This window comes from Actinomadura xylanilytica (assembly GCF_030283145.1).
GTDB lineage: Bacteria > Actinomycetota > Actinomycetes > Streptosporangiales > Streptosporangiaceae > Spirillospora > Spirillospora xylanilytica.
Window position 1 is genome coordinate 621,763 of the sequence record NZ_JASNWE010000001.1, and the last position, 113,039, is coordinate 734,801.

Annotated in this window: 110 protein-coding genes, 1 pseudogene and 2 riboswitches (2 of these 113 only partly in view); of the genes and pseudogenes, 41 read left to right on the forward strand and 70 right to left on the reverse strand. The window is 73.7% G+C overall.

The annotated features are described in order from the left end of the window. The 4 genes from fmt to QP090_RS02920 all read right to left on the reverse strand — a co-directional run. Window positions 1-662 carry the 5' portion of a methionyl-tRNA formyltransferase gene (fmt, locus tag QP090_RS02905; RefSeq protein ID WP_285936871.1) on the reverse strand. 304 nt of this gene lie to the left of the window's left edge, so the window shows 662 of its 966 coding nt (coding positions 1-662); the start codon lies at window positions 660-662; its stop codon lies beyond the left edge, outside the window. Further along, the gene (gene def, locus QP090_RS02910) at window positions 662-1,207 is read right to left on the reverse strand and encodes a peptide deformylase (protein ID WP_285936872.1); all 546 of its coding nucleotides are present in this window, start codon (window positions 1,205-1,207) and stop codon (window positions 662-664) included. Before def ends, fmt begins: the two co-directional genes overlap by 1 nt. A gap of 114 nt (window positions 1,208-1,321) precedes the next feature. After that, complete coding sequence (locus tag QP090_RS02915; RefSeq protein ID WP_285936873.1) at window positions 1,322-3,139, reverse strand: hypothetical protein; 1,818 nt, start codon at window positions 3,137-3,139, stop codon at window positions 1,322-1,324. Between the two features lie 16 nt (window positions 3,140-3,155). Continuing rightward, window positions 3,156-5,321, reverse strand: coding sequence for a primosomal protein N' (locus QP090_RS02920; protein ID WP_285938551.1), 2,166 nt, complete (start codon window positions 5,319-5,321; stop codon window positions 3,156-3,158). Between the two features lie 165 nt (window positions 5,322-5,486). Between QP090_RS02920 and QP090_RS02925 the strand changes: the two genes are divergently transcribed. Next, window positions 5,487-7,157 (forward strand): DUF8823 domain-containing protein, encoded by a 1,671-nt coding sequence (locus QP090_RS02925; RefSeq protein WP_285936874.1) that lies wholly within the window; start codon window positions 5,487-5,489, stop codon window positions 7,155-7,157. Window positions 7,158-7,287: 130 nt separating this feature from the next. Here the strand turns inward: QP090_RS02925 and metK are convergent, their stop codons facing one another. The 13 genes from metK to pyrR all read right to left on the reverse strand — a co-directional run bounded on the left by metK (window position 7,288) and on the right by pyrR (window position 22,024). Next, window positions 7,288-8,481 carry a methionine adenosyltransferase gene (metK, locus tag QP090_RS02930; RefSeq protein ID WP_285936875.1) on the reverse strand — a complete coding sequence of 398 codons (1,194 nt, stop codon included), beginning with the start codon at window positions 8,479-8,481 and terminating at the stop codon, window positions 7,288-7,290. A 175-nt stretch (window positions 8,482-8,656) separates the two neighbouring features. After that, window positions 8,657-9,955 carry a bifunctional phosphopantothenoylcysteine decarboxylase/phosphopantothenate synthase gene (locus tag QP090_RS02935; protein WP_285936876.1) on the reverse strand — a complete coding sequence of 433 codons (1,299 nt, stop codon included), beginning with the start codon at window positions 9,953-9,955 and terminating at the stop codon, window positions 8,657-8,659. A 109-nt stretch (window positions 9,956-10,064) separates the two neighbouring features. After that, a complete protein-coding gene (rpoZ, locus tag QP090_RS02940; protein ID WP_285936877.1) occupies window positions 10,065-10,319 on the reverse strand; it encodes a DNA-directed RNA polymerase subunit omega in 255 nt (84 codons plus the stop codon). A gap of 25 nt (window positions 10,320-10,344) precedes the next feature. Continuing rightward, window positions 10,345-10,932, reverse strand: coding sequence for a guanylate kinase (gene gmk / locus QP090_RS02945; protein ID WP_285936878.1), 588 nt, complete (start codon window positions 10,930-10,932; stop codon window positions 10,345-10,347). Between the two features lie 94 nt (window positions 10,933-11,026). Continuing rightward, a complete protein-coding gene (gene mihF, locus QP090_RS02950; protein WP_285936879.1) occupies window positions 11,027-11,353 on the reverse strand; it encodes an integration host factor, actinobacterial type in 327 nt (108 codons plus the stop codon). A gap of 689 nt (window positions 11,354-12,042) precedes the next feature. Further along, window positions 12,043-12,756, reverse strand: coding sequence for an orotidine-5'-phosphate decarboxylase (gene pyrF, locus QP090_RS02955; RefSeq protein WP_285936880.1), 714 nt, complete (start codon window positions 12,754-12,756; stop codon window positions 12,043-12,045). After that, window positions 12,753-13,760 carry a dihydroorotate dehydrogenase gene (locus tag QP090_RS02960; protein WP_285936881.1) on the reverse strand — a complete coding sequence of 336 codons (1,008 nt, stop codon included), beginning with the start codon at window positions 13,758-13,760 and terminating at the stop codon, window positions 12,753-12,755. Before QP090_RS02960 ends, pyrF begins: the two co-directional genes overlap by 4 nt. Continuing rightward, window positions 13,757-14,644, reverse strand: a complete 888-nt coding sequence (locus QP090_RS02965; RefSeq protein WP_285936882.1) for a dihydroorotate dehydrogenase electron transfer subunit — start codon at window positions 14,642-14,644, stop codon at window positions 13,757-13,759. Before QP090_RS02965 ends, QP090_RS02960 begins: the two co-directional genes overlap by 4 nt. 79 nt (window positions 14,645-14,723) lie before the next feature. Next, entirely contained in the window at window positions 14,724-18,089 is a 3,366-nt protein-coding gene (gene carB / locus QP090_RS02970; protein WP_285936883.1) for a carbamoyl-phosphate synthase large subunit, read from the reverse strand. Continuing rightward, window positions 18,089-19,213 carry a glutamine-hydrolyzing carbamoyl-phosphate synthase small subunit gene (carA, locus tag QP090_RS02975; protein WP_285936884.1) on the reverse strand — a complete coding sequence of 375 codons (1,125 nt, stop codon included), beginning with the start codon at window positions 19,211-19,213 and terminating at the stop codon, window positions 18,089-18,091. The genes carB and carA overlap by 1 nt, the downstream gene beginning before the upstream one ends. Then, window positions 19,210-20,508, reverse strand: coding sequence for a dihydroorotase (locus tag QP090_RS02980; RefSeq protein WP_285938552.1), 1,299 nt, complete (start codon window positions 20,506-20,508; stop codon window positions 19,210-19,212). The genes carA and QP090_RS02980 overlap by 4 nt, the downstream gene beginning before the upstream one ends. Before the next feature lie 14 nt (window positions 20,509-20,522). Further along, the gene (locus QP090_RS02985) at window positions 20,523-21,467 is read right to left on the reverse strand and encodes an aspartate carbamoyltransferase catalytic subunit (RefSeq protein ID WP_285936885.1); all 945 of its coding nucleotides are present in this window, start codon (window positions 21,465-21,467) and stop codon (window positions 20,523-20,525) included. After that, window positions 21,464-22,024, reverse strand: a complete 561-nt coding sequence (pyrR, locus tag QP090_RS02990; protein WP_285938553.1) for a bifunctional pyr operon transcriptional regulator/uracil phosphoribosyltransferase PyrR — start codon at window positions 22,022-22,024, stop codon at window positions 21,464-21,466. Before pyrR ends, QP090_RS02985 begins: the two co-directional genes overlap by 4 nt. Window positions 22,025-22,473: 449 nt before the next feature. Here pyrR and bldD point away from each other — a divergent pair, with 449 nt between their 5' ends. Then, window positions 22,474-22,968, forward strand: a complete 495-nt coding sequence (gene bldD, locus QP090_RS02995) for a transcriptional regulator BldD (protein WP_160819162.1) — start codon at window positions 22,474-22,476, stop codon at window positions 22,966-22,968. Between the two features lie 130 nt (window positions 22,969-23,098). Here bldD and QP090_RS03000 read toward each other — a convergent pair whose 3' ends face one another. After that, complete coding sequence (locus QP090_RS03000; protein WP_285936886.1) at window positions 23,099-24,043, reverse strand: LysR family transcriptional regulator; 945 nt, start codon at window positions 24,041-24,043, stop codon at window positions 23,099-23,101. 88 nt (window positions 24,044-24,131) lie between these two features. Here QP090_RS03000 and QP090_RS03005 point away from each other — a divergent pair, with 88 nt between their 5' ends. Together QP090_RS03005 and QP090_RS03010 are read left to right on the forward strand one after the other, a co-directional pair. Continuing rightward, entirely contained in the window at window positions 24,132-25,067 is a 936-nt protein-coding gene (locus tag QP090_RS03005) for a zinc-binding dehydrogenase (protein ID WP_285936887.1), read from the forward strand. Then, window positions 25,064-26,104, forward strand: a complete 1,041-nt coding sequence (locus QP090_RS03010) for an alpha/beta hydrolase family protein (RefSeq protein WP_285936888.1) — start codon at window positions 25,064-25,066, stop codon at window positions 26,102-26,104. The genes QP090_RS03005 and QP090_RS03010 overlap by 4 nt, the downstream gene beginning before the upstream one ends. A gap of 104 nt (window positions 26,105-26,208) precedes the next feature. On the opposite strand, the gene QP090_RS03015 is transcribed toward QP090_RS03010, so the two are convergent. The 3 genes from QP090_RS03015 to QP090_RS03025 form a co-directional block, all read right to left on the reverse strand. Then, entirely contained in the window at window positions 26,209-27,627 is a 1,419-nt protein-coding gene (locus tag QP090_RS03015) for an MFS transporter (protein ID WP_285936889.1), read from the reverse strand. 90 nt (window positions 27,628-27,717) lie between these two features. Next, entirely contained in the window at window positions 27,718-28,221 is a 504-nt protein-coding gene (locus QP090_RS03020; RefSeq protein WP_285936890.1) for an SAV_6107 family HEPN domain-containing protein, read from the reverse strand. Between the two features lie 300 nt (window positions 28,222-28,521). Next, the gene (locus tag QP090_RS03025; RefSeq protein ID WP_285936891.1) at window positions 28,522-29,469 is read right to left on the reverse strand and encodes a LysR family transcriptional regulator; all 948 of its coding nucleotides are present in this window, start codon (window positions 29,467-29,469) and stop codon (window positions 28,522-28,524) included. A gap of 89 nt (window positions 29,470-29,558) precedes the next feature. On the opposite strand from QP090_RS03025, the gene QP090_RS03030 reads away from it, so the two are divergent. Beyond that, window positions 29,559-30,164, forward strand: a complete 606-nt coding sequence (locus QP090_RS03030; protein WP_285936892.1) for an ATP-dependent Clp protease proteolytic subunit — start codon at window positions 29,559-29,561, stop codon at window positions 30,162-30,164. A 57-nt stretch (window positions 30,165-30,221) separates the two neighbouring features. On the opposite strand, the gene QP090_RS03035 is transcribed toward QP090_RS03030, so the two are convergent. Further along, window positions 30,222-31,007, reverse strand: a complete 786-nt coding sequence (locus QP090_RS03035) for a L,D-transpeptidase family protein (RefSeq protein ID WP_285936893.1) — start codon at window positions 31,005-31,007, stop codon at window positions 30,222-30,224. A 69-nt stretch (window positions 31,008-31,076) separates the two neighbouring features. Here QP090_RS03035 and QP090_RS03040 point away from each other — a divergent pair, with 69 nt between their 5' ends. The 5 genes from QP090_RS03040 (at window position 31,077) to QP090_RS03060 (ending at window position 34,007) form a co-directional block, all read left to right on the forward strand. Next, entirely contained in the window at window positions 31,077-31,544 is a 468-nt protein-coding gene (locus QP090_RS03040; protein ID WP_285936894.1) for a YbaK/EbsC family protein, read from the forward strand. Continuing rightward, window positions 31,544-31,897 carry an arsenate reductase family protein gene (locus QP090_RS03045; RefSeq protein WP_285936895.1) on the forward strand — a complete coding sequence of 118 codons (354 nt, stop codon included), beginning with the start codon at window positions 31,544-31,546 and terminating at the stop codon, window positions 31,895-31,897. The genes QP090_RS03040 and QP090_RS03045 overlap by 1 nt, the downstream gene beginning before the upstream one ends. Before the next feature lie 81 nt (window positions 31,898-31,978). Continuing rightward, a complete protein-coding gene (locus QP090_RS03050; protein WP_285936896.1) occupies window positions 31,979-32,995 on the forward strand; it encodes a hypothetical protein in 1,017 nt (338 codons plus the stop codon). A gap of 9 nt (window positions 32,996-33,004) precedes the next feature. Beyond that, window positions 33,005-33,337 (forward strand): hypothetical protein, encoded by a 333-nt coding sequence (locus QP090_RS03055; RefSeq protein ID WP_285936897.1) that lies wholly within the window; start codon window positions 33,005-33,007, stop codon window positions 33,335-33,337. A 73-nt stretch (window positions 33,338-33,410) separates the two neighbouring features. Further along, a complete protein-coding gene (locus QP090_RS03060) occupies window positions 33,411-34,007 on the forward strand; it encodes a GNAT family N-acetyltransferase (protein WP_285936898.1) in 597 nt (198 codons plus the stop codon). Here the strand turns inward: QP090_RS03060 and metF are convergent. Beyond that, window positions 33,950-34,879: a methylenetetrahydrofolate reductase [NAD(P)H] gene (metF, locus tag QP090_RS03065; protein WP_285936899.1), complete on the reverse strand. Its 930-nt coding sequence runs from the start codon at window positions 34,877-34,879 to the stop codon at window positions 33,950-33,952. The two genes, QP090_RS03060 and metF, sit on opposite strands and share 58 nt — an antisense overlap. A gap of 152 nt (window positions 34,880-35,031) precedes the next feature. Here metF and QP090_RS03070 point away from each other — a divergent pair, with 152 nt between their 5' ends. The 4 genes from QP090_RS03070 (at window position 35,032) to QP090_RS03085 (ending at window position 40,123) form a co-directional block, all read left to right on the forward strand. Further along, window positions 35,032-36,084, forward strand: coding sequence for a polyprenyl synthetase family protein (locus tag QP090_RS03070; protein ID WP_285936900.1), 1,053 nt, complete (start codon window positions 35,032-35,034; stop codon window positions 36,082-36,084). Window positions 36,085-36,192: 108 nt separating this feature from the next. Continuing rightward, window positions 36,193-36,756, forward strand: a complete 564-nt coding sequence (locus QP090_RS03075) for a carboxymuconolactone decarboxylase family protein (protein WP_285936901.1) — start codon at window positions 36,193-36,195, stop codon at window positions 36,754-36,756. Then, window positions 36,756-38,993, forward strand: coding sequence for a beta-glucosidase family protein (locus tag QP090_RS03080; RefSeq protein WP_285936902.1), 2,238 nt, complete (start codon window positions 36,756-36,758; stop codon window positions 38,991-38,993). Before QP090_RS03075 ends, QP090_RS03080 begins: the two co-directional genes overlap by 1 nt. A gap of 86 nt (window positions 38,994-39,079) precedes the next feature. Beyond that, on the forward strand, window positions 39,080-40,123 hold the full coding sequence (locus QP090_RS03085) for a serine/threonine-protein kinase (RefSeq protein WP_285936903.1): 1,044 nt from the start codon (window positions 39,080-39,082) through the stop codon (window positions 40,121-40,123). Between the two features lie 31 nt (window positions 40,124-40,154). Here the strand turns inward: QP090_RS03085 and QP090_RS03090 are convergent, their stop codons facing one another. The 4 genes from QP090_RS03090 to QP090_RS03105 form a co-directional block, all read right to left on the reverse strand. Beyond that, window positions 40,155-40,316: a hypothetical protein gene (locus tag QP090_RS03090; protein ID WP_285936904.1), complete on the reverse strand. Its 162-nt coding sequence runs from the start codon at window positions 40,314-40,316 to the stop codon at window positions 40,155-40,157. Window positions 40,317-40,380: 64 nt separating this feature from the next. After that, entirely contained in the window at window positions 40,381-41,052 is a 672-nt protein-coding gene (gene thiE / locus QP090_RS03095; RefSeq protein WP_285936905.1) for a thiamine phosphate synthase, read from the reverse strand. A gap of 126 nt (window positions 41,053-41,178) precedes the next feature. Then, window positions 41,179-41,508: an Rv2175c family DNA-binding protein gene (locus QP090_RS03100; RefSeq protein WP_285938554.1), complete on the reverse strand. Its 330-nt coding sequence runs from the start codon at window positions 41,506-41,508 to the stop codon at window positions 41,179-41,181. Window positions 41,509-41,596: 88 nt separating this feature from the next. After that, a complete protein-coding gene (locus tag QP090_RS03105; protein ID WP_285936906.1) occupies window positions 41,597-42,832 on the reverse strand; it encodes an NAD(P)/FAD-dependent oxidoreductase in 1,236 nt (411 codons plus the stop codon). Window positions 42,833-43,049: 217 nt separating this feature from the next. Here QP090_RS03105 and thiO point away from each other — a divergent pair, with 217 nt between their 5' ends. The 6 genes from thiO (at window position 43,050) to QP090_RS03135 (ending at window position 49,448) form a co-directional block, all read left to right on the forward strand. Next, entirely contained in the window at window positions 43,050-44,186 is a 1,137-nt protein-coding gene (thiO, locus tag QP090_RS03110; RefSeq protein ID WP_285936907.1) for a glycine oxidase ThiO, read from the forward strand. Further along, window positions 44,183-44,392, forward strand: a complete 210-nt coding sequence (gene thiS, locus QP090_RS03115) for a sulfur carrier protein ThiS (protein WP_285936908.1) — start codon at window positions 44,183-44,185, stop codon at window positions 44,390-44,392. Before thiO ends, thiS begins: the two co-directional genes overlap by 4 nt. A 2-nt stretch (window positions 44,393-44,394) precedes the next feature. Further along, window positions 44,395-45,210, forward strand: a complete 816-nt coding sequence (locus QP090_RS03120; protein ID WP_285936909.1) for a thiazole synthase — start codon at window positions 44,395-44,397, stop codon at window positions 45,208-45,210. Between the two features lie 170 nt (window positions 45,211-45,380). Next, the gene (locus tag QP090_RS03125; RefSeq protein WP_285936910.1) at window positions 45,381-46,469 is read left to right on the forward strand and encodes a DMT family transporter; all 1,089 of its coding nucleotides are present in this window, start codon (window positions 45,381-45,383) and stop codon (window positions 46,467-46,469) included. A gap of 110 nt (window positions 46,470-46,579) precedes the next feature. Beyond that, window positions 46,580-48,553 (forward strand): Stk1 family PASTA domain-containing Ser/Thr kinase, encoded by a 1,974-nt coding sequence (gene pknB / locus QP090_RS03130; RefSeq protein ID WP_285936911.1) that lies wholly within the window; start codon window positions 46,580-46,582, stop codon window positions 48,551-48,553. A gap of 43 nt (window positions 48,554-48,596) precedes the next feature. Continuing rightward, entirely contained in the window at window positions 48,597-49,448 is an 852-nt protein-coding gene (locus QP090_RS03135; RefSeq protein WP_285936912.1) for a deoxyribonuclease IV, read from the forward strand. Between the two features lie 509 nt (window positions 49,449-49,957). Here the strand turns inward: QP090_RS03135 and QP090_RS03140 are convergent. From QP090_RS03140 to QP090_RS03160, 5 genes are all read right to left on the reverse strand, one after another. After that, window positions 49,958-51,667: a sodium/solute symporter gene (locus QP090_RS03140; RefSeq protein WP_432763027.1), complete on the reverse strand. Its 1,710-nt coding sequence runs from the start codon at window positions 51,665-51,667 to the stop codon at window positions 49,958-49,960. Between the two features lie 5 nt (window positions 51,668-51,672). Continuing rightward, window positions 51,673-52,071, reverse strand: a complete 399-nt coding sequence (locus QP090_RS03145) for a hypothetical protein (RefSeq protein ID WP_285936914.1) — start codon at window positions 52,069-52,071, stop codon at window positions 51,673-51,675. After that, window positions 52,064-52,957 (reverse strand): LytR/AlgR family response regulator transcription factor, encoded by an 894-nt coding sequence (locus tag QP090_RS03150; RefSeq protein ID WP_349666471.1) that lies wholly within the window; start codon window positions 52,955-52,957, stop codon window positions 52,064-52,066. The genes QP090_RS03145 and QP090_RS03150 overlap by 8 nt, the downstream gene beginning before the upstream one ends. A gap of 74 nt (window positions 52,958-53,031) precedes the next feature. Next, entirely contained in the window at window positions 53,032-54,291 is a 1,260-nt protein-coding gene (locus QP090_RS03155) for a histidine kinase (RefSeq protein ID WP_285936915.1), read from the reverse strand. Between the two features lie 63 nt (window positions 54,292-54,354). Further along, window positions 54,355-54,978 (reverse strand): sulfite oxidase-like oxidoreductase, encoded by a 624-nt coding sequence (locus QP090_RS03160; protein ID WP_285936916.1) that lies wholly within the window; start codon window positions 54,976-54,978, stop codon window positions 54,355-54,357. A 327-nt stretch (window positions 54,979-55,305) separates the two neighbouring features. Here QP090_RS03160 and aroF point away from each other — a divergent pair, with 327 nt between their 5' ends. The 3 genes from aroF (at window position 55,306) to QP090_RS03175 (ending at window position 58,608) form a co-directional block, all read left to right on the forward strand. Beyond that, window positions 55,306-56,346 carry a 3-deoxy-7-phosphoheptulonate synthase gene (aroF, locus tag QP090_RS03165; RefSeq protein ID WP_285936917.1) on the forward strand — a complete coding sequence of 347 codons (1,041 nt, stop codon included), beginning with the start codon at window positions 55,306-55,308 and terminating at the stop codon, window positions 56,344-56,346. Window positions 56,347-56,706: 360 nt separating this feature from the next. Further along, a complete protein-coding gene (locus QP090_RS03170) occupies window positions 56,707-57,618 on the forward strand; it encodes a DMT family transporter (RefSeq protein ID WP_285936918.1) in 912 nt (303 codons plus the stop codon). Window positions 57,619-57,672: 54 nt separating this feature from the next. Continuing rightward, window positions 57,673-58,608 carry a DUF5954 family protein gene (locus QP090_RS03175; protein WP_285936919.1) on the forward strand — a complete coding sequence of 312 codons (936 nt, stop codon included), beginning with the start codon at window positions 57,673-57,675 and terminating at the stop codon, window positions 58,606-58,608. Between the two features lie 84 nt (window positions 58,609-58,692). On the opposite strand, the gene thiI is transcribed toward QP090_RS03175, so the two are convergent. The 7 genes and pseudogenes from thiI to QP090_RS03215 form a co-directional block, all read right to left on the reverse strand. Further along, entirely contained in the window at window positions 58,693-59,928 is a 1,236-nt protein-coding gene (gene thiI / locus QP090_RS03180) for a tRNA uracil 4-sulfurtransferase ThiI (protein WP_285936920.1), read from the reverse strand. A 270-nt stretch (window positions 59,929-60,198) separates the two neighbouring features. Beyond that, window positions 60,199-61,224 (reverse strand): 6-phosphofructokinase, encoded by a 1,026-nt coding sequence (locus tag QP090_RS03185; RefSeq protein WP_285936921.1) that lies wholly within the window; start codon window positions 61,222-61,224, stop codon window positions 60,199-60,201. Window positions 61,225-61,377: 153 nt separating this feature from the next. Beyond that, a complete protein-coding gene (locus QP090_RS03190; RefSeq protein WP_285936922.1) occupies window positions 61,378-61,872 on the reverse strand; it encodes an SCO6045 C-terminal-like domain-containing protein in 495 nt (164 codons plus the stop codon). Continuing rightward, window positions 61,869-62,629 (reverse strand): annotated as a pseudogene (locus QP090_RS37605) (MbnB/TglH/ChrH family RiPP precursor modification enzyme). The gene QP090_RS03190 and the pseudogene QP090_RS37605 overlap by 4 nt, the downstream one beginning before the upstream one ends. Window positions 62,630-62,683: 54 nt before the next feature. Then, window positions 62,684-63,322 carry a response regulator gene (locus tag QP090_RS03205; RefSeq protein WP_285938556.1) on the reverse strand — a complete coding sequence of 213 codons (639 nt, stop codon included), beginning with the start codon at window positions 63,320-63,322 and terminating at the stop codon, window positions 62,684-62,686. A 34-nt stretch (window positions 63,323-63,356) separates the two neighbouring features. Beyond that, the gene (macS, locus tag QP090_RS03210; RefSeq protein ID WP_285936923.1) at window positions 63,357-64,514 is read right to left on the reverse strand and encodes a MacS family sensor histidine kinase; all 1,158 of its coding nucleotides are present in this window, start codon (window positions 64,512-64,514) and stop codon (window positions 63,357-63,359) included. Between the two features lie 14 nt (window positions 64,515-64,528). After that, a complete protein-coding gene (locus tag QP090_RS03215) occupies window positions 64,529-65,245 on the reverse strand; it encodes a lysophospholipid acyltransferase family protein (RefSeq protein ID WP_285936924.1) in 717 nt (238 codons plus the stop codon). Between the two features lie 446 nt (window positions 65,246-65,691). Here QP090_RS03215 and QP090_RS03220 point away from each other — a divergent pair, with 446 nt between their 5' ends. Continuing rightward, the gene (locus QP090_RS03220) at window positions 65,692-66,543 is read left to right on the forward strand and encodes a hypothetical protein (RefSeq protein ID WP_285936925.1); all 852 of its coding nucleotides are present in this window, start codon (window positions 65,692-65,694) and stop codon (window positions 66,541-66,543) included. Between the two features lie 34 nt (window positions 66,544-66,577). Here QP090_RS03220 and QP090_RS03225 read toward each other — a convergent pair whose 3' ends face one another. The 6 genes from QP090_RS03225 to QP090_RS03250 form a co-directional block, all read right to left on the reverse strand. Beyond that, window positions 66,578-67,300: an endonuclease/exonuclease/phosphatase family protein gene (locus QP090_RS03225; protein WP_285936926.1), complete on the reverse strand. Its 723-nt coding sequence runs from the start codon at window positions 67,298-67,300 to the stop codon at window positions 66,578-66,580. A gap of 4 nt (window positions 67,301-67,304) precedes the next feature. Then, entirely contained in the window at window positions 67,305-68,249 is a 945-nt protein-coding gene (locus tag QP090_RS03230) for an ROK family glucokinase (protein WP_285936927.1), read from the reverse strand. Window positions 68,250-68,296: 47 nt separating this feature from the next. Beyond that, a complete protein-coding gene (locus tag QP090_RS03235; RefSeq protein ID WP_285936928.1) occupies window positions 68,297-68,548 on the reverse strand; it encodes a hypothetical protein in 252 nt (83 codons plus the stop codon). Between the two features lie 63 nt (window positions 68,549-68,611). Beyond that, window positions 68,612-69,055 (reverse strand): SRPBCC family protein, encoded by a 444-nt coding sequence (locus tag QP090_RS03240; protein WP_285936929.1) that lies wholly within the window; start codon window positions 69,053-69,055, stop codon window positions 68,612-68,614. 31 nt (window positions 69,056-69,086) lie between these two features. After that, window positions 69,087-69,854, reverse strand: a complete 768-nt coding sequence (locus tag QP090_RS03245; RefSeq protein WP_285936930.1) for a metallophosphoesterase family protein — start codon at window positions 69,852-69,854, stop codon at window positions 69,087-69,089. A 9-nt stretch (window positions 69,855-69,863) separates the two neighbouring features. After that, a complete protein-coding gene (locus tag QP090_RS03250) occupies window positions 69,864-70,568 on the reverse strand; it encodes a copper homeostasis protein CutC (protein ID WP_285936931.1) in 705 nt (234 codons plus the stop codon). Window positions 70,569-70,792: 224 nt separating this feature from the next. Here QP090_RS03250 and QP090_RS03255 point away from each other — a divergent pair, with 224 nt between their 5' ends. Continuing rightward, a complete protein-coding gene (locus tag QP090_RS03255) occupies window positions 70,793-72,586 on the forward strand; it encodes an AMP-dependent synthetase/ligase (protein WP_285936932.1) in 1,794 nt (597 codons plus the stop codon). A gap of 80 nt (window positions 72,587-72,666) precedes the next feature. Here the strand turns inward: QP090_RS03255 and QP090_RS03260 are convergent, their stop codons facing one another. Next, the gene (locus tag QP090_RS03260) at window positions 72,667-73,320 is read right to left on the reverse strand and encodes an NAD(P)H-binding protein (protein ID WP_285936933.1); all 654 of its coding nucleotides are present in this window, start codon (window positions 73,318-73,320) and stop codon (window positions 72,667-72,669) included. A 55-nt stretch (window positions 73,321-73,375) separates the two neighbouring features. Next, window positions 73,376-73,978, reverse strand: a complete 603-nt coding sequence (locus QP090_RS03265) for a TetR/AcrR family transcriptional regulator (RefSeq protein WP_285936934.1) — start codon at window positions 73,976-73,978, stop codon at window positions 73,376-73,378. Window positions 73,979-74,053: 75 nt separating this feature from the next. Between QP090_RS03265 and QP090_RS03270 the strand changes: the two genes are divergently transcribed. Then, window positions 74,054-75,277 carry an MFS transporter gene (locus tag QP090_RS03270; protein WP_285936935.1) on the forward strand — a complete coding sequence of 408 codons (1,224 nt, stop codon included), beginning with the start codon at window positions 74,054-74,056 and terminating at the stop codon, window positions 75,275-75,277. Between the two features lie 70 nt (window positions 75,278-75,347). Here QP090_RS03270 and QP090_RS03275 read toward each other — a convergent pair whose 3' ends face one another. Beyond that, window positions 75,348-76,157 carry a hypothetical protein gene (locus QP090_RS03275; protein ID WP_285936936.1) on the reverse strand — a complete coding sequence of 270 codons (810 nt, stop codon included), beginning with the start codon at window positions 76,155-76,157 and terminating at the stop codon, window positions 75,348-75,350. Between the two features lie 149 nt (window positions 76,158-76,306). Beyond that, the gene (locus tag QP090_RS03280) at window positions 76,307-77,035 is read right to left on the reverse strand and encodes an SDR family NAD(P)-dependent oxidoreductase (protein ID WP_285936937.1); all 729 of its coding nucleotides are present in this window, start codon (window positions 77,033-77,035) and stop codon (window positions 76,307-76,309) included. 88 nt (window positions 77,036-77,123) lie between these two features. Between QP090_RS03280 and QP090_RS03285 the strand changes: the two genes are divergently transcribed. Beyond that, window positions 77,124-77,774: a TetR/AcrR family transcriptional regulator gene (locus QP090_RS03285; protein WP_285936938.1), complete on the forward strand. Its 651-nt coding sequence runs from the start codon at window positions 77,124-77,126 to the stop codon at window positions 77,772-77,774. Window positions 77,775-77,805: 31 nt separating this feature from the next. Here QP090_RS03285 and QP090_RS03290 read toward each other — a convergent pair whose 3' ends face one another. From QP090_RS03290 to ctaE, 5 genes are all read right to left on the reverse strand, one after another. Next, complete coding sequence (locus tag QP090_RS03290) at window positions 77,806-78,933, reverse strand: glycosyltransferase family 4 protein (RefSeq protein ID WP_285936939.1); 1,128 nt, start codon at window positions 78,931-78,933, stop codon at window positions 77,806-77,808. Between the two features lie 115 nt (window positions 78,934-79,048). Continuing rightward, entirely contained in the window at window positions 79,049-80,683 is a 1,635-nt protein-coding gene (gene qcrB / locus QP090_RS03295) for a cytochrome bc1 complex cytochrome b subunit (protein WP_285936940.1), read from the reverse strand. Further along, on the reverse strand, window positions 80,680-81,792 hold the full coding sequence (qcrA, locus tag QP090_RS03300) for a cytochrome bc1 complex Rieske iron-sulfur subunit (protein ID WP_285936941.1): 1,113 nt from the start codon (window positions 81,790-81,792) through the stop codon (window positions 80,680-80,682). The genes qcrB and qcrA overlap by 4 nt, the downstream gene beginning before the upstream one ends. Next, entirely contained in the window at window positions 81,789-82,700 is a 912-nt protein-coding gene (qcrC, locus tag QP090_RS03305; RefSeq protein WP_285936942.1) for a cytochrome bc1 complex diheme cytochrome c subunit, read from the reverse strand. Before qcrC ends, qcrA begins: the two co-directional genes overlap by 4 nt. A 93-nt stretch (window positions 82,701-82,793) precedes the next feature. After that, window positions 82,794-83,459: an aa3-type cytochrome oxidase subunit III gene (gene ctaE / locus QP090_RS03310; protein ID WP_329520073.1), complete on the reverse strand. Its 666-nt coding sequence runs from the start codon at window positions 83,457-83,459 to the stop codon at window positions 82,794-82,796. Window positions 83,460-83,733: 274 nt separating this feature from the next. Between ctaE and QP090_RS03315 the strand changes: the two genes are divergently transcribed. Both QP090_RS03315 and trpD read left to right on the forward strand, forming a co-directional pair. Then, window positions 83,734-84,159: a hypothetical protein gene (locus QP090_RS03315; protein WP_285936944.1), complete on the forward strand. Its 426-nt coding sequence runs from the start codon at window positions 83,734-83,736 to the stop codon at window positions 84,157-84,159. A 96-nt stretch (window positions 84,160-84,255) separates the two neighbouring features. After that, window positions 84,256-85,305, forward strand: coding sequence for an anthranilate phosphoribosyltransferase (gene trpD, locus QP090_RS03320; RefSeq protein ID WP_285936945.1), 1,050 nt, complete (start codon window positions 84,256-84,258; stop codon window positions 85,303-85,305). Between the two features lie 470 nt (window positions 85,306-85,775). On the opposite strand, the gene QP090_RS03325 is transcribed toward trpD, so the two are convergent. From QP090_RS03325 to QP090_RS03335, 3 genes are read right to left on the reverse strand one after another with little or no spacing between them, the layout of a single operon-like run. Further along, entirely contained in the window at window positions 85,776-86,063 is a 288-nt protein-coding gene (locus tag QP090_RS03325; protein ID WP_285938557.1) for an Lrp/AsnC family transcriptional regulator, read from the reverse strand. Window positions 86,064-86,117: 54 nt separating this feature from the next. After that, window positions 86,118-86,867 (reverse strand): rhomboid family intramembrane serine protease, encoded by a 750-nt coding sequence (locus QP090_RS03330; RefSeq protein ID WP_285936946.1) that lies wholly within the window; start codon window positions 86,865-86,867, stop codon window positions 86,118-86,120. 39 nt (window positions 86,868-86,906) lie between these two features. Continuing rightward, window positions 86,907-88,685, reverse strand: a complete 1,779-nt coding sequence (locus QP090_RS03335; protein WP_285936947.1) for a DEDD exonuclease domain-containing protein — start codon at window positions 88,683-88,685, stop codon at window positions 86,907-86,909. Between the two features lie 182 nt (window positions 88,686-88,867). Between QP090_RS03335 and QP090_RS03340 the strand changes: the two genes are divergently transcribed. The 6 genes from QP090_RS03340 to QP090_RS03365 all read left to right on the forward strand — a co-directional run bounded on the left by QP090_RS03340 (window position 88,868) and on the right by QP090_RS03365 (window position 96,590). Beyond that, the gene (locus QP090_RS03340; RefSeq protein WP_285936948.1) at window positions 88,868-90,256 is read left to right on the forward strand and encodes an NYN domain-containing protein; all 1,389 of its coding nucleotides are present in this window, start codon (window positions 88,868-88,870) and stop codon (window positions 90,254-90,256) included. A 282-nt stretch (window positions 90,257-90,538) separates the two neighbouring features. Next, window positions 90,539-91,534, forward strand: a complete 996-nt coding sequence (locus tag QP090_RS03345; RefSeq protein ID WP_285936949.1) for a C40 family peptidase — start codon at window positions 90,539-90,541, stop codon at window positions 91,532-91,534. Window positions 91,535-92,046: 512 nt separating this feature from the next. Then, window positions 92,047-92,241: riboswitch (cyclic di-AMP (ydaO/yuaA leader) on the forward strand. Window positions 92,242-92,301: 60 nt separating this feature from the next. After that, on the forward strand, window positions 92,302-92,802 hold the full coding sequence (locus QP090_RS03350; protein ID WP_285936950.1) for a C40 family peptidase: 501 nt from the start codon (window positions 92,302-92,304) through the stop codon (window positions 92,800-92,802). 193 nt (window positions 92,803-92,995) lie between these two features. Beyond that, window positions 92,996-93,143: riboswitch (cyclic di-AMP (ydaO/yuaA leader) on the forward strand. Window positions 93,144-93,153: 10 nt separating this feature from the next. Next, window positions 93,154-93,888 carry a CHAP domain-containing protein gene (locus QP090_RS03355; protein ID WP_285936951.1) on the forward strand — a complete coding sequence of 245 codons (735 nt, stop codon included), beginning with the start codon at window positions 93,154-93,156 and terminating at the stop codon, window positions 93,886-93,888. 81 nt (window positions 93,889-93,969) lie between these two features. Then, window positions 93,970-95,253: a hypothetical protein gene (locus QP090_RS03360; RefSeq protein ID WP_285936952.1), complete on the forward strand. Its 1,284-nt coding sequence runs from the start codon at window positions 93,970-93,972 to the stop codon at window positions 95,251-95,253. Further along, window positions 95,250-96,590: a M48 family metallopeptidase gene (locus QP090_RS03365; RefSeq protein ID WP_285936953.1), complete on the forward strand. Its 1,341-nt coding sequence runs from the start codon at window positions 95,250-95,252 to the stop codon at window positions 96,588-96,590. The genes QP090_RS03360 and QP090_RS03365 overlap by 4 nt, the downstream gene beginning before the upstream one ends. A gap of 105 nt (window positions 96,591-96,695) precedes the next feature. On the opposite strand, the gene QP090_RS03370 is transcribed toward QP090_RS03365, so the two are convergent. The 4 genes from QP090_RS03370 to ctaC form a co-directional block, all read right to left on the reverse strand. Further along, window positions 96,696-97,955 carry a L,D-transpeptidase gene (locus QP090_RS03370; RefSeq protein WP_285936954.1) on the reverse strand — a complete coding sequence of 420 codons (1,260 nt, stop codon included), beginning with the start codon at window positions 97,953-97,955 and terminating at the stop codon, window positions 96,696-96,698. A gap of 111 nt (window positions 97,956-98,066) precedes the next feature. Further along, window positions 98,067-98,477, reverse strand: coding sequence for a cytochrome c oxidase subunit 4 (locus QP090_RS03375; protein ID WP_285936955.1), 411 nt, complete (start codon window positions 98,475-98,477; stop codon window positions 98,067-98,069). Window positions 98,478-98,480: 3 nt separating this feature from the next. Next, window positions 98,481-100,148 carry an aa3-type cytochrome oxidase subunit I gene (gene ctaD, locus QP090_RS03380; RefSeq protein WP_285936956.1) on the reverse strand — a complete coding sequence of 556 codons (1,668 nt, stop codon included), beginning with the start codon at window positions 100,146-100,148 and terminating at the stop codon, window positions 98,481-98,483. Next, window positions 100,145-100,942 (reverse strand): aa3-type cytochrome oxidase subunit II, encoded by a 798-nt coding sequence (ctaC, locus tag QP090_RS03385; RefSeq protein ID WP_285936957.1) that lies wholly within the window; start codon window positions 100,940-100,942, stop codon window positions 100,145-100,147. The genes ctaD and ctaC overlap by 4 nt, the downstream gene beginning before the upstream one ends. Window positions 100,943-101,217: 275 nt before the next feature. On the opposite strand from ctaC, the gene QP090_RS03390 reads away from it, so the two are divergent. Together QP090_RS03390 and QP090_RS03395 are read left to right on the forward strand one after the other, a co-directional pair. Beyond that, a complete protein-coding gene (locus QP090_RS03390) occupies window positions 101,218-102,357 on the forward strand; it encodes a cysteine desulfurase family protein (protein WP_285936958.1) in 1,140 nt (379 codons plus the stop codon). 34 nt (window positions 102,358-102,391) lie between these two features. Further along, window positions 102,392-102,694: a sulfurtransferase TusA family protein gene (locus QP090_RS03395; RefSeq protein WP_285936959.1), complete on the forward strand. Its 303-nt coding sequence runs from the start codon at window positions 102,392-102,394 to the stop codon at window positions 102,692-102,694. Between the two features lie 114 nt (window positions 102,695-102,808). On the opposite strand, the gene QP090_RS03400 is transcribed toward QP090_RS03395, so the two are convergent. After that, entirely contained in the window at window positions 102,809-103,795 is a 987-nt protein-coding gene (locus QP090_RS03400; protein ID WP_285936960.1) for a carbohydrate kinase family protein, read from the reverse strand. Between the two features lie 196 nt (window positions 103,796-103,991). Beyond that, on the reverse strand, window positions 103,992-104,354 hold the full coding sequence (locus QP090_RS03405) for a HesB/IscA family protein (protein ID WP_285936961.1): 363 nt from the start codon (window positions 104,352-104,354) through the stop codon (window positions 103,992-103,994). A 249-nt stretch (window positions 104,355-104,603) separates the two neighbouring features. Between QP090_RS03405 and nadA the strand changes: the two genes are divergently transcribed. Then, window positions 104,604-105,758, forward strand: a complete 1,155-nt coding sequence (gene nadA / locus QP090_RS03410) for a quinolinate synthase NadA (RefSeq protein WP_285936962.1) — start codon at window positions 104,604-104,606, stop codon at window positions 105,756-105,758. Between the two features lie 4 nt (window positions 105,759-105,762). Here the strand turns inward: nadA and QP090_RS03415 are convergent, their stop codons facing one another. The 5 genes from QP090_RS03415 to QP090_RS03435 form a co-directional block, all read right to left on the reverse strand. Next, a complete protein-coding gene (locus QP090_RS03415) occupies window positions 105,763-106,545 on the reverse strand; it encodes a maleylpyruvate isomerase family mycothiol-dependent enzyme (RefSeq protein ID WP_285936963.1) in 783 nt (260 codons plus the stop codon). Window positions 106,546-106,640: 95 nt separating this feature from the next. Further along, complete coding sequence (gene pspAB / locus QP090_RS03420) at window positions 106,641-107,210, reverse strand: PspA-associated protein PspAB (protein WP_285936964.1); 570 nt, start codon at window positions 107,208-107,210, stop codon at window positions 106,641-106,643. A gap of 3 nt (window positions 107,211-107,213) precedes the next feature. After that, on the reverse strand, window positions 107,214-108,131 hold the full coding sequence (gene htpX, locus QP090_RS03425) for a zinc metalloprotease HtpX (protein WP_285936965.1): 918 nt from the start codon (window positions 108,129-108,131) through the stop codon (window positions 107,214-107,216). Between the two features lie 100 nt (window positions 108,132-108,231). Further along, on the reverse strand, window positions 108,232-108,510 hold the full coding sequence (gene pspAA / locus QP090_RS03430) for a PspA-associated protein PspAA (RefSeq protein ID WP_285936966.1): 279 nt from the start codon (window positions 108,508-108,510) through the stop codon (window positions 108,232-108,234). After that, window positions 108,507-109,301, reverse strand: a complete 795-nt coding sequence (locus QP090_RS03435) for a PspA/IM30 family protein (RefSeq protein WP_285936967.1) — start codon at window positions 109,299-109,301, stop codon at window positions 108,507-108,509. Before QP090_RS03435 ends, pspAA begins: the two co-directional genes overlap by 4 nt. A gap of 438 nt (window positions 109,302-109,739) precedes the next feature. Here QP090_RS03435 and QP090_RS03440 point away from each other — a divergent pair, with 438 nt between their 5' ends. Both QP090_RS03440 and QP090_RS03445 read left to right on the forward strand, forming a co-directional pair. After that, window positions 109,740-110,267 (forward strand): DUF3043 domain-containing protein, encoded by a 528-nt coding sequence (locus tag QP090_RS03440; protein ID WP_285936968.1) that lies wholly within the window; start codon window positions 109,740-109,742, stop codon window positions 110,265-110,267. A gap of 24 nt (window positions 110,268-110,291) precedes the next feature. After that, window positions 110,292-111,293 (forward strand): aldo/keto reductase family protein, encoded by a 1,002-nt coding sequence (locus QP090_RS03445; protein WP_285936969.1) that lies wholly within the window; start codon window positions 110,292-110,294, stop codon window positions 111,291-111,293. 280 nt (window positions 111,294-111,573) lie between these two features. On the opposite strand, the gene QP090_RS03450 is transcribed toward QP090_RS03445, so the two are convergent. Continuing rightward, on the reverse strand, window positions 111,574-111,771 hold the full coding sequence (locus QP090_RS03450; protein WP_285936970.1) for a hypothetical protein: 198 nt from the start codon (window positions 111,769-111,771) through the stop codon (window positions 111,574-111,576). A gap of 41 nt (window positions 111,772-111,812) precedes the next feature. Continuing rightward, a complete protein-coding gene (locus QP090_RS03455; RefSeq protein WP_285936971.1) occupies window positions 111,813-112,754 on the reverse strand; it encodes a DsbA family protein in 942 nt (313 codons plus the stop codon). A 104-nt stretch (window positions 112,755-112,858) separates the two neighbouring features. Between QP090_RS03455 and QP090_RS03460 the strand changes: the two genes are divergently transcribed. Beyond that, window positions 112,859-113,039, forward strand: the 5' end (the start) of a protein-coding gene (locus QP090_RS03460) for a bifunctional adenosylcobinamide kinase/adenosylcobinamide-phosphate guanylyltransferase (protein WP_285936972.1). It continues 767 nt past the right edge of the window; 181 of the gene's 948 nt are visible here — the first part of the coding sequence; it begins with the start codon at window positions 112,859-112,861; its stop codon lies off the right edge, out of view.

Genomic DNA, 113,039 nt, shown 5'->3' on the forward strand with positions numbered 1-113,039 from the left:
TCGACGTGCAGGGCCGGGGAGGTCCAGTCGACGCGGGCGTCGCCCGGCGTGAGCTTGGCGGCGTGCGAGACGCCGTCGGCGGGCTGCGGGCGCGGCTCCAGCGCCCCGGCCTCGATGCCGTTCATGGTCTCGACCAGCAGCGTCGCGCCCGCGACCGCGAGCCGGCCGAGCAGCACGCCCGTCGTGTCGGCGGGCAGGATCGGCTCGGTCAGCACGCCGTAGACCGGGCCGGTGTCCAGTCCCTCCTCGATCTGGAACGTGGCCGCGCCGGTGAACTCGTCGCCGTGCAGGATCGCGCGCTGCACCGGCGCCGCGCCGCGCCAGGCGGGCAGCAGCGAAAAGTGCAGGTTGACCCAGCCGCGGGCGGGGATCTCCAGCGCCACGGGGGGCAGCAGCGCCCCGTACGCCACGACCGGGCAGCAGTCGGGCGCGATCTCGCGGAGCCGGCCGAGGAACTCGGGGTCGCGGACCTTGGCGGGGCGCAGGACCTCCACGCCCGCCTCGGCGGCGCGCTCGGCGACCGGGCTCGCGACGAGCCTGCGGCCCCGTCCGGACGGCGCGTCGGGCCGGGTCACCACGGCGGCGACCTCGTGCGGCGAGGCCAGCAGCGCCTCCAGCGCCGGGACGGCGGTCTCGGGGGTGCCGGCGAAGACGAGCCGCACTAGAGCGCCTTCCCGAAGGTGCGGTGCGGCGAGTCCTTCACCACGGGGGCCTGGTCGCCGAACCACTCGGCCTCGCGGATCGTCTTCATCGCGGCCTTGCGCTGCTCGGCGTCCATCCGGTCGATGAAGATGACGCCGTCGAGGTGGTCGGTCTCGTGCTGGACGCAGCGGGCCAGCAGGTGCGTGCCCTCCAGCGTGATCGGCTCGCCGTGCATGTTGAAGCCCTTGGCGACCGCCGACACCGCGCGCGGCGTGGGGAAGGTCAGGCCCGGCAGCGACAGGCAGCCCTCGTCGCCGGTCTCCTGCTCGTCCGACAGGTCCAGGGTCGGGTTGACGACGTGCCCGAGGCGGTCGTCGACGTAGTAGGTGAACACCCGCAGCCCGACGCCGAGCTGCGGCGCGGCCAGCCCCGCCCCCGGAGCGTCGATCATGGTGTCGGTGAGGTCCTTGACGAGCTGGCGCAGCTCCTTGTCGAAGTCCTTCACCGGATCGGCCGCGGTGCGCAGCACGGGGTCGCCGAACAGTCGGATGGGCTTGACGGCCAACGGGGGCTCCGTTTCGTGCGGATGGGCTGCCGCGGATCGCGCGGTCCGGGCGGGCCGGCGGGACCCGCGGACCGGTGACCGGGAACGTGTGTGGGCCACCAGTCTACGAAGGTTTCAGTCCTTGCCCCCCACCGAGCGGGCCTTGTAGGCGGCCGTGCGGGCCGCCTTGGCGGTCGCCCGGTCGGGATGGTGCTCGCCGAGCGCCTCCAGCACCTCGACGACGCCGGGATGATCGGCGCGCCACAGCTCGTCGAGCATGTCCTCCAGCCCCGCCCCGGCCGGGACGTCGGCGAGGGCCGCGGCGACGGCCTCGTCGGGCTCGGCGGTCTCCAGCATCCCCGCGACGGTGTCGGCGAACACCCAGACGTACTCCTCGCGGGTCAGCTCGCGCGAGGGCTGCCCGTTGGCGCTGAGCCAGAGCGCCGCGTACGGCGACACCAGCGGATGGCCCTTGCCCGCCCGCACCACCGGAGCGGCGTCCGGGCCGAGCCGGTGCAGCACCGCCGCGGCGAGGTTGCGGGCGCCGGGGCCGCCGGTCCGCATCACGTCCAGGAGGTCGGCGGCGGCGTCCTTGACGTCGCGCGCGGCGATCCAGCCGGCGATCTCGGCGTCGGCGGTGCCGGGCCGGTGCCAGGTGAGCCCGGCGACCAGCTCGGCGGCGCTCGCTCCGGCGAGGTCGCCCACGACCGGGGCGGCGAACCCGTCGGCGAGCAGCAGCTCGCGCACCGCCCACACGCCCAGCGGCGTCAGCGCCCGCCCATCCCCGCCATCGGCGGCCGGAACGGCCCCGACGATCCCCCAGCGGGTCAGGTCGTCCAGCTCCAGGGCGAGGGCCTCCTGGACGGCGGCGGCCAGCGCCTCCCCGTCGGAGATCTCGTACGCCTCGGTGACGTGCTCGAGCAGCACCGCCGACAGCGTCTCCGCCGACGTCGGCTCCTCCTGCTCGTAGAGGTGGATGAGCACGCCGGTGAGCTCGTTCTGCACCAGCTCGATCGCGTCCAGGCCGTCGTCAGGGTCGTGGTCGGGCACCGCGACGGCCTCGAACAGCCGCAGCCACACCGCCCGCAGCGCCGCGTCCGTCCCGGCCTCCAGGTCGGCCAGCGCGGGGCCCGGCGCCGCGGCGCCGTCCGCGGCGATGATCACCTTGGCCTCGGCCGCGGCCCACCAGAGCCGGTCGAGCTCGGGCAGGTCGGTCTGGTCCTCGACCTCGCCGGACCGGCGCGGGACCGGCAGGGACAGGGCCGCCACGGCGGCCTCCGCGTCGGCGGCGGTCAGCTCGTCGTGCTCGGTGAGCGGGCGGACGCCCGTCCAGGCGGCCAGCGCGAGGACCTCCCGGGCCAGCCCGGACCCGCGCGCCGCCGCGGCCAGCTCGGCCTCCGGCGCCAGCACCACGGGCGGGACGGCGAGCTCGCCGGCGCGCCGCAGGTACTCCTCGGTGCGGGCGTAGCGCTCGTCCTCGGGCAGCGCCTCGAAGTCGGTCACCCACCGGTCGACTGCGTCCTGGTCGTCCAGCGCCACCCCGTCGGCCGCCATCAGCCCGCTGATCACCTCGGCGGCGGTCTGCCGCTCCTCGGTGTCGGCCTCGGCGACGACCTTCGCGAACTCGGGGGCGATCCGGTCGGCCTCGGCGGCGAGCGCGGCGGCCGTCTCCGGCGGGACGACCCCGGTCGCGCCGAGGAAGCCCACCAGCAGCCTGACGGTCTCCAGCACCACGGGCACCTCGTCGGCCCCCGCCACCACCGTCTCGGGGAAGACCTCCAGGAGCAGTTCCCCGAGCCCCTCGGGCGTCAGGTCGGCGGGGGCGGTCAGCCCCACCTCCGCCTGCGCGAGTTCCAGTAGGAGCATCGCCCCTTGCGCGTCGACTTTCTCGCCGCGTTCTTCCGCCCACCGCCGCAGGTCGCCGGCGGTGGTCTCCGCCCAATTGTCGGCCACCCGTGAACCCTAGCCCTCAGATCAGCTCCAGGGGGTCGATCTGGATCCGGACGACCTCGGTCGCCTTCCGCGCGCTCCGCACTCCCTGCGCCGCCTTCAGCGCGAGCGCCAGCGCGGGCCCCCCGCTGCGCGGCACCCGGACGAGCGCGCGCTCCCGCTCCCTGGCCTCCGCTCCGGGCGCTCCGGGCGCCTCGGGCACCGGCACGGGCCCGAGCACCTCGGCGTCCGCGGGCAGCCGCGCGTCAGCCAGCAGCTCCCGGATCGCCGCCGGGGTGCCGGTGAGCGACGCCATCCGCGCCGCGGGCGGGAACCCCACCTCGCGCCGTTCGGCCAGCTCCCGCTCGGCATAGGTGACCGGGTCCCACCGGATCAGCGCCTGGACGGGCGGCAGCGAGCCGTCCGAGTTGACCACGATGGGGCCGGACGGCCGGACCAGCGCCGCCGCGTTCATCCAGCGCCGCAGGGTCTCCTCACCGGCGCGCAGGTCGGCGCGGCCGAGCAGCACCCACCCGTCGAGCAGCAGCGCGGCGGCGTATCCGCCCTCCGCCGGCGGCTCGGCCCCCGGGGTGGACACCACCAGGGCGCGCTCCGCCCCCACCTCGGTCAGGACCGCGTCCCTGCCGGACGTCCGCACCGGGACGCCGGGGAACGCCCTGCCCAGCTCCTCCGCCGTGCGCTTGGCGCCCACCACCACCGCGCGCATCTGGAAATGGCCGCACTCGGGGCAGTGCCAGTCGCCCGCGATACGGCCGCACCAGCGGCAGTACGGGGCGGCGTGGGACGACTGGAGAGCCAGCGGCCCCTGGCACTCGCCGCACCGCGCCGGGCTCCGGCACCGTCCGCACGCCAGGCCGGGCACATAGCCGCGCCGGGGCACCTGCACCAGCACCGGCCCCTCCGCCAGGGCCTGCCGCGCGGTCTGGAACGCCAGGCCGGACAGCCGCGCCGTGCGGGCCGCCGGGTCACGCGCCAGCTCGGCGTCGTCCCCGGCGGGACGTACCCGGGGCATCGCCGCGCGGATCCGCGTCCGGTCCGCCATCAGCGCGTGCGCCCACCCGGACTCCACGAGCTGGGTGCCGTCGGTCGTGCGGGTGAATCCGCCGATCAGCGCGCCCGCGCCCGTCCGGTGCGCGCGCAGGGCCAGCACCTCGCGCGGATGCGGGTACGGGGCGTGCGGCTCGGCGTGCACGTCGTCGCCGTCGTCCCACAGCACCACCAGCCCGAGGCGCTCGACGGGCGCGAACATCGCCGCCCGCGTGCCGACCACCGCCGGCGCCGTGCCGCGCAGCACCGCGAGCCAGCGCCGGTAGCGCTCGGTGGGGCCGAGGTCGGCGGTCAGTGCGACGTGCCGTCCGGCGCCGAGCTCCTCGGCCAGCGCCGCGTCCACCCGCGCCACGTCCCGCCCGTCGGCCATCACCACCAGCGCGCCGCGCCCGCCCTCCAGCGTGACGGCCACCGCGCGCGCGATCGCCGCCGTCCAGCCGGGGCCCGGCAGCGCCGTCCAGACCGCGCGCGGCGCGCGGCCGTCGCCAAGCGCCGCAAGGAACGAGGCCCCGGCCGGGTAGTCGCCCCAGGCTCCGGGGGACGGCGGGACGCCCGAGGCCGCCGGCGCCTCCCCGTCGCTCTCCGGCTCCTCCTCCTCGTGCTCGTCTTCGGGCTCCTCCCCGGCGGCGGGCGGCCGGGGCTCCCCCTCGACCCGCGCGTGCCGGGGCGGGATCGCCAGGCGCAGCACGTCGGCGAAGGTGCCCGCGTACCGGTCGGCGACCTCGCGCGCGAGACCGGCCACCTCGGGTGCCAGGACCGGCTCGGAGGACGTCACCCGTTCGAGGTAGGAGAGCCGGCCGGTGTGCTCGCTCTCGGCGACCCGGTGCAGCAACAGCCCGTCGACGAGCTGCCCGGCGAACCTGACCCGGACCCGGCACCCCGGGACCGCCTTGGCGTCGAGCTCGGCCGGCACCAGGTAGTCGAACGGGCGGTCGAGGTGCGGCAGCGGGATGTCGACCGCGATCCGGGCGACCGGCAGCCGCTCGGCGGGCTCCCGGGCCCCCTTCTTCCGCCCGCCCTTGGCCCCCTTCCCGGCGGGCCTCTTCTCCGCGGGCCCCTTCGCGTTCTTGGCCGCGGGAGCCCGGGGCAGGTCGTCCAGCCCCGGGATCAGCTCGGCTCCCCCGCCGTCGTTCGTCACGCTCACCGTCCTACCAGACCAGAGTGGTACGACAGCCGCGCCGGACGGGCCGGGGCGGACCGCGGCCGGGTAGGGTGTGATCGGTTTGAACTGGGGGCTCGTTTCGTTGGATCATTGCTCGGTGTCTCCCACGCCCCTTCCGTCCCGCCGGCCCGCGCGGTCGCCGTGACGACGGCGCACACCCCACGGCGGACGGGCGTCGCGGTCCCGGACGGCCCGGCCGCGCCGTCCCCCTCGCGCTGGTGGCGGTGGCTGCACCCCAAGCACCCGGTGCTGGTGACCACGATCACCGCCGCCGTGCTGCACCTGGTGTGGGCGCTGTTCCTGGCCAACGAGGGCGGCGACCTGGCCGCGCAGACGGCGTGGACGAACTTCGCCTGGGACCATCCCTCCTCCGCCTACAGCCTGGCCTGGTACGGCGGGATGCACCCCGCCTCCTACAGCATCGTGTCGCCCTACCTGATGTCGGTGTTCGGCATCCGCGCGGTCGCCATGGTCGCCGGGACGCTGACGGCCATGCTGACCGCCCACCTGCTGGTGCGGTTCCGCGCCCCCGCGGCACTGCCCGCCGGGGTGTGGGTCGCGTTCGCCCTGACCTGCAACGCCGCGTCCGGGCGGGTGACGTTCGGGCTGGGTCTGCTGTTCGCGCTGCTCGCCACCGTGGTGGCCTTCACCCGGCGCGGCACCCCGCTCCTGCGCGGCGCGGGGATGGGCCTGCTCGGCATACTGGCCACCATCTCCAGCCCGGTCGCCGGACTGTTCCTGATGGTCCTGGCCGCGGCGCTGATCCTGACCGGGCGGCGGCGCGCCGGCATCGCCCTCGCGCTCGGCCCGCCGCTGGTGGTGGGCGCGACGACCGTGGTGTTCCCGTTCAGCGGCGAGCAGCCGATCTCGTTCGCCGCGATCGTGGCGCCGTCGATCACCAGCGTCATCGCGATCATGCTCTGCGCGCCGCGGCAGTGGCACCTGATCCGGGTCGGCGCGGGCGTCTACCTGGTCGGGATCCTGCTGACCTGGACGATCCCGACGCCCATCGGCAGCAACGTCGAGCGCCTCGCGCTGCTGTTCGGCGGGATGCTGCTGCTGATCGCGGTCGCCCGCGCCCCCGGCAGGCTCCGGGTCGGCGTGCTGAGCCTGGCGTTCGTCGTCACCGCGGTCTGGCAGGTGGTCAAGCCGGTCGACGACCTGATCCACACCGAGCCCGCGGCGTCCGCGTCCCGACACGCCCGCGGCCTGGTCGCCGAGCTCGACGCGCTCGGCGCCGCCCAGGGCCGCGTCGAGGTCGTCCCGCTCCGGTCGCACTGGGAGTCGTCCGGCCTCAGCCGCGACTTCGTCCTCGCGCGCGGCTGGAGCCGCCAGGTCGACGCCGAGCGCAACGAGCTCTTCTACAAGGAGGGCGCGCTCACCCCCGCCTCCTACCGCGACTGGCTGCACAAGTGGGCGGTGCAGTACGTGGTGCTCCCCGAGCAGGAGAACGACTGGGCCGCCGAGGACGAGGCCGACCTCGTCCGGCAGGGCCAGCCGTGGCTCCAGGAGGTGTGGAAGGACCGGTACTGGCGGCTGTACCGGGTCGCCTCCCCCACCCCGCTGGCCGACCGGCCCGCCGTCGTCCAGCGGATCCGGTCCGACGAGGTGGTCCTCGACATGACCGCCCGCGGCACCGCGCTGGTGCGGATCAGCTGGTCGCCGTGGCTCAGCGTCCGCGACGACGAGGGCCGCCGGACGGGCTGCATCGCCGCCGAGGGCGACTTCGTCCGGATGCACGTGCCCGCCCCCGGCCGGTACCACATCGGCGGCCGGTACGAGCTTCCGCGCGGCACTCCCTGCAAGGACTGACCGGCCCCGCGGGCCCCGCCCAGCCCTGCCCCCAAAGGGCCTGAGACGACGCCAGGGCCCCGGGAGGATCTCCCGGGGCCCTGGGCGTCGGACGTGCGCCCGCCGGGCCGTACGGTCCGGCGGCGGAGGGTTACAGGCCGGCGGCCGAGGCCAGCGCCCCGGCGCGGTCGGTGGACTCCCAGGAGAAGTCGGGCTCCTGGCGGCCGAAGTGGCCGTAGGCGGCGGTCTGGGAGTAGATCGGGCGCAGCAGGTCGAGGTCGCGGACGATCGCGGCGGGGCGCAGGTCGAAGACCGTCTGCACCGCCTCCTGGATCCTGGCGACCGAGACCTTCTCGGTGCCGAAGGTCTCGACGAACACGCCGACCGGGTGGGCCTTGCCGATCGCGTAGGCGACCTGCACCTCGGCGCGGTCGGCGAGCTGCGCGGCGACGATGTTCTTGGCGACCCAGCGCATCGCGTACGCGGCGGACCGGTCGACCTTGGACGGGTCCTTGCCGGAGAACGCGCCGCCGCCGTGCCGGGCCATGCCGCCGTAGGTGTCGACAATGATCTTGCGGCCGGTCAGCCCGGCGTCGCCCATCGGGCCGCCGATCTCGAACCGCCCGGTGGGGTTGACCAGCAGCCGGTAGCCGGCGGTGTCGAGGTCGAAGCCGGCCAGCACCGGGTCGACCACGTGCTCCTTGACGTCGGGGGTCAGCAGCTCCTTGAGGTCGATGTCGGGAGCGTGCTGGCTGGACACCACGACGGTGTCGAGGCGGACGCCGCGGTCGCCGTCGTACTCGATGGTGACCTGGGTCTTGCCGTCGGGACGCAGGTAGGGCACCACGCCGGTCTTGCGGACCTCGGACAGCCGCTGGGCGAGCCGGTGCGCGATGATGATCGGCAGCGGCATCAGCTCGGGCGTCTCGTTGGTGGCGTACCCGAACATCAGCCCCTGGTCGCCGGCGCCCTGCCGGTCGAGGTCGTCGACGCCCTCGCCCTCACGGGTCTCGTAGGCGTCGTCGACTCCCTGGGCGATGTCGGCCGACTGGGCGCCGATGGACACCGACACGCCGCAGGAGTGGCCGTCGAAGCCCTTCTTGGACGAGTCGTAGCCGATCTCGAGGATCTTCTCCCGGATCACGCCCGGGATGTCCACGTAGGTCTCGGTGGTGACCTCACCGGCCACATGCACCTGACCGGTCGTGATCATGGTCTCGACGGCGACCCGGCTCTTCGGGTCGTCCTTGAGCATCGAGTCGAGGATCGCGTCGCTGATCTGGTCCGCGATCTTGTCCGGGTGTCCTTCGGTGACGGACTCGGAGGTGAACAGGCGGCGAGACACGTACGTGCACTCCTTGCAGCGGCTGCTGACTGACGTCGCAGGACGGATTGGTCATCACTTCGGCGGGGGACGCCGCCCCCGGCCCGAGGTTGCCCACGGTATTCCCCCGAAGTGTATCGGGAATGTGGCCGGGTAAAGATGAGGGCCCCGGGCGGCGGGGGCACACCGGCCCGGGTCAGTCCGGGGGGCGGGACTCGAGGCGGGCGGCGACCAGGTCCCAGACGATCTCGGCGAGCGCCTCCTTGGGCCCGCGCGGCACGTCGGTCCGGCTGCCGTCGGCGCCGAGCACCACGGCGGCGTTGTCGGGCCGCCCGAAGGCGAGGTCGACGCCGACCTGGTTGACCACGAGCAGGTCGCTGCGCTTGCGGGCGAGCTTGGTGCGGCCGTTCTCCAGCACGTCGTCGGTCTCGGCGGCGAACCCGACGACGACCTGCCCGGCGGGCCTGCGCTCGCCGAGCTCGGCCAGGATGTCGGCGGTCTTGACCAGGCGGATCGGCTCGGGCTCGGTGCCCGGGGTCTTCTTGATCTTCAAGTCCCGGTAGTCGGCCGGCCGGAAGTCGGCGACCGCGGCGGCCATCACGACCGCGTCGGCCGTGCCGGCGGCCTCCAGGACGGCCTTGCGCATCTCCTCGGCCGAACCGGCGGGAACGATCTCGGCGCCCGCCGGGTCGGGCAGGGCGACGTTGGCCGCGACCAGCGTCACCCGGGCCCCGCGCGCGACGGCGGTGCGGGCCAGCGCGTACCCCTGGAGGCCCGACGACCGGTTGCCGAGGTACCGCACCGGGTCGATGGCCTCGCGGGTGCCGCCGGCCGAGATCACCACGTGCCGTCCGGCCAGGTCGTGCCAGGCAGCGGCGGCCTCCGCCGCGGTCGCGGGCCCGGAGCCGTCCGCGGAGCCGCCGGTCCCGCCCTCGCCGGGCTCGGCGCGGGCGGTGCGGGCCAGGACGTGCCGGGCGACGTCGAACAGCTCGGCCGGGTCGGGCAGCCGGCCGGGACCGGTGTCGGCGCCGGTGAGCCGCCCCGAGGCCGGCTCGATCACCAGCGCGCCGCGGGACCGCAGCGTCTCGACGTTGGCCCGGGTCGCCGGGTGCAGCCACATCTCGGTGTGCATCGCGGGCGCGAACACCACCGGGCAGCGCGCGGTGAGGAGCGTGTTGGTGAGCAGGTCGTCGGCCAGCCCGTGCGCCGCCCTGGCCAGCAGGTCGGCGGTGGCGGGCGCGACCAGCACCAGGTCGGCGCCCTGGCCGAGCCGGACGTGCGGCACCTCGGCGACGCCGTCCCACACCTCGGTGGAGACGGGGTGGCCCGACAGTGCCGCCCAGGTGGGCTCGCCGACGAAGCGGAGCGCGTCGGCGGTCGGGACGACGCGCACGTCGTGCCCCGACTCGGTGAGCCGCCGCAGCAGCTCGCACGCCTTGTAGGCGGCGATGCCAGCGCTGACGCCGAGGACGACGCGGGGCTTACGGGAGGTCATGCGGACCACCTTCCCGGGGGGCGGCCGGCCGCGCGCACGGCGACGCCGGCGGCATCGGGGGGCGTGGCTGGGCGCCGGTCCGGCGGGTTCGGGTGCACCGGTGCGGGGCTCAGCCCTCGGTGGGCTCGGCGTTCAGCAGGCCCTCGCGCGTCTCGCGCAACGCGATCGACAGGGGCTTCTCCTGGACCTGGGTCTCGACGAGCGGGCCCACGTACTCCAGCAGGCCCTCGCCGAGCTGGGCGTAGTAGGCGTTGATCTGCCGGGCGCGCTTGGCCGCGATGCTCACGAGGCCGTACTTGGTCTCGACGACCTCCAGGAGCTCGTCGATCGACGGATTGGTGATGCCTTCGCTGCTGGCTGCCACTGTGTGGCCTTCCACTAGAAGTGTGCTAAGGGACAGCCAGCAAGGCTAGCAGCTCATCGCACACGTCCTGGACCGACGTGTTCACCAGCGTGACGTCGAACTCCTTCTCGGCGGCCAGCTCGATGCGGGCGGCGTCGAGGCGGCGCTCGATCACCTCGGGCGGCTCGGTGCCGCGCCCGGTGAGCCGGCGCACCAGCTCCTCCCAGGACGGCGGGGCCAGGAACACCAGCCGCGCCCCGGGCATCGACCCGCGGACCTGCCGCGCGCCCTGGAGGTCGATCTCCAGCAGGACGAGCTCGCCCCGGCCGAGGCGCTCCTCGACCGGCCCGCGCGGGGTGCCGTAGCGGTTGCCCGCGAACTCGGCCCACTCCAGCAGCTCCCCTTCGGCGACGAGCCGGTCGAAACCGGCGTCGTCGACGAAGAAGTACTGCACGCCGTGGGTCTCACCCGGTCGGGGGGACCGGGTGGTCACCGAGACCGACAGCCACACCTGGGGGTGCGCACGCCGGATCTCGGCGACGACCGTGCTCTTGCCGACGCCTGACGGACCGGAGAGGACCGTCAGCCGCCGGACGAGCGGGCCATGCAGCCCGGGGTCCCCCGGCGCAGTCATGGGTGCGCCGGGGCTGGACGGGATGGAGCCGGATTCGGGGACACCCGAGCCGGCCGCGACGGCCTCGCCGTCGCGCCCGCCCGTGAGTCGTGCGTCAGCGGTTTGCACTTCCGCCGAACTCACGCTCCAGGGAGGCGCGCTGGTTCGCACCGAGGCCCCGCACGCGGCGGGACTCGGCGATACCCAGGCGCTCCATGATCTGCTTCGCACGGACCTTGCCCACACCGGGCAGCGATTCAAGGAGGGCAGACACCTTCATCTTCCCGACGACGTCGTCGGTCTGACCCTGCTTGAGAACCTCGGCGAGCGAGGTTCCCCCGTGCTTGAGCAGGTTCTTAACCTCGGCCCGCTCCTTGCGTGCCTTGGCAGCCTTCTCCAGGGCTGCGGCGCGCTGTTCGGGGGTTAGGGGCGGAAGAGCCACGCCGGGTCACCTCAGGTTTCCACTCGACGGAGTCGGACGGGTTGGGAAACTAGCGAGTTCACGCCCCATAAGGCAACGTGAAGTGCCGTTTGGCCCGCCACAAAATCACGAAAATCACTCCTCGGAGTGTCCTGAATACAGAGTGTACCCAAGTCTGCCCCCTAGGACGGCGATCCCCCTGCCTTGCTGGGACTTTCACATGATCGTCAAAAAACCCCCTCGGAGGGCCCGATTGTGTCACTCGCCACCCCCCTCGCCAGGCAGTCCACTGCCGCGTCCGCCCGTCCCACCATGGTCCCGCAACCTCCCGGCGGCGCCGACGGCACCCCCGCCGAACGCGTCACCCGACGAAACGTGATCCCCATCACACCCCGAGCGGCCGGTCAGTGACGCTCGTCACGCCTCTCCCGTCCGCCCCACGCGCACCGCCCGCGGCTGCGATCCTCGAGGCGCGGAGATCAAGATCACTTTCCTGTTCCCGCACCGTCCGCCGCCTCAGCCCCGCCGACGAGGCGCCCTCGCCCCTTTCCCGCACTCCCTCGGCCGCCGCGCGAGCGCGTTGACCGCTCGGTGAGGCGAAGCCGAAGGCGAGCAGCGCCGAGCAGATCGCGAAGCGGTGCAGCGCTCGCCAAAGGCCCGGTAAGGCACGAGCCGCCAGGCGAGTGCCGTAGGCGGGGACTCCAAAAGAACTAGCCGCCCGTGGCCGTCCTGCGGAGCGCGGCGGCGATGCCGGCCGCGGCGGCGCCGGGGTCCGGGGCGCCGGTGATCGGGCGGCCGATCACGAGCAGGTCCGCGCCGGCCGCGAGGGCGTCCTCGGGCGTGGCGACGCGGGCCTGGTCCTGGGTGTCGGCTCCGGCCGGCCGGACGCCCGGCGTGATGAGGGCGATGCCCGGGCCGACCTCCGCGCGGACCGCAGCGGCCTCCTGCGGGGAGCAGACCAGTGCCTGCGCCCCCGCCCCGACCGAGAGCGCCGCGAGCCGCCGTACGGCGTCTGAGGCCGGTCCGGCGAGTCCGATCCCGCCGAGGTCGCCGTCGTCCAGCGACGTGAGCACCGTCACCGCGGCGATCCTGGTGTCGGGAGCGGCCTCGACGGCGGCGCGGATCATGGCCGGGCCGCCCGCGGCGTGCACCGTCAGGTAGCCGGGCTTGAGCCGGGCCACCGCGCGGGCCGCGCCCGCGACCGTGGCCGGGATGTCGTGCAGCTTCAGGTCGAGGAAGACCTGCACCCGGCTCGCGCCGCGGACGCTGGCGACGACGTCGGGGCCGTAGCGCAGGTACAGCTCCAGGCCGACCTTGACGGTGCTGACGTGCGGCGTGACCAGCGTCGCCCAGCGCGCCGCCGTCTCCAGGTCGGGGGCGTCGAGGGCGACGGCGATGGGGGCCGGGGCGGGGGGTGTGGTCACAGTCTCTCCTTCACTTCGCCGGCCTGGGCCTGCTCGGGGGCCGGCGGTTCCGGACGCACCTGCGGCGGTACGTACCCGGCGGGTTTGTGGGCGAGCCCGACGGCGTCGGCCAGGCGCCCGATCCGACGGGCGGCCAGGGCCTCCTCCAGCTCGCGCAGGATGCGGGGCGCGGCGGACGGGTCGTGGAACATCGCGGTGCCCACGGCCACGGCCGACGCGCCCGCCAGGACGAACTCCAGCGCGTCCAGCCCGGTGGCCACCCCGCCGGCGCCGATGATCGGCGTGCTGGGGAGCGCGGCGTGGACCTGGTAGACGCAGCGGACGGCGACGGGACGGATCGCGGGACCCGACAGGCCCCCCGACACGCCCGTGAGGGCGGGCCGGAGGGTACTGGCGTCGATCGCCATGCCCTCCATGGTGTTGATCAGGGTGAGCCCCTCGGCGCCGGCGTCGACGCAGGCGAGCGCGATCGTGACGATGTCGGTGACGTCGGGGGCGAGCTTGACGAAGACCGGCACGCCGGGCCTGGCCTGGCCGCGCACGGCCCGGACGACCGCGCCCGCGGCGCCGGGGTGCCGGCCGAACATGCGGCCGCGGTCCTCGACGTTGGGGCAGGCCACGTTGACCTCGATCGCGGCGATGCCGGACACGCCGCGCAGCCGGCGGGCAAGGTCGGCGTACTCCTCGACGCTGTTGCCCGCGATCGACACGATGATCCGCACGTCCTGCTCGATCAGCCACGGCAGGTCGGCCTCGAGGAAGGACTCGATCCCCGGCCCCGGCAGCCCCATGGCCGTGAGCAGGCCGCTGGGCGACTCGGCGACCCGCGGGGTCGGGCGGCCCGCGCGCGGCTGCGGCATCACCGAGGTGGTGACGAACGCGCCGAGCCGGGACAGGTCGAAGAACGGGGCGAGCTCGCGGCCCGACCCGCCGCATCCGGACGCCGTCATGACCGGGTTGGGCAGCTCCAGTGCGCCGAGCGTCGTGGCCGTTCGCGCAGTCACCTGGGAGCCCTTTCCGAGAGGTTGAGGACGTGCGGGGCGCCGAGCGCGTCGAACGGGATCGTGCCGAGGTCGCCCCAGCGGACGCGGTCGCCGCGCAGGACGGGGCCGTCGGCGCAGGCCCGCACCATGCGGGTCACGCCGTCCTCCCCGTGGATCGGCAGCATGCAGGTCATGCAGACGCCGATGCCGCACGCGCCGGTCTGCTGGAGGAACTCCTCCACCGACACCTGCGACGGGAGGCCGAAGTCGCCCGCCACCTGGGTGACGGTGCGCAGCAGGGCGGTGGGGCCGCAGCCGTAGACGACGTCGGCGCCGGTCTCCTGGATGACGCGGGGCATCACCTCGCGCACGGTGCCCGCCTCGCCCATCGAGCCGTCCTCGGTGGCGACCGTGAAGGAGTCGCCGATGCGCTGGGCGATGCGGGAGCCGAACACCTGCCGGCCGGACGTCCCGCCGAGCACGAAGTGCACCTGGCAGCCCCGGCGCAGCAGCGTGTCGGCCAGGGCGAACAGCGACGCGCCGCCCGGCCCGCCGCCGACGAGCAGGCAGCTCACCGGGTCCCTGGGGAGGCGGAAGGGGCGGCCGAGCGGGCCGACGAGGTCGAGCTGGTCGCGCGAGCGGCGGCCCGCGAGCCAGGCGGTTCCGGGTTCGGTGTCGGCGAACACCAGCTCGACGGTGCCGCCGTAGTCGGACTTCACCTCGTACACCCCGAAGCAGCGGCGCAGCAGCCGCCCGGTGTGCTCGCCGCCCACGGCGAGCGCCACGAACTGGCCCGGCCTGAACCGCTCGGCGACGGCGGGAGCCACCAGCGTCAGCGCGTGGTAGTCCTGCACCTGGCGGACCGTCAGAACCGTCGCCGACGTCTGCACCGGTGTGTCGGACACCCGTCTCCCTCTCGTCGTCGTGGGCCCGGCCGGGGCCGCCGGGCGGTCGCGCCGCCCGGCGGCCCCGGCCCGGCGCTGTCTACCCGGGCACCGCCTCCGCACCGCCGGACGGGGCGGTCCGGCCGTGCGCGCCGCGCATCCGCTCGGCGTGCTCCTGGAGGGAGCGGACGCCGACCAGGTTGCCCGCGATGGCCTCGATGCCCTGCACGGCCGCGGCGAGGCCCTGCACGGTGGTCACGCACGGTACGCCGCGCAGGACGGCCGCGGTGCGGATCTCGTAGCCGTCCAGGCGCGGCCCCGACTGACCGGGGCTACCGAAGGGAGTATTGACGATGAGGTCCACCTCGCCGTCGAGGACGCGCCGCACGATGGTGGGCTCGCCGTCGGATCCGGGGCCTTCGCTCTGCTTGCGCACGATCTTGGCACGCACCCCGTTGCGCCGCAGTACCTCGGCGGTCCCGGCGGTGGCCAGGATCTCGAAGCCGAGATCGGCCAGCCGCTTCACCGGGAAGATCATGTGCCGCTTGTCCCGGTTGGCGACCGACACGAACGCGCGGCCCTTGGTCGGCAGCGAGCCGTAGGCGGCCTGCTGCGACTTGGCGTAGGCGGTGCCGAACACCTCGTCGATGCCCATCACCTCGCCGGTCGAGCGCATCTCCGGGCTGAGGACGATGTCGACGCCCTGGCCCTCGGCGTTGCGGAACCGGTCGAAGGGCAGGACGGCCTCCTTGACCGCGATCGGCGCGTCCAGCGGCAGCGAGCCGCCGTCGCCGGTCTCGGGCAGCAGCCCCTCGGCGCGCAGCTCGGCGATCTTCGCGCCCATCATCACCCGGGCCGCGGCCTTGGCGAGCGGCACCGCCGTCGCCTTGGAGACGAACGGGACGGTGCGGGACGCGCGCGGGTTGGCCTCCAGCACGTACAGGACGCCCGCGGACAGCGCGTACTGCACGTTCATCAGCCCGAGCACGCCGATGCCCTCGGCGAGCGCCTCGGTGGACTCGCGGATGCGCCGCACGTCCTCGTGGCCGAGGGTGATCGGCGGAAGCGCGCAGGCCGAGTCGCCGGAGTGGATGCCGGCCTCCTCGATGTGCTCCATGACGCCGCCGAGGTAGAGCTCCTCGCCGTCGTAGAGGGCGTCCACGTCGATCTCGATGGCCTCGTCGAGGAACCGGTCGATCAGCACCGGGTGCTCCAGCAGGTGCCCCTGGGCGTGCAGCGCCATGTACGACTCCAGCGTGGCGTCGTCGTACACGATCTCCATGCCGCGCCCGCCCAGCACGTACGAGGGCCGCACCAGGACCGGGTAGCCGATCTCGGTGGCGATCTCCAGGGCCTCCTCGTAGGAGGCGGCGGTGCCGTGCTTGGGCGCGAGCAGCCCGGCGCGGTGCAGGACCCGCCCGAACGCGCCGCGCTCCTCGGCGAGGTGGATGCTCTCGGGCGAGGTGCCGACGATGGGGACGCCCGCGTCCTTGAGCTTCTGCGCGAGGCCGAGCGGCGTCTGCCCGCCGAGCTGGACGATGACGCCGGCGACGGTGCCCGACTGCTGCTCGGCGTGCACCACCTCCAGGACGTCCTCCAGGGTGAGGGGCTCGAAGTAGAGCCGGTCGGAGGTGTCGTAGTCGGTGGAGACCGTCTCGGGGTTGCAGTTGACCATCACGGTCTCGTAGCCGGCCTCGGCCAGCGTGAACGAGGCGTGCACGCAGGAGTAGTCGAACTCGACGCCCTGCCCGATCCGGTTGGGGCCGCTGCCGAGGATCAGCACCTTCGGCTTGGCGCCCGGCGGGACCTCGGTCTCCTCGTCGTAGGCGGAGTAGAGGTAGGGCGTCTGCGCCTCGAACTCGGCCGCGCACGTGTCGACGGTGAGGTAGACGGGCCGCACGCCGAGGGCGTGCCGCAGCTCGCGGACGACGTCCTCGGAGATGCCCCGCAGCCCGGCGATCTGCGCGTCGGAGAAGCCGTGCCGCTTGGCGTGTACGAGCTTGTCCCTGGTGAGCGCGTCGTCGGCGGTGCGGACCTCTTCGGCGATCTCGTTGACGGCCGCGATCTGGTCGAGGAACCAGGGGTCGATGCCGGTCGCCTCGTACAGCCGCTGGACGGTCGCGCCGGCCCACAGGGCGCGCTGCACGTCGCCCAGGCGGCCGTCGTGGGGACGGCTCGCCCGCTGGACGAGCTCCTCGGCGTCGCCGGGCTCGCCCGTCCAGGAGAACGAGGAGCCCTTCTGCTCCAGCGACCGCAGCGCCTTCTGGAGGGCCTCGGTGAAGCAGCGGCCGATGGCCATCGCCTCGCCGACCGACTTCATGTGGGTGGTGAGGGTGCTGTCGGCGCCGGGGAACTTCTCGAACGCGAACCGCGGCACCTTGACCACGACGTAGTCGAGCGTCGGCTCGAACGAGGCCGGGGTCTCCTTGGTGATGTCGTTGGAGATCTCGTCGAGGGTGTAGCCGATGGCCAGCTTCGCCGCGATCTTGGCGATCGGGAAGCCGGTGGCCTTGGACGCCAGCGCCGACGAGCGCGACACCCGCGGGTTCATCTCGATGACGATCATGCGGCCGGTGGCCGGGTGCACGGCGAACTGGATGTTGCAGCCGCCGGTGTCGACGCCGACCTCGCGGATCACCGCGATCGCCACGTCCCGCATGTTCTGGTACTCGCGGTCGGTCAGCGTCATCGCGGGCGCGACGGTGATGGAGTCGCCGGTGTGCACGCCCATCGGGTCGAGGTTCTCGATCGAGCACACGATCACCACATTGTCGGCCCGGTCGCGCATGACCTCCAGCTCGTACTCCTTCCAGCCGAGGATCGACTCCTCCAGGAGCACCTCGCTGGTCGGGGACGCGTCGAGCCCGGCGCCGGCGATGCGGCGCAGGCCGTCCTCGTCGTGGGCGAAGCCGGACCCGGCGCCGCCCATGGTGAAGGAGGGCCGCACGACCAGCGGGTAGCCGAGGTCGCCGGCGGCGGCCACGCACTCGTCCATCGTGTGGCAGACGGCCGACCGGGCCGACTCGGCGTTGAGGCCCTGCTCGCGGGCGACCTTGGCGACGACCCCCTTGAACCGCTCACGGTTCTCGCCGGCCTGGATCGCGTCGACGTCGGCGCCGATCAGCTCGACGCCGTAGCGCTCCAGCACGCCGGCCTCGAAGAGCGCGATCGCGGTGTTAAGCGCGGTCTGGCCGCCCAGCGTGGGCAGCAGCGCGTCCGGCCGCTCCTTGGCGATGATCTTCTCGACCACCTCGGGGGTGATCGGCTCGACGTAGGTGGCGTCGGCGAACTCCGGGTCGGTCATGATCGTCGCTGGGTTGCTGTTGACCAGGGTGACCCGCAGGCCCTCGTCCCGGAGCACCCGGCACGCCTGGGTGCCGGAGTAGTCGAACTCGCACGCCTGGCCGATCACGATCGGCCCGGAGCCGATCACCAGGACGGACTTCAGGTCTTCGCGCCGCGGCATTACCTCGACCCTTCCATGATCTCGCAGAACCGGTCGAAGAGCCCGGTGGCGTCGTGCGGTCCCGCCGCCGCCTCCGGGTGGTACTGGACGCTGAACGCGGGCCGGTCGAGCAGCCGCAGCCCCTCGACGCAGCCGTCGTTGAGGTTGACGTGCGACACCTCGGCACGCCCGTACGGGGTGTCGAACGGCGCGTCCGTCGGCGCGTCCACCGCGAACCCGTGGTTGTGCGCCGACACGTCGACCTTGCCGGTGGCGCGGTCCTGCACAGGCTGGTTGACGCCGCGGTGCCCGAACCGCATCTTGTACGTGCCGAGCCCGAGGGCCCGGCCGAAGATCTGGTTACCGAAGCAGATGCCGAAGAACGGCGTCCCCGCGTCGAGGACGCCCTTCAGCGCCTCCACCGCGTAGCCGGCGGCGGCCGGGTCGCCGGGGCCGTTCGAGAAGAACACCCCGTCGGGCGCGACCGCCAGGATCTCCGCGGCGGTGCTGGACGCGGGCAGCACGTGCACCTCGCAGCCGCGCTCGGCCATCCGGTGCGGCGTCATCGCCTTGATGCCGAGGTCGACGGCGGCGACGGTGAACCGCTTGGCGCCGAGCGCCGGGACGACGTAGGGGTCGGCCGTGGACACCTCGCGGGCCAGGTCGGCGCCCGCCATCGGCGCGGTCTCCAGCACCCGCTCGAGCAGCGCCCGCTCCCCCGGCTCCAGCGCCGCCTCCCCGCTGAAGATCGCGGCGCGCATCGCGCCGCGCTCGCGCAGGTGCCGGGTGAGCGCCCGGGTGCCGGGCATCGCGATGCCCACCACGCCCTGGTCGCGCAGCGCCGACCCGAGCGAGCCGGTGGCCCGCCAGTTGGACGCCACGCGCGCCGGTTCGCGCACCACGTACCCGGCGACCTGGATCCGGCCGGACTCGGGGTCCTCGTCGTTGACGCCGGTGTTGCCGATGTGCGGAGCGGTCATCGCCACGATCTGCCGGGCGTAGGAGGGGTCGGTGAGGGTCTCCTGGTAGCCGGTCATGCCGGTGTTGAAGACCATCTCGCCGAAGGTCTCGCCCTCGGCGCCGTACCCGGCCCCGTGAAAGACCCTGCCGTCCTCGAGGATCAGGATCGCAGGACTAGGACTCACTGGAGCTTCCCTTCAAGGACGGTCGGCCTGCCGCGCAGGAACGTGGCGACGACCCGGCCGGGCAGGTCCAACCCCGCGAACGGGGTGTTGCGGCTCTTGGACGTCATCGCGGTCGGGTCGACGACGCGGCGCGGCGCCGGGTCGTACAGCGTGATGTTGGCGGGCGAGCCGGCCTCGAGCGGGCGGCCCTGGCCGGACAGCCGCCCGATGCGGGCGGGGCGGAACGACATCCGGTCGGCGACGCCGGCCCAGTCGAGCAGGCCGGTGTCGACCATGGCCTCCTGGACCACCGGGAGCGCGGTCTCCAGGCCGATCATGCCCATCGCGGCCACCGCCCACTCGGTCTCCTTGTCCTCGACCGGGTGGGGGGCGTGGTCGGTCGCGACGCAGTCGATGGTGCCGTCGGCGAGCGCGTGCCGCAGCGCGGTCACGTCCTCGGCGGTGCGCAGCGGCGGGTTGACCTTGAAGATCGGGTCGTAGGACTCGGCGCGGCCGTCGTCCAGCAGCAGGTGGTGCGGGGTGACCTCGGCGGTGACCCGGCAGCCCTTGCCCTTGGCCCAGCGGATCAGCTCCACCGATCCGGCCGTGGAGACGTGGCAGACGTGCAGCCGCGACCCGACGTGCTGGGTCAGCAGCACGTCCCGGGCGATGATCGCCTCCTCGGCCACCGCGGGCCAGCCGCGCAGCCCGAGCGCGGCCGACATCTCGCCCTCGTTCATCTGGGCGCCCTCGGTGAGCCGCGGCTCCTGCGCGTGCTGGGCGACGACGCCGTCGAACGCCTTGACGTACTCCAGCGCCCGCCGCATGATCACCGCGTCGGACACGCAGTGCCCGTCGTCGGAGAACACCCGGACCTGCGCCGCGGACTCGGCCATCGCGCCGAGCTCGGCGAGCTGCTCGCCGGCGATGGAGCGGGTGACGGCGCCGACCGGCTGGACGTCGCAGTACCCGGCCTCGCGGCCGAGCCGCCAGACCTGCTCGACCACGCCCGCGGTGTCGGCGACCGGGTCGGTGTTGGCCATCGCGTGCACGGCGGTGAAGCCGCCCATCGCGGCGGCCCTGGTGCCGGACCCGACGGTCTCGGCGTCCTCCCGGCCGGGCTCGCGCAGGTGGGTGTGCAGGTCGACCAGGCCGGGCAGCGCGACCAGGCCGCCCGCCTCGACCACCTGGGCGCCGCCGGCGTCCAGGCCGGGGCCGACCGCGGCGATCACGCCGTCGCGGACCAGGATGTCGGCGGGCTCGCCGCCCAGGATCCGGGCGCCCTTGATGAGGATCGCGGGGGTGGTGCCGTTCATGCCGTTCTCTCCGCTCACTCGGAGACCTCCTTGCCGATGGCGGGCTCGGAACCGCCGAGCAGCAGGTAGAGCACGGCCATCCTGGCGCTGACGCCGTTGGCGACCTGCTCGACGATGGTGGAGCGGACCGAGTCGGCCACCTCGGCGGCGATCTCGACGCCGCGGTTCATCGGGCCGGGGTGCATCACGATCGCGTCGTCCGACATGCGCGCGAACCGCTCGGTGTCGAGCCCGTAGCGGCGGCTGTACTCGCGCACGCTCGGGAAGTACGCGGCGTTCATCCGCTCCTGCTGGACCCGCAGCATCATGACCACGTCGCTCTTGGGCAGCACCGCGTCGAGGTCGTAGGAGACCTGGCACGGCCAGGTGCCGATCGCGACCGGCAGCAGCGTCGGCGGCGCGACCACGGTGACGTCGGCGCCGAGAGTGTGCAGCAGCAGCACGTTGGAACGCGCCACCCGGCTGTGCAGGACGTCGCCGACGATGGTGACCTTGCGGCCCTCCAGGTCGCCGAGGCGGCGGCGCATCGTGAACGCGTCGAGCAGCGCCTGCGTCGGGTGCTCGTGGGTGCCGTCGCCGGCGTTCACCACGCTGCCCCGCACCCATCCGGCGAGGCGGTGCGGGGCGCCCGAGGCGGGGTGCCGGATGACCACGCCGTCGGCGCCCATCGCCTCGAGGGTGAGCGCGGTGTCCTTCAGGCTCTCGCCCTTGGAGACGCTGGAGCCCTTGGCGGAGAAGTTGATGACGTCGGCCGACAGCCGCTTGGCGGCGGCCTCGAACGAGATGCGGGTGCGGGTGGAGTCCTCGAAGAACAGGTTCACCACCGTCCGGCCGCGCAGCGTGGGCAGCTTCTTGATGGACGAGCGGCCGGAGACCTGCGCGAGCTCCTCGGCGGTGTCGAGGATGAGCAGCGCGTCGTCCTTGGTCAGGTCGGCCGCCGAGACCAGATGGCGCTTCACTCCGCCTCACCCCGCTCGCTCAGCAGGACGGCGTCGCGGGCGTCGTTCTCGGCCAGCAGGACCTTGACCGTCTCGCGCATCGAGGTCGGCAGGTTCTTGCCCACGTAGTCGGCGCGGATCGGCAGCTCGCGGTGGCCGCGGTCGACCAGGACGGCGAGCTGGACGGCGCGCGGCCGGCCGAGATCGTTCAGCGCGTCCAGCGCGGCCCGCACGGTGCGGCCGGAGAACAGCACGTCGTCGACCAGGACCACGACGCGGTCGTCGACGCCCCCCGGCGGCAGCTCGGTGCGGCCGAGCGCGCGGGCGGGCTTCATCCGCAGGTCGTCGCGGTACATCGTGACGTCGAGCGAGCCCCAGGGCACCGGCCGTCCCTCGACCTCGCGCAGCAGGTCGGCCAGCCGCTCGGCGAGCGTCACACCGCGGGTCTGGATGCCGAGCAGGACGACGTCGTGGCCGCCCTTGGTGCGTTCGAGGATCTCGTGCGTGATGCGGGTGAGGGCGCGCCGGATGTCGGGGCTCTCCAGAACGGCCTTGGGCCGGGAGTCACCGTCTGCCACGCGCGGCCCGCCCGGATCGTCGGGCCTGAAGGCAGCATTCACCACCGTAACCTCCTTTCCCGCCTCACTGGACGGGTCTTAAAGGACGCCTTGTCCCCCTCACCGTAGCAGCCCCGACACGCCGGGCCGAACCCGGCATTGGCGCGTCTTACCTGGTGAGAGGGGTCACACTCGGAGTCCCGCGGGAGGCCGGGAAGCCCGTGCGGCAAGGGCCCGGCGCCCGGTCCGAGGGGCTTCCCGGCGATCCGGACGACCCGGATCGAGACCTGCGGATTCGACCGCTTTTTTCCAATCGGCTTGACCTGGGGCCGTCACCGTTTTACCGTCACTGTCCGTAACCATCCCTGGAGACAGAGCCTTGAGTCCATCCGGTCCAAGGAACTGTCCCCGCCCGGTCGACCGACCGGGATCCGACAGCGACGACGAAAGTGAGCCTGGGGGGCCGCGAAATGCCGTCTGAATACGCTAAGGCTCTCGGCGCGCGCCTGCGCGCCATCCGCACCCAGCAGGGCCTGTCCCTGCACGGAGTGGAGGAGAAGTCCCGAGGCCGCTGGAAGGCCGTCGTCGTGGGCTCCTATGAGCGGGGCGACCGCGCCGTCACCGTTCAGAAGCTGGCCGAGCTCGCCGATTTCTATGGCGTGCCGGTATCCGAGTTGCTGCCCGGCGGAGCCGCGCCGAGCCCGCTCGGGCCTACACCCAAGCTCGTGATCGACCTCGAGCGGTTGCAGCAGCTTCCGAAAGACAAGGCCGGTCCACTCGCCCGTTACGCCGCGACGATCCAAAGCCAGCGGGGCGACTACAACGGAAAGGTCCTGTCCATCCGCCAGGAAGACCTGCGTTCACTCGCGGTCATCTACGACAAGTCCCCGACCGAGCTCACCGAGGAGCTCATCACCTGGGGAGTGCTCGACCCCGAGGCGCGCCGCGCCGTCGAGGCGTTCTGATCCCGGCCGAGGCTGAGGCGTCCCCCCGGCGTCTCGACTCCTGACACCGTGCGGGCCCGGCGGCGACCACCGCCGCCCGGTCCGCGCTCCGGCCCGCGTCCCCTGGCATCCGCCACGGACGCGGGCCGGGTCATGTCCGGAGGCGTTCGCCCTCGGGCAGCCAGTCGCGTCCGGGGACGTACTCCAGCCAGCGGCTCTTGTCGCCCTCCTCGGCGAACCCCGCCACGAGCGTGTCCAGCAGGGGATGCCCGGCCCCGGTCCGCCACAGCAGCGACCACGCGTACAGCGGGGTCGGGTCGGCGAGCGGGATCGACCTGATGCCGGGAACGTCCGGCAGCGGGCTGTCCGCGGGGAAGAGCGAGAAGCAGCCGGGATCGTCCCTGATCTGTTGCAGGAAGTGCTCCGACCCCAGGTTGGCGCCGCCGCCGCGCGCGTCGATCCCGAAGTGGCCCGCGAAGCGCGCGAGGAAATCGAGCCGCTCCAGCGCGCTCGGGGCGCGCAGGACGCTGCCGCGCAGCCGCTCCGGCCGCAGCACGGTCTCGGCGGCGAGCGGGTGCCCGGCGCCGACGACCGCGTCGACGGGTTCGAGCCGGACCAGCCGGTGGGTCAGCCCGGCGTCCCACCGTCCGGGCAGCGGGTGGACGCGGCCGAAGCCGACGTCGGTTCCCCCCGAGGCCAGCGCCGCGGCTACCGAGGGCAGGTCGCGGGCCGGACCCGGCTCCAGGGCGAGGTCGGGGATCCGCGTCGCGACGCTGGCGACCGTCCGCATCGGGGTGTAGAGATGCCCCCACACGTCGATCCGCAGCGGCCGGTGGGCGCCGCGCACGGCGGCGGCGGCCTCGGCCGAGGCCGCGAGCGCCCGCCGGGCCGGCTCCAGGAAGCGCCGTCCGGCCGCGGTCGGGCCCGCGCCGCGCGGGCCGCGGTCGAGCAGCCGCGCGCCGAGGGCGGCCTCCAGCCGGACGATCCGCTTGGACAGCGCCTGCTGGCTGATCCCCAGCCGCTCGGCGGCGCGACCGAAGTGCGCCTCCTCCACGGTGACGGCGAACGCGCGGACCTGGGCGAGGTCGAGGTCCATGATCATCATCCTAGGCGACAACCGCCGGTTGTCGGGCCTGCTCGGCGGTTGTTGGACCGGGCGGCGGGCGCGGCGGTTCGCTGGGCGCATGAGGAGACTGATCCCGACGGGCGACCCAGCCCGTCCCGTCACGCCCGCCGAGGCCGAGCAGCCGGTGCCGGCCCCCGGCGAGGCGCTGGTCAAGGTCGAGGCGTTCTCGCTGAACCGGGGCGAGACGTTCCTGCTCGAGGACCCGCGTCCCGGCCTGCTGCCCGGCAAGGACGTCGCCGGGCTCGTCGTGCAGCCCGCCGCCGACGGCTCGGGCCCGGCGGTCGGCACCCGCGTCGTGGGGCACCCGCCCTCCGGGGGCTGGGCCGAGTACGTCGCCGTCCCCACCCACTCGCTCGCCGGGCTGCCCGGCTCCATCACCTCCGTCCAGGCCGCGGCGCTCCCGCTCGCGGGGCTGACCGCGCTCCGGCTGCTGCGCGCGGCGGGCGCGATCGCGGGCCGGCGCGTCCTGCTGACCGGCGCCTCCGGCGGCGTCGGCCACTACTTCGTCGAGCTCGCCGCGGCGGCCGGCGCCGAGATCACCGCCGTGACCGCGTCGGCCGGACGCGGCGCGCGGCTCGCCGAGCTGGGCGCCGTGCACGTCGTGCGGGACGTGGCCGGGGCGGACGGCCCGTTCGACCTGGTGCTGGAGTCGACCGGCGGGCCCGCGCTCGCCGCCGCGCTGGCCGCGCTGGCCCGGCGCGGCACGCTGATCTGGTTCGGCCAGGCCGGGCGCGTCCCGGTCACGCTGGACTTCTTCGACTTCTTCAAGGGCCCCGAGTCCGCCGTGATCCGGCACTTCCACTACACCGACTCCGGCACGCCGTACGGCCGGGACCTGGCCACGCTGGTGCGGCTCGTCGCGGCGGGCCGGCTGCACCCGGAGATCGGCGCCGTCAACGACTGGTCCGCCACCGCCGGCGCGCTCGTCGACCTGCGGGAACGCCGCGTCCGCGGCAAGACCGTCCTCACCCTGGCCACTGGAGGCTCCCGATGACCTCGTTCCTGGACCTGCCCGGCATCGTCCCGGCCTTCGTCGAGGGCAACCGGTCGCGCGCCGCGGGCGCCGGGCTCGACCCGTACGGGTACGACCGCGTCACCTCCGGGCTCGCGTCGCTGCACGACTGGCCGGACGCCTTCCGGCAGATGGGCCGGGAACATCTGGCCCGCGCCGGGAACGCCGCGTCCGGCCGGTCCGCCGGAGAGCACTACCGGGACGCGGCCCGGTGGTTCCACTTCGCCGTGCTGCTTCCGCACCCCGACCGCGACGCCGCCGGCGAGGCCGCGCAGGAGTCCGACCGGGCGATGGCGCGCGCGCTGGAGATCCTCGACCCGGGCGCCCGCCGCGTGGAAGGGCCGGGTTTCGCGGGATGGCTGCGGCGGCCCGCCGCGGACGGGCCCGAGGACGGGGACGTCCCCACGGTCGTGGTCGTTCCGGGGCTCGACTCCAGCAAAGAGGAGTTCCATGGCGTCGTCGAGGCGCTGCTGTCCCGGGGCGCCGCGGTGTTCGCGATGGACGGTCCCGGGCAGGGCGTGCTCGCCGTCACGTCGGCCCCCGAGGCCGCCTACCACCGGGTGCTGGGGCGCGTGATCGACGCGCTGGGCGTCCCGGAGGTCGCGGTGATCGGCCTGAGCCTGGGCGGCTTCTACGCCGCCGAGAGCGCCGCGTACGAGCCGCGGGTCCGCACGACCGCGACGGTCAGCGGGCCGTACCGGCTCGACTGGGACGGGCTGGCCCCGTTCGTCACCGAGACGTTGGCCCAGCGCTCGGGCGGCGTCGAGCCCGCCCGCGAGTTCGTCCGCGCGATCGATCTGACCGGGGCCGCCGGGCGGATCACCGGCCCGCTCCTCGTGGTCGACGGCGGCCAGGACGTCATCCCGGGGGCGGTGAACGGCGCGCCGCTCGCCCGGACGGCCCCGCAGGGCGAGTACCTCCTGGTCCCCCACGGCGACCACCTGCTCGGCAACGCCCGCGCGGACTGGCTCCCCGCCACCGCCGACCGGCTCACCCGCCCCGTCCCGGCGGGCGGCTGAGGCCACGGCGAACGGTGGGTGCCTCGTCCCAGGTGAGCCGCCGGGACCACGGGCGAAGGGGGCGGGGCAGGGCGTTCATCGCCCCAGCATAGGAACCGGGCGCGTCAGCGCACGGCCTGAGCGGGCTCCCTCTCGGCGCGGGTCCCGGTGCGCCGCGCCGGGCGGCGCGGCGCGAGGAGGGCCAGGACGGCGACGCCGGCCATGACCGCCGAGCTCACCGCGAACCCGGCGGCGAATCCGGGCCGGGTCGGCTGCCCCGCGGTCACCGAGGCCGCCACGATGACCGCGCTCACCTGGGTGCCGAGGGACGCGCCGACCGTCCGGACGAGGGTGTTGATGCCGGTCGCCACGCCCGTCTCCCCCGCCGGCACCTCCAGCACCACCAGGTTCGCGACGGCCGCGTAGGCCAGCCCGAGCCCGACGCCCCGGGCGAGCCCGCCGGCGTAGAGCTGCCACATGGCCTCGCTCTGGACGGCCACGAACGCGTACCCGGCGCCGGTCAGGACGGCGCCCGCGCCGAGCACCGCGCGGGACCCGATCCACCGGTGCAGCAGCCCGGCGGACAGGCCCGCCGCCGTCATCCCGGCGCTCGCGGGAAGCTGGAGGAGCGCGGCCTCGGTCGCCGTCCCGCCGAAGCCGAACCCGCCCCGCTCGGGGAGTTGAACCAGGAGCGGGAACAGCAGCCCGCCCGCCATCAGCGCGTACCCCGACAGCAGGGACGCGAGGTTCGCCGTCCACACGCCCCGCCGCCGCATCAGCCGCAGGTCGACCAGCGGCTCGCGGACGCGGGACTCCACCCGCAGCCAGACGCAGGCCAGCGCGGCGGCCAGGAGCAGCAGGCCGAGCACCCCCGGGGACGTCCAGCCCCAGTCCATCCCCTGGGTGAGCGCGGTCAGCGCCGCCACCAGCCAGGCCGCGAACAGTGCCGCGCCCCACCAGTCGACCCGGGCGGCGGCGCGCGGCGGCGACGCCGGGACGAGCCACCAGGCGGCCGGCAGCCCCGGCAGCAGCCCGATCACCGGCACCCACAGCAGCCACCGCCAGCCGAGCAGGTCGATGATCGGCCCGGCCAGGCACCACGACACCGCCCCGCCGAGCCCGAGCATGGACGACATCAGCCCGATCGCCGAGGCCGTCCGCTCGGGCGGGAACACGTCCCGGATGATCGTGTACGCGAGCGGGAACACGCCGCCGCCGATGCCGCCCAGGGCCCGTCCGGCCAGCATGACCGGCAGCGAGCCGGCCACCGCCGCGACCACCATGCCCGCGGTCGCGACGGCCAGGACGACCAGGAGCACCCGGCGCGGCCCGTACAGGTCGCCGAGCCGTCCGACCACCGGCGTCGCCACCGCCGCCGACAGCGTCATCGCGGTCAGCGCCCAGGCGGCGCCCGAGGGCGTGGTGTGCAGCCCGCGCTGGAGCAGCGGGAGCGCGGGCGTGACCACCGCCATCGACAGCGAGTAGGCCATCACCCCGAGGAAGGCCAGCAACGGCACCAGACCCCGACCGCCGCGCGCCGCCACCGTCCCCGCCCTCCTTAGTTCGCCTGCCTAACGATCTCACAGGCGGGAGGACGGTCGCCCGGCACGGTCACCGGTGCGCATCCGCCACGATCACCCCGCGCGGACGTCCGGGACGGGCAGGGTGGGCTGGCCAATGACGCCCAGGGTGTCCTCGACCAGGGTGACGAAGACCTCGGCGTCGCGCAGCAGCTCGTCGGCCTCGGGCCCGGTGACCGCGCGGGGCAGGCCGGCCTCGGCGGCGGCGCGCTTGTCGGCTCCGGCGGCGAAGAAGGCGGCCCATTCCCGCAGGGCGGGCTCGGCCTCGGGCAGCAGCACCCAGACACTGCGCGGACGGCCGCGGCGGTGCGTCTCCAGCGGCTCCTTGGACGCCAGGACCGCCGCCGCCGCGCGCAGTGCCGCCAGGTGGGCGCACACATAGCGGACGGCGGGGGAGGTGGCCTCGGCGGCCTCGGCGAGGCCCGTCCGGGCCGCGTGCAGCTGCCCGACGGCCGTGTGGACCGGACGGGGCGGCGGGAGCGGCCTGGGGCGCGGGCCCGGCAGTGCTGCGGGGTGGACGGCGGAGTGGGCTCCGCGCTGGCTCGTCGTTGCGGACATGACTGCCTCCTTCCGGGGCTGGGGCCGGCCGGGCGGAGAGCTTCCCCTCACTCCGCCCGGCCGTGTGTCCCCGCCGCCGCCGCGCGCACGGCCGCGGCGGGGACGTCGCCCTGGCACGGGCCGCGAGCCCCGCACCACCTCGAACATAAGTTCGAGGTATGCACAGTAAACCCTCCTGACGCCGATTCGTCAATGTGTTCGAACACGTGTCGGCACACTCAGCGATCACGGGGCGATCACCCAGGTCAGCCTCCCGCCGCCGGGCGGCCGGACGGCGCCGGAAGGGCCGGCGAGCCGCCGTCAGGAAGACTGCTCGCGGTAGGCGTCCGGGAGCCAGTGCCCCTCGCCCGGCAGGTCCGGCACGGGCAGCAGCCCGAGCATCCTGCGGAGGCCGGGCCCGCGGTCGCCCTTGCGCCAGACCACGCACCACGGGACGAGCGGGACGGGATCGACCAGCCGGATGCGGTGCAGGCCGAACCCCGGCGGGACCTCGATGCACGCCTCCCCCAGCGCGACGGCGGTCCGCTCGCGGCGGACCAGCTCCCCGTAATGCCAATAGCCCACGGCGGGCTCGCCGAAGCGCAGCGGCGCGCCGAAGCGGCGCGCGAGCGAGGACAGGTAGGCGCGCGCCTCGACCGCCCCGGAGGGATCGGGCATCGCGATCCCGGCCTCGCGCAGCTCGGCCGGGCGCAGGGTCTCCCGGGAGGCGAGCGGATGGCCCGCGCCGACGAAGGCGTGCATGTGCTCGACGTGGACCAGCCGGCGCGCGAGCTCGGGCGGCCAGGGCCCCGGCAGGTCGCGCGCCTGCCCGAACGCCGCGTCGATCTCGCCGTTCAGCAGGGCGGGCAGCGCGAGCGCGAGCCCCTGCCGCATGCTGGGCTCGAACCGCAGCCCCGGGTCGCGGTCGATCAGCCCCCGGACGATCCGCATCGGGCTGAACCGCTCGTCGTAGATGTCGACGCGCAGCCGCCCGCCGTCCTGCCCTCCGGCCGTGCGGACGGCCGCGACCGCGGTGTCGAACGCGGTGACCGCCTCCTGCGCGAGCGGCAGGAAGCGCCGTCCGGCCGCGGTGAGCGAGACCCGGCGCGTGGTGCGCTCGAACAGCGGTGTCCCGAGCGCCTGCTCCAGCCTGCGCACGCGTTTGGACAGGGCCTGCTGGGTGAGGAACAGCCGCTGGGCCGCGCGGCCGAAGTGCATCTCCTCGACGGCCGCGACGAAGGCGCGCACACCCGGCAGGTCGACGTCCATGGAGTCAGCCTCGATTGACAGCCCGCGGTTGTCAATTCGGCCCGAACACTTGTTTGACGCCCGTGGTGAGCTGCGGATTTGCTGGGGTCATGACTTCGACCCACCTTCCGACGTCCCGCGCCGCCGAGGCCCCCCGCCCCGGCGGCGAGCCGGTGTTCGAGCGGCTCCTGCGCGAGCGGATCATCTTCCTCGGCCAGGAGGTCGACGACGCCATCGCCAACCGGATCTGCGGCGAGATGCTGCTGCTGTCGGCCGAGGACCGCGCCCGCGACATCCACCTGTACATCAACTCGCCCGGCGGCTCGGTCACCGCCGGGATGGCCATCTACGACATCATGCGGTTCGTCCCGAACGACGTCGCGACGCTGTCGCTCGGCTTCACCGCCTCGATGGGGCAGTTCCTGCTCTCGGCGGGGACGCCCGGCAAGCGCTACGCCCTGCCGCACGCGCGGATCCTGATGCACCAGCCGTCCGGCGGCATCGGCGGCTCGGCCTCCGACATCAAGATCCAGGCGGAGAACATGCTCGCCACCAAGCGCACCATGCAGGCGCTGATCGCCGAGCACACCGGGCAGACCGTCCAGCGGATCGAGGCCGACTCCGACCGCGACCGCTGGTTCACCGCCGAGGAGGCCAGGGCCTACGGCTTCGTGGACGAGGTCGTCGCCCACACGCCCCACATCGCCGCGGCCTGACCCGGCCTCGCCGCGGCGCGGCCGGCCCGGACGACGGGGCCACTGGGGGCGGCGGGGTCAGCTGGGACGGCGGACGTGCACCGGCACGTCCGTCCGCACCAGCCCGGGAAAGTACTCCGCGACGTGCATCGGCATCCGCACGCACCCGTGCGAGGCCGGGTACCTCGGCACGTCCAGCGCGCCGTGGAAGGCGATGCCGCCGTTGAAGTAGACCGGGTTGTAGAGCCGTCCGAGCGGCGAGACCTCCCAGCCGGACGCCCGCCGCCCGGTGCGGAAGTCGCCGGTGCCCGTGCTCGCGTACCGGCACCGGGCGACCGTCGCGCCGCGGTCCTTGGCGCAGTAGTGCTCCCCCGAGCCGGACGACACGTGCGTGATCAGCGCGGGCCTCCCGCCCTTGTAGACCACCAGGAACTGGCGGCGCAGGTCGACGTCCACCCGGTCGGCCTCGCGCCGCTTCGCCACCGGCCGCGGACTCCTGGGCGCGTCCAGGGCCGCCCAGAACGCCTTGTCGGTCCTGCCGGTCATCTTGGTCCGGTTGACCGCCTGGAACGCCCACACCGCGAGCTGAGTGGACGTCCCGAACGTGCCGTCGGCCTTGCCCGGGTCGTAGTGCAGGGCCTTCAGCCTGCGCTGGAGGTCCTTGACGTCCCGGCCCTTCGACCCGGGCTTGAGCCTGCGCCGCGCCGGCGGCGGCGCCGGGGCCCGCGCCGAGGAGCGCGCGCCCGGCGACGACGGCGCCGGCCCGCCCGCCCCGGCCCCCTCCGCCGGCATCCCCCGGTCGCAGCCCGCCGCCAGCACGGCGGGGATCACCAGCAGCGCGCCCGTCCACACCCGTACGCTCATCGATCTCCCTCGCGTCCGCCCCGAAGCTCCGCGTCCATCCGAGTTCCGAACACCATAAAGTTGCTTCCCATGCATGCCAATGTCGAACGTGTGACGAAGGTGCTGAGGGACGCCGGCGCCGCCGTGGAGATCGTGGAGCTGCCCGAGCCCGCCCCCACCGCGCAGGCCGCGGCGGAGCAGGTCGGCTGCGAGGTCGGCGCGATCGCCAACAGCCTGGTCTTCGATGCCGACGGCGCGCCGCTGCTGGTGCTGACCAGCGGGGCGCACCGGGTCGACACCGCCAGGGTCGCCGCCCTGGTCGGCGCCGCGAAGGTCAAGCGGGCCACCCCGGACTTCGTCCGCGCGGCGACCGGCCAGACGATCGGCGGCGTCGCCCCCGTGGGGCACCCCGCGCCGATCCGTACGCTCGTGGACGTCTGGCTCGACCGTTACGACGAGGTCTGGGCGGCGGGCGGCATCGTGCACACCGTCTTCCCGACCTCGTACAAGGAACTGCTGCGCGTCACCGGCGGCACGCCCGCCGAAGTGGGGGACTGATGGAGATCTGGCACAACCCGCGCTGCTCGAAGAGCCGCGCCGCCAAGTCCGCGCTGGACGAGGCGGGCGTCGCCTACACCGAGCGCCGCTACCTGGACGACCCGCCCTCGGCCGAGGAGCTCGACGCGGTGCTCGTCGGGATCGGCGCCGAGCCGTGGGAGGTGGCCCGACTGAACGAGCCCGTCGCCAAGGAGCTCGGCCTCAAGGACCTCGAACACGACCGCGCCCGCTGGATCGCGCTGATGGCCGCCCACCCGGTGCTGATCCAGCGGCCGATCGTGGTGACCGGCGACGGGCACGCCGTGGTCGCCCGCGATGCCGAATCGGTACGGCGCGCTCTCGACAGCGAGTGATGCGAGTGTGATGGTGGGGAGTCGAGCCACGGCTCTCGGTGCGGCGTGCGAGACAGGCGTACGAGACCCAACGGAGGGGCGATGACCGCGCAGATGCGCACGGGCCCGGCCGCGCGCGATCCCTCGTTCCGGGGGATCGACCCGCCCGCGCTCAACCAGGTGATCAGGCAGCTCCAGGACGCCGAGTCCGCGATCCGGGGCTGGCTGAACGGGCACCGTCCCCCGCCCGGCGTGTCCGCCGCCGGCTACCGGCAGGCCGACGAGGTCGCCCGGTGGGCGGCCGACCAGCTCGGCATGCTGACCCGCCGCTACAACTTCGCCGTCACGCACCCCGACAAGGGCGACGGCGTCCAGGCGCCCACGCCCCCGTCCCCGGCTCCCGGCCCGGGACCGTCCGGCGGCGGCGAAACCGGCGGCGGCCCCGGGGTGGGCGGCTCGCCCGAGTCCGGGTCCGGTTCGGGCGGCGGGTCCGGTGGGTCCGGCGGCCCCGGTTCGGGCGGCGGGACGTTCACGCCGGTCACCCCGCCGAAGACCGGGCCGTCCCCCCGGCAGCCCACGCCGAACGGCGCGGGCGACCTCGGCGCCTTCCCCGACCGGCGGGCCGCGGCCAAGGCCGCCAAGGCCGACGCGCTCGCCGTCGCCGCCGCGGCCGGGGGCGGGGGGCGGGTCCCCGGCTCGGTCTGGACGCACCTGAAGGCCAACGCCGGCGATCCCGACTACACCGAGAAGCTCTATGAGGGCCTCGGCCCGGCCGCCACCGCCGGGCTGCTGCGGTCGGCCGAAGGCGACCGGGCCCGGCTCGCGGTGATCGAGGAGTCGCTCGGCACCGCCAGCCACCACCTGACCATGGACACCAGATGGCTGCGCGCGTTCCTCGCCGAGGCCGGGCGGGCCGGGGTCCGCCCGGTGGCCGTGCAGGTCCTCACCGGCGCCGACATGAGCCGGCGCACCCGCGAGGCGCTCGGCGGGCTCGACCTCGGCTCGGCGTCCCCGCACGCCGCCGAGGCCGGTACCGGGGCCGGGGACCGGCCGCACCAGGTGCCCCTGCTCAAGGACGATCCCCAGTCGCGGCCGGCCGCGTCCGCGCCCACCGGATGAGAGGTCGCGATGGCCGCTCCACCTCCCCCCGGCGCCCTGCCGCCGCCGCTCGACTCCGCCGCGGCGGCCGAGCTGTCGCCGACCGAGCGCCCCAACCCCGACTACCGGCAGCTCTACCAGGCGTACGTCGACGCCTACGGCAGCATCGACAAGCTGCGGCGGGCGCTCGACCCGTCCGTCCGGACCCTCGGCGGGACCGACGCGTGGCTCGGCCCGGAGGCGCGGGATTGGGGCGGGCAGCTCGACACCAGCCGCGGCGCGCTCCAGAAGGCCGCAGACCGGATCCTGTGGGACATCTACGACCGCCTCAGCGCGACCCGCCGGAGCGTCTCCCGGGTTTGAGGGGTCCGATCGGCCGGACGGGCCGCGCGGGGCGGCCCGCGGGGCGGTCCCGGAACGGTCTAGTCTCTGGCGGGTGAGGGAGCCGAAGCTGCGCGAGGTCGACGAACGCGCCTTCCTGCGCCGTCTCACCCCGATCCTCGGGGTGTACGAGGCGGCGATGCGGCCGCCGCCGGAGCAGTTGCCGGGCCGGCACACGATCATGGAGCGGCACACCGCGTACCCGCGGTTCCGGGCCTGGGTGGCCGAGCGCCCGCGCCCGCTGCCGGGGCTGGGCGGCACCGTCCGGGGCTTCGCGTACGGGTTCCACGGGACGAGCGGGCAGTGGTGGCACGACGTGGTGCGCGGCGCGCTGGCGGACCTGGGGGGCGAGGAGCACGCCGCGGCCTGGCTGGACGACCCGTTCGAGGTCGCCGAGCTGCACGTGCACCCGGACGCGCAGGGCCAGGGGCTCGGCCGCGGCCTCCTCGGCGCGCTGTGCGCGGGCCGGACCGAGCGGACCGTGGTGCTGTCGACGCTCGACCTGCGGCCCGACTCCCCCGCCCGCCGGCTCTACCGGTCGGTCGGCATGGTCGACCTGATCACCGGCTTCGCCTTCCCCGGCGGCGGGCCGCGCTACGCGATCATGGGCGGGGCGCTGCCGCTCACCGCGGCCCCGGCGAGCAGCCCGTAGACCTCGCGGGTCGCGGTCGACTTGTTGAAGGTGATGAAGTGGATGCCGGGCGCGTCCTGGTCGAGCAGCTCCCGGCAGACCTCGGCGGCATGCTCGACGCCGAGCCGGCGGACCGCCTCCGGGTCGTCGGCGACGGCCTCGAAGCGGGCCCGCACCTCGGCCGGGAACGGCGCGCCGGACAGCTGCTCGGACCGCTCGATGATGCTCATCTGGGTGACCGGCATGATGCCCGGGATGATCGGCACGTCGCAGCCGGCCGCGGCGACCCGGTCGCGCAGCCGGAAGTAGTCCTCGGCGCGGAAGAACATCTGGGTGATCGCGTAGTCGGCGCCGGCCCGGCACTTGTCCACGAAGTGGCGGGTGTCGCTCTCGATGTCGGCCGAGCGCGGGTGCTTGTAGGGGAAGGCCGCCACGCCGACGCAGAAGTCGCCGTGCGAGCGGATCATCCGGACCAGGTCGGCGGCGTACTCGACCCCGTCGGGGTGCTTGGTCCACTCCCCCATCGGGTCGCCGGGCGGGTCGCCGCGCACCGCGAGGATGTTGCGGACGCCCACCGAGGCGAACCGGCCGATCAGGTGCCGCAGCTCGGCCTGGGAGTGCTCGACCGCGGTGAAGTGCGCGACCGGGGTGAGCGTGGTGTCGGTCGCGATCCGCTCGACGAGGTCGACGGTCTTGTCGCGGGTGCCGCCGCCGGCGCCGTAGGTCACCGACACGAACGTCGGCTGGAGCGACTCCAGCTCGCGGATGGCCCGCCAGAGGTTGCGGACGCCCTTCTCGGTCTTGGGCGGGAAGAACTCGAAGGAGAAGGACCTGCCCCCGGACGCGAGAAGCTCACGGATGGTGGGGGCTCGTTCGGGGCGCAGGCGTCGCATCCTCCAAGACTACAGAAGCCCCCTGGCCTGCGGTTCATCCGATCACGGACGCAACCATCCCAAACCACCCGCGCCGATTTGTCTGCAAATCTCCCGATAATCCGGAACCTTCTGGGGCATTTTCGCTCCCACCGCACGGATACGATCACGGCATGTCGACGAGCCGTGTCCGCAAGGAGATCAACGAAGCCCTGCTGGCCTTCGTCGACCGGCAGCGCCCCGGGCTGCTGGCCATCAGCCCGGACCTGAGTCCGCTGGTCACGGCTCTCGACGAGCTGCTGAGCGGGGGCAAGCGGCTGCGCCCGCTGTTCTGCTACTGGGGATGGCGCGGCGCCGGAGGCGGCGCCGACCCCGGCATCGCGACCGCGGCGGCGTCCCTGGAGCTGCTCCAGGCGAGCGCCCTGATCCACGACGACGTGATGGACTCCAGCGACACCCGCCGCGGCCGGCCGTCCGTGCACCGCAGGTTCGAGGCCATGCACCGGGAGAACGACTGGCCCGGCGCCGCCGGCCGGTTCGGCGAGGGCACCGCGATCCTGCTCGGCGACCTGTGCCTGGCGTGGTCCGGCGAGATGTTCGAGTCGAGCGGCCTGGACGCCGACCGGCTCGGCGCCGCCCGCACGGTGTACGAGCTGATGCGCACCGAGGTGATGTGCGGCCAGTACCTCGACATGCTGGAGGGCACCCGCGGCCCCGGCAGCGTCGAGACGGCCCTGCGCGTGGTGGAGTACAAGAGCGCCAAGTACACCATCGAGCGGCCCCTGCACCTCGGCGCCGCGCTCGCCGGGGCCACCCCGGAGGTCCCGGTCGCGCTGAGCGGATACGGGCTGCCGCTCGGCATCGCCTTCCAGCTCCGCGACGACGTCCTCGGCGTGTTCGGCGATCCCGCCGAGACCGGCAAGCCCGCCGGGGACGACCTGCGCGAGGGCAAGCGGACGGTGCTGGTCGCGCTGACCGCCGAGCGCGCGGACCGGGTGCAGGCGGCGGCGCTGGAGCGGCGGCTCGGCGACCCCCGGCTGGACCGCGCCGGCGTCGACGCGCTCCGCCAGATCATCGAGGAGACCGGCGGACTGGCGGCCTGCGAGGCCATGATCGAGCGCTACACGGCCGAAGCCGCGGCGGCCCTGGAGTCCGCGCCGATCGCCCCGGACGCCCGCGCGGCGCTGGCCGACCTCGCGGTCGCCGCCACCGCCCGTCTCTCCTGACACCGGACCCCGCCTGCGGGTTCACCGGTGTGACACAAGTGGCACGATGTGGCCAAATGCCCCACCCGGGGTAGAACTGTCCCACCATTTGGTGGCAGAAATGTCGCCATGCCCGCCGAGAACACCGCGACGCCCGGCGACCACGCCGCGCGCACGCCGCGCGTCCCCCCGCTTCCCGAGGCCGAGTGGGACGACACGCTGAGGGCGGTGGTCGCCTCCACCGGGCCGCTCAACCTCTTCACCACCCTCGGCCGCCACCCCGACCTGTTCCGGTCCTGGATCGGCTTCGGGTCGACGCTGCTGATGAGGGGCACGCTGAGCGGGCGGGCCCGCGAGCTGGCGATCCTGCGCACCGCGCACCACCGGTCCTGCGACTACGAGTGGAGCCACCACCACGGGCTCGGGCTGGCCGCGGGCCTCACCGAGGCCGAGATCGCCGCGCTGCGGACCGGCCTGGACGGGCACCCCTGGGACGCGGTGGACCGCGCGGTCCTGGCCGCCGCCGACGAGCTGCACACGCGCGGCACCCTCGGCGACGCCGCCTGGGCGGACCTGGCCGGGCACTTCGGCGAGCGGGAGCTGATCGAGCTGGTGATGCTGATCGGCCACTACCACATGGTCGCCTTCACGCTGAACGCCCTGCGCGTGCAGCCCGAAGCGGAGGAGGGCTGATGGCCCGCGCCGGACGCCGGGCATCGGCGATGCGGAACCTGACGGCCGCCGCGGTGCTGGCCGTCCTGCCGCTGACCGCCCTGGCGACGCCCACGGGGGCCGCGCCCGTCCAGGACACGTCCGCGCGGGGCCTCACGGCCGTCCAGGCCCTCACGGGCGGCCGGGCCCCCTCCCCCGAGCGCTGCGGCGAGCCCGCGCAGCGACCGTGGTGCAGGACCGCGCTGAGCCCCGACCAGCGGACGGCGCTGCTCATGGCCGCGCTGACCGACGACGAGAAGATCTCGCTCCTGGCCGCCGACGACCCGCTGGGCGGCCCGCTCGGCGGCTTCTTCGAGACCGCCCACGCCGACACCGGCAACGGGATCCCGCGCCTCGGCGTCCCGCCGCTCTTCATGGCCGACGGCCCCGCCGGCGTCCGCCAGGGCAAGGCCACCGCGCTGCCCGCACCGATCGCGCTGGCCGCCGGGTTCGACGACGACGCCGCGCGCCGCTACGGCGGGACGGTCGGCTGGGAGGCCAGGCACCGCGGCAACGACGTGGTCTTCGGCCCGACCGTGGACGTGCTGCGCACCCCGCGCGCCGGCCGGACGTTCGAGGGCTTCGGCGAGGACCCCTACCTGTCGGCGGGCCTCGGCGCGTCCTGGATCGGCGGCGCGCAGGCGCAGGGCGTGATGGCCTCGGTGAAGCACCTGGCCGTCTACACCCAGGAGACCGACCGGATGGCGCTCGACATGCGGGTCGACGAGCGCACCCTCCGCGAGATCTACCTCCCGCCGTTCGAGGCCGCCGTCAAGAGCGGCAGAGCGGCCACCGTGATGTGCGGGTTCGGCAGGCTGAACGGGCGCTGGGCCTGCCAGGACGGCACCGTCCTGGACCGGATCCTGCGCCGGGAGTGGGGCTTCACCGGCTTCGTCCCGTCCGACCACACGGCCGCGCAGGACCCCGCCGAGGCGGCCAACGGCGGGCTCGACATGGAGCTGCCGATCGGGATGAAGTACAACGCGTTCCTGCTCAAGCTGGCGGTCGCGCAGAAGAAGGTGACGCGCGCGACGATCGAGGGGCACGTCCGCAACGTGCTGCGGACGATGTTCGCGTTCGGGGTGTTCGACCGTCCCGAGTACCCGAACGACCTCACCCGGATCGACCGCACCGCGAGCGAGACCGCCGCCCGGGAGCTCGCCGAGGGCGGCATCACGCTGCTGAAGAACGACGGCGGCGCGCTGCCGCTGAAGGCGCCGAAGTCGATCGCGCTGATCGGCCGGGCCGCGCAGGCGAACCCGACCGGGACGGGGTCGGCCAAGGTCGAGCCGTTCAGCGCGGTCACGCCCCGCGACGGCATCACCCGCCGGGCCGGGGCCGGGACGACGATCACCCACACCGACGGCGGCGACCGGGGCGCGGCGGTCGCGGCGGCCCGCAAGGCCGAGGTCGCGATCGTCTTCGCCACCGACGCCCAGGGCGAGTTCTTCGACAAGTCGTGCCTGACACTCCAGTGCGGCGACCCGCTCCGCGGCGACCAGGACGCGCTGATCTCCGAGGTCGCCGGCGCCAACCCCGACACGATCGTGGTGCTGGAGACGGGCGGGCCGGTGCTGACCCCGTGGGCCGGGCGCGTCCGCGCGATCGTCGAGGCGTGGTACCCGGGCCAGCAGGCCGGGAACGCCCTCGCCCGCGTGCTGTACGGGGACGTGGACCCGGGCGGCAGGCTCCCGGTGACCTTCCCCGCCGCCGAGAACGACGCGCCCGCCGCCGGGAACCCGGCGCAGTACCCGGGCGTCGGCAAGACGGTGACGTTCTCCGAGGGCCCGCTGGTCGGCTACCGGCACTACGACGCCAAGGGCATCGCGCCGCGCTTCCCGTTCGGGCACGGGCTGTCCTACACGCGGTTCGGATACAGCAACCTGTCCGTACGGTCCGGAAGCGTGGAGGTCACGGTCACCAACACCGGCGCGCGGACGGGCGTCGCGGTCCCGCAGCTCTACCTCGGGCTGCCGTCACCGGGAGCCGGTGTGCCGCAGCCGCCCAAACAGCTCAAGGGACACGCCAAGGTCACCCTGGCACCAGGGCGGAGCAGCCGGATCACCTTCCCGCTGACGGCGCGCTCCCTGGCCTACTGGGACACCGGCGCGGACGCCTGGAAGGTCGCCCCGGGCTGCTACAAGATCATGGTCGGCGGCTCCTCCCGCGAGATCGCGAAGACCGGCACCCTCTCGCGCGGGGGCGCCCCCTGCGGCTAAGATCGGTGGTTCCGCTGCCGATCAGCGCTAGTACACGGTACAAATGAGGCAATCTTCGTCCGTCCCCCGCCGAGTCGGAGCCCCCAGTGCCGCACGATCCCTCCCGCGGGAGGACGACCCCCCGTCCACCGCACTCCGCGCCGTCCCGTACCGGCACGGCCCGTCCCGGCACCGCCCGGACGGGCCCGGCCCACGCGGCGCCCGCCCGCGCCGGGCGGCGTCCCGAACAGCCGCTCGGCCCCGAACGGCCGCTCGGCCCCGACGACCCGCACCACGTGGGCGACTACTCCCTGCTCGGACGGCTCGGCGACGGCACCCGCGACTCGGTGTACCTCGGCCGCGCCCAGGACGGCGAGCTGGTGACCGTCAAGCTCCTGCCCGACGGCACCGAGGGCCCCCGCGCCCGCACCGGACTGGCCCGGGAGGCCGACGCCGCCCTCCAGGTCGCCGGCCGCAACACCGCCCGCGTCCTGGACGCCGACATGACCGGCGACCACCCCTACATCGTCAGCGAGTACGTCGAGGGCCCCTCCCTCCACGACACCGTGGACGACCACGGCCCCCTCGGCGGGCCGCAGATGCGCAAGGTCGCGCTCCGCACCGCCGGGGCGCTCGCCGCGATCCACCGGGCCGGCATCGTCCACCGCGCCTTCAACCCCGGCAGCGTGCTGCTGGCCCCCGACGGCGCCAAGGTCGTCGACTTCGGCGCCGCGGGCACCACCCACGCCGCCCCGACCGGCCCGCCCGCCTACATGGCGCCCGAGCAGATCGAGGACGAACCCGTCGGGCCGCCCGCCGACGTCTTCGCCTGGGGCGCCACGATGGTGTTCGCCGCCACCGGCCACCCGCCCTTCGGCACCGGATCGGCCACCGCCGTCATGCGCCGGGTCACCTCACGCCGCCCCGACCTCGGCGACATGGAGGGCCCCCTGCGCGACCTGACCGCCCGCTGCCTCGACAAGAACCCCGCCGCGCGCCCCACGGCCCGCCAGCTCGTCCGGGCCCTCCGCGAAGGCCACGGCCCCGCCCCCCAGCCCCGCCCCACCCGCATCCCCGGTTACCGCTGGCGAATGATGCTCGCCCTGGTAGGCGTCGTCGCCCTGGGCTTCGCCCTCGGCGTCCTCATCTGACTCACCAGCACTCACCTGGGGACGCATTCGCTCACCAGTGCGGCGGTCTCTCGTTGATCAACCGGGCGTCGTCGTCCTCGCCGCCTCGCCACTCGCCCCAGCCGGAGTCGGTGTCGTCGGAGGTCTGGTCCGGGAGGATCTCCAGGTCATCGCCGAGATCCACCGGCCGGTCGTCGTCGGGTCCCACGCTCATGAGTCCATTGTCGGCCATGGCGGCGGCGCCCCGGCCATCCGGGGGCCGGGCGCGCGGGACGGGGTCAGGCGGCGGCGAGGCGGCGGGCGAACTCGGCCGCGGCGGCGGCCGGGTCGTCCGCCTCGGTGATCGCGCGGACGACCACGACGCGGCGGGCGCCCGCCGCGAGGACGCGGTCGAGGTTGCCGAGGTCGATGCCGCCGATGGCGAACCAGGGGCGCAGCTCGCGGTGGGCGGCCACGTGCTCCAGCAGCCCGGGGCCGGGGGCGGCGCGGCCCGGCTTGGTCGGGGTCGGCCACACCGGGCCCACGCAGAAGTAGTCGGCGCCCGGCTCGGCCTCGGCGGCGTCCGCCTGCTCGGCGGAATGGGTGGAGCGGCCGATCAGCACGTCCTCGCCCACGATGGCGCGGGCGTCCTGGACCGGCAGGTCGTCCTGGCCCAGGTGCAGGACGTCGGCCTGCACGACGTGCGCGATGTCGGCCCGGTCGTTCACGGCCAGCAGCGCACCGTGCCGCGCGCACGCCTCGCGGAAGACCTCCAGGTACTCCATCTCCTGCCGCGCCTCCAGGCCCTTCTGCCGGAGCTGGACGAGGTCGACCCCGCCCGACAGGGCCGCGTCCAGGAAGGCGGGCAGGTCGCCCTGCCGCTCCCGGGCGTCGGTGCAGAGGTAGAGGCGGGCTCGGCTGAGCCGGGCGCGGAGCGCGACGGCGCGATCGGAGACCAGGTGCCTGGACACGATGGGGACCGGTTCCTTTCCAGGGCAAGCACGGAAAAGCGGGGCCACACGGCGGGACGAGCCCGTCGCGCGTGACCCCGCGATCCTGTCACGTGCGCTTTCGGTGCGGTGCCGGCGGGTCCGGCGTCAGAAGGCCATGGCCTGGGCGCGGCGGCGGACCTCGGTGCCCCGATTCTCGGCGAGCGCCTCGACCGGGGTGCCCGGGAGGGTGTCGTCGGCGGTGAACAGCCAGCGCACCGTCTCGCCCTCGTCGAAGCCGGCGTCCGACAGCAGCGTCAGCGTGCCGGACAGCCCCTTGATCACCTGCCCGTCCTTGATGAACGCGGCGGGCACCATCGGGTTCCCATCCCGGCGGATCGCGAGGAGCTTGCGCTCGCTGATGAGCTGCTTGGTCCTGTTGGGCGTGGTCTCGAGGCGCCTCGCGGCCTCCTCCAGAGCGAGCCATTCGCCGGCCATGGCGTCGGTGCGGGGGTCGAGGGCGCTGTCCACGGTTGCGTGCGTCGTCACGCCCCCTTGCTACCACGCCGCCGGAGCACTCAAACCATCACGGCCGCACCGCCTGGCGCACCGGTACCTCCGGATCGGCGAGCAGCACGGGGTCGATCGGGGTCCCCGCGGCGATCACGCGCCTGGCCTGCACGAGGTCACGGGGACGATCAACGGTGAGGACGGCGTCGAGCCGGTCGCCGGTGATCCACGCGACCGCCCACCTCGGGCCCGTCAGGTCGCCGCGCCGCACGAGCCGCTCGGATCCGGCGTGGTTCCCGGCGTACTGCACCATGCGGCCGAACTGCTCGGACCAGAAGTAGGGGGCGGTGTCGTAGGTGGCGTCCTGGCCGAGGAGGGTCGCGGCGGCCACCTCGGGGGCGTTCAGCGCGGCGTCCCAGTGCTCGACGAGCAGCCGCCGCCCGTACCGCCGCGACCACCAGGCGGCGCAGTCGCCGACCGCGACGACGTCGGGACGGACGGTGCCCGGCCCCTCGTCGGGGGTGCCGCCGCCGGACGCGGTGAACGTGCGGAAGGACGCGTCGGTGACGACGCCGCGTTCGATCAGCAGGCCGGAGCCCTCCAGCCAGCCGAGGTCCGGCCGGACGCCGACGCCGACCACGACCTCGTCGGCGTCGATCCGGCCGCCGCCCGCGAGCGCGAGGCCGCCGTCGTCGACCGCGGCGACCTTGACCCCGGTCCGCAGCTCGACCCCTGCCTCGGCGTACCAGGGGGCGGTGAGCGCGCCCACCTCCGGGCCGATCGCGTTGGCCAGCGGGGTGTCGGCGGCCTCGGCCACGATCACCGAGCAGCCCCGGCGGGCGGCGGCGGTGGCGACCTCGGCGCCGATCCAGCCGGCCCCGACGATCACGATCCGGGCGCCGGGGACAAGGCGTTCGCGCAGGTCGCGGGCGTCCTCAATGGTCCGCAGCACGTGCTGGCGGCCCTCGCCCGGCAGCGTGACCGGGACGGCGCCGGTCGCGATGACCAGCCCGTCGAACGGCAGGTCGCCGGCGGTGGTCGCGACCGTCCCGCCCGCGCCCGGGGCGTCCAGCCGGAGCGCGGTGGCGCGCTCGCCGAGCAGCAGGTCGCCGCCGGACGCCGACCAGCCGGTGTCGATCGTGGTGTCGTCGCGGTCGCCCGCCAGCACCGCCTTCGACAGCGGCGGCCGGTCGTAGGGACGGTGCGGTTCGGCCGCGACGAGGGTCAGCCCGCCCTCGTGGCCCTTGCTCCGCAGAGCCTCCGCGGCGCGCACGCCGGCCAGCCCGCCGCCCACAATGATCACCCTGTCCATGACGGTCACCCTAACCGGCCCGGCCGGAGCGTAACCAGACGGGTGTCCAGACAACTGGCCACGCCGCGGCGGCCGTAGGGTGGAGTCCGACAAAGCGCGGGAGTCCGGCACGACCGGGCTGAGAGGGCGGCTACCGGCCGTCCCGCCGGAGGGCGGGGCGCCACACGGGCCGCCGACCGCAGGACCTGATCCGGATCATGCCGGCGAAGGGAGCGCGATGGACATCGTGATCATTGGTGCCGGGGTCATCGGCCTGGCCACGGCGTGGCGGGCCGCCGCCCGGGGGGCCGGCGTGACGCTGGTCGACCCGGCCCCGGCGAGCGGGGCCTCCTCGGTCGCGGCGGGGATGCTCACCCCGGTCAGCGAGCTGACCTACGGCGAGGAGCCGCTGCTCCGCCTCGGACTGGCCTCCCGCGACCGCTACGCCGCGTTCGCGGCCGAGCTGGAGGAGGCGAGCGGCCTCGGCACCGGCTACCGCGCCGACGGCATCCTCGAGGTCGCCTTCGACGCCGACGACCTCAAGCACCTGGACGAGCTGCGCCGGTTCCAGGAGTCGCTCGGCATCCCCGCCGAGGCGCTCACCGGCCGCGAGTGCCGCCGGGCCGAGCCGATGCTGGCCCCGGGGGTGCGCGGCGGGCTGCTCGCCCCCGCGGACGGCTCGATCGACCCGCGCCGGCTGGCCCCGGCGCTGCTGGCCGCCGGCGAGCGGCTGGGGGTGCGGCCGGTCCGCCGCCGCGCCGCCTCGGTGATCGTCGAGGGCGACGCCGCCACCGGCGTGCGCCTGGACGACGGTACCGAGCTGCGCGCCGACCGGGTGCTGCTGGCGGCCGGGCCGTGGTCGGGCGACATCGGGGGGCTGCCGCCCGGGGTCGTCCCACCGGTCCGCCCGGTCAAGGGCCAGGTCATCCGGCTCCGCACCGCGGTCCCGTTCCTGCGCCGCGCCACCCGCGGGCTGGTGCGGGGCTCGTCCGTCTACCTGGTGCCGCGCACGGACGGCGAGATCGTGATCGGCGCGACCCAGGAGGAGCTGGGCTTCGACACCCGGGTCACCGCCGGCGGGCTCTGGGAGCTGCTGCGCGACGCCCGCGAGCTGCTGCCCGGCGTCACCGAGCTGGAGTTCGCCGAGGTCTCCGCCGGGCTGCGGCCCGGCTCGCCCGACAACGCGCCACTGCTCGGGCCGACCGCGCTTCCCGGCCTCCATCTCGGCACCGGGCACTTCCGCAACGGGATCCTGCTGACCCCGGTCAGCGCCGACCTGCTGGCCGAGATGCTCGTGGACGGGACCGTCCCGGAGCTGGCCCGGCCGTTCGCCCCCGGCCGGTTCGACGGCGCGGGCGCGAGGAGCGGGGCATGAGGATCATGGTCAACGGCGAGCCGCGCGAGCTGCCCGCGGGCAGCAGCGTGGCCGAGGCGGTCGCGGCCGTCACCGGCGCCGCTCAGCCCGGGGCCGGTATCGCCGCGGCGCTCAACGACGAGGTCGTGCGGCGCTCGGCATGGGACGCGACGACGCTGAACGAGGCGGATCGGCTCGAAGTGCTGACCGCCGTGCAGGGAGGATGAGCGTGGACAGCGTGAACGACACCGCGAACCAGGCGGACACGGCGGACGGCGGACGGCTGGTCATCGCGGGCGAGGAGCTCGGCTCACGGCTGATCATGGGGACCGGGGGCGCGCCGAGCATGGCGGTGCTGCGCGAGGCGCTGATCGCGTCCGGGACCGGGCTCACCACGGTCGCGATGCGCCGCGTCGACCCGTCCGCGCGCGGCTCGGTGCTCGACGTGCTGCGCGAGTGCGGCATCCGGGTGCTGCCCAACACCGCGGGGTGCTTCACCGCCGGGGAGGCCGTGCTGACCGCCAAGCTCGCCCGCGAGGCGCTCGGCACCTCCTGGGTCAAGCTGGAGGTGATCGCCGACGAGCGCACCCTGCTGCCCGACCCGATCGAGCTGGTGGAGGCGGCCGAGCAGCTCGTCGGCGACGGCTTCACGGTGCTGCCCTACACCAGCGACGACCCGGTGCTGGCCCGCCGGCTGGAGCAGATCGGCTGCGCCGCGGTGATGCCGCTCGGGTCCCCGATCGGCTCCGGGCTCGGCATCCGCAACCCGCACAACATCGAGCTGATCGTGGAGGGCGCCGGGGTGCCGGTCATCCTGGACGCCGGTCTCGGCACCGCCAGCGACGCCGCCCTGGCGATGGAGCTGGGCTGCGACGCGGTGCTGCTGGCGACGGCGGTCACCCGCGCCCAGTCCCCCGCCCGGATGGCCGCCGCCATGCGGCACGCCGTCGAGGGCGGACGGCTGGCCCGGCTCGCCGGGCGCATCCCGATGCGCCGCTACGCCCAGGCGTCGTCGCCGTTCGAGGGGATCGGCACGGGGGGCTGACCGTCCACCCGACAGTGAAGCAGAACTAAAGTTTCCACTGAAGAAGTACTCGCTGGACCTGAACGGTGGGCGGCGGCACACTGAACCGCACGCCCACCACCGCACGCCCTCGCCGCCGCGGTGCTCGCTTCGACCTTCATCGAAATGACCCCGTCCTAAGGTGCGTGACCATGAAGCCGATCAAGGCCGGGAGTCCGGTCGCGGAGGGGCCCGCCGCCGGGTCCCGCACCGCCGCACCCCACCTGGACGAACCCGGTGCGGGCAGGCCGGGGCTGGACCGGCGGGCCGTCGCCGCGGCGGCGGTGACCGTGGTGCTGTGGGCGTCGGCGTTCGTGTCGATCCGCAGCGCCGGGGCCGAGTTCGGGCCGGGCCCGCTCGCCCTCGGGCGGCTGCTGGCGGGCACGGCCGTCCTCGGCCTCATCTGCGCGGTGCGCCGCGAGGGCCTGCCGCCGCGCGCCGCGTGGCCGGGCATCCTGGTGTCGGGCCTGGTCTGGTTCGGCGTCTACATGGTCGTGCTGAACTGGGGCGAGCAGCAGGTGGACGCGGGCACCGCCGCCATGGTCGTCAACATCGGCCCCCTGCTGGTCGCGCTGCTCGGCGGGTGGCTCCTGCGCGAGGGCTTCCCGCGCCGCCTGCTCGCCGGGATGGCGGTGTCGTTCGGCGGCGCGGTGGTGGTCGGCCTGTCGATGTCCGGGTCGGGCAGCTCGTCGATCATGGGCGTGCTGCTGTGCGTGGCCGCCGCCGTGTCCTACGCGACCGGGGTGGTCGCGCAGAAGCCCGCGCTGCGGCACGCCTCGGCGCTCCAGGTCACCACGTTCGGCTGCGCGGTCGGCGCCGTCGCCTGCCTCCCGTTCTCCGGACGGCTGGTGACCGAGCTCGCGGACGCCCCGGCGGGCGCAACGCTCAACATGGTCTACCTGGGCGTCTTCCCGACCGCGCTGGCGTTCACCACCTGGGCGTACGCGCTGGCGCGCACCTCGGCCGGACGGATGGGCGCCACCACCTACGCCGTCCCGGCCCTGGTGGTGCTGATGTCGTGGGCGGCGCTCGGCGAGATCCCCGGCACGGTCACGCTCGCGGGCGGCCTGCTCTGCCTGGCCGGAGTCGCGGTCTCCCGCGGCTCCCGCCGCCGCGCCGCCGCGCCGGAGCCCGTCCCGCACGTGGAGACCGTCCCTTCCCCGGACCCCGGCGCCGCCCGGCGGAGCGGCACGCCCTCGGGGACCGCCCCGGCCCCGGGGAGAACGGGAACGGTCCGGTGACACTCGGGAGTCGCCAGGTCACGCGTGCGGTACCGGAAATACCGAGACTCGCCGATGCTCATACTCCCGGCTGATGAGATCCGGTTGGATTCACCTTTAAACTCGCTCTGATGGACACGACGGTTGCTGATCCACTCGTCGGGCGGGTGCTCGACGGGCGCTACCGCATTGAGTCCCGGATCGCCCGCGGCGGCATGGCCACCGTGTACGTGGCCCGCGACATCAGGCTCGACCGGGTCGTCGCCATCAAGGTGATGCATCCGGGGCTCGCCTCCGACGACGACTTCGTCGCCCGCTTCATCGGCGAGGCCAAGGCCGCGGCGGCGCTCTCCCATCCCAACGTGGTCGCGGTCTACGACCAGCGCACCGACGGCGAGCACGTCTTCCTGGTGATGGAATACGTCCCGGGCCGCACGCTGCGCGACCTGCTCGCCGAGCGGGGCCGGCTCGGCCCGCGCGCCGCGCTGGAGGTCATGCAGCCGGTACTGGCCGCGCTCGGCGCCGCCCACCGCGGCGGCCTGGTGCACCGCGACGTCAAGCCGGAGAACGTGCTGATCACCCGGGACGGCCAGGTCAAGGTGGCCGACTTCGGGCTGGCGCGGGCCGAGTCGGCGAGCAAGATGACCAAGACCGGGCTGATCATCGGCACCGTCGGCTACCTGTCGCCCGAGCAGGTGACCTCGGGCAACGCCGACGTGCGGTCCGACGTCTACGCGGCCGGGGTGCTGCTCTTCGAGCTGCTCACCGGCTACCTGCCGCACCGGGGCGAGAGCCCCCTGTCGGTGGCCTTCAAGCACGTCAACGAGGTCGTCCCGGCGCCGTCCACGGCCGTCCCGGGGCTGCCGCCGCAGGTCGACGCGCTGGTCACCCGCGCGACGGCGAAGGACCCCGCGCACCGTCCCCAGGACGCCAACCAGTTCCTCGCCGAGGTGGCCGAGGTGCACGGCGGGCTGGCGCCCGACCTCGACCAGCGCCTCGAGGAGGCGTCCCACAACGCGACCGCGGTGCTGGAGGCCCCGGCCCCGACCCTGGCCGGCGGCGGGGCCCGCACCGCGGTGTTCGACCCGTCGGCCACGTACGCCCCGTCGGCCGCGTACGGCCCGCCGGGCGGGACCGCGCCGCCACCGCCGCGCGGCACCGGCGACCGGATGCTCGGCGCGGCCACCGGCAAGTACGTGCTCATCGCCATCGGCGCGATCGCGGCGGTCATCCTCGGCTGGGCGATCTGGTACCAGACCTCCGGCCAGTACGACCACGTCCCCGAGCAGATCGTCGGGATGCGGCTGGCCGACGCCCGCGAGCAGCTCGAGGGCGGCGGCCTCGAGGTGCGGGTCGCCGGCAAGGTCTTCAGCGACCGGGTCCGCAAGGGCGAGGTCGTCAAGTCCGATCCCCCGGCCGGGGCGCGGGTCGCCAAGGGGCAGACCGTCACGCTGACCCCGTCCAAGGGCCGCGCCCCGAAGGACGTGCCCGACGTCGGCGGCAAGTCGGCCGACGACGCCAGGCGGGCCCTCGAGAAGGAGGGCTTCACCGTCGGCCGCACCAGCACCGCGGCCTCGCAGACCGTCGGCAAGGACCTGGTCGTCCGCACCGATCCCCCGGCCGGCGAGCAGCAGTCGCCCGACGAGCCGGTCGACCTGGTGGTCAGCACCGGCATGTCGATGCCCGGCCTGATCGACACCAACGGCGACGAGGCGGCCAACCGGCTGCGCTCGATGGGCCTGGACGTCAAGGTCGACAAACGCGACGGCGGCGGCAAGCCGCCCAACGTGGTGCTGAGCCAGGACCCGCAGCCGGGCACGGGGGTGTCCCGCGGCGACAAGGTCACCCTGGTGGTCAGCAAGCGCAACTGCGCCTTCGACGCGGGCCCGATCCAGCTCGGCTGCGACGACGACGGCGGGGGCGCCGCCGCCGTGCCGGTGCCCAACACGGTCGGGCAGAAGGTCCAGGAGGCCCGCAAGGCGCTGGAGAGCTCCGGCTTCCAGGTCAACGTCACCGGGTTCGGCGGCAACACCGTGCGGTTGCAGACGCCGGGGGGCGGCGAGGCCCCGCGCGGCTCCACCGTCACCCTCGTCCGGGGCCCCTGACCTGTCCGATCCTGTCGGGGCGGGCGGCTAGGCTGTGCCGACTATGACCTCAACGCACAGCCCCGTGGGGGGCCACGTCCCGGTGGCCGGGGGCATCGCCACGGGCGGCCTGAAGTACGCCGCCGAGATCGGCGCCGAGACGATCCAGGTGTTCGTGTCCAACCCGCGCGGCTGGGCCCTGCCCGAGGGCAAGCCCGCCGAGGACGCCAGGCTCCGCGAGCGCGACGACGTCCCCGTCTACGTGCACGCCCCGTACCTGGTCAACTTCGGCTCGCCCAGCGAGGAGACCCTCGCCAAGTCGCTGCGGACCGTCCGGCACTCGCTGCTGCGCGGCCACGCCATCGGCGCCCGCGGCGTCGTCGTGCACACCGGGTCGGCGGTCAGCCAGACCTACGACGAGGCCATGGCGCAGGTGCACGAGCACGTGCTGCCGCTCCTGGAGGAGATCCCGGACGACGGGCCCGACCTGCTGCTGGAGCCGATGGCCGGGCAGGGCGCCATGCTGTGCGCCAAGGTGCAGGACCTCGGCCCGTTCTTCGAACGGCTGGAGCACCACCCCAAGCTCGGGGTGTGCTTCGACACCTGCCACGCCTTCGCCGCCGGGCACGACCTGGCCGCGCCGGACGGCGTCCAGGAGACCATGGACGCGCTCACCGCCACCGTCGGCGAGGGGCGGCTCAAGCTGATCCACGCCAACGACTCCAAGGACGCCTGCGGCTCGGCCAAGGACCGGCACGAGAACATCGGCGCCGGGCAGATCGGCGAGAAGCCGTTCGCCGCGCTGTTCCGGCACCCCGCGGTGGCGGGCGTGCCGTTCGTGATCGAGACGCCCGGACGGAGCGCCGAGCCGCACCGCGCCGACATCGACGCCCTCAAGCGCCTCCGCGACGGCTGAGCCCCGGGGCCGGGCTCTCCCACCCCCAGGCCCGGGGCCTCTCGTACGCCCGCCGCGGCCCGTCCCTCTCGGACGGGCCGCGGCGGTGTCATGCGTAAAAAAGAGCTCGGACGCTGCTGGACAACCCCCCGACTGTCCAGCAGCGCCCGAGCTGCTGGTCGCCGGATCCCACCCCCCCGGTACGGGATCCGGCGACTTACGACCCGGCGGACGACTCGCGTGCGCCGGATCTCCAGATGTGCTCTTGTCGGGGTCTTCGCGCCGGCGGGCGTCGATCCGCCCTGCCGCCGCCCGCTCCCCCGAAGCGGTGGTGCGTGTGGTGCCACTGAGAACACTAGAGGTCATGCCACCGCCTCCGGGGGGTGGAAACGCCACCCTCGACCAACGGTGCGTAGTCAGCGCTGTACGTTGCGTAGTCGTACGGTGAGCGGTCGGTTCGGCGGGACGAGCGGTCGCCGGCCCGCCACGGGAACGGTCCACAGACTCCGGCCCCGGCCGCGTACGGCCCGTCATCGGGTCACCACGTCCTCGGGAAGGTGCAGCCGCGCCATCGCGCGGTCGGCGCGGCGCGGGATCCGCCGCCGCGTCAGCAGCGACACCGCGACCATCACCGCGAACGACAGCGGCGCGACGACCATCGCCGGCTGCGCCAGCACCATCGCCGGCCAGCCGTGCAGGGTCCGGCCGAGCAGCCGCGCCAGGCCCGCCACGACGGCCAGGCCGCCGCCCAGGACCAGCCCGGCCCCGGCCCCGGCCGGGGTCAGGCCGCGCCACCAGATGCCCAGCACCAGCAGCGGGCACAGCGAGCACGCCGAGATGCCCAGCGCCAGCGCGACCAGCGCGCCCGCGCTCTCCTGGCCGACCCGGGAGACCATGGTCAGCGGGACCGCGAGCGCGAACACCACCCCCAGGCGGAAGGCGGTGATGCCGCCGCGCCCGTTCAGGCACTGCGAGGCGGTGCCGGCGATCGCCACCACCAGCCCGCAGGAGGTGGAGATGAACGCGGCGAACGCGCCCGCTGCGATCAGCCCGGTCAGCATCGCGCCCACGGCGCCCGGCGCGAGGCGCTGCGGCAGCATGAGGATCGTCGCATCGGTGTCGCCGGTCATGAGCAGCTCGGGCGTGTAGAGGCGGCCGAGCGCCCCGTACAGGATCGGGAACACGTAGAACAGCGACAGCAGCGCCGGCACCATCGCAGCGGTCCGGCGCGCGGCCCGTCCGCAGGAGTTGGTGTAGAAGCGCATCAGGATGTGGGGCAGCCCCATGGTCCCGAGGAGGACGGCCAGCAGCGCCGAGTACGTCGCATACAGCCCGTGGTCCTCGCCGCGTCCGAACGGCATGGCCCAGGTGTCGCCGTCCTGCGCGGGCAGCCGTTCGACGTGCGGCACCGTCGCGCCCGCGGGGAAGGCGAGCTCGGTGCCCGCGCTCAGCGAGTGCCGGCCCGGGTCCAGCGCCACCCGGTCGCCGTCGTAGGCCGCGCCGTCCACCACGCCCCGCGCCGCCACCAGGACGGCCGCGGGCATCCGCACCGCCACCCCGGTCTCGACCCGGACGGTGGTGGCGCGGCCGAATCCGGGCAGCCGGTCGCCGGTCGGGTCGGCGGCGCCGTCCAGGTGCCACAGCGACAGCAGCGCCACCGCGGGCACCGCCATCGCGACCAGCTTCACCCAGAACTGCACGGCCTGGACCGCGGTGACGTTGCGCATGCCGCCCGACGTCACCAGGGCGGCGGACACGCCGACCACCAGCGCCCAGCCGATCCAGACCGGCGCGCCGGTCAGCACCCGCAGCGTGATGCCCGCGCCCCGGAACTGCGGCAGCAGGTAGAACCAGCCGATGAAGCAGACGCACGCGGTGACGATCCAGCGCACCGCGCGCGAGCCGAGCCGCCATTCGGCGAAGTCGGAGATGGTGTAGGCGCCCGAGCGGCGCAGCGGCGCGGTGACCAGGGCGAGCAGCAGGACGTACCCGGCGGTCGCGCCGATCGGCAGCCACAGCATGTCCGCGCCGTAGGCCAGCACCAGCCCGGCGCTGCCGAGGAACGCGGCGGCCGAGATGTACTCGCCGCCGATCGCCGTGGCGTTCCAGAGCGGGGTGACGCCGCGGGAGGCCACCAGGAAGTCGGAGGTGGTCTGGGTGGTGCGCCGCCCGTACGAGCCGAGGACGGTCATCATGCCGAGCACGGCGACCAGCGCGATGAGCGAGGCCGCCACCGCCATCACGATCACGGCCGGCCGACCAGCCGGACGAAGTCCCGCTCGATCCGCTCGGCCCGCCGGACGTGCCGGGCCCCGGTGAGCACCCAGACCGGCTGGATGCCGAGCGCCAGCACGAGCCAGGACACCGGCACACCGTGCAGCCGGGCCCGGCAGAGCGCGGGCGTCACGTCCAGCAGCAGCGGCAGCCCCGCGACCACCCCGGCGACGATCGCGACGGTGGCCGCGGCGGCGCGGAGCTGCGCGCGGACGAGCGCCCGCGCGAACAGGGCGCCGAGCTCGGTCTGCTCGTCCAGGTCGTCGGCGATGCTCCAGCCGTCGCCGGGCGGCGGGACGGTCCCGGAGGCCACCGACCGCGCCCGGTGGGTGCGCACGCTCGACACCGCGACCCGCCGGTCCTCATTCACCGTGCTCCCCGGGCCGCCGCCCCCCGTCGCGCTCACGCTCACGGTCGGGCTCGCGGTCACGGTCGCCGTCCGTGTGCTCGCCGGTGCCGGGGCCCGTGCCGCGGAGATGCTCGTCGCCGCCCTGGTCGTTGTGGCGGAACCGGCGGACGAGCAGGTCGCGCACCTCGCGCGTGTGGCGGCGGCTTACCGGGAGCAACTCGTCCCCGATCTGGACGGCGGCACGGCCCCCGTCGAAGCGCAGCTCGGTGATGTGTGCGGACGCGACGAGCGTGCTGCGGTGGATCCGGATGAACCCGGCCTCCTCCCAGCGCCGGGCGAGCGCGGCCAGCGGCATCCGGACCAGGTAGCTGCCCTCGGCCGTGTGCAACCGCACGTAGTCGCCCTGGGCCTCCACGTGCGAGACCGCCCGGCGCGACACCAGCCGGGTGCGTCCGCCCAGCTCGACCGGGATCGTCTCGTCCTCGGGCGGACGCTCCGGCGCCGCGCCGTCCCCCCCGTGGGCGGGCCGGTGCACCGCCTCGTCGACCCGCCGGACGGCTTCGGCGAGCCGCTCCCGGCGGACCGGCTTGAGCAGGTAGTCCAGCGCCCCGAGCTCGTACGCGGCGACGGCGCAGTCGTCGTGCGCGGTCACGAACACCACGTGCGGCGGCGCCGCGAACCCGGTCAGCAGCCGGGTGAAGTCCAGGCCGTCCAGGCCGGGCATGCGGATGTCGAGGAAGACCGCGTCGAGCCGCTCGCCCGCGACCAGCATCCGGGACAGGTCGCGCAGCGCCTCGGCGGCCTCCCGGGCGCCGGAGACCTGCCCGATCCGCGGATCCTCCCTGAGCAGGAAGGACAGCTCCTCGAGGGCGGGAAGTTCATCGTCGACGGCCAGCACGCGCAGCATACGAGGACCCTGTCGCGATTACCGTCCGTCCGCAATCAGAATCACAATGTGAGCACAATGCCGGGGCGGAGGTGTCAGTCCGGAAAGACCCCCGGACGGTACTTCGGCACCCGCAGGCTCACCTTGGCGCCCGCGCCCGGCGCGGTCTCGACGGTCAGCCCGTACTCGTCCCCGTACACCTGCCGCATGCGCTCGTCCACGTTCGCGAGCCCGATGCCCGCCCCGGCGCCGGTGCCCGCGCCGCCGCGCCGGTCGCGCCCCGCGCCCCCGGCCGAGAGGATCTCCGCCAGCCGCTCGGGCTCCATCCCCACCCCGTCGTCCTCCACGCTGATCGCCGCCTCCGCGCCGGAGTCGCGGGCCACGATCTTGATGTGGAACGGGGTGCGCGCGCCCTCCATCCCGTGCCGGATCGCGTTCTCGACCAGCGGCTGGAGCGACAGGAACGGCACCGCGACCGGCAGCACCTCCGGGGCGACCTCCACGCTGAACTGGAGCCGCTCGCCGAAACGGGCCCGTTCCAGCAGCAGGTAGCGGTCGATGGAGCGCAGCTCGTCGGCGAGGGTGGTGAAGTCGCGCGGGTTGCGGAAGGAGTAGCGCGCGAAGTCGGCGAAGTCGAGCAGCAGCTCCCGGGCCCGCTCGGGGTCGGTGCGGACGAACGAGGCGATCGTGGTCAGCGAGTTGTAGACGAAGTGCGGCGAGATCTGCGCCCGCAGCGCCCGCATCTCGGCCTCGGCGAGCCGGGCCCGCGAGGAGTCCAGCTCGGCGAGCTCGAGCTGGCTGGACACCCACTTGGCCACCTCCCCCACGGCCCGCACCCGTGAGGTGGACATGCCGGGGCCGTACGCCGCGAGCACCCCCTCGACCCGTCCCTCGACCGCCAGCGGCGCGACCGTGGCGACCTTGATCCGGCACAGCGGGTCATCGCAGGCGAGCAGGTCGGGGTTCACCACCCGGGGCCGTCCGGTGGCCAGCACCTGCTGTGCGTGGATCAGCGCGGACGCGGCGTGCCGGGCCTCGCCCGCCCCGTCCCAGACCAGCAGGCCGGCGGGATCGGCCGGATCGGCGGGATCCGCGCTCACCAGCGCGACCGCCTCGGCGCCGAGCAGCGACCGCAGGTGCCGCGCGGCCTTGCGCGCGGAGTCCTGGGTCAGCCCGGCGCGCAGGGACGGCGACGCGCGCGAGATCAGGTGCAGGGTCGCGAACGTGGCCTCGTCGGCCGGCGTCCCGAACCCGCGCCGGCGGGACGGGAGCCAGCGGCGCAGAACGCAGCAGCCCGCGACGGCGCCCGAGAGCACGGCGCCGGCCACGACCCCCGAAACAGGCGGTATGACCATGACGACTCACGGTAATGGCCGCCCCGTCCCGGCGCAGTGGATTCGCGCTGCCGGACGGGCGTGTCACAGCGGCGGGGCCTCGCCGTCGTCCTCCTGATAGGAGTAGCGCTGCTCCTGCCACGGATCGGCCACGTTGTGGTAGCCGCGCTCCTCCCAGAAGCCGCGCCGGTCCTTGACCAGGTACTCGATCGCGCGGACCCACTTGACGCTCTTCCACGCGTACAGGTGCGGCACGACGATGCGGATGGGGAAGCCGTGGTCGGGGCTGAGCCGCTCGCCGTCGCGGTGGGTGGCGAACATGGTCCCCTCGGCCAGGAAGTCGGCCATCCGGATGTTGGCGCTGTAGCCGTACTCCGCCCACACCATCACGTGCGTGGCGTCCGGCTCGGGCGGCGCCAGCTCGATGATCGCCGAGCCAGCCACGCCCTCCCACTCGTTGCCCGGGATGGTGAACTTGGTCACGCAGTGGAAGTCGGCGACGGCCTTGATCCGCGGCAGGGCCTCGAACTCGTCCCACGTCCAGGCGTACTGCCCGCCCGACTCGGTGGCGCCGAAGACGCGGAAGTCCCAGGTCTTGGGGCGGAACTTGGGGACCGGGCCGTAGTGCAGCACCGGCCAGCCGCGGGGAACGTACTGACCGGGCGGCAACGCCCTTGGCTCTGATGAGGGCTGATCGGGGTGGGACATGACGCGGCCATCCTGCCATCCGACGTGAGCTGAGCCATATTCGGGGTGCGGGCCGGAGGGCGCCGCCGCGGCGTCGCAATGTCCGCCATTCGGACGGAACGGGGACGGGCACCCCAGGTGGTCGCCCGATCGGCTACTCTCTCTTCCATGCGCACCGTCGTTTATTTCTTTTGGTACGACCGGCCCGGGAGGCTGGTCTGCCAGACGATGCGCTGACAGACCACAAGGCGAGAAGCCCCGGGCCGCGATGGCCCGGGGCTTTTCGTCGTTTCAGGGGTTCTTCACGGGGGTCCGCCGGACGCCCGCAGGATGAGGAGAGGCAGCAACATGGTCGTCGTCATGGCCCCGGGGGCCACCGAGGCAGATATCAAGGGCGTCGTCTCACTGGTCGAGACGGCGGGGGGCGACGCCTTCGTCAGCCGCGGGGTGGAGCGCACCATCGTCGGCCTGGTCGGGGACGTCCAGCAGTTCGGCTCGCTCAACCTGCGCGGGCTGCGCGGGGTCAGCGACGTGGTCCGCATCTCGGCGCCCTACAAGCTGGTGAGCCGGGAGAACCACGGCGAGCGCTCGGTGGTGCGGGTCGGCGGAGTCCCGATCGGGCCCGGCACGATGACCCTGATCGCCGGGCCGTGCGCGGTGGAGACCCCCGAGCAGACCCTCCAGGCCGCGCAGATGGCGCAGGCCGCGGGCGCCACGCTGCTGCGCGGCGGCGCGTTCAAGCCGCGCACCTCGCCGTACGCCTTCCAGGGGCTCGGCGAGGCCGGGCTGCGGATCCTCGCCGACGTGCGGGCCGAGACCGGGCTGCCGATCGTCACCGAGGTGGTGAACGCCGCCGACGTCGAGCTGGTCGCCTCCTACGCCGACATGTTGCAGATCGGCACCCGCAACACGCAGAACTTCGCGCTGCTCCAGGCGGCGGGCGAGGCCGGCAAGCCGGTCATGCTGAAGCGCGGTATGAGCGGCACCATCGAGGAATGGCTGATGTCGGCCGAGTACATCGCGCAGCGCGGCAACCTCGACATCGTGCTGTGCGAGCGCGGCATCCGCACCTTCGAGCGGGCCACCCGCAACACCCTGGACATCTCGGCGGTGCCGGTCGCGCAGCGGCTGTCCCACCTGCCGGTGATCGTCGACCCGTCGCACTCGGGCGGCAGCCGCGACCTGGTGCTGCCGCTGACCAGGGCGGGCATCGCGGTCGGCGCGGACGGCGTGATCATCGACGTGCACCCGCACCCGGAGACCGCGCTGTGCGACGGCCCCCAGGCCCTGGTCGACGGCGACCTGCGCGAGCTGGCCAAGCTGGTGCGCGAGCTGCCGCCCATCGTCGGCCGCGCACTCACCGAGGCCCCCGACGGCGTCCCCGCCTGACCGGGCCCACCTGACCGAGCCTGCTTGACCGCTCCGCTCCGACCGTCCCGCCCGGCCGTCCCCGCCCGGCCGTCGCCGCCCCGCCCGCTCCCGCTCGGCGGCGGCCTGCGCGGTCGTCCCCGTCCGGCCGCCGTGACCGCCCGCCCGCGCGGGCCGTCCGGTCACGGCGGCTGCTAGGGTCCGGAATATGACGTATTGGACCGCGAACTGTGGGCCGCCCCGCTCCTGACGGGGCGCGGCACCACTCCCTGAGTTCCTCCCGGCCCGGTGCGGGCATCCGCCCCGGCCGTGTTCTCCTGCGCCCCGAATCCGGATGATCCTTCCTTCCGATTCGAGCCTCAGGAGCGGTACTCCGTGTCCGTGCGCACTTCTCTCAAGCAACGCACCACCCTTTCGACCCGCCGCGCCGGCGGCGCCCGTCCGGGCGGCAGCGCCGAGATCCTCGCCGCCGCCTTCCTGTGGGGCACCGCGGGCCCCGTCTCCACCCTGGCGCCGGGCGGGGCGTCCACCGTCGGGGTCTCGTCCGTCCGGATGGTGGTCGGCGGCCTGCTGCTGTTCTCCCTCGCGGCCCTCACCTCCCGCGGGCGCGGCCTGCGGGCGATGCTGGCCAGGGACGGCCGCACCAGGGCGATGCTCGCCGTGGGCGCGGTCTGCGCCGCGCTCTACCAGACCGCCTACTACGCGGCGCTCGCCCGGACGGGGGTCGCGGTCGCGACCGTCGTCGCGCTCGGCTGCGCGCCGGCCTTCACCGGGCTGATCGCGCGGACGGGCCTGTCCCGCCGCTGGCTCGCGTCCACGGTGGGCGCGGTGGCCGGGTGCGCGCTGCTCGTGGGCGGGGGCGGCGGATCGGGCGCCGACCCGGTCGGCGTGCTGCTCGCCCTGCTGTGCGGGCTGGTCTACGCCGTGTACACCACGATCACCTCGCGGCTGATCGCCGGGGGCGAGGAGCCGCGGGCGGTCACCGGCGCGCTGTTCGGGGGCGCGGCGCTGCTGCTGGCCCCCGCGCTGTTCGTGCTGGCCCCCGGCTGGATCCTGGCCGGGACGGGGCTGCTGATCACCTGCTACCTCGGGGTGCTCACCATCGCCCTGGCGTACACGCTGTTCGCCCGGGGGCTGCGCACCACGCCGGCCGCCACCGCGACGACGCTGACGCTCGCCGAGCCCGCCGTCGCGGCGCTCATCGGGCTGACGCTGCTCGGCGAGGATCTGGGCGGGCTCGCCGCCGGCGGGCTCGCGCTGCTGGCCGCGAGCCTGGTCGTGCTGGTCGTCTGAGAAATTGGTCTGAACCACTCGCCAGGGCCGGGCACGGCGGGGATGATGTCCGGCATGACAACGGGCGATGGGGACGCCGGCGGCCGGCTGTTCCCCGATGACCTGGACGGCGTCGATCCGGTGGCCGCGGTGATCCTCGCCGACGCCTGCCGCGCCATCGCCGCCTACCCGGACCTGGTCGCGGTGGGCGCGCTGTTCACCGCGGCCGAGCGGGTCCCCGGCGGATGGCGGATCGTGTGCGACTGCGATCCGGTCCCGCAGGGCGCGCGGGAGCTGCTCGGCTTCCATCTGGACGACCTGGCGGCCCCGGCCGGCGGCGCGGCCGGGCGCGAGCTGCGGGCCATGGCCGGGGCGGTGCAGGACGAGGCGCGCGACGAGGTGACCGCGGCCGGACGGCGGTTCCGCGTGGTGCGGATCGAGCAGCTCGTCCGCACCGGCCCGGACGGCCCCGAGCCGCCCCGTCCCACCGATCTCGACCCGCGCCCCGGCGCGGACGGCCGGGGCGGCATGGGCGGCGCGGGCGGCATGGGCGGCGGGCTCGGACGCCTCGACGGCCTGCTGCCCGACGAGCAGCACGCGCCCGAGATCGCCACGGCCGAGCTGCTGTGCCAGGTGCTGGACGCCGCGGCCCGCGTGGGGCCCGAGCCGTCCGGAGCGTTCCTGACGCCGCTGTCGCTCGCGCCCGCGTTCACCGTCGCCGAACGGTACGAGGGGCGCTGGCGGCCGGTGGGCCGGCTGCACGGCACGCCGGGACTGGCCCGCGACGCGCTCGCCACCTACTTCCGGCACGTGGTGCCCGCGGTGGAGCGGCCGGACGGCGCCGACCTGGCCGGCTACGCCGAGGCCGCCGGCCTGATGTCCGACGGGAGCCGCCGCAACGGCATCGAGGTCGCGGGCCGCCGGTTCCGCGTCGTGCGGATCGAGCGGATCACCCTGATGGGCCCGGACGGACCGGAGCCGCCCCGTCCCACCGACTTCGACGCCCGCTAGCGTCCGGGGCGCGGCCCGGAGGCAGGGGCCGCTCTCCCGGATCGGCGGCCGGGACCCGTGCCAGGGTCAGGGGCAGGGTCCGGGTCAGGAGGCGGCGTCGTCGCCGTAGACCGGGCGGTGCTCCTGCACGGACTCGGCGAGCCGGTCGGCCAGCTCGCCCACGTCGAGCCGCTTCTCGATCTGGCGGAGGTCGTCGATCTTGGCCTTGGTCTCGGCCCGCCGCGGGGCCAGCATGGTGCAGCAGTCCTCGTCGGGCAGCTCGGAGATCGACAGGGTCGAGATCCGGCGCGCCTGGTCCATGATCTCGACCTTGTCCATGCCGACCAGCGGGCGCAGGATGGGCAGCTCGACCGCGTCGTCCAGCGCGGTGATGTTGGTCAGCGTCTGGCTGCTGACCTGGCCGAGTGCATCCCCGGTGATCAGCGCGGAGCCGCGCAGCCGGCGGGCCAGCACCTCGCCGGTGCGCAGCATCAGCCGGCGCTGCGCGATGACCGCGAGCCGGTCCGCGCCCGACGACTTGATCTGCTGCTGGGCCTTGCCGAAGGGCACCACGAACAGCCGCGAGCCGCCCTGGAACTTGTCGAGCTCGCGGACCAGCGCGTACGCCTTGTAGATCGATTCCGGGCCGGTGAACGGCATCCCGGAGAAGTGCAGGTAGTCGACCCGCAGGCCGCGCCGCATCATCCGGTAGGCGGCCACGGGCGAGTCGATGCCGCCCGACATCAGCACCAGGGCCCGGCCGCTCATCCCGACCGGCAGCCCGCCCTGGCCGGCCAGTCCGCCGGAGTAGACGAACGCCTCGTCGCGGTCGATCTCGATCGACAGCGTGTGGTCGGGGTTCTTGAGCCGGACCGGCAGCCCGTAGGCGTCGGCGATCCGGCCGCCGACGAGCCGGTCGAGCTCGGTGGAGGTCAGCGGGAAGCGCTTGTCGCGGCGGCGGGACCGCACCGCGAAGGTGCCCGAGCGCCCCTCCATCAGCTCCAGCGCGGCGCGCTCGACGCTCTCCACGTCCTTGCCGACCCGCCAGGCGCGGTGCGCCCACACGATGCCCATGACGTCGGTGATGCGCTGGGCAAGGCGGTCGACGGTGACGACGTCGGCGTCCTTGGTGCGGACGATGAACACGCCGTGGCGGCGGATGACGTCGACCCGCGCGATCGACCGGACCGCCGCGCGCACGTTGTCGGCGAGCCGCCGCTCGAACAGCTCGCGGTTCTTGCCCTTGAGGACGACCTCGCCCAGCTTGATCAGCACGCACGGCTCGCCGCCGACCGGCGACCGCTCCGGGACGACTGCGGCCGGGACGTCGAGCGTGGTCATGCGGGGTCCTCCTGGTGGGGGTGGGTCTCGCTCCGCGACGCGGAGGGGTGCCGGCCTCTAGTGTGGCCCACAGTTCGCAACGCCGCGACCCATCATGCTGTTCCCCGTCCGAGGTGGACGGGGAGGCGCGAAAGGGGACGCCCCGGAGGCCCTGTGCGGGCTCCGGGGCGTCCCCGTGGTCGGCATCCGCGGCCGGTATTCCGTGGCCGGTGTTCCGTGGCCGGCGCCTCCGTGATCGGCGTCACGTGGGCGGCGGCGCGGCCGGGGTGCTCAGCCGAAGAAGACCTCGGCCTCGGCGTAGCGTCCCGGCGGGACGGTCTTGAGCTCCTTGGTGGCCTCGTCGAGCCCGACGCGGACGATGTCGGTGCCCTGGAGGGCGACCATCTTGCCGAAGTCGCCGTCGCGCACCGCGTCGATGGCCTGGAGGCCGAAGCGGGTGGCCAGCACGCGGTCGAACGCGCTGGGGGTGCCGCCGCGCTGGATGTGCCCGAGCACGGTCGCGCGGGCCTCCTTGCCGGTGCGCTTCTCGATCTCGTCGGCGAGGGCCTGGCCGATGCCGCCGAGCCGGACGTGGCCGAACGCGTCGCGCTCGCCGGTCTGGAGCTCCATCTGGCCGTCCATCGGGTGCGCGCCCTCCGACACCACGATGATCGGGGCGTAGCGGGTCTTGAACCGGCTCTCCACGTACTCCACGACCTTGCCGATGTCGAACGGCCGCTCGGGGATGAGGATCACGTTGGCGCCGGCGGCCATCCCGGCGTGCAGCGCGATCCAGCCCGCGTGCCGGCCCATCACCTCGCAGATCAGCGCCCGGTGGTGGCTCTCGGCGGTGGTGTGCAGCCGGTCGATCGCCTCCATCGCGATGTTGACCGCGGTGTCGAAGCCGAAGGTGAGGTCGGTGGCGTTCAGGTCGTTGTCGATGGTCTTGGGGACCCCGATCACGTTGACGCCGTTGGCGTACAGCTCGCCGGCGACGCCGAGGGTGTCCTCGCCGCCGATGGCGATCAGCGCGTCCACCCCGAGCCCGGCCAGGTTGTCCTTGATCCGCTCGACGCCGCCGTCGACCTTGATCGGGTTCGTCCGGGACGACCCGAGGATGGTGCCGCCGCGGGGCAGGATGCCGCGCACGGCCTGCACGTCGAGGGCCACGGTGTCGCCCTCCAGCGGGCCGCGCCAGCCGGACCGGAAGCCGACGAACTCGTACCCGAAGACCTGCACGCCCTTGCGCACCACGGCGCGGATGACGGCGTTCAGACCGGGGCAGTCCCCGCCTCCGGTCAGCACTCCGACGCGCATGCCCTCTCCCTCTCCTGACACCGGGCTCCTCCCTCGACTGGTGCGGCCAGCCTAGTAGCCGGGGGTCGGTCGCACCGAGCATTCGGCGATCACCCCGGCGTGCCGCATTGGTCTAGACCATAGTGCGCCGGGGGCCGTCCGGCCCCCGATTCCTCAACGGGGCAGGGCCGGGGCGAGCACGCGCACGCGTCCGAGGACCTGGACCGCGAGACCGCCCGGGACGCGCCGCACGGCCGCGCGCCGGCGGCGTGGCGCGCTCGCGCCGTCGTAGGCCCAGCGCGCCTCGGTCAGGGCCAGCTCCCTCGCCGCGGACGGCGACAGCCCGGCACGGTGATCGCGGGCGAAGTCCCAGGCGTCGCGGACGGACCCGCTGGTGGGCCGCTCGGCCGCCCACCGGGCGAACGCGTCGTTCCAGCCGTCGCCGAACGAGCCGGCCAGCAGGGGCCACGCGCGGGCGACCTCCCCGGCCCGCTTGCGCAGGATGCTCCGGGCCGCCGCCCCGACATCGCCGGGATCGAAGCCGGCGGGCAGCGGCCCTCCAGCGGTCATCGCGCGGACGAGCGCCTCCTGCGCGGCGGCCAGCCCGGCGTCGAGAGGCCCGCCGTCCGGGCCCGCGACGTCCGGCCCCGCGCCGTCCGGGCCGGTCACGTGACCGCCGCCATCCCGGCGGCGTCCGCGATGGCGTCGAGCTCGGCGCGCAGCTCGCCGGCGGGCGGGTAGCGGCCGTCGCGTTCGAGCAGGAAGCCCGGTGGACGATGCCGTCCGCACAGCTCCGCGATCAGGTCGAGGACCTCCGCCGGCACCGGCGCGGTGTGGGTGTCGTGATACCGCCCGCCCTGCTGGACGCCCCCGGCGACGTGGCAGTACGCGACCCGCTCGAGCGGGAGCCGGTCGAGCAGCGCGAGGGGTCCTCGCCGCGGTTGCGGGCGTTGGCGTACACGTTGGCGACGTCCAGCAGGAGCAGCGCGCCGGTGCGTTCGAGCAGCTCGGTGAGGAAGTCGCCCTCCTCGTACTCGGCGTCCGGCCAGTCGAACAGCGCCGTGATGGGCTCGACGGCCAGCGGCACCGGCAGCTCGGCGCGCGTCCGGCGGATGTTGGCGGTGAGCACGTCCAGCGCGGCCCGGGTCCGCGGCACGGGCAGCAGGTGCCCGGCCTCGACGCCGCCCGCCCGGACGAACGCGACGTGCTCGCTGACCAGCGGCGCCCCGAGGGCCTGCGCGCATCCGGCCAGGTGCGCGACCCGTCCGGCCTCGACGGGCTCCGCACCGCCCAGCGACAGCCGCACCCCGTGCGGGACGACCGCCACGCCGCGCTCGCGCAGGGCGACCAGGTCGCGCGGCGGGTGGTCGAGGTGGACCGACTCGGCCACCACCTCGGCGAAGCCGAGACCGGGAAGCGCGCTCACGAACCCCGAGATCTCGGGCCGCCACCCGATCCCTGAATCGCGGGCCGGGTTCGGTCAGTCCTCTTGGTCGAGGCCCTTCTCGATGGCGTAGCGGACGAGCTCGACCCGGTTGTGCAGCTGGAGCTTGCCGAGGGTGTTCTGGACGTGGTTCTGGACGGTGCGATGGGACAGCACCAGGCGCTGCGCGATCTGCTTGTAGGTGAGGCCCTTGGCGACGAGGCGGAGCACCTCGGTCTCGCGGTCGGTCAGGCGGGGCGCGTCGTCCTCCTCCCGGCGCGGGGCTGCGGCGAGGCGCCGGTACTCGCCGAGGACGAGGCCGGCCAGGCCGGGGGTGAAGACCGCGTCGCCGTCGCCGGTGCGCCGGACCGCGTCGAGGAACTCCTCGCGCGCGGCGGACTTGAGCAGGTAGCCGGTCGCGCCGGCCTTGACCGCCTCCAAGACGTCCTGCTGCTCGCCGCTGGCCGAGAGCACCAGGACCCGGACGGGCGGGTCGGCCGCGACCAGGTGGCGGGTCACCTCGACGCCGCTGATGTCGGGAAGCTGAAGGTCGACGACCGCGACCCGCGGCCGGGCCGCGGCGGCGATGCGGACCGCGGTGCGCCCGTCGCCGGCCGTCGCCACCACGTCGTGCCCGGCCTCGGCCAGGTCGCGGGCGACCGCCTCGCGCCACATCGGATGGTCGTCGACGACCATCACCCTGAGGGGAACGTCAGTCACGCCGCCCACCCTACGGCCGATCGGCGCGGGCGCCGGGCACGGTCATCTCGATCTCGGTGCCCTCGCCGGGCGCGGACACGATCGAGACCGTCCCGCCCAGGTCGCGGATCCGGCCCCGGATCGACTGGACGACGCCGAGCCGCCCGTCGGCCGCGGCCTCCTCGAGGCGGCCCGGCGGCATCCCGGGGCCGTCGTCGCGGACGCTCACCGTCACCTCGCCCGCGCCGTCCTCCAGCAGCACCCACGCGCGGGCGGCGTCGCCGGCGTGCCGGTGGACGTTGTCGAGCGCCGCCGCCACCGCGGCCTCGATCTCCCGCGCCGCCGCCTCGGGCAGCGCGACGGCGCTGGCGGGCGTCGACACCGTGACGGACGTGGACGCGTACCGGGTGAGCAGCGGGCACAGGTCGGCCGGGCGCCCGCCCCCGGGACCGGACGGCGGCGCGAGCACGGCCGAGGGTGCGCCGCCGATCAGCGCGCGCAGCGCCGCCTCCTGCTCCCCCGCCAGGCGGCCCAGCTCGGCCGCCTCGCCGCCTAGCTCGCCGCCGCGCCGCTGGACCATCGCCAGCACCTGGAGCACCGAGTCGTGGATGCGGCGGGCCAGCCGCTCGCGCTCGCGGGTGGCCGACTCCAGCTCGACCGCGCGGGCCAGCCGCGCCTCGGCCTGGAGCGCGAGCTTGACCACGTGCCCGACCACCAGCCCGGCCAGGAACAGCAGCACCACGCCGTTGATCGTGGTGGGCGTCGCCCCGTGCGAACCGGCCAGGACGTGCACCAGCAGGTTCGCCGCGGCCAGCACGCCCGCGGCGGCGATCCCGTAGCGCTTGCCGCCGGACACCGCCCAGGACAGGATCGCGGCGGCCACCCAGGAGACCGGCAGCGTCGGGTTGCCGTCGGACAGGTTGCCGGACGTCTCCACCCATGCGGTCGCGATGAGGCAGCCGGCCGTCACCGCCATGTCGGCGGCCAACAACGGCCATCCCCGGCGGCGCGGAACGGCGAAGGCGAACATGGCGTACGCCGTCCAGGCCGTCATCACGGCGAGCACGGCCCAGCCGCCCATCGGGTGCCGGTAGCCGCCGGAGTTCTTGACGATCAGGATGGCGGCGTAGCCGAGCGCGGCCCACCGGTAGACGGCGACGGCGCGCCACAGCGCCGCCTCCAGCCCCATCCCGGCCCCCGCGCTCAGTCGTCCTCGTCGCCGGGCCGCGGCGGCCGGCCGGCCATCTCGGCCTTGACCTCGGCGGCGTACCGGTCGACGTACTCCTGCCCGGACAGCTCCCGGATGGCCTGCATGATCTCGTCGGTGATCTTGCGCAGCACCTCCGGGTCGTCCTCCCGGCCGTAGTGCCGGGAGAAGTCCAGGGGCGCGCCGAACCGGACTCCGGGACGGATGCCGAACCGCGGCAGCGACCGGCCGGGCGGCATCAGCTCGAAGGTGTTGATCATCGCCATCGGCACCACCGGCACCCGCGACTGGAGCGCCAGCCGCGCCACCCCGGTCTTGCCCCGGTAGAGCCGCTCGTCGGGGGCGCGGGTGCCCTCGGGGTAGATGCCGAGCAGCTTGCCCTCGTCCAGGATCCGCAGCCCGGTCCGCAACGCCGCCTCCGCCGCCGACCCGCCGGTCCGGTCGACCGGGACGACGCCGACGCCGGTGAAGAAGGCCTTGCTGATCAGGCCCTTGATCCCCTTGCCGGTGAAGTACTCGCCCTTGCCGATGAAGAAGATCGGGCGCATCAGCGGCAGCGGCCCGAAGAAGTGGTCGGCGAACGACAGGTGGTTGCTGACCAGCAGCGCCGGGCCCTTCTTGGGGACGTTGCCCATGCCCGAGTTCCGCGGCCGCCATCCGAGGTACATGACGGGCGAGAGGACGATCCTGAGCAGGATCCAGAACCAGAGCATGCGACACCTTCCTCCGGCCGCGTGTGCAGCGGCGAGCACGTTCGAGATCCCCGACAGACGGGAGATGATGGGACATCTTTCCATCCCATGCCGTGCCTGCCTACGGCCTGCCCACAGCCTGCCACGCACCGGCGCGGACGGGCACGTCCGGCGCGGGCGCACGGGCACGTCCGGCGCGGGCGCGCGCGGGAGCCCGCGAAGGGGCGGGCGGGCCCGGGGCCGCGGAAGGGCCGGGATGAACGTAGGCTCTGAGCGGGAAATCACAATCGGGTGCGCCCTGGGGCTTGTCCCGGGCGGCGCAGCGAATACCGTGGGACACACGTTTCGGGGTGTCCGGAGCGTCGCGCGCATCGCGGGCGGCGCCGCCGGTCACACGTCAATGGGGGAGCGGAGGCCGTCATGCCGGTGCTGTCGGTCACGCCGCAGTCGTCGAAGGAGCCGGCTCCGTGAATCGCCGTGGCAATGGACTGTCAGCGGAGACCTACGCCCCGCTGGTCGACCTGGCGCCGCATCTGGCCGACGCCATGCTGGCCGCGCTGCGCGACGCCGGGGTCGCCGCGTACGCCACCGCCCCCAACGGGCTGGTCGACCTGACCGGTGAGGCCGCCACCGGCGACGTGCTCGACCGGCTCTACGTCGACGTCGACATGAAGCCGGCCGCCGAGTCCATCCTGCGGGCCCACCTGGCCCGGTTGCGCGACGCCGGGGGACGCGGGTCCGAGGGCGAGCGGCCCGACGGCGACCTGGCCGAGCCCGCGCCGCGCGACGACCAGCTCGATCAGCTCGACCCGTTCGACGCGCGCGACGCCGACGGCACGCCGCCCGGCGCCGGCGACTCCCCCACCGGCACCGCCGAGCGCGACGAGGACGCCATCTGGGCCGAGATCGTCGCGGGCTACGACAGCGTCCCCGAGGGCGACCGCGTCCCCTGGCCCGACCAGGAGAACATCCACGAGCCGCCCAAGCCGCCCGAGGAGGGCGACGACCGCACCGGCCGGATCCCGCGGGCCCGGGTGATCAAGCCGGCCGAGCCCGCCGAGCTCCCGCCGGACGAGGACGAGGGCCACTACGTCCCGCCGCCGCCCCCGCCGCTGCCGGCCGCCGACCCGCTCACCAAGGGCGCGTGGATCGCGCTGGTCGGCGGCCCGGTCTACCTGCTGATCACCGTCATCCTCGACTGGGACGTGCCCGGCTGGGCCGCGTTCCTGGCGGTCGCGGCGTTCATCGGCGGGTTCGTGACGCTGGTGCTGCGGATGGGCGACGAGCCCCGCGATCCCGACGACGGCGCCGTAGTCTGACCCCGTTCGACCCCGTCCGGCCCGTCCGGCCCCGTCAGGGCAGGCGCAGGTCGGCCACGACGGGGCGGTGGTCGGTCGCCGCCAGGTAGTCGGCGCGCAGCGCGGCGTCGTCCGGGACGCCGCAGCCCACCACCCCGATCGCGGGATCGGGGAACACGCCGTCGATGCGCCTGCGCGGATCGCGGGCCGAGAACGTCTCCTCAAGCCCCACCGGCGCGACAGCGCGGGCGTCCTGGAACCGGCCGGTGAGCAGCGTCCACGACGCGCCGCCCGGCTCCTCGTTCACGTCGCCGGCGAGCACCACGGGCGCGTCGTGGCGGCGGCCCGCCCGGTCGAGCAGCGCGATCACCTGGCCGGTGTGCTCGCGGCGCGGTCCGTCGGCGAGGTCGAGATGGGTGCTGGCCGCGATCAGCCGGCCGGGCGGCCCGCCGTCCGGCGCCGGGATCTCTAGCACGGCGACCGCCAGCGCCCGCCGGTGCAGGCCGGGGACGCGGCTGAGGAGGTGGAACTCGCGGGCGAGGCCACGGACCCGCGGCGCCGCCAGGACGGCGAGCCCCGCCGCCCGGCGGCCCGCCACGACCCGCAGCCCGCAGTCCCGCGCCAGCGCGCGCCGCCTGCCGCGCCAGCCCCGGAACCGCGGCACCTCCTGGAGGCACACCACGTCCGGCGCGAGCGCGCGGACGACCCGGGCCACCGCGGCCGGGTCGTCGCGCAGCGACCGGATGTTGTAGCCGAGCACCCGGACCGGCGGCCCCATCGGGTCAGATCCTGGCCAGGTCGGCCGCGCCGACGATGCCGGCGTCGGAGCCGAGCTCGGCGATCCGGATCTGCGGGGTCGGCCGGTGCCCGCGCCCGGTGAGCGCCGCCCCGAACGCCTGCCGGATCGGGTCGAGCAGCAGGTCGCCCGCGTCCGAGAGCCCGCCGCCGATGATGAACGCCCCCGGGTCGAGGATCGCGGACAGGTCGGCCAGCCCCTGGCCCGCCCACTGCGCCACCGACCGGAAGCACTCCAGCGCCGCCGGGTCGCCCTCGCGGGCCGCCTGGGTGACCTCCGGGCCGCTGATCCCCTCGGGCCGCCCCCCGCCGAGCTCCAGCAGCCGCCCGGCCATCGCGGGCGCCACCCTGGCCAGGTCGCGGGCCTCGTGCACGAGCGCGTTGCCGCTGGCGTACTGCTCCCAGCAGCCGCGGTTGCCGCAGCCGCAGCGGCGGCCGTCCGGGACGACCCGGAAGTGGCCGAACTCAGCGCCGATGCCGAACCGGCCCCGGTACAGCTCGCCGTTGATGATGATGCCGCCGCCGATGCCGGTGCCGAGGGCGATCAGGACGATGAAGTCCTCGCCCCGCCCGGCGCCGAACCGCGCCTCGCCCCAGGCGGTCGCGTTGCCGTCGTTCTCGACCACCACCGGCAGCCCGACCCGCTCCTCGACCTTCTTCTTGATCGGCTCGTCGCGCCAGGCCAGGTTGGGCGCGAACAGCACGGTGGAGCGCGTCTCGTCGACGAAGCCGGCCGAGCCGAGGCCGACCGCGACCACGTCCGCGTACTTGCCCTTGAGCAGGTCGACGACCTCGGCGATGACCTCGGCGGTCTCCGCGGGATTGGTGGAGGGCGTGGGTCGCCGCACCTTCTCCAGGATCGTGCCCCGGTCGTCGATGACTCCCGCGGCCACCTTCGTGCCGCCCACGTCGACGCCGATGGTCAGGGCCATGTACGGTTCCTCCTCCTCGCGGCGCCCCACCGGACCCCGCCGTTGCCCTACCCGATGCCGACGGGATCCTCACCGGTGGCCGAGGCCCAGGCCCCGCCCGCGCCCGGATCCGGATCGGCGTCCAGGCCGGTGTCCGCGACCGGGCCGGTGTCCGCGACCGGGGCCGTCGCCCGGGCCCACACGTCGCCGCCCCGGCCGCCGGGAGCGCTCCAGGCGCCGGCCGCGCCGCCGACGCGGCGGCACAGGGCGTCCAGGAGCTTGACGGCCTCGCCGAGGACGTCGCCGGGCTGCTCGGTCATGAGAACAATTCCATCCGTTGTCGGCGTGAAACGGTACCGCCCGCCGGGCGCGCCGCGCTTCACTCAGCCCTCGACGTGTCGTTTCAGGCCCTTGAGCGCCGAGTCGGTGATCCGCTTCTCGCCCTTGCGCCGGACCATGCCGATCATCGGGACCCGGACGTCCACGGCCAGCTCGTAGGTCACCTCGGTCACGTCCGCCGCGCCGCCGGCCGCGGCCAGGGTGTACGAGCCGTGCAGGCCGGTGACCACCGTGCCCTTCTCGACCAGCTCCCAGTGGACCGCGTCGTCGCCGTCCCAGGTGTAGGCCAATCCGACGGTGTCGCTGAACGGGCCGCCGTCGAACGTCAGCCGGCCCCGGGCGGCCCGGCCGTCCGGGCCGGTCTCCTGCACGGTGAACTCGCGGATGCCGCCGGCCCAGTCGGGATAGGCCGCCAGATCGGCGATCACCGCCATGATCTCGGGTTTCGCCGCCTCGATGGTGATGGTGGAACTGGTGCGGTCGGCCATCGTCGCGCTCCTGTCGTCGGGAAGGGATCTCTCACACCGTCAGCGTGAAGGGCACCCCGCTGGCCCGGAAGTGCCCGACGTTGACGCACTCGGTACGGCCGATGCGGATCCGCCGGGCGAGGGGCTGGTGCACGTGGCCGAACAGCACGTACCTCGGCTGGGTGCGGCGGACGGCCTCCAGCACCGCCTCGCTGCCCCGCTCGAACCTGCGCGCCACGGTGTCGTACAGCAGTTCGGGGACGGCGGGCGGGATGTGGCAGCACAGCACGTCGACCTCGCCGACGGCGGCGACCTTGGCCGCGTAGGTCTCCTCGTCCAGCTCGTAGGGGGTGCGGTACTCGGTGCGCAGCCCGCCGCCGACGAACCCGAAGCGCAGCCCGCCCAGCTCGGCGACCTGCCCGTCCAGCACATGGTGGCCCTCGCGCAGGTGCGCGCCCCACATGCGCGGGATGTCGACGTTGCCGTAGGTGAGGTAGGCCGGGGTCGGCATCGCCGCGAACAGCTCGGCGTACTGCCGGTCGACGGCCCGCTCGATGTGCGGCCAGGAGCCGCCCTCCAGCGAGTCCCACAGGGAGCGGGAGAACTCGCGGGCCTCCTCGAAGCGCTTGGCCGTGCGCAGCGCGATGAACCGGTCGGCGTTCTTCTGGCCGAACAGGTCGGCGAAGATCCCGCGGGCGTGGTCGGAGTAGTCGATGAACAGGATCAGGTCGCCCAGGCAGATGAGAACATCCGCCCCGTCGCCCGCGCGCTTGAGGTCCTCCGCGCGGCCGTGGACGTCACTCACCACATGGATCCGCATGAACCGACTCTAATGGGACGCGCCCGCGGCGGCGGCGACGAGGGCGCGCCACTCGCCGACGAGCGCGGCGTCGACCGGCACCTCCCAGGCCCCGTCCGGACGGACCGCGGTGCCGACGTGGAAGGCGGTGACGCCCGCGGCGGCGAGCACCGCGACGTGCTTGCGGCGCAACCCGCCGCCCGCCATGATCAGGGCCGCCGCGTCCGGGCTCTCGGCGGCCCGCCTGACCAGCACCTCCAGCCCCGCCCCGACGCCCCTGGCCGACCCGGCGGTGAGGACGGTGCCGGGCGCGCCGGGCAGGTCGCGGACGGCCTGCCAGGCGGCGGCCGGGTCGGACGCGTGGTCCAGGGCCCGGTGGAACGTCCATGGCAGCGGGGCGGCGGACGCGGCGAGCCCGGCGGTCGCGGCGGCGTCGATCCGCCCCGACGGGCTTAGGAAACCGAGCACGAATCCGTCGGCGCCGGCCGCGGCGAGGTCGGCGGCGGCGCGGCGCAGCCGGTCCAGCTCGGCGGCGGTGGTGCCGAACCCGGCGTTGGCGCGCAGCATCACCCGCATCGGCAGGGAGGTGACCTCCCTCATGCCGGCGACCACCTCGGGGTCGGGGGTCAGCCCGTCGGCGGCCATGTCGGCGGCGACCTCGATCCGGTCGGCGCCGCCCTCCTCGGCGGCCCGCGCGTCGGCGGGCGTCAGTGCGATCACTTCCAGCAGTGCCAAGGGGGTTCTCCCGGGTCAGGTCGGAGCCGCCGGAGTCCTGCCCGAGCCCGGCCCGTCAAGGGTAGGCGCACGGCTCCCCGCGCCCGGCGGGGACGCGGAGACTTGCCCCGTCCTTGACCGGCGGCGCGCACCGGCCGGACTTTGCTACTCACGGGTATCATCGGGTCGCGGGGAGCCTGTAGCGTCGTCCCCGCCATCCGCACAGATCAATCGAGGAGTGGGCCGTGCGCGAGTTCAGCGTCCCCCCGATGGTGGAGGTCTCCGACGCCACCAACCTGACCGACGCACCGTTCGCCCGAGCCGCCGAACGGCCCGGCACGATCGTGCTGCGCCGCCGGAACGAGGCCGGCACGGCCTGGCGGGCCGTGACCGCCCGCGACTTCGCCGCGGAGGTGACGCGGGTCGCCAAGGGCCTGGTCGCCGCCGGGATCGAGCCGGGCGACCGGGTCGCGCTGATGTCGCGGACCCGCTACGAGTGGACGGTCCTGGACTACGCGATCTGGGCCGCGGGCGCCGTCGCCGTCCCGATCTACGAGACCTCCTCCGCCGAGCAGATCCAGTGGATCGTCGGCGACTCGGGCGCCCGCGCGGTGTTCGCCGAGACCGCCGCGCACCGGGCCGCGATCGAGGGGGTCCGGGACGCGCTCCCGGACCTCGCGCACCTCTGGGGCATCGACGACGGCGGCGCCGACGCCGTGGCCGCCCTCGGCGCCGGGCTCGGCGACGAGGTGGTCGAGGAGCGGCGCCGGTCCCGCACCGCCGGCGACGTCGCCACGCTCGTCTACACCTCGGGCACCACCGGCCGCCCCAAGGGCTGCGAGCTGACCCACGGGAACCTGGTGTCGACCGCCCGCAACGCGATCCAGGGCGCGATCTCCGAGGTCGCGGTCGACGGCAGCTCGACGCTGCTCTTCCTGCCGCTCGCGCACGTGTTCGCCCGGCTGATCGAGGTCGCCTGCGTCGAGGGCGGCATCGTGCTCGGCCACAGCGACATCGCGGGCCTGCTGCCCGACCTGGCCACCTTCCGGCCGACCTTCCTGCTGGCCGTGCCGCGCGTCTTCGAGAAGGTCTACAACGGGGCCGAGCAGAAGGCCGCCGCCGACGGCAAGGGCAAGATCTTCCGCGCCGCCGCCGACACCGCGATCGCCTACAGCCAGGCCCTGGACTCCGGCGGCCCCGGGCTCGCCCTCAAGGCCCGGCACCGCGTCTTCGACGTGCTGGTGTACCGGAAGCTGCGCGCCGCCGTCGGCGGGCGGGTGCAGTACGCGGTGTCGGGCGGCGCCGCCCTCGGCGAGCGGCTCGGCCACTTCTTCCGCGGCGTGGGCATCACGATCCTGGAGGGGTACGGGCTGACCGAGACCACCGCCCCGGCCAGCGTCAACCGGCCCACCGCGATCCGGATCGGCACCGTCGGGCGGCCGATCCCGGGCGTCACCGTCCGGATCGCGGACGACGGCGAGGTCCTGATCAAGGGCGTCAACATCCTGCGCGGGTACTGGAACAACCCGTCCGCCACCGAGGAGTCCCTGGCCGACGGCTGGTTCCACACCGGCGACCTCGGCTCGCTGGACGCCGACGGGTACCTGGCCATCACCGGACGGAAGAAGGAGATCCTGGTCACCGCGGCGGGCAAGAACGTGGCGCCCGCCCCGCTGGAGGACCGGCTGCGGGCCAGCCCGCTGATCAGCCAGTGCCTGGTCGTCGGCGACGGCCGCAAGTTCATCAGCGCGCTGATCACGCTGGACGAGGAGGCGCTCGGCCCCTGGAAGCGGCAGCACGGCAGGCCGGACGCGATGACCGTCGACGAGCTGCGCCGCGACCCCGCCCTGATCGCCGAGATCGACGCGGCCGTGGCCGGCGCCAACGCGTCGGTCTCGCACGCCGAGGCGATCAAGAAGTACGAGATCCTCGGCGTGGACTTCACCGAGGAGGCCGGGCACATGACGCCGAGCCTCAAGGTGCGCCGGCACGTCGTCATGAAGGACTTCGCCGACGAGATCGACGCGATCTACTCCTGACCCGGCGGGACGCTGAAGGACGCGGCGGGACGCGGCGGGACGCCGTCCGGAGGGGCGGCCCGCCGCGGCCCGTGCGGGTCCTAGAGGACGGCGACGGCGTCGGCGATCGGGGTGCCGCCGTTGATCAGGTCCAGGGTCCGGTGCCGCGCGCCGGGCGCGTCCAGCAGCGCGACGATCACCGCGGCGACGTCGTCCCGGGTCACCTCGCCCCGCCCGATCGGCGGCTCGGCCAGCCTGACCCGGCCGGTCCCCGGATCGTCGGTGAGGCGGCCCGGCCGCAGAATCAGCCAGTCGAGGTCCCGGGCGCGCAGGTCCTCCTCCGCCGCCCCCTTGGCCCGGACGTAGGCGGCCCAGACCTCGTCGGTGCCGGCCCGCGGCGGCTCCCCCGCACCCATCGCCGACACCTGGAGCAGCCGCCGGACCCCGGCGCGCTCGGCCGCGTCCGCCACCAGCACCGACGCCGCCCGGTCGACCGAGTCCTTGCGGCCCGCGCCACTCCCGGGGCCGGCCCCGGCCGCGAAGACGACCGCCTCCGCGCCGGTCACCTCGGCCGCCACCTCGTCCAGGCCCGCCTGCTCCAGGTCGCACACGACCGGGCCGGCGCCCGCCGCCCGCACGTCGCCGGCATGGTCCGGATTCCGGATCAGGCTCAGCACGGTGTCCCCCCGCGCGGCCAGCAGCCGGGCCAGGCGCAGCGCGATCTGCCCGTGCCCTCCCGCGATCACAACGTTCATGGGGTGATCCTACGAACCCGGCGGCCCGTCTGGGGGACGCGGGGCCGGAGAGCGGTCAGGAGGGTCCGGCCGTCTTTCCGCACTCCAGGAAGGCGCGTGCGAACGCCGTGGCGTGTTCGCGCATCCGCGCGGTCGATTCCGGGCCGTCCATCTGGGCGCCCATCAGCTCGGCGAGCTGGGGCAGGGCCATCGGCATCAGGACCAGCCCCATCAGGCTCAGCATCGTCCTCCCGGCCTCGGCCGAGGGCTCCTGGCCGAGGTGGGCGGCGAGGGAGGCGACCTTGTCGTGGCAGCGGTCGACGCGCCACTGCTGGTCGGGCAGGTGGCCGGACCGGTCGTGCAGCGCCTCCCACATGAGCAGCCGGAGGAGGTCGGGGTGCTCCTGATAGTGGTCGAAGAGCCCCGCCACGTACTGGACCGGGTCGTCGCCGAGCAGCGCGTTCACCTCGGTGAGCTCGTCCATCGCGTCCTTCATGACCGCGTCGAAGAGCTTCTCCTTGTTGCCGAAGTATCCGTAGATCCGCTCCTTGTTGACGCCGGCCAGCCGGGCGATCCGGTCGACCCGGGCGCCGGCGATGCCGTGCTCGGCGAACTCCTCGCGGGCGGCGGCGAGCAGGGCCTCTTTGGTCGAGGCGGTGGTGGATGCGCTGGTGGCCATGGTCCCGAGCATAGCGGGATCGCCGTCCAACCGGTTGGTTGACATCCAACCGGTTGGTTGGCTACGGTTCCGGCCATGCGCTCCTCCCCCGTCCTCCCGGCCACCACCACCGCTCCGGCACCGCCCCCGGCTCCGACCGCGACGACCGCGTTCGCGCCGTTCGCCCGGACGGTCGCCGTGCTCTCCGGCACCGCCCTGCTCGCCACCGCGCAGCTCTACGGGATGATCGCCCTGCTCGGCTCCGCCGCCGCGGGCTGGCACGCCCGACCCACCTCGCTCACCTGGCTGGTGAGCGCGTTCGGGTTCGGCTACGCGGCGGGCTTCCTGCTCTTCGGCCCGCTCTCCGACCGGTTCGGCCGCCGCCGCGTGATGGTCGCCGGGGTCGCCGCGACCGCCGTGACCACCGCGCTGGTCGCCGCCTCCCCCGGCCCGGACGCGGCGCTGATCCTGCGCGCGCTCCAGGGCCTGACCATCGGGGCGTTCCCGCCCGTCGCGATGGCCTACGTCGCCGAACGCGTCGAGCCGCGCCGCCGCCTGGTCACCGTGACCGCGATGACCACCGGGTTCCTGTCGGCCGCCGTCCTCGGCCAGCTCGCCGCGCAGGGCCTGGCCGCGACGCTCGGCTGGCGCGCGTTCTTCCTGGTCGGCGCGGTCGCGTTCGGCGCCGCCGCGCTGCTGCTGCGCTGGGCGCTGCTCCCGGACGGCCCGTCCACCGGCGCCTCCCCGGCCGCCGCCTACCGGGCCATGCTCCCGCTGCTCTGGACGCCCGGACTGCGGCTCCTCTACCTGGCGGTGCCCACCGTGCTCGGCTCGTTCGTCGCGATCTACACCGGCCTCCAGCTCACCGGCACGACCGGGCTGCTCGGGCTGCGGGCGAGCGCGCTCCCGGTGATCGTCGCGATCCCGTTCCTGACCCCGGTCCTCGCCCGCGTCCCCGGCCCGGCCCGGGTCGGCCTGGCGCTCGCCCTGTCGGCCGCCGGCGTCGCGCTGATCGGCCTGCTGCACCCGGGGACCCTGCTGCTCGGCGCGCTGCTCATCGCCGTGACGGCCGGCACCGCCGTCGCCGCACCGGGCCTGATCGACACCATCGGCTCCCGGGCCGGCGCGGCCCGCGGCCCCGCGATCTCGCTGTTCACCGCGCTGCTGTTCGTCGGCGCCAGCCTCGGCCCGCAGCTCGCCGGCGCGCTCACCGGCTCGGGCCTGGCCGCCCTGGCGCTCGTCCTCGCGGGGCTGCTCGCCGTCGCCGCCCTGCTGGTGCTCGCGTCCGCCGCCGGCACCGGACGCGGCACCCGCCGCTGACTCCGGCCGCACCGGGCCCCTGGTCCGCCTCTCCTCCGTCCGCCGGACGGAGGAGAGGCGGATCAGGCCGTCAGCCCGTCCAGGGAAGGCGGAGGGCCTCCAGCCCGGAGTCCTCCAGCAGGGCCTCGACGAGCGGGACCGGTCCGACGACCTTGGTGCCCCACAGGTCCCAGTCGCAGTAGACGACCCACGAGCGGTCCTCGGCCCACAGGTTGGACGGGCAGCTCGACATCTCCGGATGGTCGTAGAGGCCCGCCGCGTCGCCGAGGCGGCCGGCCAGCACCGTCTCGTCGTCCCAGTCGGCGGTGACCAGCGGGCAGTAGTACGCCAGGCACGCGGTCTCGGCGCCGGCCGGGCTGTGCCGCGCCAGCACGTCCACCAGCCGGCGCCAGCTCTCCCGGTCGAGGCAGCCCTCGGCCGGCGGCCGGATCGCCGCCGACCAGCTCCCCGTCGGGTGCGCCTGCCGCAGGCAGCGGTTGCCGGGCAGCTCGCCGTCGGGCACCGGCTCCTCGCCGAACCCGCGCGCCAGTTCGGCCCAGCGCAGCCGCCGCCAGCCCGCGCCGGGGTCGCCGCTGCGGCCGAGCCCGGTCCCGGTGACGACGGCGCCCTCCAGCAGATCGCCGAGGTCGGCGTCGCCCATCACGTCCGGCTCGGTGAGCCCGGCCGCCCGCACCGACTGGTGGACGTCGTCGTGCGTGGTGGTGACCAGGCCCTCCTTCCACGCGTACATGGAGTGCAGCACCCACACCCCGTCCGGGCGGCGCGGCGGCTCGAACCCCGAGTAGCAGTGGTCGGGATCCAGGTCGTTCAGCCAGCCGACGGCCGCACCCGGCACAGGGGTCCACGCGTCCTCGACACCCGCGTTCTCCAAATCGGCCATGTCCGCATCCTGCCACCCTTCGAAGCCGGTGCCACACGCAGCATCACCTGTGCGCGCCGACGGCGGGGCGGTCCGGCCGGGCTTCCGGGCCGGGCCCGGTGGAGATCATTCCCACCTGACCGCTTCACCCTTTTTCGCCCGGCGCCATCTCACCCGCCGAAGTTCCCGGCGACCTCCTCCACCCGGTCCCGCTTCACGTACATGTCCCAGTACACGTCGGCCAGGACGGCGGGATCGACGAGATCGAGGCCCTCGGGGCGCGGCCCGTCGTAGGAGTCGCTCTCGAGCAGCCGGTGCACGTCGCTGCCCTTGATGCCCGCGCCGATGGTCAGCGTCCCGGCGTGGACGCCGGTGCCCTCCAGCCCGGCCGAGAGCGTCAGGACGTAGTGGCGCATCGCCGCCATGGCCGTCCCGATGTCGCCCATGAAGGGGATCGGGTACTTCGCGGACGCCCCCTGCGTGAACAGCAGCGCCCCGTCCCCGCGCTCGATCATCCCGGGCAGGACGCGCCTGACCAGCCCCACCGGGGCGAGCAGGAACAGTTCGAGCGGCGTCCGCAGCTCCTCCGGGCCGATCTCGGTGACCGGGCCGGGCGCGAACCCGAGGTTGAGACCGCCCGGACCGTACTCCAGCACGTCGATCCGCCCGAACCGGGCCTCGATGGCGTCCACCGCGGCGGCGGTCGCCGCCGCGTCGGTGAGGTCGGCGGCGAACGCCGCGGCCTGCACTCCCTCGGCCGCCAGCGTCGCGGCCAGCCCGTCCAGCCGCGCGCGGTCACGGGCGACGAGCGCCACCCCGAAGCCCTCCCGCCCGAAGCGGCGGGCGATCGACAGGCCGAGCGCGGAGCCGGCCCCGAACACGGCGATGGTCTTGGACATGCGCACTCCCTTAAGTTGAAGGTGGCCTCAAGTTCTTTCACCGTAACAGAAAAACTTGAGGGTGCCCTCAACTAAGTAGACTCGGCGCATGAGCAGCTGCGGCCCCCCGAGAGCACAGCGCCGCGACGCGCGGCGCAACCGCGAGCGGCTGACGGCCGCCGCCCGCGAGGTCTTCGCCGCGCGCGGCCTGGACGCCCCGCTGGAGGAGATCGCCCGCCGGGCCGGGGTCAGCGTCGGCACGCTCTACAACCACTTCGCCACCCGCGAGACGCTGATCGACGAGATCGTCCCGGAGCTGATCGACGCCCAGCTCGCCCTCGGCGAGGAGGCGCTGGCCCGTCCCGACCCCTGGGAGGGCTTCGTCTGGTACGTGACCCGGCTGTGCGCCTCGCAGGCGGCCGACCGGGGCCTCACCGACGCGCTCTCGATGCGGTTCTCCGACACCGAGCGGCTCGCCGCCGCCTGCGCACAGGGGACCGACCAGGTCGCCCGGATCGTCGCGCGCGCCCGCGACGGCGGCGGCCTGCGCCCCGACTTCACCGCGGCGGACCTGGTCTCCATCATCTGGAGCACCGGCCGCCTGGTCGAGGCCACCGGCGCGATCGCGCCGGGCGCATGGCGCCGCAGCCTCGCCTTCGTCCTCGACGGCCTGCGCGCCGAGGCCGCCCACCCGATCGCCGAGCCGGCCCTCACCTCCGAGCAGCTCGACACCGCCATGCGCGGCCTGGCCGCCCGCTAGCGGACGCGCGGGCTCACCTCCATCATCGCCGTCAGCCGTCGAGCAGCGTGCCCAGCCGGGCGGCCTGGAGCTCCCAGCGCCACTCCCGCTCGATCCACGCCCGTCCGCGCCCGCCCATCGCGCGGGCCCGCCCGGGATCGCTCAGCAGGCCGGTCAGGGCCGCGGCGACGGCCGCGACCGAACGGCCCGGCACGACCACACCGGTCTCGCCGTCCAGCACCGCGTCGGGCGCGCCGCCCGAGTCGCCCGCCACCACCGGCAGCCCGGTCGCCGACGCCTCGAGGTAGACGATGCCGAGCCCCTCGACGTCCAGGCCGCGCCGCCGGGTCCGGCACGGCATCGCGAAGACGTCGCCCGCGTCGTAGTGCGCGGGCAGCTCCTCCCAGGGCACGGCGCCGGTCAGGACGACCGAGCCGGACACCCCCCGCGCCGCCGCCAGCCGCTCCAGCTCGGCCCGGTACGGCCCGCCGCCGACCAGCAGCAGCGCGGCGTCCGGCACCGCGCGCAGCACGTGCGGCCAGGCGTGGATCAGCGCGTCCTGCCCCTTGCGCGGGACGAGCCGCGACACGCACACCACGACGGGACGCCCGTCCAGCCCGTGCCGCTTTCTGATCTCCGGCCCCCCGGCGCCGCGGAAGAACGCGTTCTCGTCCACGCCCGGGGCCAGCCGGGCCAGCCGCGCCGCCGCGCCCGGCGACAGGACCCGCGCCATCCGGGACCGGGTGTACTCCCCCAGGTAGGTCAGCACGTCCACGCCGTCGCCGATGCGGCGCAGCAGGCCGCGCGCCGCCGGGAGCGACGCCCACGCCGCCTCGTGCCCGTGGGTGATCCCGACCAGCCGCTCCGCCCCGCGCCGGCGCAGTGCCGGGGCCAGCAGGCCGAGCGGCGCCGCCGCGCCGAACAGCACCGAGTCGCAGCCCTCCGCCCGGAGCACCTCGCCCGCCCGGCGCAGCACCGACGGCTCGGGCAGCATCAGCGACCCCGGATGCCGCACGACCGGGAACGGCTGCGCGGCGTCGAACGCCGCCGCGCCCCGCCACGCCGGCGCGTACACCACCACCGAGCCCGGCGGGCGGCGCGCCGCCAGCCCGTGCACGAACGCCTGGATCCCGCCGGGGCGCGGCGGGAAGTCGTTGGTCACCACGAGCGTCCTGGTCATGTCCACGCAGCATACGGACGGCCCCGGCGCCGGACGCGGCGGGGCCCGCCACCGATCCTCCGGTGACGGGCCCCGCCGTGTGGCGATCCGCTGTGGCGCGCGCCGCGCGCCGTGCTCAGTGGTTGAGCTGCTTCGGCTCCCGGCCGTTCTCGACCTCGCCGTGCTCCTCGTCGTGGCCGTGCTCCTCGATCGGGATGTCGTCGAAGGTCCAGGCCCGGTTGAGCCGGGACCGGACGTGCCCGAGCGGTCCCTTGCTGCCCGGCGCGGGCACGCCGTTGGCGTCCACCGCGGGCGGCTCGGGCCGGCTGTTCTCCTTGCTGAGGATGACGGTCCGCTCCTGCTCGCGGGCGGGCTCGTGCCGCTCGCTGTACTCGCCGTCCGGCGACATCACGATCACGCCGCTCTCCACGCCGTGCCCGATGATGCCGGCGTCCTTGCGCTGGAGCCCCAGGCAGATCCGCTTGGTGATGATGTAGGCGAGCACCGGGCCGACGAACACCGCGACGCGGAAGAACCACGTCGTGGCGAACAGCGACACGTGGAACCGCTCGGCCAGCACGTCGTTGGCGCCGGCCACCCACAGGATCCCGTAGAACGCCACGGCGGCCATGCCGACGCTGGTGCGGACCGGGGCGTTGCGCGGACGGTCGTTGACGTGGTGCAGCCGCTTGTCGCCGGTCACCCACTGCTCGATGAACGGCCACACCGCGGCACCGGTGAAGATGATGCCGAGCGGGCCGAGCGCCGGGATCAGCACGTTCAGGCTGAGCGTGTGGCCCCAGGCCGAGATCTCCCAGTTGGGCATGATCCGGAGGGAGCCCTCCAGGACGCCCATGTAGAAGTCGGGCTGGGACGCCGACGAGATCGCGCCCGGGTCGTAGGGCCCGAACAGCCAGATCGGGTTGATCTGCGCGAACGTGCCGAGCAGCGCCAGCACGCCGAAGGTGAACAGGAAGTAGGCGCCCGTCTTGGCCATGAAGACCGGGTAGAAGGGGTAGCCCTGGACCTGCGTCTCGGTCTGCTTCTTCACCGGCATCGCGGTGTGCTTCTGGTGCCACATGATCATCATGTGCGCGGTGATCATGCCCAGCAGCACGCCCGGGATCAGCAGGATGTGCAGCGTGAACAGGCGCGGCACGATGTCCTGGCCGGGGAACTCCCCGCCGAACAGGAACATGTAGATGTAGGAGCCCACCAGCGGGATCGACTCGGCCACACCCTGGGTGATCCGCAGCCCGGTGCCGGACAGCAGGTCGTCGGGCAGCGAGTACCCGAACAGCCCCTCCAGCATGCCCATGGTGAACATGCCGACGCCGATGAGCCAGTTCAGCTCACGCGGCTTGCGGTAGGCGCCGGTGAAGAACACCCGCAGCATGTGCGCCATGATCGAGGCCATGAACAGGATCGCGGCCCAGTGGTGGATCTGCCGCATCAGCAGGCCGCCGCGCACATCGAAGCTGATGTTCAGCGTGGAGGCGTAGGCCTCCGACATCTTGACGCCGTTCAGCTTGGTGTACGACCCGTCGTACACCACCTCGATCATGCTGGGCTTGAACCAGAGCGTCAGGAACGTCCCGGTCAGCAGCAGGATGATGAAGGAGTACAGGGCGATCTCGCCCAGCATGAACGACCAGTGGTCCGGAAAGACCTTCTTCATGTTCCGCTTGAAGAAGGTGGTGGAGCCCAGCCGGTCGTCCAGGAACGTCAGTGGTCCCTCGACCGCCTTCGGGGCGGTTGCCGCCTCGCTCATCCCCGCTCCCAGAAGCTCGGGCCGATCGGCTCGTGGTAGTCACTCGTCGCGACGAGGTAACCGTCCTCCACGGCCAGTGGCAACTGCGGCAGCGGACGGGCCGCCGGCCCGAACACGACCTTGGCCGCGTCGGTGGCGTCGAACGTCGACTGGTGGCACGGGCACAGGATGTGGTGCGTGGTCTGCTCGTACAGGGCCGCCGGGCAGCCCACGTGCGTGCAGATCTTGGAGTACGCCACGATCCCGCCGACGTGCCAGTTCTCCCGCCCCTTGGCGGGCTTGAACTGGTCCGCCGGAACGTTGATCAGGATGGTCACCGCCTTGGCGACCTGGGTGAGCACCTTCTCCTCGGGCAGATCGTGCTCGATGCCCTCGGGCAGCACAGTGATCATCCCACCCGGCGAGGAGAAGTCGCTGACCCTCAGCGGCCTGTCGGTGCCGTCCACCACCAGGCGGACGCCCTTCTTGCCCTGAGACTGGGCCTTCTTGACCGCATCGCCCCAGAACGTGTGGCGCAGCCGCGTCCCCGGCTTCGGGCCGAGGTCGCGCAGCAGCACCAGCGGGGCCAGGCCGAGCGGCGCGGCGGCCAGCAGCAGCGTGCGGCGCAGCAGCGGGCGCTTGGTGATCCCGCTGTCGGCGGCGCCCTCCATGAAGTCCGCGGCGAAGGACGCCCGGGTCTCCTCGGTGGCCCGCGGGGCGTGCCGCTCCTGGATGATCGGCTTGCTGGTCATCAGCCGCCGCACCCAGATGGTGACGCCGACCGCCATGGCCAGGAACGCCAGCGTCATCATGCCGCCGAGCCACAGGTTGGACTCGCGGGTCCGGTGGATGCCGTGCATCCCGCCGTCCCGGCCGCTCCAGCCGATGTAGTAGGCGATGAACGCCACGCTGGCGGCGAAGGCGATGAGGAAGAACACCGCGACGACCCGTTCGGCCCGCTTGGCCGACGCCTCGTCCAGCTCCTCGGCCGCGGCGCCCTCGGCCGGCGCGGCCCCGCCCGGCAGCAGCGACTTCTCCGCCGCCGGCGAGGGCGTGCCGATCACGCGTTCCGGCGTGCCGCCGTCCTCGCGGGGCTCGTGCGAGCCCGTGTCCTTGTTGTCGTCGCTCATGACTTCTTCAGCTTCTTCGGCTTCTTCGCAGTGATCCAGGTCGCCGCCAGCACCAGCAGGCCGATGCCGATCAGCCATCCGACCAGGCCCTCCGACACCGGGCCGATGCGGCCCAGGCCGTTGCCGCCCGGGTTGGGCTCCTCACGCGTCTGGACCACGTAGGCGATGATCGCCTGCTTGTCCTGCTGGGTGAGGGTGGTGTCGTTGAACACCGGCATCGCCTGCGGGCCGGTCAGCATGGCCTCGTAGATCTGGGTGGGCGTGACGTCGCTCTTGTCGAGCGGCGGGGCGTACTTGCCGCCGGTCAGCGCGCCGCCCGAGCCGACGAAGCTGTGGCACTGCGCGCAGTTGGTGCGGAACAGCTTGCCGCCGACGGCCACGTCGCCCTTGGACGGGTCGGTGGCCGCCGCGGACGGCACCTCCGGCCCGCCGCCCAGCGAGGTGACGAAGGCGCGCAGGTCGGCCAGGTTCTTCTCCGCCTGGGCCTTCTGCTTCTCGGCCGCCTCCCGCTTCTCCGGCTCGGCGTAGTCGGTCTTGAGCTCGGTGTCGAAGGCCGGGATCGGCTTCTTGCGCGGCATCTGCGCGCCCGGGTTCATCGCGGGCATGCGGCCCGTGCTGACCTGGAAGTCGACCGATGCGGCGCCCACCCCGAGCAGACTCGGTGCGATCGGCTTGCCCTTGGCGTCCTTGGTGCCCTCGGCGTTCAGCCCGTGGCAGCTCGCGCAGTTCTTGTTGAACAGCTCCTGGCCGTTCTTCAGATCCTGCGCGGCCTGGGCCGTGTTCTCCGCTTCGGCGCGGTCAGTCTGCGGCGAGAAGCCGGCGTAGATGACGCCGATCGCCGCCAGGGCCGCCAGCACGACGGCGTAGCCCGCCCAGGGGCGCCGTCGCCATGCGGTGATCCTTTTCACGGAAATCCCCGTTCGGGTCATGTCGTCAGGTAAGCGGGTGAGAAATCCTCTGGAGGCGAGCCTCCAGCCTCCGGGCCGGGCCCGGCGGGCGGATCACAGGTCGAGCAGGTAGATGGTCGCGAACAGGCCGATCCAGACCACGTCCACGAAATGCCAGTAGTACGACACGACGATCGCGCTCGTCGCCTGCTCATGGGTCCAGCGTTTCGCGGCGTAGGTGCGGCCCAGCACGAACAGGAAGGCGATCAGCCCGCCGATGACGTGCAGGCCGTGGAAGCCGGTGGTCAGGTAGAAGACCGAGCCGTACGCGGCCGAGGAGAGCGTGAGGCCCTCCTCCTGGACCAGCGAGAAGTACTCGTAGCCCTGGCCGAGGACGAAGTAGAGGCCCATGAGGAACGACAGCACGTACCACTCGCGCAGTCCCCACCGCCGGAAGTCGAGCAGCCCGCCGTCCCGGCCGACCTTGCCGGCCTCGGCCTTGAACACGCCCAGCTGGCAGGTCACCGAGGACAGGACCAGGACGGTGGTGTTCACGGCGGAGAGCGGGACGTTGAGGGCGGCGCCCGGCCAGGAGTCGTGCCCGTGCTGGCCGATCGTCACCGAGCGGATCGTGAAGTACATCGCGAACAGGGCCGCGAAGAACATCAGCTCGGACGACAGCCAGACGATCGTCCCCACACTGACGAGATTGGGACGGTTCGCCCGAACGTGAGGTGGAGGTGTTGTCTCTATCGCGGATGCTGTTGCCACGGGCAGCATTATTACGTCACTGGTTCACTCACCGACGCATGACCCCCCTTCTGGAGTTCCCGAGCGTGTCCCGGGAACGCCTCTGGAGGCACTCCAGGTAACACTGGATCGCCTGCGGACCAGGGGTTCTAGCACGTTCGGCGGGCAATTTCCGGATCGGCCCGCCGCGCGACACCCCCGGGGCACGGTTCGGACACGGTCCGGACACGCCCGCGCGAGCCGCTCGCACCCGGTCCTTACCGCGTCTCGTGCGCGGGGTCCCGACCGGGTAGCCTTCTCTGCCATGAGCAGCACCACCCCGGACAGCCCGATGAAGGTTCTCGTCTACAGCGACGACGCGAACACTCGCGCCCAGATCCGGCTCGCGATCGGGCGCCGGCCCGCCGCCGACCTCCCCCCGGTCGAGTACGTCGAGGTCGCCACCCAGGCCGCGGTGGTGGAGCGGCTCGACGCGGGCGGCATCGAGGTCGCCGTCGTCGACGGCGAGGCCCAGCCCGCCGGCGGGCTCGGCGTCTGCCGCCAGGCCAAGGACGAGGTCTTCGACTGCCCGCCGATGCTGGCGATCATCGCCCGCCGCGACGACGGCTGGCTGGCCACCTGGTCCCGCGCCGACGCCGTGGTGAGCCTGCCGCTCGACCCGATGGCCGTGGCCACCGCGGTCGCCGGGCTGATGCGCTGGCGCACGGAGAACCGCCTTCCGGCCCTCTAGACCTGCTCGCCGGGGGCGCGGGGTGGGCCCCCGTCCGAGGGCCCCGGCCGAACCGGCCCCGCCGTCCCCGAGGACCCACCTCACCCTGGGGGACACATGGATGCCCGAACGACCTGGCCCGCCCTGCTCAACGCCCTGCTCGGCGGCGAGTCGCTGTCCAGCACCGACACCGCCTGGGCGATGAACCGGATCATGACGGGCGAGGCCACCGACGTGCAGATCGCGGGCTTCGCCGTGGCCATGCGCGCCAAGGGCGAGACCGTCGCCGAGATGGCCGGGCTCGCCGGCGGGATGATGGACAACGCCACCCCGATCGAGGTCACCGGCCGGATCGCCGACCTGGTCGGCACCGGCGGCGACCAGGCGCACACCGTCAACATCTCCACGATGGCCGCGGTGGTCGGCGCCGCCGCCGGCGTCAAGGTGGTCAAGCACGGCAACCGCGCCGCGTCGTCCTCGTGCGGCGCCGCCGACCTGCTGGAGGGCCTCGGCGTCGCGATCGACCTGCCGCCCGAGCGCACCGCGCGGGTCGCCGAGGAGACCGGCATCACCTTCTGCTTCGCGCCGCTGTTCCACCCGGCGCTGCGGTACGCGGCCACGACGCGCAGCGAGCTCGGCACCCCCACGGTGTTCAACTTCCTCGGCCCGCTGACTAACCCGGCCCGGCCCGCCGCCCAGGCGGTGGGGGTGTTCCACCCGAGGATGGCCGGGATCATCGCGGGCGTGTTCGCCGAGCGGGGCTGCTCGTCCCTGGTGTTCCGCGGCGACGACGGCCTGGACGAGCTGACCACCACCGGCACGTCCACCGTGTGGGTGGTCCGCGACGGCACCTCGACCGAGACCGCGTTCGACCCGTCCGACCTGGGCATCCCGCCGGCCAAGCCGGAGGACCTGCGCGGCGCCGACGCCGCCTTCAACGGCCGGGTGGCACGCGAGGTCTTCGCCGGGCGGCCCGGCCCCGTGCGCGACATGGTGCTGCTGAACGCCGCCGCGCTCATCACCGCCTACGACGGCACGCCGCCCGCCGGCGAGCTGACCGCCGCGCTGGGCGCCGCGTACGCGCGGGCGGCCGAGGCGGTCGACTCCGGCGCCGCGGAGGCGCTGCTCGCCCGCTGGATCGAGGTGTCGCAGGCGCTCAGGCCGTGAGGGAGTCGAGCCGCTCGGTGACGCGCCGCAGCACCGAGCGCTCGTCCCGCCCGTCCCGGCGCCGCTCCACCGGCCCAGCCTGCGACATTTCGGACGAATGCGTCATTGGACCTGGTACCGGACGTCCGGCCGGGCGATGCTCGGATCGTGGACGATCTCTATGAATCCGCCTGGCTGTGCGGAGGGCCGGGCCGGGTGGCGCTGGTCGCGCTGGTCGCACTGAGCCGGGACGGCCGGATCACGATCTCTTCGGAACGGCACCGCGTGGACGCCGTCCGGCGACCCCGTGGAGCGGGCGGCCCTCAGGGCGATCCCGCACACCGGTCTCCTGCTGGGCCCCGCCCTGCAGAGACCGGCGGTCAGTACATGGCCTCGGACACCGACGACTCCTCCGGCGGCCTCTGAGCCCTCCCGGCCCAGCGGGGCGACGGCCGGTGGCCTCGGGCCTCGGGCCTCGGGCTCGGAACGGCTCAGCCGGCGTCGGGGAGGCCGAGCGAGAACGCGACCTCCAGATCGTGCTGGGAGTAGGTGCGGAAGGCGATGTGGGTCTCGGTGTCGACGATGCCGGGGATCTTGTTGATGCGGCCCGGGATCACGTCGTTGAGCTCCTCGTGCCGGCGGACCCGGATCATCGCCATCAGGTCGTGCGCGCCGGTGATGGAGTAGACCTCGCTGACCCCGTCGAGGGCGGCGATCGTCTCGGCCACCTCATGGATGCTCGCGACATCCGCCTTGACGAACACGATCGCGGTGACCACAGCGTCCTCCCGAAGATAGATCACCTCAGACTCTACCCAGGGCCGCCCGCGCCCTCAGCCGCGGCTGAGGGCCACGGCCCCGCGCACCGGACCCGCCCGCCGCGCCAGCAGCGCGAACAGCATGCCGGCGGCGAAGCCGTAGATGTGGGCGGTGTAGGCGACGTTGCTCTCGTCGTCGCCCAGGGAGAGCCACTGGAGGACGAACCAGTAGCCCAGCACCACCCAGACCGGCAGCCGGACCACGATCACCGGCGGGACGAAGCTGACGATCCGGCCGCGGGGGTTGAGCACCAGGCAGGCGCCCATCACGCCGGCGATCGCCCCGGACGCGCCGAGCAGCGGCACCTCCGAGCCGGGCGAGGTGTAGGCGAACCCGTACACCGCGACCAGCCCGAACAGCAGGTAGCTGAGCAGGAAGCGCCAGCGTCCGAGCCGGTCCTCGACCCCCATGCCGACCACGAACAGCGCCACCAGGTTGCCCAGCAGGTGCAGGGCGCCCGAGTGCAGGAACATCGAGGTGAACGCCGACGTCCAGGGTGCCTTGTGGAAGGCCGCGGGGCCGCACTCGCCGGCGATCTCGGCGGGCAGCGGCTGCTGCTCGGCGCTGGTGAGCTCCTTCGGCACCGCGCCGTACTGGTAGGTGAAGTGGGCCGTCCTGCACTCGCGGGCCCCGCTGCCGCCGTACCAGGTCGCGAAGCTGGACATCGGGGTGAGCAGGAAGACCACGACGTTGGCCGCCACCAGCAGGTAGGTGATCCATGGCACCCGCCGCGTGGGCTGGCTGTCATAGAGGGGCAGGGCCATGAAGGAGGGGTCCTCACCGATTCGCCGGATTTTTCCCGATCACCTTAGTGGCCGAGCCGCTCCCTGATCTCCCGGATCGGGTGCCACGTAGGCGTTGTCGATGCGGCGGCGCAGCCCTTCGGCGCCGTGGGCGGGGCAGCTCCAGACGCCGTCGACCTCGACCAGCCGCACGCCCGGCGCGTCGAGCCAGCGGAGCACGCACTCCATCTCCTCGGCGGTGGCGCCCCCGGCCGGGCCGGGACCGGGCGGCACGCCGCCCGGTGCTCCCCCGGCGGGCGCGAAGACGGTCTCGGCGGTGGCGATGAGCGCGTCGACGTAGGGACGGGGGTGCGCGTGCGGCGGGATCGTCCCGGCCGCGGCGAGCCTGCCGAACCGCACCACCGACAGCTCCCAGCCGCCGTCGAACGCGGGCCTGGCCGCGACGAGCTGGGAGCAGCCGGCCAGCGCGGCGAGCCGCTGCCCGCGCGCCGCGGCGCGGACGAACGCGGCCAGCCGGTCGCGTTCGGCGGCGGCCTCCTCGTAGCGCAGCTCGGACACGAGCCGGTCGATGCGGGCCTGCGCCGCCGCCACGACCGGCCGCACGTCGCCGCGCATGACCGACCGGGCGGCGGCCGTGTGCAGCGCGTACGCCTCTTCGGGCTCGCGGCCGTCGCAGGGCGCGCCGCACCGGCCGAGATCGGCGAGCGCGCAGGCACGGGCCCGGCCGCGCTCGATCAGCCGGAGCGTGAGCCGCTGGGTGCACTGCCGCAGCGGGACGGCCTCGTGCAGCGCCGCGCGGGCGTCCTCGGCCTGCTGCCGGGACGACATCGGCCCGAGGTACACCGCGCCGTCGTCGCGGCACTCGCGCACGATGGACAGCCGCGGGAACGGCTCGACGGTGAGCTTCATCCAGATGGCCCGCTCGGGGAACTTCGAGCGCCGGTTGTAGCGCGGCTTGTACGCGGCGATCAGGCGCAGCTCGCGGACCTCGGCCTCGAGCCCGGTGGCGCACACGATGGTGCGGACGCGCTCGGCCAGGCCGACCATCTCACGGACCCGCCGGCGGGTCTCCGAGCCGGTGAAGTAGGCGCGCACCCGGGACCGCAGGTCGCCGCTCTTGCCGACGTAGAGCGCCTCGCCGCCGGGATCCTCGAACAGGTAGACGCCGGGGGCGCTCGGCACGTCGTCGGCGAGGTGCCGCTTGCGGCGCTGCTCGGGCGTGGGCGCCTTGGCGAACCCGCGCAGCTCCTCGAGCGTGGTGACGCCGAACGAGCCGATGCGCTCGATCAGGCCGTGCAGCACGTCGACGGTGGCGCGGGCGTCGGCGAGCGCCCGGTGCGTCGGCTCGGTGGCGGCGCGGAAGAACCGGGCCAGCGTGCCCAGTTTGCAGTTGGGGACCTCGTCCCTGCCCAGCACCCGGCGTGCCAGGTCGACGGTGTCGACGATGGGGAAGGCGGGCCAGGCGTAGCCGCTCGCCGCGCAGGCGGCCTTGAGGAAGCCGATGTCGAACGGGGCGTTGTGCGCGACGAGCACGCTGCCGCGGGCGAACTCCAGGAACGCCGGCAGCACCGCTTCCATCCGGGGCGCGGCCGTCACCATAGTCTGGGTGATGCCGGTGAGCGCGGTGATGAACGGCGGGATCGGGCCGCCCGGGTCGACGAGCGTGCCGAAGTGGCCGAGCTCGGCGCCGCCGCGCACCTTGACCGCGCCGATCTCGGTGATGGCCGACTCGGCCGGGGAGCCGCCGGTGGTCTCCAGGTCGACGACCACGAAGGTGACGCCGGCGAGCGGCGTGCCGAGATCGTCGAGGGTCCCCTGGACGCCGTGTGCAGCGGTCATGCCGTGACCGTAGAGCACCCCACCGACAGAGTGCCGCCCCGCTAGGGTGGTCGCGGCGCCGGGGCGTCCCATCGGGCGGGGGCCGCCGGGGACGTCCCGTCGGGAGCGCGGCGCTCTCCCGGCCGATCGCGCGTCATGCCCGGCACCGCCCCGCCGGTCATCGCGCGTTCACACTGGTTAAGGTGCGTGCCACTCGGGAAGAGACGACGCACCGGCAGCGGCCTTGGGAGGAGCGGATCATCGACAGCGGCCCGGAAGAGGCGGAGCGACCGTCCCGCCCCCTGCCCGAGGCGGTCCGCCAGGGTGTGGTGGAGGCCGCCGCCGAGCTGATCGGCGCGCTTCCGCACGACGAGGTCCCGGCGCCACTGCGCCCGTTCGCCCGGTTCGAGCGGCGCAAGCGCGCCAAGCTCGCCGGGCATCCGATCGCGGCGCTGCTGGAGAAGGACGACGCGTTCCGGCTGCGGGCCGCCGGGCCGCTGCGCGAGGCGCAGCCCGAGCTGGTGGAGGCGGTCGAGTCCCGCGACGTCCCGCCGGCGGCCGATCCGGTCACGGTCGCGGTCATCGCCTACCTGCTTCGGCCGCGGGGCTGGACGGGGCTGGTCGAGGCGGCCCGCGAGGAGCTGGAGCGGTCCGCGAGCGCCTCCGAGGAGGAGGCCGCCGAACGCCGCATCGCCGAGCTGCGCGACGAGGTGGCCGCCGCCCGCGCCGCGCGCGCGGGCGAGCTGGAGAAGCTGCGCGGCGAGCTGCGCGACAGCAAGGCCGAGGTGTCCGAGCTGCGCCGCAAGCTGCACGAGGCCCGGACGAAGGCCAAGTCCGCCCAGGACCGGGCCGAGTCGCTGGCCGTCGACACCGCGCGGGACCTGGCCGCGGCCCGCGACTCGACCGCCGCGGCCGACAAGGAGATGCGCCGGCTGCGGGGCCGGCTCGGGCAGGCCGAGGCGGCGGCCGAGGCCGCCCGGCGAGCCTCCCGGGAGGGCCGCAACGTCGACGACGTCCGGCTGCGGATGCTGCTCGACACCCTGGTGGACGCCGCGCAGGGCGTCCGGCGCGAGCTGGCCCTGCCGTCCACGATCGCCCGGCCGGCCGACGCGGTCGGCGCGGTCGAGCCCGGCAAGCAGGCGCACCGCGCGCTGCCGGGCCGGGCACTGTCCGACAGCGACCCGCAGCTCCTGGAGCGGCTGCTGACGCTGCCGCAGGTGCATCTGGTGATCGACGGCTACAACGTCACCAAGACCGGCTACGGCGAGCTGCCGCTGGCCGACCAGCGCACCCGGCTGCTGTCGGGCCTCGGCGGGCTGGCCGCGCAGACCAGGGCCGAGGTCACCTGCGTGTTCGACGGCGCCGAGCTGGACACCCCGGTCGCGATCGCGGCGCCGCGCGGCGTGCGGGTGCTGTTCAGCCATCCCGGGCAGACCGCCGACGAGCTGATCGGGGAGCTGGTGCGGGCCGAGCCGCCCGGCCGGGCCGTGGTGGTGGTCTCCGCCGACCGTGAGGTCGCCGACGCGGCCCGGCGGGCCGGGGCCAGGCCCGCGCCCTCCACGCTGCTGCTGCGCCGGCTGGGACGTTCCTAGGACCTTTAGCGGGCTTGTCCTGGGCTTCCACCCGTCCGCGGGCCCGGCGCCGCCCCCGTCCGCCGCCGGCTCCGGGGGCCGGATCGCCGCACTTCGTGATCTTGTCCTCACGCAAAGTGGGTATTCAGCCGAGAACCAGTGCAAGAGTGACGAACCAGTTGTGACCGGTGTGGCCCCTCGCTAATGTCACCGCTGACGTCTTGGATGAGAGGGGCGATGTACACCGTGGCCAATGATTACCCCGTGGCCTCTGCGCGCTCGCGAGGCCGACGGGGCGTTCTCGTGGGACGCGGCACCTCCCGGCGGCTGGCGGCGACCGCCTGCCTGACCGTGGCGGTCTCCATCACCGCCCCCGCGGTGACGGCGCACGCGGCGCCGAAGCCGAGCGCGAGTGAGGTCCGCAAGAAGCTCACCAAGCTCAACGAGCAGGTCGACCAGCTGGTGGAAAAGTACAACCAGGTCGACGAGCAGTTCAAGGTCGCCAAGAAGAAGCTCAAGGCGGCCAAGAAGGCGGGCGCGGCCGAGCGGAAGAGCTTCGACGAGCAGCGCCGCAAGATCGCCGCGATGGCGGCCACCGCCTACAAGGCCGGCGACTCGGGCGACCTGCCCGGCTTCATCGGCAGCGAGAACCCGCAGGCGGTGCTGGACCAGACCGCGGTCCTCACCCAGCTCTCACAGAACCGCAGCTCCGAGCTGACTCAGTTCCTCGCCGCCACCCAGCGGCTGCGCCGTGAAGAGGCGCAGGCGCAGGCGACCTACAACGAGGTCGCGGGCAAGGCCAAGGAGCTCAAGGCCCAGAAGGCCAAGGTCGACAAGTCGGTCAACGCACAGAAGAAGATGCTGGCCAAGCTGGGCCAGTCGACCGGCTCGACCGGTGGCGGCGGCGGCGGTGGCACCGGCGGCTCGTACACCGGCCCGGCCAGCGGCTCGGCGCGCACGGCGCTCAACTTCGCCTACGCGCAGCTCGGCAAGCCCTACTCCTACGGGGCGACCGGTCCGAGCTCGTTCGACTGCTCCGGCCTCACCATGCGGGCCTGGGAGGCGGCGGGGGTCGGCATCACCCGCACCACCAACTCGCAGTTCGCCGCCACCAAGCGCGTCGACAAGAGCGCCCTCCAGCCCGGCGACCTGGTGTTCTTCAGCAGCCTCGGGCACGTCGGGATGTACGTCGGCGGCGGCAAGATGATCCACGCCCCGCGCACGGGCAAGAACGTCGAGATCGTCGACATCGGCTCGGGGTACTACGCGTCCAACTACTACGGTTCGGGACGCCCCTGACACTGCTTTTTTAGCGGCGCCGTCCGGGCCCGCCCGCCAGTCCCCTCGGGGGCCGGAGGGCGGGCCCGAGTCGTTTCCCGGACGGGCCCGGACCGCTTCCGGGGGCTCGCGCGAGCCCCTGAGCTGGCACTTGTCGGTTTTGCCGGGATTTGCCTTCTGAATACCTTTTGGTACTTTGGCACCTACTCGGGACGCCCGCCAGGCGCCCACCGCCCCGTCGGCGCCTCCCAGGCGCCGTCCCCACGGGGCCACACCCCCGCGGTGCGCACCACGTACCGCTCCCCGGACGGCACCGTCCAGGTGCCGCCTCCGTCTCTCCGGAGACCGGCCGGCCCGGCCGCATCGTGCGCACTCCCCCAGCGTGCATGGCGCTGAGAGCGCGCCACGACGGCCCCCAGGGCACCGGCCCGACGGCTCCACATCAGCGGAGCCGTCAACCCCGAACAGAACCAAGCCGCTCCTTCGCACACGGGACACCCGTCCTGTGCCGGGCCCCATCGCGCCCAAGGACCATAGCGGCAACGCCGAGTCCGCCATCGCGCGGAGCCGGGGACCCACATCGCCGCGTTCAGCCCCCTGAACCGGCTCCCCGGGGTGAATCGGCGCGCCCCTCCCTCCGGAACCCCCGGTGGGCGACGGCACGCCGTAGGGCGGCTTCCACGCCCGAACCCGTCAGCTAACCCGGTAGGCGTCTGGAAGAAGGAGAACCCCTGTCCAGCAACGCTGTCAGCAGCATGTCCCGCCGTGCCCGGATATCGGGCGGCCTCGTGGCCGCAACGGTGGTGACCACTCCCCTCATCGCGGCCGTCCAGGCGGCGCCGGCCGAGGCCGCCGCCAAGCCCGTACCGGTCGCCAAGGTCGTCAAGCAGGCCAAGCACAAGTCCTGGGCCGAACGGCAGAAGCTCGCCAAGCGCGCCCTCGCCTACGCCCAGAAGAAGAAGGGCAAGCCCTACCGCTACGGCGCGGCGGGCCCGAACGCCTTCGACTGCTCGGGCCTGGTCCAGTGGTCGTACAAGAAGGCCGGGGTCACTCTGCCCCGCGTCACCACCGCCCAGTACAAGGCCGTGAAGAACAAGGTCTCCTGGAACAAGCTCGCCCCCGGCGACCTGGTGTTCTTCAACGGCAAGGGCCATGTCGGCATGGTCACCAAGCACGTCGGCAAGAAGGTCTACATGATCCACGCTCCCAACAGCGGGAGCCAGGTCAAGGTGGTCAAGCTCAACGACTACCGCAAGAAGACCTTCGCCGGCGCCGTCCGTCCCTACTGACGGGCGGCTGAGCCCGACCACGGACGTGGTCGCCCAGTCCCCTGCTCCTCCATCCTGGGGACTCCCCATCCCCTGAGGAGTCCCGCGCCCCGTCCCGCTCCACCGCGGACGCCGTGCGCGGGGGGCGGCCACGTCCCTTCCCCCCTGGGGAATCCGACAGTTCACATCCGGAGCGCCCTCACAGGGCGCCCCACCGCCGAGTGCGCCCGGTGCCAGTACGGCACCGCGGCACAGCCGGGGACCCATCGTTCCCTGGGGTGAATCGGCCTCTTCACAGGCCGTAGGGCAGCTTCCACGCCCGAACCCGTCAGCTAACCCGGTAGGCGGTATGGAAGCCAAGGAGATACCGCCGTGACAGGCACGCACCAACGCAAGTCCACCCCCCTGGTCATCAGCCTCCGCACCACCGTCGGCGTCGTCGCCGGTGCGGCCGTCCTCAGCACCGCCGCCGTCGCCGCCCAGGCCGCGGTGTTCTCGCCGGGGAAGGCCGAGGTCTCCGCAGCAGCGGCGGCCGTGCAGATGCCGGGCGAGCGGCCCCGCTCCGCGTCGCCCGCGCCCAAGAAGGCCAAGGCCGCCAAGGGCAGGCCGGCCAAGAAGAAGCCGACCGCCGGGGAGGCCATCAAGGTGGCCAAGTCCCAGCTCGGGGTCGAGGAGAACGGCTCCGGCAAGACCAAGTTCCAGGACTGGTACATGTCCACCGACCGGGCCAAGGAGACCGTCAAGCGCGACGGCGGCTCGGTCTCCGGATACAGCGAAGCCCAGTGGTGCGACATGTTCGTCTCCTGGGTCGGCGAGCAGGTCGGCTTCAGCGACCAGGTGGGCACCGACGCCTGGACCGTCGCGCACGCCGAATGGTTCAAGAAGCAGGGCCGCTGGGGCACCGCGCCCAAGCCCGGCGCCATCGTCTTCTTCTCCTGGAACGGTGACAAGAGCACCGACGCGATCGTCCATGTCGGCATGGTGATCAAGGACAACAAGGACGGCACCGTCGAGACCGTCGAGGGCAACACCAGCAACGCGGTCAAGGTGAGGCAGCGCGACACCGGCAGCATCGTCGGGTACGGCTACCCCGAGTACGCCAAGTAACCGGAAGCGCCGACCGGCCGGAAGCGCCGGGTCCCGGGCACGGGACCCGGCGCCCGGCCGCGGCTGAATAGGATCGCGGCCATGGAGGACGACCCCCGGCTCGCGGAGGTGGAAGGCGGCGCGCGGCGGCTCTCGCGGCGCGGCGCCCTCGCTCTCGGCACCGCCGGACTGGCCACCTGCCTCACGGCGGGGGCCGGCCTCGTCGCGGCCCGCTCCGGCGGCCCGCGTCCGCCCGCGGCCGGAACCGGCCCCGGTTCCGGCGCGCCCGCCGGGCCGTTCGCCCCGGGCCCGGCCCGCGACATCCTGGCCAACCGGGCGCGCGCCGTCCGTGACGGCGACCGCACCGCCTTCCTGGCCACCGTCGGCTCGGCGCCGGCGGCCGTCCAGGACGCGCAGGCCCGGCTGTACGACAACCTCCGCCGGCTCCCCCTCGACTCCTGGGAGGAGCGGCTCTCCGCCGTCGAGTCGGACTCCGCCGACGCCGCGGTCGTCCGGGTCGAGCTGCGGTACCAGCTGCGCGGCTTCGACCGCGGGCAGGTGCAGCGCACCCGCCGGCTGACCCTCGCGCCCCGCTCCGGCGCCTGGGTGATCGTCGGCGCCGGCGCGGGCGGCGACGACGCCGACTTCTGGGACGGCGCGCCGCTGCGCGCCGTCCGCGGCAGGTCCAGCCTGGTGATCGGCGACGCCCCGGAGCTGGCCGAGATCTCCCGCCGGCTGGACGCCGCCGTGCCCGCGGTCACCGGGGTCGTCGGGAAGGGCTGGGCCCGCCGCGCGGTGGCCCTGGTCCCCGCGGGCGCCGCCCAGGCCGCGGCGCTCGCCGGGCCCCGGCAGAACCTGCGCGAGATCGCCGCGCTGGCCACCCGCGCGCCCGGCGCCGCCGGCGGGCGCGGCGAGGACCGCATCATCATCTCCCCCGGCACCTTCGGGCGGCTGAACTCCCTCGGCCGCGACGTGGTCCTCACCCACGAGCTGACCCACGTCGCCACCGGCGGCGCCGGCGATACCCGCACCCCGCTCTGGCTGATCGAGGGCTTCGCCGACTACGTCGGCTACCGCAGGGCCGAGGTGGACGTCCGGGCGGCGGCCGGCGAGCTGCGCCGCGACCTGGTGGCCGGACGGCTCCCCGCCGCGCTGCCGGGCCGCGAGGCGTTCGCCGGGACCTCGCCGCGGCTCTCCCAGGCGTACCAGGAGGCATGGCTCGCCTGCCGGATGATCTCCGACCGATACGGTGAGGCGACCCTCGTACGCCTGTACCGGGCCGCCGGGCACGCCCCGGAGGCCACCGCGCTGCGCGACGTGCTCGGCCTCACCCGGGACCGCCTCACCGCCATGTGGCGCGACTACCTGAAGAAGGAGTTGCGATGAGCGAGCCGCCCCCCGACCGCGGGATGCGGCGGGCCAGGGTCGCCGCCGCCGGCACGGCCGCCGTGCTCTTCGCCGCGGTCGGCGCACTCCTCGGGCTGACCACCCCGTGGAACCCGCTGCCCGGCCACGTGCCCGGCGGCCACACCGCCGCGGACCGGGCCCTCGACTTCACCCCGGCCGAGATCGCCCGGTCGAAGGCGTTCGACTCGGCCCTCAACCCGCCCGCCTACAGCGGCCTGCTGGTGGGCCTGGCCGTCGTGCTCGCGCTCGGCCTGAGCCCGCTCGGCGCCCGCCTGATCGGCCGGGCCGCCGCCCGGGTGCGGCGCCGCCCGCTGCGCGTGGCGCTGGCGGCGGTCACGCTGACCACAGTGTTCCGGCTGGCCGGGCTACCGTTCGACGTGTGGAGAGAGTCGGTGCTGCGCCGCTACGGGCTGTCCACGCAGTCCTGGCCGTCCTGGCTGGCCGACCAGCTCAAGTCGCTCGGCGTGACCTGGGTCATCTACACGATCGCGCTGCTGCTGCTCTACGCGGTGATCAGGCGCTTCCCGCGCTACTGGTGGGCCGGGGCGGCGGCGGGCGGCCTCGTGCTCGTCATCGCGGTGTCGTTCCTCTACCCGATCGCGGTCGAGCCGGTGTTCAACAAGTTCCACCCGCTGCCGCAGGGCCGGCTGCGGTCCGACCTGCTCACGATGGCCGAGCGGGACGGGGTGCCGGTGAAGGACGTGCTGGTCGCCGACGCGTCCCGGCGGACGACCTCCCTGAACGCCTACGTGTCCGGCTTCGGTTCGACCCGACGCATCGTCGTCTACGACACGCTGCTGAAGTCGCCCCCGGCGCGGGTCGAGTCGATCGTCGCGCACGAGCTGGGCCACGCCAAGCGCGACGACGTCCTGTGGGGCACCCTGGTCGGCGCGCTCGGCGTCGCCGGCGCCCTCTGCCTGCTCCAGCTCCTGATGACCTCGCCGTGGCTGCTGCGCCGCGCCGGCGTCCGGGCGGGGCCGGGCAAGGACGGCGGGGCCGCCGATCCGCGGTCGGCGGCGCTGCTGCTGGCGCTGGTCACCGTCGCCACCCAGGTCGGCACGCCGGTGCAGAACCTGGTCAGCCGGCACATCGAGGCCCGCGCCGACGCCCACGCGCTCGACCTGACCCGCGACCCCGGCGTCTTCGTGTCGATGCAGCACGAGCTCTCAGTGCGCAACATCTCCGACCTCGCCCCGAACCCGGTGGAGTACCTGCTGTGGCTCACCCACCCGGCGGGGCCCGCGCGGATCGCGATGGCCCGCGACTGGGCCCGGATGCACGACGTCCCCGTCCCGCCTCCGCTGCGAAGCCCCTGAGCGGACGCGAGAGGACCCCGCCCGGGGCGACCGGCCCCGGACGGGGTCACGGCCGTCCGGGACGGGGTCCCGGCCGCCGGCCCCTCCCGGGGCCGGCGGAGGCGCTCAGGCCGGCGCGGTCTGCGCGGTGACCTGCGGACCGGTCGTCATCGACCGCTTCAGCGCGCTGCCCTTCGTCCAGTCGGACCACGAGAGCTGCCAGTAGCCCCAGCCGTTCTCGGGCTCCAGCTTCCGGCTGGTGCCCGTCACCTTGAACGGGTCGCCCCGGTAGGAGAAGTTGTAGAACCAGCGGGCCGCCGACTCGCTCGCGTTGATGCACCCGTGGCTGACGTTGCTGTTGCCCTGCGAGCCCACCGACCACGGGGCGCTGTGCACGTACTCGCCGCTGTCGGAGATGCGCACCGCCGAGTTCACCACCTGCCGGTAGTAGCCCGCGCAACCCGGCCCGCAGCCGACCGTGGAGGAGTCCATGACGACCGGGTCGTCCTTCTCCATGGTCAGGTGGTTCCCGTTGGTGGTGGTGTACTGGGTCGCGCCGCCCATGCCCATGCTGATCGGGATGGTGCGGACCTTCTTTCCGTTCTTGCGGACGGTCATCTCGTGCGAGTCCTCGCTCGCCTTGCTGATGTGCTCGTCGCCGATCCGGAAGTCGACCCGGTAGTTCTTGCCGCCGTACACGCCCTTGGCCGCGCTCACGCCGCTCAGGTGCGCGCGGAAGCTCACGTTGGTGTGCCGGGGCCAGTACTTCTTGGTGCGGTACACCACGCTCTGGTCGCCGAACCAGTGCCAGCCGCCCTCGACCGGCCGGCTGGAGCGCACCTCCAGCCCCCGCTCGACCGCGGCCCGGTCGGTGACCGGACGGTCGAAGTTGACGATGATCGGGATGCCGACGCCGACCTTCTCCTTGTTGAAGGGCGCCTCGACCGTGGTCGCGACCGTCCGCTTCGCCTTGGCGGTGCCGAACTTGCTGCTGACCGTCCGCGTCCGGCCGTCCTTGCCGAGCGCGGTCGCGGTCACGTCGTAGTCGGCGCCCGGATCGAGCGTCCAGCGGGACCGCCACTGCGTCCGGTCCGCGTTGAGGTCGCCCTCGACCGGAGTCCCCTTCGTGGAGACCGTGACGTCCTGGATCGTGCCGCGCTGCGCCTGGATGGCGATCGGGCTGTCGGGACTGAGCCGCCCGCCGCCCTCGCCCGGCGTCACCGCGAGCGCGACGCCGTTCGCGCCGGCGTCCACGCTCTCGCTGTCTGTGGAGCAGGCGGCGGCCCCGGCCGCCGCCACCGTCAATCCGATGAGCACCGCGGTGGCCCGCCGCCCCCGGTCCCTCGGTCTCGAACCGCCGACCAGCACCGTCAACCCCCCGGTCACTTTGAGCGAGTACAGAACTTCGCAGCGTTATCGCCGCAACTTCGCCCATTATGAAGGGGGCCGGTCTCCGCGCCAATGCGGAAACCAGCCCCCTTGGGGATCCTTTACCGATCAGTGGGCGAAATGACCCCGGTAGTACTCGAAAACCAGACCGATGGTCGACATCATGATGGCCGCGACGCCCACCAGCACCAGCCACCAGCCGAACACCACGCCGAGCGCGATGCACGCGGCCGACATTCCGACGAACAGCGGCCACCAGCTGTGCGGGCTGAAGAAGCCCAGCTCGCCCGCGGCGTCGGAGATGTTCCCCTCAGGGTCGTCCTCGTACAGCGGGCCGCCGTTGGCCGACTCCAGCCGCCGGACGGTGAAGTGGATGTAGAACCCGATCAGACCGGACAGGCCGATGGCCAGCCCGAGCGCTGTCGTGCCGGTCCAGTCCTTGGACCACAGCCAGTAGACGACGTCGGTGGCGAGGAAGAAGACCGCGCACCCGTAGAACATGAACGCCTGAACGCGCATCGGCTACTCTCCCTTCGTCCCGGCGAGCTCGTTCTGCGCGCCCACGTGCGGATGGTGCAGGTCGAACGCGGGCCGCTCGGAACGGATCTTCGGAATCGAGTTGAAGTTGTGCCGCGGCGGCGGGCACGAGGTCGCCCATTCCAGCGACGCGCCGTACCCCCACGGGTCGTCGACCTCGACCCGCTTGCCCTTCTTGGCGGTGATGTAGACGTTGTAGAAGAACGGCAGCATCGACACGCCGAGCAGGAACGAGAAGATCGTGGAGAACTGGTTCAGCCCGGTGAACTCGTTGGCGTAGTCGGCGTAGCGGCGCGGCATGCCCGCCGCGCCCAGCCAGTGCTGCACCAGGAAGGTGCCGTGGAAGCCGAAGAACAGCAGCCAGAAGTGCACCTTGCCGAGCCGGTCGTTCAGCATCTTCCCGGTCCACTTGGGCCACCAGAAGTAGAACCCGGCGAACATCGCGAAGACCACGGTGCCGAACACCACGTAGTGGAAGTGCGCCACCACGAAGTAGGAGTCCGAGAGCTGGAAGTCCATCGGCGGCGAAGCCAGGATGACACCGGTCAGCCCGCCGAACAGGAACGTCACCAGGAAGCCGAGCGACCACAGCATGGGCGACTCGAACGTCAGCTGTCCTCGCCAGATGGTTCCCACCCAGTTGAAGAACTTCACCCCCGTGGGCACGGCGATGAGGAACGTCATGAACGAGAAGAACGGCAGCAGCACCTGGCCGGTCACGAACATGTGGTGCGCCCACACGGTGATGGACAGGCCGGCGATGCTGATGGTCGCGAAGACCAGGCCGATGTAACCGAACACCGGCTTGCGGCTGAACACCGGGAGGATCTCGGTCACGATGCCGAAGAACGGCAGCGCGATGATGTAGACCTCCGGATGCCCGAAGAACCAGAACAGGTGCTGCCAGAGCAGCGCCCCCCCGTGCGCGGCGTCGAAGACGTGCGCGCCGAGCTTGCGGTCGGCCTCCAGCGCCAGCAGCGCGGCGGCCAGGACCGGGAACGCCAGCAGGACCAGGATGGAGGTCAGCAGGATGTTCCACACGAAGATCGGCATGCGGAACATCGTCATGCCCGGGGCCCGCATGCACAGGATCGTGGTGATGAAGTTGACCGCGCCCATGATGGTGCCGAAGCCCGACATCGCCAGGCCCATCACCCACATGTCGCCGCCGATGCCCGGCGACCGGACCGCGTCCGACAGCGGGGAGTAGGCGAACCAGCCGAAGCTGGCCGCGCCGCCCGGCGTCAGGAACCCGGCGATCACGATGATGCTGCCGAACAGGAACAGCCAGTAGGCCAGCATGTTCATCCGCGGGAACGCCACGTCGGGCGCGCCGATCTGCAACGGCATGATGACGTTGGCGAAGCCCGCGAACAGCGGCGTCGCGAACATCAGCAGCATGATCGTGCCGTGCATGGTGAACATCTGGTTGAACTGCTCGTTGCTCAGGATCTGAAGGCCGGGCTTGAACAGCTCGGCCCGCATGAGCAGCGCGAGCACGCCGCCGATCAGGAACATCACGAACGAGGTGATCAGGTAGAGATAGCCGATCACCTTGTGGTCGGTGGAGGACAGCCAGGACGCGATGATGCGCCCCTTGCTGGTCCGCGACGCGGCGATCGGCGCGCTCGGCGCGTGACTGATGGTGGTCACTGGACACCCCCCGCAGCCTTGGCCTTGGAATCGGCGATGAACTTGGCGTACTGCTCGGGCGTCACGACCCGGAGCTGGAACAGCATCCGGCTGTGGTCGACGCCGCACAGCTCGGCGCAGCGGCCCTCGTACGTCCCGGTCTTGTTCGCCGTGAACTCGAACTCGTTGGTCTTCGGCCCCGGCATGATGTCCTTCTTGTAGAGGAGCGCCGGAACCCAGAACGAGTGGATGACGTCATTGGAGTGCAGCCGGACCCGGATCGTCTTGCCGGACGGGATCGTCATCACCGGCTTGGCGCCCGTGGGCGCGTTCGGCGCGACCGGAGTGCCGACGACTGAGGCGACGGTCTTCTCCTGCCCGGCGGCGTCCTTCTCCTTGTAGTCGAACTGCCAGCTCCACTGGAACCCGGTGACATCGACGGTGACGGCCGGGTTGGCGGACGTCTTCTCGACATAGTTCTCATCGCGGGCGGTGAAGTAGAACAGGACGCCGATGATGACGAACGGGACCGCCGTATAGAGGATCTCGATCGGCATGTTGTAGCGCACCTGAGGCGGCAGATCGTCGGAGCGCTTGCGGTGAAACAGCACCGCCCAGATGATCAGGCCCCAGACGACGACGCCCACGGCGAGCGCCGCGATCCAGGAGCCCTGCCAGAGCTTGAGCATGCGCTCGGCCTGGTCGCTGATCGGCACGGGCATGCCCAGGCGTGACGCCTGACCGCTGCACGCGGTGGCGCTGAGCGCCAGCAGCCCGAGCGCGCCGGCGCTTTTGAATGCGCGGCGACTGCGCACAGGCGTACGCCGCTCCCTCGAGCGGGTCGGACTCACGGAATGCCTTCCCCACAGATGAATGCCCGGTCTGCCCGGGCGGTGAGATCAGTTGTCACACGTGTGGTGGACACATTAGCGCGAGGGTCACGCAGTGCCCGCCTCGGGTGCCCGATTGGGTTTCCGGCGTGGCCCGCCCGGGTGCCGAGGCCGAGCACAGCGCACTTTCGGGCCTCCACGCCGCGCCGGATCGGGGGACGGGCGCCCGCCCGCACCGCGGCGCGTGGGAGGCTTCGGGGGTGGCTGCCTACTTCGATGCCGCGTCCACCGAGCGCCCGCACCCCGCCGCCCGCGCCGCGCTGCTCGGCGCGCTCGACGCCGGCTGGGCCGATCCCGCGCGGCTGTACGGCGTGGCGCGGGGAACGCGACTCCTCCTCGACCAGTCCCGCGCGCGCGTCGCCGGCGTCCTCGGAGTCCGCGCGGACGAGGTCTCCTTCACCGCCTCCGGCACCCAGGCGGTGCACCTGGCGGTACTCGGCGCCCTCCGCGCCCGTCGGCGTGTCGGACGCCACCTGGTGGTGAGCGCGGTCGAGCACTCCAGCGTCCTGCACGCCGCCGAGGCGCACGAGCGCGACGGCGGGGAGGTCACCGTCGTCGGCGTCGACCGCACCGGCCGGGTCGACCTCGCCGAGTTCACCGCCGCGCTGCGCCCCGACACCGTCCTGGCCTGCCTCCAGTCGGCCAATCACGAGGTCGGTACCCTGCAACCGGTCGCCGAGGCCGCCGAGGCCTGCCGTACCGCCCGCGTCCCCCTGTTCGTGGACGCGGCCCAGTCGATCGGGCGGGCCGACGTCCCGGACGGCTGGTCCTTCCTGGCCGCCAGCGCCCACAAGTGGGGCGGGCCCCCCGGCGTCGGCGTGATGGTGATCCGCAAGGGCAACCGGTGGCGCTCCCCGCTGCCCGAGGACGAGCGCGAGGCCCGGCGGGTGCCCGGCTTCGAGAACGTCCCCGGCGCCGTCGCCGCCGCCGCGGCGCTGGAGGCCTACCGGGTCGAGATGCGGGGCGACGGCCCCCGCCTGGCCGCCCTGACCGAGCGCATCCGCGAACAGGTCCCCGCGTCCGTCCGCGACTCCCAGGTCATCGGCGACCCCGTCCGGCGGCTGCCGCACCTGGTCACCTTCTCCTGCCTGTACGTCGAGGGCGAGGCGCTGCTCGGCGAACTCGACCGCCTCGGTTTCGCCGTTTCGTCGGGAAGTTCATGCACGGCGGATACCCTGCGTCCCAGTCATGTGCTGGAGGCGATGGGCGTGATTACCCACGGGAACGTACGGGTATCGCTGCCGCGTGGCGTCGACGCGGCCGACGTCGACCGGTTCCTGGCCGTACTGCCGGGCGCCGTCGCCCGCCTTCGCCGCAACGCCGGAGTGAACACGGTATGACCCCCACGACCAGAACAGGGAGGCGGGCGCGCCGATGAGGTTCCGAGGCCGTACCCACCGCGAGCCCGAGCGTACCGGCCCCGCCCCCGAGCCCGAGCCCGCCGGGCCGCCGCCGGTGCTGGTGATCGACGCGCTCGGGCGCAAGTGCCCGATCCCGATCATCATGCTCGCCGAGCGGATCCGGGAGGTGCCGGTCGGCGAGATCGTCGCCGTCCTCGCCGACGACGTCGCCGCCCGCACCGACGTCCCCGCGTGGTGCCGGATGAAGTCCCAGGACTTCGTCCGCGAGGAGCCCCTCCCCCGGGGCTGGGGCTTCCACATCCGCCGCACGTACTGAATCGCCCACTACCTGAATCGCCCCGCTACGCGCGGCTTCGATCAGGGGCTTTGACGCGCCGCCTTCCCCCCGTCGCGGCGGAGGGAAGGCGGCGCGGCGCCTGATCGCCGCTGGTTACGGGTTCGGGCAGGAGAGGTGGGGGGCCGCCGCGGCGGCGGCCTCGGGGCCGTAGACCTCGGTCATGCGGGCCAGGAACGCCTGCTTGCCGAGGGCGTACTCCTGCGGGCCGGCGGACTCCAGGGCATAGGCGGCGATGAGGTTGCCGACCTGGGCGGCGCGCTCCAGCGGCAGGCCCCAGGCCAGGGCGGACAGGAATCCGGCGCGGAACGCGTCGCCGACGCCGGTCGGGTCGACGACCTTGGCGACCGGGGCGGCCGGGACGTGCATCCCCTCCTCGCCGGCGCGGTCGATCGTCACGCCCTTGGCGCTGAGGGTGGTCACCCGGACGCCCACGCGGCTGAGGATCTCATCCTCGGACCAGCCGGTCTTCTCCTCGCAGAGCGCCTTCTCGTACTCGTTGGTGAACAGGTAGGCCGCGCCGTCGATGAGGCGGCGGACCTCCGGGCCCTCCATCCGGGCGAGCTGCTGGGACGGGTCGGCGGCGAACGGGATGCCGCGGGAGCGGCACTCGTCGGTGTGCCGGACCATGGCCTCGGGGTCGTTCGGGCTGACCACCACCAGGTCCAGGCCGCCGACCCGGTCGGCGACCGGGCGCAGCTCGATGGAGCGGGCCTCGCTCATCGCGCCGGCGTAGAAGGTGGCGATCTGGTTCTGGTCCTGGTCGGTGGTGCACAGGAACCGGGCGGTGTGGTGCAGGTCGGACACGTGCACCGACGCGGTGTCCACGCCGTGCCGGTCGAGCCAGGAGCGGTAGTCGGCGAAGTCGGAGCCGACCGAGCCAACCAGGACCGACTCCTTGCCCAGGCTGCCCATGCCGAAGCAGATGTTGGCGGCGATGCCGCCGCGGCGGATCTCCAGTTCGTCGACCAGGAAGGACAGCGAGACCCGATCGAGCTGATCGGGGATGAGCTGGTCGGTGAACTTCCCGGGGAAGGTCATCAGATGATCGGTGGCGATGGAACCGGTCACGGCGATGCGCACGGCGTCGCTCTCCTCGTTGGTGTCGTCCGGCTTGTCGCCGGCTGTTTCAACCCCACCTTGGGATTCGCGGGCCAGAAGAGCCTACTGGCCATCGCACCACAGGAATCGCGCGTTGCCTACCCACTGCCCGTCCACGGCCCGCCCATACCGAAACGGCCCGGACGCCGAGCGTCCGGGCCGCGGGCGGCGGGGCCGTCTAGTTGAACGAGTCGCCGCAGGCGCAGGAGCCCCCGGCGTTCGGGTTGTCGATGGTGAAGCCCTGCTTCTCGATGCTGTCGACGAAGTCGATCGTGGCACCGGTCAGGTAGGGGGCGCTCATCCGGTCGACCCGGACGTTCAGGCCCTCGAACTCCTGGACCAGGTCGCCGTCCATCTCCCGCTCGTCGAAGAAGAGCTGGTAGATCAGGCCGGAGCAGCCGCCCGGCTGCACGGCGACACGCAGCGCAAGGTCGTCGCGGCCCTCCTGCTCGAGCAGGCCCTTGGCCTTCTCGGCGGCGGCATCGGTCAACACGACGCCCTGCTGCGTGGTCTCCTGCGTGGTCTCGCCTGACACCGTCATGTATTCAGCTCCCGGGTCTCGCTGCACCGCCCGTGGCGGCGAACTGTCGCTTGTCCTCGAGGACGTGGTCTGCCTCTTTCCGTAGGACAACGTACCTCGCGGCACGGCCATTCCGCCTTCCGGCGTTGTTTCGGGGCCTTCCCCGGTGCGGCCTACGTCACACCACCCCGCCGGGACCGGTCCGGGCCCGGATGTGCCATCATTAGTCGTCAAAGCGACGATAAGCCCCGTCGCAGGAGGGAGACTCCCGTGACCACCCCCGTGCGCGACCTTCCACTGCTCCTGCTGGGCCACGGTTCGGATCCGGCGAGCGAGCGCGGCGTGGACTGTCCCGGCGACCTGCCGCCGGCCTCGGACCCCGGCCTGGTGGAACGTGCCCGCGCCGCCAAGGCCGCCCTCGGCGACCAGGTGTTCGTGCTCGGCCACCACTACCAGCGCGACGAGGTCATCCAGTTCGCGGACGTGACCGGCGACTCGTTCAAGCTCGCCCGGGAGGCCGCGGCCCGGCCCGAGGCGCCCTACGTGGTGTTCTGCGGCGTGCACTTCATGGCCGAGTCCGCCGACATCCTCACCGCGGACCACCAGCGGGTGGTGCTGCCCGACCTCGGCGCGGGCTGCTCGATGGCCGACATGGCCACCTTCGACCAGGTCGAGGAGTGCTGGGAGGCCCTGGAGGACGCCGGGATCGCCGGCGACGTGGTGCCGGTGACCTACATGAACTCCTCCGCCGACATCAAGGGGTTCGTCGGACGGCACGGCGGCGTGGTGTGCACCTCGTCCAACGCCAAGCGCGCGCTGGACTGGGCCTACGCCAAGGGCTCCAAGGTGCTCTTCCTGCCCGACCAGCACCTGGGCCGCAACACCGCGGTCCTGGAGATGGGCCTCGGGCTGGACGACTGCGTCGTCTACAACCCGCACCGGCCGGACGGCGGGCTGAGCGGGCGGGAGCTGCGCGACGCCCGGATGATCCTGTGGCGGGGGCACTGCTCGGTGCACGGGCGGTTCAGCAAGGAGTCGGTGGACGAGGTCCGGGCCCGCGTGCCCGGCGTGAACGTCCTGGTGCACCCCGAGTGCAAGCACGAGGTCGTCCTCGCCGCCGACCAGGTCGGCTCGACCGAGTACATCATCAAGGCCCTGGACGCCGCGCCCGCCGGGTCGGCCTGGGCCATCGGCACCGAGCTCAACCTCGTGCGCCGGCTGGCGGGCGCCCATCCCGACAAGAACGTGATGTTCCTCGACAAGGCCGTGTGCTTCTGCTCGACGATGAACCGCATCGACCTGCCGCACCTGGTCTGGTCGCTGGAGTCGCTGGTCCGCGGCGAGGTCGTCAACCAGATCGAGGTCGAGCCCGAGACCGCGCGCCACGCCCGCGCGGCCCTCGACCAGATGCTCGCCCTGCCGTAGCCGCCTAGATGGATGAGTTCTCCGACCAGCGGGCCAGCAGGGCGGCGTCGCCGGAGGACTCCAGCCGGGGGTCGCCGAGCGCGCGGCGGCCCCAGAGGAACAGGTACAGGTCGGCCGCGTCGCCCTGGACGGTCGCCTGGACGCGGGTGCCCGGCCCGGCGGCGTCCTCGCGGCGCCAGGTGTAGCCGTCCGGGAGCAGGGTGAAGATCCAGCGGGCACCGGCGGCGGGGGCGGTGAAGGCCAGCGCCTCACCGTCGCCGCGCAGGTTCTCGATCTTGGGGGCGAAGGCGACCGCGGTCCTGAGGATGGTGAGCACCTCGTCCACGCCGTCGACGGCGACCTCGGCCGGGACGGCCGGCTCGCGGCCGAGGGCGAGCTCGGCGTCGCAGCGGTGCACGGTGGTCTCGTGCAGCATCCGGCGCGGCCAGAACCCCGCCCGGCCGCCCTCGCCCCAGGCCCACATCGTCGCGTCCGGGTCGGCGGCGCGCAGCGCCTCGGCCAGCGACCGGCCGCCCTCGGCGAACCAGGGGCGCAGATCGTCGGGACCCTGCGAGAACGAGACGCCGAGCTCGCGCATGCCCATCCGTTTGGGGGTGACCACGCGCACCATGCCGCCCACCCAGCGGTACACCCCGCCGAGATGGCGGATCAGATCGGCCGTCGACCATCCTGGGCAGGTCGGCACCGGGGCCCTCAGATCGGCCGCCGCCACGGTCTCGGCGAACGCGGCGATCTCCACCTCGGCCGCGTCGCAGTAACGATCGTGGTCCCAAGGCTGTACCGCCATGGCCCCTCCCAGGGTTCTCGGCTCAGGGCCCTGAGACTTTCACACGATCCGATGGGGTGTGTCCAGATGGGCCGGTACCGCGGAGAACGGGCTGGTCAGAGCCCCGGAGCGCCCCAGACGGGGAACCAGCGGCTGAGATCGTCCTCGAACGGGAGGTCGGCTCCGACCGCGCCGCGCACCTGGATCTCCAGGGCGTTGTCGCGCTTGTCGCCGGGAAGCGGGGCGAACGGGTAGAACGTGCCGCGCTTGTAGAGGTAGACCAGGGCCAGGCGCTCGCCGTTCGGCCCCTGGAAGCCCGCCAGCGAGCACAGCAGGTGCGGCCCGAACCCGCCCGACTCCAGCGCGGAGTTGACCGCGTGCAGGTCGGTGACCAGGTCGGGCAGCGCGTCCGGCCCGGTGCGGGCCAGCAGCCAGGTGTAGCCGTAGGAGTCGGTGCTCAGCTCGACCTTCGGGCCGTCGTCGGCGTCGAGGAGCTGCTGGACGTCCTGCTGGACGCGGGCGAACGCGCCGCCCTCGGCGGCGCGGAAGCACACCGACCCGAGCCCGGTGGGACGGAACCCGGTCGCCGCCTCCAGCGTGACCGCCGCGGTGGACAGCCCGAACAGGCGGTCGAGGTCGGGCTTGACCGGCTTGGACCGGCCGAGCAGCGTGTCCAGGAATCCCACGGGTCAGGCTCCCCTGCTGAGCTGGTCGGAGATCTTCGAGAGCTGGGCCAGCCGCTTGTCCAGCGGCGGGTGGGTGGAGAACAGCGAGGAGACGCTGAACCCCTTGGTGAAGGCCGGCGCGAAGAAGAAGGCGTTGAACGGCTCGGCGGCGCGCAGGTCCTTGCTCGGGATCCGGGCGATCTCGCCCGAGACCTTGGTGAGCGCGCTGGCCAGCGACGAGGGCCGCCCGGTCAGCAGCGCCGCGGCCCGGTCGGCCGACAGCTCCCGGTAGCGCGACAGGGCCCGGGTGAGCATGAAGCTCACCGCGTACGCCACGGCGCTGACCGCCACCACCGCGAGCAGGATCATCCCGGTGTTCTGGTCGTTGCTGCGCCGGTTGAAGCCGCCCCACAGGCCCCACTCCAGCCCGAACCGGGTGATCAGCCCGGCGCACACGCCGAGGAACGAGGCGATCGTCATGACCGCCACGTCGCGGTGCGCGACGTGCGCCATCTCGTGCGCGAGCACGCCCTCGAGCTCGACCGGGTCGAGCCGGCGCATCAGGCCGGTGGTCACGCACACCACGGCCTTCTTCTGGTTGCGGCCGGTCGCGAAGGCGTTCGGGACGTCGCTGTCGGCGATCGCGACCCTCGGCTTGGGCGAGTCGGCCATCGCGCAGATCCGGTCGATGACGCCGTGCAGCTCGGGCGCCTCGTCCGGCGTGACGACCCGGCCGTGCATCGCGAACAGCGTGAGCTTGTCGGAGAAGAAGTACTGCGCGAGCAGGAACAGGCCCGCCCCCACCAGCGCGACCACTCCCCATTTGGGCACGATCACGAAGAACGCCGTCACGAAGACGACGTAGACCAACCCCAGCAGGAACATCGTCACGAGCATCCGCGACGTCAGCCCCCGGTCGGAGGCGTAACGCGTCCGGGCCATACGATCCCCCCGTCCTCCCCTGTGTCACTGTGAACAACGTTCGGGTGCCGGCTTTTGTGCCTGACCAGCGAGAAGAGCACGGGCCGGAGGGCCCGGACGGCTAGTCCGGGATCAGCCCCTCGTCCCCCAGCATGGACTTGACCTCGTCGATGTGCGCGTCGGCGGGCGGCAGGATCAGCTCGGACGGCTCGAGGCTGTCGGCGGGCAGCGGCTTGCCGACCTTGCGTACGTTCTCCAGTAGCGCGTGCAGCGCCGTGCGGAAGGCGGCCTCGTCCCCCGACTCGATCGCGGCCTCGAGCTCCTCGTCGAGCGAGTTGAGCGCGGAGAGGTCGCCCACCGCGACGTCCAGCTGCCCCTCGCCCATCAGCCGGACGATCACTGGGCACCCCCGGGGGCCTGCCGCGGCGTGTCGTGCGGGGTGTCCTGCGACTGCGCGGTCGCCGAGCCCTGGTTGAGCTGCTTGGGCGCGGGGCCCTGGCCGAGTTCGGCCTTGAGCTGCTCCAGTTCCAGGTCGACGCCCGGACCCGAGCCCATCCGGTCGAGCTCGGCCTGGATGTCGTCCTTGGGACCGGAGAAGTCCTCCAGGGCGCCGGAGGCCAGCAGCTCGTCGATGGCGCCCGCGCGGGCCTTCATCGTGTCGGTCTTCTCCTCGGCCCGCTGGATCGCCAGGCCGACGTCGCCCATCTCCTCGGAGATGCCGGAGAACGCCTCGTTGATCTTGGTCTGCGCCTCGGCGGCGGTGTAGGTGGCCTTGATCGTCTCCTTGCGGGTGCGGAAGGAGTCGACCTTGCTCTGCAACCGCTGCGAGGCCAGGGTGAGCTTCTCCTCCTCGCCCTGCAACTGCTGGTACTGCGTCCGCAGGTCGCCCAGCTGGCCGTCCAGGCCGGACCGCCGGGTCAGCGCCTCGCGGGCGAGGTCCTCGCGGCCGACCTGGAGGGCCTTCTTGCCCTGCTCGGTCAGCTTGCCCTGCTGCTGCTCCAGCTGGTTGATCTGCAACTCGAGACGCTTGCGCGAGGTCGCGACGTCGGCGACACCCCGACGGACCTTCTGCAGCATCTCCAGCTGGCGCTGGTAGGAGTAGTCCAGGGTCTCGCGAGGATCCTCCATCCGGTCCAGGGCTTTGTTCGCCTTGGACTTGAAGATCATCGACATTCGCTTCATCACGCTCATCGCGCTGGCGCCGGTCCCTTCGTGCTGTAGCCCAGTCGCAAACTGGGCTCAATGACCACTGCTGGGGTTCTTATCACCCTACGCGTTAACGCGCGAGGCAGCCACGATGTTCGCAGCGGGCCGGTCGAGCCCTCCTCCAGGTCGCCCACACCCCGTCCGGGCGCCCCGGGCGGGCCCGCCGCCGTGGAACGCCGCTTCGAACCCCGTCCTCATAACAGTCGCACACAGGGACGCGGTGGGCGCGGAGGCGACGCCGTTCTGCCCGAATTAGTATTGAGTACACGATTTCCGAAGCGGCGTGATCGTTCACCCCATGATCCGCTTCGGCGCGGAAAGCCGCCCGGCCTCGCGCCGGGCGGTCGCGATGTCCGCACCCGGTAGGCTGATCCCGTGTTCCGACGTCGCACCCAGGATGCCCCCGAGAGCCAGCCTCAGCCCGTGAAGCCAGGGGGCAAGGGCCGGCCCACGCCCAAGCGCAGCGAGGCCGAGAAGCGCCGCCGCCAGCCGATCACCGCGCCCTCCAGCCGCAAGGAGGCGTACAAGAAGGTCCGCGAGAGGCAGGCCGACGAGCGGGTCAAGGCCCGCGCGGGCATGTCCAGGGGCGACGAGAAGTACCTCCTCAAGCGCGACAAGGGCCCGGTCCGCCGGCTCGCCCGCGACTACGTCGACGCGCGCCGGACGTTCGCCTCGTACCTGATGTACCTGATGTTCGCGATCGTGGTGCTCAGCCTGCTGCCGATCGCGGCGGCCAAGCTGCTGGTGCTGTTCGCGCCGCCGGTGCTGCTGGCCATCGTGTTCGTCGAGGCGTTCGTGATCAACTCGGGCATCAAGAAGCTGGCCGCCGAGCGCTTCCCCGACGAGGACCGCAAGGGCCTGGGCCTGTACGCGGCGATGCGCGCCATGCAGATCCGCCGGCTGCGCGTCCCCTCCCCCCAGGTCAAGCCCGGCGAGAAGGACAAGGTCTGATCAACGGCGGTTAGGGTCGGGACCATGGAGTTCCGACACCTGGGCCGCAGCGGCCTGAAGATCAGCGAGATCGCGTACGGCAACTGGCTCACCCACGGCTCCCAGGTCGAGGAGGACAGTGCGCGCGCGTGCGTGCGCGCGGCCCTCGACGAGGGGATCACCACCTTCGACACCGCCGACGTGTACGCCGGCACCCGCGCCGAGGAGGTCCTCGGCCGCGCCCTGGAGGGGCAGCGCCGCGAGGGCCTGGAGATCTTCACCAAGGTCTACTGGCCCACCGGCCCGGGCCCGAACGACCGGGGGCTGTCCCGCAAGCACATCTTCGAGTCCATCCACGGGTCGCTGCGGCGGCTGCGCACCGACTACGTCGACCTCTACCAGGCGCACCGGTTCGACCACGAGACGCCACTGGAGGAGACCCTCAAGGCGTTCGACGACCTCGTCCGGCAGGGCAAGGTGCTGTACGTGGGCGTGTCGGAGTGGCGGGCCGAGGAGATCGAGCGCGCTCTGAAGATCGCCGACGAGATGGGCCTGGACCGGATCGTGTCCAGCCAGCCGCAGTACTCGATGCTGTGGCGGGTGATCGAGGACGAGGTCGTCCCGCTGTCCGAGCGGGAGGGCATCGGCCAGATCGTCTGGTCGCCGATCGCGCAGGGGGTGCTGACCGGCAAGTACAAGCCGGGCCGGCCGCTGCCGGAGGGCTCGCGCGCCACCGACGACAAGGGCGGCGCCGACATGATCAAGCGGTACCTGAACGACGACCTGCTGACCCGGGTCCAGGAGCTGCGGCCGATCGCGGACGGGCTCGGCCTGTCGATGGCCCAGCTCGCGATCGCCTGGACGCTCCAGAACCCGAACGTGTCGGCGGCGCTGGTGGGCGCGTCCCGTCCCGAGCAGGTCCGCGACAACGTCAAGGCCGCCGGAGTCCGGCTCGACGCGGACGTGCTCAAGCGGATCGACGACGTGCTCGGCGACTCCGTGGTCCGCGACCCGGCCAAGACGCGCAGCCCGGAGGGGCGTCCCTGACCGTATTTCCAACGCCCGGCCCGGCTTCCTCGCCTGGCGGCTCATTTTCTACGCCCGGCCCGGCTTCCTCGCCTGGCGGCTCGGGCGCCGACCGTTCTTGGGCGAGCGCGACATCGCTTCGCGATCTGGCCGGTGCGGCTCGCCTTCGGCATCGCCTTACCGGCCAGGTAGCGCGCTCGCGCGACGGCTGAGGCACTGTGAGACAGGTGCTGGATCCCGGCCCCCGTCCGCGCACCGGCGCGGGCGGGGGCTCGGGCCGCGTCCGGGTCCTCGTGCGGGGTCAGCCGGGTTCTTGCAGGCTCATCGGGTAGACGACCGTGTCGCCGTCCAGCAACGTCACCTGGTCGACCTCGTTCTCGCGCAGGTCGCGCCAGTTCTCGCCCAGCCACGACTCCGCGTCGGCCTGGGTGGAGAACGTCTCCTCCGACACGCCGACCGTCCGCCCGTCGGCCTTCTCCAAACGCCAGCTCCACGCCATCGCGTTCGACCTCCCTCGTCGCGGTGAGACTAGCCGCTCCGTCACCGGGCGGCCTCGATCGCCCGGCGCAGCGCGTCCGCGCTCGCCGTGTCGGTGCTGCTGACCGTGCGGCCGTCGATCTTCACGGCGGGGGTGCCCTGGAGCCCGGCGGCGATGTAGCCCTGGCTGACGGCCGCCACCCGGCCCGCGTACTGCTGGCTGGTCACGCACTTCTTGAAGTCGTCGCCGGTCAGGCCGTAGGGCGCCCCGTAGGAGATCAGGTCGTCGATCTTGTAGCCCGCGCTGGTCACGTCCGCCGGCTGGTGGCTGTAGACCGCGTCCTGGTAGTAGAGCCAGCGCCCGCCGTCGCCGACGCAGCGGAGCGCGGCGGCGGCCCGCAGCGAGTTGCCGCGGGCGGGCTCGGTGCCCGCTCCGAAGATGACCACCGGCCGGAACACGATCTTGGCCCGGCCCTCGACCGCGAGCTGCTTGAGCATCGGGTCGTGCATCCGGTCGAACGCGCCGCAGTGCGGGCAGGCGAAGTCCTCGTAGACGTCCACGACGGGCCGCTGGACGCCAGGGCGGGCCATGGTCAGGCTGCCGTCGGGTCCCGGCCGCGCCTCGGCGCCGCCCGCGATCTGGCCCGCCTTCAGCTGCACGTCCGGGCCCGAGGGACCGCTCCCTCCCCCGGTCCCGCCGTCTCCGCCGTCCCTGGTGAGGAACACCACGCCGACGACCACGACCAGCCCCAGGACGAGCACGCCGCCGAGCAGCGCGATCAGCAGGGCGGGGCCCTTGCCGCGTGACGGCGGCGGGCCTCCGGCGCTCCAGGGCGGCCCCTGCCCCGGGCCTGGACCTGGACCTGGGCCGAAGCCGGGTCCCTGGCCTTGGCCTGGGCCGAACCCGGGGGCGGGGCCCGCGGGCGGGCCGTACGGAGGGCCTGCGGGCTGCTGCGGGTTCTGGCCCGGGTCCTGTGGCCACGGCGTGTTGGGGGGGTAGCCCACCGGGTCTCCTCATCCTGCGCGGTCGATGCGGGCGGGGGTCTCGGTGGTCGAGCGTAGCCTCGCAACCTCACGGGACGGGACGGCCCGTAGAGTTTTCGATCACGATGAACATCGAACTCCAGGCGATCGCGGGCCCGGACGGCTGGCCGGTGCCGGACTGCCGCTGCGCCTCCTGCAACCGGCTGCGCGCCGCCGGGACGCGGCACGAGCCGTTCCGCGCCCGCGTCGACGGCGTCCCCCTCGAGGAGTGCCCGCGCACCCGCGTCGCCGGCGGGCACGACGTGA

Coding starts and splice junctions, on each gene's coding strand:
- qcrB (WP_285936940.1), bottom strand. CDS start 80,683: ATGAGCGAGGCGGCAACCGCCCCGAAGGCGGTCGAGGGACCACTGACG.
- QP090_RS03265 (WP_285936934.1), bottom strand. CDS start 73,978: ATGGCCACCAGCGCATCCACCACCGCCTCGACCAAAGAGGCCCTGCTC.
- QP090_RS03000 (WP_285936886.1), bottom strand. CDS start 24,043: ATGGACCTCGACCTCGCCCAGGTCCGCGCGTTCGCCGTCACCGTGGAG.
- QP090_RS03045 (WP_285936895.1), top strand. CDS start 31,544: ATGGAGATCTGGCACAACCCGCGCTGCTCGAAGAGCCGCGCCGCCAAG.
- QP090_RS03155 (WP_285936915.1), bottom strand. CDS start 54,291: ATGGTCATACCGCCTGTTTCGGGGGTCGTGGCCGGCGCCGTGCTCTCG.
- htpX (WP_285936965.1), bottom strand. CDS start 108,131: ATGGCCCGGACGCGTTACGCCTCCGACCGGGGGCTGACGTCGCGGATG.
- qcrA (WP_285936941.1), bottom strand. CDS start 81,792: ATGAGCGACGACAACAAGGACACGGGCTCGCACGAGCCCCGCGAGGAC.
- QP090_RS03075 (WP_285936901.1), top strand. CDS start 36,193: ATGCCCGCCGAGAACACCGCGACGCCCGGCGACCACGCCGCGCGCACG.
- QP090_RS03260 (WP_285936933.1), bottom strand. CDS start 73,320: ATGAACGTTGTGATCGCGGGAGGGCACGGGCAGATCGCGCTGCGCCTG.
- QP090_RS03055 (WP_285936897.1), top strand. CDS start 33,005: ATGGCCGCTCCACCTCCCCCCGGCGCCCTGCCGCCGCCGCTCGACTCC.
- QP090_RS03160 (WP_285936916.1), bottom strand. CDS start 54,978: ATGTCCCACCCCGATCAGCCCTCATCAGAGCCAAGGGCGTTGCCGCCC.
- QP090_RS03080 (WP_285936902.1), top strand. CDS start 36,756: ATGGCCCGCGCCGGACGCCGGGCATCGGCGATGCGGAACCTGACGGCC.
- QP090_RS03235 (WP_285936928.1), bottom strand. CDS start 68,548: ATGACCGAGCAGCCCGGCGACGTCCTCGGCGAGGCCGTCAAGCTCCTG.
- QP090_RS03360 (WP_285936952.1), top strand. CDS start 93,970: ATGGAGGACGACCCCCGGCTCGCGGAGGTGGAAGGCGGCGCGCGGCGG.
- QP090_RS03225 (WP_285936926.1), bottom strand. CDS start 67,300: ATGGGGCCGCCGGTCCGGGTGCTCGGCTACAACATCCGGTCGCTGCGC.
- QP090_RS03450 (WP_285936970.1), bottom strand. CDS start 111,771: ATGGCGTGGAGCTGGCGTTTGGAGAAGGCCGACGGGCGGACGGTCGGC.
- QP090_RS03185 (WP_285936921.1), bottom strand. CDS start 61,224: ATGCGCGTCGGAGTGCTGACCGGAGGCGGGGACTGCCCCGGTCTGAAC.
- QP090_RS03270 (WP_285936935.1), top strand. CDS start 74,054: ATGCGCTCCTCCCCCGTCCTCCCGGCCACCACCACCGCTCCGGCACCG.
- thiO (WP_285936907.1), top strand. CDS start 43,050: ATGGACATCGTGATCATTGGTGCCGGGGTCATCGGCCTGGCCACGGCG.
- QP090_RS03435 (WP_285936967.1), bottom strand. CDS start 109,301: ATGAGCGTGATGAAGCGAATGTCGATGATCTTCAAGTCCAAGGCGAAC.
- QP090_RS03230 (WP_285936927.1), bottom strand. CDS start 68,249: ATGGCCCTGACCATCGGCGTCGACGTGGGCGGCACGAAGGTGGCCGCG.
- QP090_RS03395 (WP_285936959.1), top strand. CDS start 102,392: ATGAGGTTCCGAGGCCGTACCCACCGCGAGCCCGAGCGTACCGGCCCC.
- QP090_RS03335 (WP_285936947.1), bottom strand. CDS start 88,685: ATGACCGCTGCACACGGCGTCCAGGGGACCCTCGACGATCTCGGCACG.
- QP090_RS03215 (WP_285936924.1), bottom strand. CDS start 65,245: ATGCTCTGGTTCTGGATCCTGCTCAGGATCGTCCTCTCGCCCGTCATG.
- QP090_RS03040 (WP_285936894.1), top strand. CDS start 31,077: ATGCATGCCAATGTCGAACGTGTGACGAAGGTGCTGAGGGACGCCGGC.
- QP090_RS03365 (WP_285936953.1), top strand. CDS start 95,250: ATGAGCGAGCCGCCCCCCGACCGCGGGATGCGGCGGGCCAGGGTCGCC.
- QP090_RS03005 (WP_285936887.1), top strand. CDS start 24,132: ATGAGGAGACTGATCCCGACGGGCGACCCAGCCCGTCCCGTCACGCCC.
- QP090_RS03135 (WP_285936912.1), top strand. CDS start 48,597: ATGACCTCAACGCACAGCCCCGTGGGGGGCCACGTCCCGGTGGCCGGG.
- QP090_RS03275 (WP_285936936.1), bottom strand. CDS start 76,157: ATGGCCGATTTGGAGAACGCGGGTGTCGAGGACGCGTGGACCCCTGTG.
- QP090_RS03150 (WP_349666471.1), bottom strand. CDS start 52,957: ATGCTGCGCGTGCTGGCCGTCGACGATGAACTTCCCGCCCTCGAGGAG.
- QP090_RS03020 (WP_285936890.1), bottom strand. CDS start 28,221: ATGTCCGCAACGACGAGCCAGCGCGGAGCCCACTCCGCCGTCCACCCC.
- macS (WP_285936923.1), bottom strand. CDS start 64,514: ATGGGGCTGGAGGCGGCGCTGTGGCGCGCCGTCGCCGTCTACCGGTGG.
- QP090_RS03415 (WP_285936963.1), bottom strand. CDS start 106,545: ATGGCGGTACAGCCTTGGGACCACGATCGTTACTGCGACGCGGCCGAG.
- QP090_RS03280 (WP_285936937.1), bottom strand. CDS start 77,035: ATGTCCAAGACCATCGCCGTGTTCGGGGCCGGCTCCGCGCTCGGCCTG.
- QP090_RS02980 (WP_285938552.1), bottom strand. CDS start 20,508: ATGAACGGCACCACCCCCGCGATCCTCATCAAGGGCGCCCGGATCCTG.
- pknB (WP_285936911.1), top strand. CDS start 46,580: ATGGACACGACGGTTGCTGATCCACTCGTCGGGCGGGTGCTCGACGGG.
- QP090_RS03315 (WP_285936944.1), top strand. CDS start 83,734: ATGAGCAGCACCACCCCGGACAGCCCGATGAAGGTTCTCGTCTACAGC.
- QP090_RS03070 (WP_285936900.1), top strand. CDS start 35,032: ATGTCGACGAGCCGTGTCCGCAAGGAGATCAACGAAGCCCTGCTGGCC.
- thiS (WP_285936908.1), top strand. CDS start 44,183: ATGAGGATCATGGTCAACGGCGAGCCGCGCGAGCTGCCCGCGGGCAGC.
- QP090_RS03140 (WP_432763027.1), bottom strand. CDS start 51,667: ATGGCGGTGGCGGCCTCGCTCATCGCGCTGGTCGCCGTGCTCGGCATG.
- QP090_RS03035 (WP_285936893.1), bottom strand. CDS start 31,007: ATGAGCGTACGGGTGTGGACGGGCGCGCTGCTGGTGATCCCCGCCGTG.
- QP090_RS03330 (WP_285936946.1), bottom strand. CDS start 86,867: ATGGCCCTGCCCCTCTATGACAGCCAGCCCACGCGGCGGGTGCCATGG.
- QP090_RS03240 (WP_285936929.1), bottom strand. CDS start 69,055: ATGGCCGACCGCACCAGTTCCACCATCACCATCGAGGCGGCGAAACCC.
- QP090_RS03375 (WP_285936955.1), bottom strand. CDS start 98,477: ATGCGCGTTCAGGCGTTCATGTTCTACGGGTGCGCGGTCTTCTTCCTC.
- QP090_RS03025 (WP_285936891.1), bottom strand. CDS start 29,469: ATGGACGTCGACCTGCCGGGTGTGCGCGCCTTCGTCGCGGCCGTCGAG.
- QP090_RS03205 (WP_285938556.1), bottom strand. CDS start 63,322: ATGGTCGTCGACGACCATCCGATGTGGCGCGAGGCGGTCGCCCGCGAC.
- QP090_RS03100 (WP_285938554.1), bottom strand. CDS start 41,508: ATGGCCGGCGAATGGCTCGCTCTGGAGGAGGCCGCGAGGCGCCTCGAG.
- gmk (WP_285936878.1), bottom strand. CDS start 10,932: ATGACTGCGCCGGGGGACCCCGGGCTGCATGGCCCGCTCGTCCGGCGG.
- QP090_RS03245 (WP_285936930.1), bottom strand. CDS start 69,854: ATGCGGATCCATGTGGTGAGTGACGTCCACGGCCGCGCGGAGGACCTC.
- QP090_RS03290 (WP_285936939.1), bottom strand. CDS start 78,933: ATGACCAGGACGCTCGTGGTGACCAACGACTTCCCGCCGCGCCCCGGC.
- aroF (WP_285936917.1), top strand. CDS start 55,306: ATGGTCGTCGTCATGGCCCCGGGGGCCACCGAGGCAGATATCAAGGGC.
- bldD (WP_160819162.1), top strand. CDS start 22,474: ATGCCGTCTGAATACGCTAAGGCTCTCGGCGCGCGCCTGCGCGCCATC.
- QP090_RS03010 (WP_285936888.1), top strand. CDS start 25,064: ATGACCTCGTTCCTGGACCTGCCCGGCATCGTCCCGGCCTTCGTCGAG.
- QP090_RS03445 (WP_285936969.1), top strand. CDS start 110,292: ATGGAGTTCCGACACCTGGGCCGCAGCGGCCTGAAGATCAGCGAGATC.
- QP090_RS03090 (WP_285936904.1), bottom strand. CDS start 40,316: ATGAGCGTGGGACCCGACGACGACCGGCCGGTGGATCTCGGCGATGAC.
- QP090_RS03175 (WP_285936919.1), top strand. CDS start 57,673: ATGACAACGGGCGATGGGGACGCCGGCGGCCGGCTGTTCCCCGATGAC.
- carB (WP_285936883.1), bottom strand. CDS start 18,089: ATGCCGCGGCGCGAAGACCTGAAGTCCGTCCTGGTGATCGGCTCCGGG.
- QP090_RS03105 (WP_285936906.1), bottom strand. CDS start 42,832: ATGGACAGGGTGATCATTGTGGGCGGCGGGCTGGCCGGCGTGCGCGCC.
- QP090_RS02935 (WP_285936876.1), bottom strand. CDS start 9,955: ATGACCTCCCGTAAGCCCCGCGTCGTCCTCGGCGTCAGCGCTGGCATC.
- QP090_RS03030 (WP_285936892.1), top strand. CDS start 29,559: ATGACTTCGACCCACCTTCCGACGTCCCGCGCCGCCGAGGCCCCCCGC.
- QP090_RS03405 (WP_285936961.1), bottom strand. CDS start 104,354: ATGACGGTGTCAGGCGAGACCACGCAGGAGACCACGCAGCAGGGCGTC.
- metF (WP_285936899.1), bottom strand. CDS start 34,879: ATGCGACGCCTGCGCCCCGAACGAGCCCCCACCATCCGTGAGCTTCTC.
- trpD (WP_285936945.1), top strand. CDS start 84,256: ATGGATGCCCGAACGACCTGGCCCGCCCTGCTCAACGCCCTGCTCGGC.
- QP090_RS03125 (WP_285936910.1), top strand. CDS start 45,381: ATGAAGCCGATCAAGGCCGGGAGTCCGGTCGCGGAGGGGCCCGCCGCC.
- QP090_RS03285 (WP_285936938.1), top strand. CDS start 77,124: ATGAGCAGCTGCGGCCCCCCGAGAGCACAGCGCCGCGACGCGCGGCGC.
- thiI (WP_285936920.1), bottom strand. CDS start 59,928: ATGACCACGCTCGACGTCCCGGCCGCAGTCGTCCCGGAGCGGTCGCCG.
- QP090_RS03050 (WP_285936896.1), top strand. CDS start 31,979: ATGACCGCGCAGATGCGCACGGGCCCGGCCGCGCGCGATCCCTCGTTC.
- ctaE (WP_329520073.1), bottom strand. CDS start 83,459: ATGCTGCCCGTGGCAACAGCATCCGCGATAGAGACAACACCTCCACCT.